A 115,343-nucleotide genomic window follows, 5' to 3' on the forward strand; every position below is an offset into this window, starting at 1 on the left:
TATGAGGGCGGCCCGCCTGGGGGCTTTGCGCCACATAGGGTGGGTCAAAATCAAACGCTGAAACCGGGTCAGTTTTGAACGCTCATTGACATCCCAAGCCCTCTATGGAACGGCCGCTTTGGCGATTTTTCCTGTTGAAGGAAAAAGCTGTTGCTGCCAGTGCGGTGGATCCTGCGTCAGCGAAGGTGTAGACTCCAAGGTCAGTTTTGTCCTGCCCCTCGTTTGTCTGACCCGGCTGCGGCGAAAGTACAGTATCGGTTCCGGCCGAAACCGTGCCCGCAAATGACCGGTCTGACGACAACTGCCGCAACGCAGAGTATCACCTGCCGCGAATGCGAACGAATGCTGCGTCAGCAACATGTCCAAAAATCAATGTCGGGAAAGTCCGCAACTCGGACGTTCGCTGCAACTTGCTGAAACGTCTACGTTGCGGACGAAGTGTGGATTCGCGGTACTTGCACCAATTGCAGTTTGATGTGCTTTGCTGGCGTCAGAATGAGCGTGAAACGGATGTACAACATCTCCGCAAGGCGGATGATTTCGAGACTGGTTTTTAAGTACTTGAAAGAGGCAGGTCTGCTAATGAGCAAAAGATACGCAACCGCCCTGCAGCGCTCTACCCAAGTTCTTCTGACAAGACCCCATAGAGATCTCGCATCGCTAGCTTTGGATCACCGAATTACGTGAACCGAGCACTTGGCATGATGCACGACTCTGTTCGCAGTGGAACCTAGAAATATGTCCTCGAATCCGGGCTTATGCGAAGCTAAGACGATGCAATCGGCGTCGCTCTGGTTTGCGAAGTCGACAATTGCCCTACCCGCATGCCCGGAGATGAGCTGTACCTTCGCGTCTGAAATTTCAGAGGCAGTGTTATGCAGGTTCTCCAATATCTCATGCCGCGTATGTGCAAGCACTTCACTTGGAATCTGAGAACCCACATATGCCGGAATAGGTTCTTGGACGTGCACAACGGTGAAAACAGCGTCGGCATCAGCCAATTGGCGCGCAGCCTTAAACGACGCTTGAGTGTCGTGTTCTTTGTCCAGAGAAACCGGGATCAGGATGTTCTTGTACATTTGACCTCCTATCTACTGCTCCGATGATTTCAGTTTGGTTTTTCGGCGGCACGAACCCTAAACAGGCTCGGACTTTGAAGAATTCCCCGCGCTCTTTGTAGCGGCTGCAACGTCATCAACTGTTTTCTCAACAGTTTCAGCTTCGGTTTCAGCGATATAGGATACACAACGAGACACGGTTTCGAACCATTCCTGCGCGTCAGCAACCAACCGCTCAGCCGAATGGCGCTGCCATTCCGTCACACTCTGAAGGGCTTTCGATGGATCGGACGGGTTCGCAGAAGACACTTTGCGTGCAGCTTGTAGAGCCGTCCGCACCGCCTCGTGACGCCGTTCGAACCAATGCTGCGCAAAGGCCTCTGTTTCTTCGAGCATTTTTTCTTGTGCGTCCCAAAATTGTTCGATCTGGGCACCGAAGGCTGGATTGCCAGACATGGGCGGCTGCATTTGCTTGAAAACATCCACAAGTGAGGTCGGGCTATTTGTGCTAGATTTCTTTGTCGGCATCGAAAGTCCCTCCTCATTTCCTGAATGAGCTATTGTGCCACCTGCGGCGCGCTTTCGCCTTAATACAGATCAATATCCCCCATTTCTTAGGATCTTCGGCTTAGGCTGCGACGGGACATTGGCATTCTTTCGACATCGGTACCAAGATGGCAGGGTTGGAGTTAAAGTATTTTAGACAAGAACTTAACGCGTGGATCTCTATGCACATTGCCGGCTTTCTGATTACCCTAGGTGTCCTCTTCCTTGCCGGATTGGCGGCCGATCAATTAGGCCGGGTCACCCATCTTCCTCGTGTTACAACCTTGCTTTTCCTCGGTCTGATCGCCGGGAACGCCGGAATGCGTTTGATCCCACTCGACGTTGCAATGTGGTTCGACGAGATTTCCATTGTGGCTTTAACGATGGTCGCGTTTCTTCTTGGAGGTTCTTTAACCCGCGAGAACTTGGTTCGGCATGGCAGAGCCATTCTGACGATTTCGATTTCAATCGTGGTTGCAACCCTTGTTATCGTGTCTGCTGGATTGACGGCAATCGGCGTACCCTTCGGGTTGGCACTGGTGCTGGCGGCAATTGCTACGGCTACGGCTCCGGCCACCATGACAGACGTAATCAAGCAATCTGGGGTGTCCAACAGCTTCACCGAGACATTAAAGGGCGTCGTCGCAATTGATGACGCTTGGGGTCTGATCGTTTTCAGCATCGCCTTGCTTCTGGCCGGTCATTCGGATGGTTGGGCCACCGTCACGACCACAGCGATGTGGGATTTCGGAGGGGCTATTTTGTTGGGTTCCGCGCTAGGCGTGCCATCCGCTTACCTCACCGGCCGTTTGAAGCCGGGAGAGCCAATGCAAGCCGAAGCGGTGGGAATCGTGTTTCTGACAGCAGGCCTTTCGTTGTGGCTAGAAGTTTCGTTCCTTGTCGCAAGCATGGTTGCTGGCGCAGTTATTGGGAATCTTGCCCGCCATCACGACCGTGCTTTTCATGAGATCGAGCACATTCAGTGGCCGTTCATGATTTTGTTCTTCCTACTGGCTGGCGCCACGCTGGAGATTGAAGCCTTCGGTTTGATGGGCTGGGCCGGTGGTCTTTTCCTATTCTTGCGCGCCGTCGCCCGCCTCGTCGGGGGTTATTGCGGAGCGAGACTTGGCGGCCTGCCTAGCCGTCAGACCCGCTGGTACGGCCCAGCTTTGTTACCACAGGCCGGTGTCGCGGTAGGAATGGCCCTCGTCGCCGGAGAGCAATTTCCACATTGGGCCGCGTCGATCATGGCCTTTACTCTAGCCAGTGCTGTGGCCTTCGAGGTGTTGGGGCCGCCGTTGACTCTCATGTCAATCAGACGAACGGCTGACACAGATGAGCAGATTGGTCAGTAACTATTCAGACTGGATCGATTCAAGAAAGGCGAGCAAATTCGCCAACGGCAGGCCTACCATCATAGGTTGCCCATTAGGCAGAGCCACCGCGATTTGTTGGTCTGTCTCAAACACCGCGCCAAAGATTGGCATTTCGCCCCCATGCGCGAGCAATTGTGAACGACCGTCAATCTGTTCAGCTATAAGATCTATCGGAAACACACCGCCGTTCTCGCCTGCCAATTTGGTAAGGTCAGGTGTTCGAATAGCCAGCATTTCCGCCATTGGCCCGTCTCCGGTTGCTTCGAAACCGTGACATTGCCAGCAATACGTCCGGTACAAATCACTTCCCTCATCAACGCTGACCTCCTGCGCTAGTACGGGCCCCGTGACGAACAGTGCCAGTAAAATCCCTCGAAAAATCTGCATATGCTCCTCCAATTTGCTGCCCCGGAAGAAGATCTAATTATAAGGCATCCTTAAGAAAGCACTTTGACCTTGCTCATTTTGAACGCTCCTGTACGAGGATTGGCGTTTCAGTCGAATAGCGTTTGGTGTACGCGCCTAATTTATTCCTGCCGGCCTAAAACTACACCACCTCATCGTTGACCTCACCACCCTTGCGCGCAGACGGTTCTCCTTCCAATATGTTCATATACCTGAGAATTCGTCAGAGGTGATAAGGCACGCGATGCAACCATCTGAGCGCATCCATCCGAGCCCAAGACTGGTAACAGGTTCCGAAGCGTCAAGAATTGCTTTCCACCCTAAATCTGAAACCGTCGAACATGTTTGCATTGCCTTTAAGTCCGACGACAAACGACAGTTGGGTTCCGTTCAGCCTCGGAGACCCGACGCAGCGAGGTGATTGACATAGATCAAAGCACCAACATGAATTACATAGTGAAATCCGAATGTTTCAACATATTCTACGTTCACCGTCCTGTCCCCAAGTAAACACAAAGGTGAATGGAATTTTGAAGGAGTGGAAGTTCCACCCACGGGGGCTCGGCAGGAGTGATGGCGAGCCCCCAGTTAGTTGATTGGCGCCCAATGTGCCCAGGTTGAGACACACGGCATTCGGTGCAGCTTTGACCATAGGATTAAGCCACTGCGCCAATCGAGACAAAAAGAGAAGGACGCCACTGACGACGTTCAGAGTGGGCAGTTGGCGGAAATCACTTATGAACTCTGTTGATCCAAACGAACAGAAACTCAGGCGGGCCCTTACTACACCGTTGCTCACGCTTTACGGCCTTGGGGTAACGGTCGGAGCGGGCATTTATGTTCTAGTCGGCGCGACAGCAGACATTGCTGGACCGTTTGCAGCGTTTTCGTTCGTTGTAGCCGCGCTCGTCGTATCACTCACCGCGCTTTCGTATGCAGAACTCGCAACTCGATTTCCCGTCAGCGCAGGTGAAGCGGCCTATGTTGAAGCGGGATTTCAGAAAAGATGGATGGCGGCTTTCGTCGGCCTCGCGGTCGCGGCTTCGGGCGTTATCTCCGCTTCTGCCGTTGCAATTGGCGCAGCATCATACCTTCACGCTTTGACCGGTTTTGCGATTCCTGTTTTGACCATCAGCGTCGTTTTGATCATGGGTCTAATCGCGCTTTGGGGGATCACTGAATCGGTCTTTGTTGCGGCCGTCATTACGATCATCGAGATCGCAGGCCTTCTCTTTGTGATTGGCTGGGGTATGTCGGTTCAGGATCCGCAAGGATACGGGATCAGTTTGATGCTTCCGCCACTTGAACTCGACGCGTGGAGAGGCATTTTCGCAGCATCAATTCTCGCCTTCTTTGCATTTGTTGGCTTCGAGGACATGGCCAATGTCGCGGAAGAGGTCAAAGACCCCGTGCGCACCATCCCAAAAGCGATTTTACTAACCCTCGTTCTGGCGACCGTGTTGTATCTGGGAACCTCAATGACGGTTCTACTTGTTGTTCCGATCGATGTTCTCTCGACAACCGCAGCACCCCTCGCGCTTGTGTTTTCAAACGCCCCCGAGGTGATCAAACAGGGCTTTTCCGCGGTCGCGATTGTGGCGACAGTCAATGGAGTACTGATCCAGATGATTATGGCCTCGCGAGTGATCTACGGCCTGGCTGACCGTAACCATTTACCGAAGGTTCTGGCGATTGTCCCAAAAGCAACTCAGACACCAGTTATCGCTACTTTGCTGGTCGTGGCGATCATCGTTTTGCTGACCCAAACTATACCGCTTGGTATTCTGGCAGAGCGCACGTCTCAGATCGTTCTCGGCGTCTTTGTACTGGTCAATATTTCGCTGATCCTGCTGAAGATGAAGCCGGACGAGTCCGCAAAGCACTTCCGCGTTCCTCTTGTGATACCGATCCTTGGGGTGATCACCAGTGCATTGCTTTTCGGATCTGGATTTCTCTAACTGATACAACGACCCAAAGGCCTCAACTAGCTGCCACGGCATATGACGACTGACCAAACTTCCATAGGATCAAAACTTTCGGCCTGGTGGCATAGAACGTTTGTGGATCTGGTTCAGCAGCTGCAATGGTCCTACCTGCCGCCATTGATGGTCTATTTTGCGGCCGGCGTGTCCGGCCTGACCTCGGTCGTTGGTGCTTTTTTCCTGAAAGACTACCTCGATTTATCCGCCTCTTTCGTTGCAGGGCTAGCATTTTGGGCTGGTATCCCATGGATACTAAAAATGCCGCTTGGTCATGTCGTGGACCTGTTTTGGCGCTGGAAGTCCCTGCTGATCTTGTTCGGCGCGTCCTTGATCACGTTGTCTTTGCTCACCATGTACGGGCTCGTGACCGCACCTGCGCAGATGTCCAGTTTCATGCCGCTGGAAGACTGGTATGTTGTTGCCTTGCTCTTGGCGCCTTCGGGCTATGCAATTCAGGACGTTGTTGCCGACGCCATGACGGTTGAGGCGGTGTCAAAGGTTGACCAGAACGGCGCACCATTTTCGCCGGAAGAAACTCGTGCACAGCACACAACGATGCAGACCTTGGGCAGAGTTTCGATCATTTCCGGGTTTGCGGCGGTTGCGGCTGTAAACATCTGGGTTTTCTCTGGAACCGAAGAACTGCAAGAATCCGAACGCCTTGCGCTTTATGGCCAAGTATATCTGATAGCTCTGACCATCCCGGTGTTGTCCGTTAGTGGAGTCGTTCTTCACAGCTTTATCCAGCGTCAGCTTATTAGGCGCGGCCACCCGCCACATACGCCGGATGAAGCCACCGAAGTCAAATGGTCCATATTGCTCGGCGGCCTTGCATTCGTTGTGCTCAGCATCGTGCTGGGAACCGCAGATTTCGAATTCGCGCAAGAGACCGTTTTTGCGGTTTCCCTGACGGTGATCCTTTACCTCATGTCGCGTCTGCTGAAGGAGTTGGAACCAGCCCAAGCCAAAGCCTTGATCGGGACAGCGACAATCATTTTTGTATTTCGTGCCGTTCCTCTGCCGGGACCAGGCCTGACTTGGTTTGAAATCGATGAACTGGGGTTCGATGAGCAATTCCTGGCAATTCTGGCTTTGTTGACTTCGATGCTGGCCCTGCTCGGGTTAATCGTCCTTCGACCATTTATGGCCAACCGCTCGATTGCGCATGTGGTGGTGTTGCTAACGATTGCGGCGGGCGTTCTCGCCCTGCCTAACCTTGCCCTCTACTACGGTGTGCACGAATGGACGGCGGCGCATACCGGCGGAGTTGTCGACGCAAGGTTCATTGCCATTCTTGATACAGCTGTTGAGTCGCCGCTTGGACAGATTGCTATGGTCCCGATGTTGGCTTGGATTGCACGCAATGCCCCTGTTCAGTTGAAAGCGACCTTTTTTGCGGTGATGGCATCATTCACAAACATGGCTTTGTCGGCGAGCAGCCTCAGCACCAAATACCTCAACCAAATATACGTCGTCACACGCGCCGTCACATATCCAGAGACCGGTGAGGTCACGTCTACCGCGGACTACAGTCAACTTGGATACTTGCTGATCTCCGTAGCCGTGATCTCGGTGATCGTTCCGCTGGCCACAGTGTTTTTCGTTCAAAACTCGCGCTTCCGAACGAGTGAATGATCACTGGCTTTCGACCTCTCTCAGCAGAGCTCTGAGATGTGAAACCGGGACGCCGATGTTTGAGCCACCAAACTCGGGCAGGATCGCAGCATTGATCGCAACGACCTCGCCCCGCCGATTCAATGCTGGCCCCCCGCTCCCACCGGTCGTGGTCTCGGCGTCATAAACGATGGCGCTCTCACTTGTCCGTGCAACGATCCCCCGGCTTGCCAGCGGGTGAATCTTGCTTTGAGTAGAAAGCCGGGACGCGATCGACCAAAAGTTCAGCGTTCCTTCTGCCTCCAGTTCCTTCAGAAAGCCCGGACCAGCCTGCGCAATCAAAGCTTTCAGGCCCGTTGGATATCCCAACAGGTAAAGCTCTTCACCGACGAGCGACGTGGCATCCGCCAACGGAATGCCGAGGTCGTGAACGCGGCTTGGTTCAACTGCTAAAATAGCCAAGTCTGCCGCTTCACTGAACCGAACCAAACGCGCCTCTATTGGTTCCGTTTGATCAGGCAAATAGGCCAGCAGCCTCAACATCTCAGGCTCGAGACCGGCGTCTCTCAGCGCCTTCTCTCGATCCCCTGATGTCCATGGCAACGCAACATGGCGGTTGGTGGCCATCAACGGCACCCCAGCGATCAAAAAGCCCGTTCCGGTGAATTGAAATTCTGCAGGTTCGCCTGTCCCGTCCGGTTCGATCCAAGGCTGGCCAAACGGGGTCTTCAGGTTTTCTCCGTTCAGTCCCAACACGTGCCGCAAAATCTTCCCGCTTTCCACGTGGCGCAGCCCATAAGCCCCTTGAATGAACGCGACGGATTGAATCGAGGCAGCGATTACGCGCGTGGGTGCTCCCGCCCGTTGTTCCAAGGTTCCAAGACGTTGTTCAGTCGACAAGACCTGGTTCTCAAAAGCGTCACGCAATGAAGCAAAGTCATCAGGCGTAAGTACGTCTTCTCGCGTCTGAGCGAGCATAACCGCGACCGCTTCGATCTTGCGGGACTCCTGTTCGATACTATCCGCCAAGCGCCGGTCGTTTTGGTAAAGCAGGTACCCAAACCCCGCGATCACAAGAAGCGTCGCAAGAACTGTGATCCTGAACAATATCGTGGTTTGAGAGGCAAGCCGCCGCCCGCTGTCGCGCAGGGCACCAGACATCTTTTTAGCGAAAGGTCGACGGCTCGTTCGGGTGTAAGCATATGCATCACTGAGGATATCCTCGACTGTATGGTACGCGGGAAATGAGTGATCGCACAACCTATACCGAGACATAGGGCCCTTTTCGCCGAACTCGATCATGTCGCCATGGTTAAGAGACGCCGATGAGGCTTTTTGTCCGTTCACCCATACATTGCGCCCTGCTGACGCGGTTATCGTGTAGCCGTCGTCAGCCCACTGTAAGGTGGCAATATCGTTGTCATGCGGAGGCAGGTCGTCTTTATGTCGAAGGCTTAACACCCTGCCATCGTCAACAGAAACGGTCAGGGCTTTATCGACCAGCCAGTTCACGTTTCCGCGCGATGGTCCGGTCAGGCTCTCCAGAAAGGCCCGCACCTCACCTTCACCAGCATGTCCTGAGGGTGTCATGCTACTCTCTTCTGGTTTTCGCATTGTGGCCCCCTACCCAAACGCGTGAGGGCATTCTACCACGCTTCAACACCAAACCCATGGCCTGGTAGAAATGGGCAAAAAACACATTTTTACAGACACTTGCGATGTCTGCCCGGCTTCAACCAAACACACTTATGAGGCCGCAACTGTAAGAAGGCCGATCCATGATCGACCCTCTACCTTGGCATTTTTATGCACGGTATCGAGCCACCAGACCATCTATTTCGACGATACCTTGATCTTACGGCTTGGATCCCGAGGCTCAGACTTCGGCATTTCGATATGCAGAACGCCTTTGTCGAATTCAGCTGAAATCTTGTCGATTTCCACAGTGTCTGGCAGCGACATGGCTCTGGAAAAGCTGCCATAGCTTCTTTCACTGACACGCAAATCGCCCGTTTCATCATGCGCAATCTTCTTCTGACCGCTCAAGACTAGTTTGCGGTCCTTGATTTCAATTTCCACATCATCCTCTTCGAGCCCCGGCAATTCAGCAGTCAGGACAATCGCAGAATCCGTTTCTTGGACATCGATTGCCGGTGAAATCGCACCCGTCATATCAAGAGACGGAAAGCCCGTGCGTTGCGCAGCCGTTTCCATCGGCAGGAAGGGTGATCCTCCCCCCAAAAAACGCGACATCAGGGTTTCCATTTCTCGCCGGAAGTTGTCAGAGAGCGGATGCATTCCAGTGAAAAGTTGCGGTGACTTTTTGTCTTCTAACACTTTGAGCCTCCTCCTTTGGTCGGATTTCGCGCGCGCAACATTATGACAGGAAAAGCGGTCAAGGACCTTGATCTTGCGCAAGCATGCAACCTCAGCATCAGCCAGGCTGAACGCAGCGGCTAAGCGAACAGAAACCGGAAACGTCGTCCACTAAACCTGCCACGTCGTGGTGGAGTTAACACCATTCTCGGTAGTCTTGATCGGAATCCCAGGTCAGCTTAGCGTTTATTTTGAACGAGCCCGAGTTGCCTACCTTTAGCGCAGTGGAGCAAAACCGTATGAAATGGCCTTATCTGGCACTGATTTACGTTTTGCTGATCTTGGCTCCCTTGGGTTTTTCTTGGTCTCTGGGATGGCCAACACGATCATTTCATCAAGAGCTCGCGTCCGGGCTTGGAATGCTTGCTTTTTCAATAATCTTAGTCGAGTTCCTGCTGTCTGGGCGGTTCAGGTTCATCTCTTCCGGTCTGGGTATGGATGTAACCATGCGAGCGCATCAGTTGATGGCGCGTACAGCACTCGGCTTTGCGCTGATACACCCGCTGCTATATCAGGGCACGCCTTCGGGCGGACGCCGCCCGTGGGATGAAACAAACCAACTTACGATTTCGACCGACTTTTCTGTGCTGGTATCGGGCATCGGCGCATATTTATTGCTGTTCATTTTGGTCGCCTCGGCGATTGCCCGCAAATCCCTTGATTACAAATACGAAACATGGCGCCTTTTACACGGGCTGGGAGCCTTGGTGATCGCAAGCCTGCTGTTGCATCACACGGTCTATGCTGGGCGCTACGGTGGGCATCCGCTACTAACCTATCTCTGGCTTGCCCTAACCAGTATTGCAGTTGGAACTTTGCTGTATGTCTATCTCGTTCGCCCTTTACGTCAGAGAAAAAGACCGTGGCGCGTCACGTCTGTGTCTCGACTAACACCGAAGCAATGGGAGTTGCGCGTCGTTCCAGATGGTCACAACGGACTAAACTTCGAAGCAGGGCAATTTGCTTGGCTAAACGTTGGCCACAGTGTTTTTTCGCTGCATGAGAACCCATTCTCGATTAGTTCGGCACCAGCCGAAGGCCCCGAAGTCTCATTCATGATAAAGGAGCTTGGGGATTTCACATGCGGCCTCGGACAGATCGCTCCGCAAACCACGGCCTATCTGGATGCCCCGCACGGAAATCTATCGATCAGCCACCGAACTGAGAAAGGCATTGTTCTGATCGCAGGTGGTGTCGGGATCGCGCCCATGTTGAGCATTGTGCGTCAGGTACGGTTGAGTGGAACACAGTACGATCTCAAGCTTATCTATGGCAACCGGGTGGAGGAGCAGATTGCTTTTCGCCAGGAGTTGTCCAAAGAAGAAACAGTATTTGTTCTATCCGAGCCGCCAGAGGATTGGTCCGGAGAGACAGGCTTGATCGACGGTCATCTGTTGGACCGCAATTTGTCTTCTGAACAATTTGAAAGCTGGCTTTTTGTTCTCTGCGGCCCCCCTGCCATGATGGACACGGTCGAAGATCATCTGATTGAGCGGGGCACCGCGTCACACCGGATTTTGTCTGAAAGGTTTGACTATGATTAGACTGCTCAGAAACCTGCCCGCACGCCAACAAGTGAAACTCGCAGTGTGGTTGATCAGTATTTCAATCTTCGTCGCTGTCTTGGCCTTTTGCTTAAGGTAGAAAGCTAGACCGCCAGCAGTTGGCTAGCTTCAAGGCTGCCGGCCGAAAAGGCAGGTTTTCTTGGAGATGGATGCCGTCACGAACTTCCTTAAAAACATGCTCCGCGTGGACAGCTTGAGCATACCGCAACGATCCAGATATGCCCCTATGAAACGCCTTTGATGGAGATCAAGGGCAACGCACGTCACTTATTCATAATAAGCAATCTAATCAGGCCGATTTTTGGGAGGATCGGAATGACCTTACTCATCGCCTTCGCCACGGTCGAAGGCCAAACAGCAAAGATTGCGCGCTTCATCACCGATCTCGCGAAGAATGCCGGTTTCGACGCAAAGCTGATCAATACCGATGAAATGCCCAGCCACGTTTCACTTGACGATGTGGTCAAGGTTATTCTCCTGGCCCCTGTCCACGAGCGTAAGCACCCCAAGTCATTCGAAGCATTTGTCGCTTCAAATAGAGATGCCTTAATGAAGCGAAAGTCTCTTGTGCTTTCCGTCGGTCTAAAAGCTGCTTTCGCGTCAGGTCGAGAAGAAGCACGCGACTATCTTGACGAAATGCTTCTTCGAACAGGTTTTGAACCAAATGCGACGGCTTTGGTCGCAGGCGCGGTGAGGCCCGAAAACTACGGGTATTTTGAGAGGGAGATTCTTCAGCACGTCGTCTTGCTCGGTCGAAAAATCGATCCACGAGAAGGGGCAAGGGAGTTTACTGACTGGGATGAACTCACGTTAATTGTGATAGAGTTCCTTGGCGAAAACCGGCGGGCAAACACGCTTCAACCTCAAGCGAGTACCCAATAACAACTGGCTGTTCCCGTATTAACCGATGAACGTATAGAGCTACCTATCCCAGAAAATCACAGTCGCCAGTTCTCTTCATCAGTGCCCGAACAGCACTGGCAACCTTGTCTGCTCCAACATTGCTTGTGTCGTTCCCCCAAATACCGACTGACGCAAATGGGAATGCCCGTAAGCGCCCATAACAACGAGGTCGGCCCCCAGTTCTCTTGCGCGTTCCTGAATGCAGTGTTCAATTGAATTCCCGCCGCACCGAAACTGCGACACGGTCACAGTGCAACCGTGATGGCTGAGCCATCCAGCTAGGTCGGTTCCGGGCGCTTGACCTTCTACGTCATCAGGCGACGGCAAATCAAAACACCCAATCACAACTTCGTTGGCCGCCAGAAGAATGGGTAAAGCTAAATGCGCAACCCTAGACGCAGGCAGGCTATCATTCCATGCCAAAAAAATGCAGTCGCGTTGGGCAAACGGATCTCCATTTATCATCAGGCCTACCGGCGAATGGAACAATACTCCGTACGCGATCTTGTGAAACAAATCGGGGTCTTTTCGCAACTCGGCGTCTAGAAAGGCGATATCAGAGCGATTGGCTTGGCCAGCCACAAGATGCTTCAACTCTGCTCCAGATCCCATAAAGGCAATTACATTTGCAGATACGCCTTGCGCTACCAGGAGCGATTCAACTTCTGTAGCGCGGGACTTCAAGGCGGCATTTTTTCCGTTAAGAACATCCAACCAGTTTGAAGGAAGACCCGCCTCAACGAACCTGTTCGATCCATATTTTAGGTACGGCAGGTTGGGTAAGTCCGCGATCAACACGCAATTCAAGTGAATGTTGTGGTTACGAGCAGTTTCAGCGCATTCCAAAATCGACGCGTCGTCAGCATCAACTCCTACATAATATGCCACTGTTTTGTGTTGCATTCCCGACCTCCGTCCGGAATTTCAATTCGCCCAAAGGCCGTGCGCACGGATTAAACCAACGAAGAGACAGTGTTGTTGGTCGCTCTTCTTATTTCGGCAGCATGAAAAACTCTTCCAGCACAATCTTGCCTTCCGCCACCGAATACACCGCGATCTCGCGCAGGGTCATACGCTCACCCGTGGCCTTCTGAACGACTTCGGCTCTGAAGCGCACTCCAAAGCGGTTGGGTGGGTGGACGTAGGGTCCATCCACTTCTAGGTCTTGGATTTCATGCGATGCCAACCAATCCTCTCTTTTTCCCTTGATGGCTTCTCGCCCCTTTGAAACGCGGAATTGTCGAACCGGAGGCACGACTGCCTCTATCGACTGTGCGTTTTCGGCATACATTTCATCAACACTTGCAAGGCCCCTGCGCTCACGCATGGCCTGGGCGAATGATCTTCCGATTTCAATCAACTCTTCCATGAGCCCCCCCTGAATTACCATTGACAGTACCACGTCTTGCCCTCGCCAATCTTGACAAGGATCAATAAGAATACCGATGGATACTGTGAGGCCGGTTCGAACAAGTCTCAGCTAGGCCAACAGAGATGTCGCTTATAACGCGCCAAGTTCGCGCCACTCGGCAAGAGCGGTGGTGCCGTGACAACTTGAAGGTGTCTCGGCTGGGAAGGAATCGCCCCTGGTTGAAGTGATTGGAAATGGAGGAGTGAACGGCGACGAGCTTCTGCAAACTTCGCATCCGCCTTAACCGTAGCATCGTATGTCGCGAACGGCTGTCTTGTCCGCAAAGCGGTCATAGGCTCGTTCTGATCGGACGTCCGACTTGATCAGAAGCGGCCATTGTGTGTTATAAATTGCAGTTTGAGATGCGCGCGATCGGTTTCTATGATGGCAAAGACAGAAAAGTGCGCTGGTTGGCAGGGTGCCGAAGCCTGGTGCGGAAGGGCTGGATGGAGACTTCACCATGTCCAGTATTCAGCTTCCAATAGTCAGACCGTCTCAGCCGCCGTGGAACAAGAACCGACTAATTGGTCAGAAACGTCCACTCCTGCCAAGACAGGTTTGGGCAATTCGTGCGCGGCTCGAACTCGCCGGGAACCCGCGCAACCTTGTGCTGTTCAATCTTGCTATCGACAGCAAACTTCGCAGTTGTGATCTTGTTCGCCTGAAAGTGGCGGATCTGGTCGTTGCCGGAGCAGTTCGAGACCGCGTATCGATCGTCCAGAGCAAGACAGGCAGGCCAGTTCAGTTCGAAGTGTCCGAGAACACGCGAAGATCGATTTTTGAGTGGGTCAGATCGCCCGCCATGCTTGGTCGCGAGTTCCTCTTTCCAAGCAGGTTCCACAGTTCATCGCACATTTCGACTCGGCAATACGCACGTCTCGTGCGCAGCTGGGTGTCGGTCATCGGACTGGATCCTTGTGGGTACGGAACGCATTCTCTTCGGCGGACAAAAGCTGCGCTGATCTATCGGAAGACTGGCAACCTTCGGGCCGTCCAGCTCCTGCTTGGACACACCAAGGTTGACAGCACGATCAGGTACCTTGGGGTCGAACTCGACGACGCGTTGAGCATCTCGGAGGAGATCGACATCTGACGGTTTGACGGACGGCAGCAGCCGTTCTTCATCTCAAAACGGGTTCCGAAGTTTAGGCGCGAACGGCCGCTCCTTCGGATACTAGACTTTGGATTATTTGCGTTAAATGACCGCCATGCGGACAAAGCGGACGTTCGAACTCAGACGCAATAATAACTCCGCGCACAATTGGCAAACAGGCTCAATGCTGTGATCAGAACCTGACCCTAAACGCCAGCCCAACCAATGGTGCTGTTTCATAGGTCTGACGACTAATTTCCGCTCCATTCGCATCATCTAGCGTCAGGCGGCCGTCAAATTCTGCGCCTGCAAATACGCTCAATGAAACTCCAGGATTTGGGTTGTATCCAACGGAAAGTACGACGGGGATACTCTTGTCTTCGCCCACCCCGTCCTGCGCGAGACCTTCCCCATCTAACCTGAATCGAATTCTCTCCGATCGTGCGGTTAAGGAAAGATCTATGGTCTCAGTCAACGTATAGCTCAGGGTCAACCCGGGGCCTTGTGTCGCACCAATCCCTGAGCCAGTGTTCAAGTTCCAGCGATCATTTAGGTCCCAATCGATCAGCAGGGCCGGAAAAAAATCTGTACCACCATCGTCAAATTGAGAGAACGCGCCAAAGGCCGGTCCTATCGTCAGACGCTCGTTAAGTTGCCAAGCAATACCCGCAAAAACACCGTAGGTCCTGCCATCAGATGAGGAAGCTCCACTTTGATAATCCCACCTGATCTGCGGTGACACAAAAACTGTTGCTGTATCGCTCGCACGAAATCGCAGGGGAACAGAAACGCGAAAGTCACGGATGTTCTCCCATGGCTGATTGTTCGATTGACTGAAGCTATAGTCCAGCTTGCCGAAGCTGGTTGAAAGCCCAATGGAGTTTCCTCCTTCCAGATTGTAAAGTGCGGTAGCACGTAGAAATGCTCGGCTTGCAGAGAATTCACCGCCGTCACTCAAATCCGCGTCCCCCTGAAACGCAGCAAGCCCATCAACCTGATACGCCCAACCTAGCCGGGGCTGCGCGGCTGAAGGTGACGCTGCAAATCCTAGAGAAATAGCTCCAAAGCAGCACGTCAGAAAAAGGTTTTTCATTTGGCATTTCCCACGTGACGCTGATTCCTTTTGAGTTGCCATTCCTGAACGAGCGTTTCAAGCCCCTAATGGTCGGCTCTGTGGACTGCGGAGACATGGCTACTCAATGACATATTTATACAATACGAAGCTTAAGCACTGACACTGATAACCTATAGCTGAATGCAGTTTATTCAGCATGATGAGCAAGCTTGCCGTCCCATTCCTCTGACGAAACTTTGGGTTCCGGCGGGTCCGCAATGTACGACGGTGTCATTATCTGTGTTCCGTTTTCATTAAACACATCGACAATGTTTTCGCGCAAATCGGACAAAATCTTAGGCAAGCTCGATCCGCGCGAAGTGTATGCGTTGATCTCATAATTGATTGCGTAGTCAGCCAGCTGCGTCCAAAGCACAAAAGGTTCAGGGTTCTTTCTTAACCCTTGAGTACGATGAGCTGCCTCTATCAGCATCGCTTTGATTTTCTTTGGTGGCTCCTCGTATCCGATCCCTACTGTCGTGTGAACCAACAGCCCTCGACCATCCACTTTGCGCGAATAGTTTACGACTTCGGAGTTGAGCAGCTGTGCATTTGGAATGCTAATCATCTCGTTCTTTATCGACTTAATGAGTGTTTCCATCAGTTTGATCTCGGTTACATCCCCAATCTTGTCGCCAACCTGAATTCGATCACCGACATTGGTACTGCGTCTATAGATGACAAACAGACCGGCCATCATATTCGAGACGACCGTGTTCGACCCTAACGATACCATGATACCGGCAAGGATAGTCAGGCCTTGGAAGGCTCGAGAGTCAGATCCGGGAATATAAGGGTAGGCAAACACCAGCGCGATAACAATCAGCAAAGCCCTGCACAGCATTTTTGTTGGTGCAATCCAATGATCTTCAAAATCTTTCAGTTGGAAAGCGCCGCTCTCGACGTTGTCGAAAAAAAGATCGAGGCCTCGAATTCCCAACCGTGTCACAGCTGCGATGATTGCGAGCATGATCAAGTTGGGGATATATTCAACAATTGCCAAAACGACGGTTACGAGCGGCTCGCTGACATACTTCAAGAGGATCTGGGCAATGCCCTGGGTCTCGGCAAAGGAGAGCAGCACCAATGAAAGGTAGTAGTAGAAAAAGAACAGAAACAGGACCCACATCAATATGTGTATTGAATAGACGATAATCGACGCGATTGCCCTGCTTCTCAAGAGCGATTTCGTGGCTTCTTCAACACCTTCAGCTCTCTTTTCCAAGATGTTTCTAAAGTAGTCTAATAACATTCGCCGTTTCGCAAAAAACGCATAAGAAGTGAGGGCAAAGACTGCAGTCCAAGCAAAGGCAGCCATCGCACTATCTACTCTGCCCTCATTGGACCGAGCATCTCGGTATTGAAGGACTGCAGCCTCAATCGCTTCGGACTGAAGCCCAGCTAGAACTTCAATAGCCATTTGTTCGTGCTCAGCATCAGCTTGGGTGGTGATCGTAACCATCTGCCCGTCAACGCGTATCATTTTCCCAAATTCGGCGTCCGATATCTCAAGCTGAACTGAAGCTTTCGCAGATGCATCGGCGACTTGAGCGATCCGCTCCTCAATTTTTCTCGCTCGTTCGGTTGCGGGCAGCGCACTTGAACCGCGAACCACGAACAATTCTTCGCCATCCACAATCACCGGCGCAATAAACTCGGGATCCTCTCTCTCTTCAGCCGGTGCGAGGATTTCTTCAGACTGAGCAAGCGCAACAGTGCAGGAAAATAGAAGAAGCAGTAACCATAGCGTAAGGGCCCTCATGATTTTGCTCCTTCTGCGGGAATAATATGCACATCGCGTTGCGGGAACGGTATAGATATGCCTTCTTTATCAAACCGCTCTTTTGCTTGACCGGTCAGGTCCCAATAAACGGTCCAATAGTCATCAGACTTGGACCATGGACGGCAGAAGATGTTGACGGAGTTGTCTCCCAACTCACCCACGAAAATTTCTGGTTCTGGTGCCTTCAGACAAAGCTGGTGATGCGCAACCAAGTCTTTGAGCACTTCAATTGCTTGGGCAGCGTTGTCCGAATAGGCGATACCAAAGACCAGATCGACCCGACGTTCTTCGGATGCACTTACATTGGTAATGACATCCCCCCAAATCTTGCTGTTGGGAACTATAATAATCTGGTTGTCGAATGTTCTGATCTTGGTTGAAACCACCGACATCTCATCCACAAACCCAGATGAACCGCCCACTTGGATATAGTCGCCAGTGTCGAATGGCTTGAGGACCATGATCATCAGACCGCTTGCGAGGTTTCCCAGCGTTTCCTGCAATGCGAAACCTAGGATGAACGACAAACCACCGAGCACGGCAAAAAGCGGTGTGACGTTAACTCCGAACAAAGCTAAAACGACGAGTATACCAAGGACGAAAACGGCCCAGTATACGGCGGTGGCAATGAAGCGTTTCAGCATTCTGGAGATAGTTGGAATTTTGTTCAGACCCCGTTCAGTGACCCGGCGCACCATCCGAGCAATGAACATCATGGCCCAAACTGCCAACAAAACACCCAGACCGGCCATCAGCAGGCCTACGCCCCCATCCCACGAGAACAACCAGGCCCAAGCGTTCTGAAAAAGCGTTTGAAGGTCGGTAGTTTTTAGGGCTCCCGTTTTCAACGCGAGAATATAGTCAGAATGCGGTTCTAGATCTTCCGCCTTCGCGCCTTTCAGGGCCCATGCTTCGAGCACCAGACGATAGTTGTTGAGAGTTTCTGATCCAGAGTCGTTCAAAGAGGACAACTGAGACCGCAAGTTGTCTTCCCGAGCTCCGCTCGCCGACCGAAGTTGCAAGTTTACTTGCGCGACTTCTTCGAGCCGAGAGCGCACATAACTCTGCCAAGTACCAGCGACTTGGGAAAGCTCTTCCGCGGTTAGGGGAACAAGTAGGATCTCGAGATCATCAGCCGCAATCATCTCATCAACGACTGCTTTTTTTAGATCGTCATTCTCGACTTCCACAGCCTCTTGGTCGGCCTCAGTCTCTTGCGCGCCGGCAGGAAAAGCACTCGCTAATGCCGTGAACCAAATGAATGACCAAATCTTCAACGTTCTCAGTGCTCGTCTCATCTGTCTGTCCCTTACTTCTTTAACGGTCGAAGAGAGCACACACAGACGCAACAAATCCAGACTTATGTTTATGTTTGAATATTTCCTTGTGACGAACCCCACGGATTTTGGGGTCGCCGTCGATATAGAGAATCTCTCAAATTCGCGGAACCACATATCTGTGAATGAAACAGAAATTTCCGCAAAAGGGTCATAGACTTGCCGTGCACGTAGAATTGGGAGCCTTTTCCATTAGACCCATTAAACCGAGAATAACGGCCTCCTGGCGACACCACTCACTTGCGTCTCCAGGAGGCAACCAGACAAGTCTGGCGAATGCGCGAGCAACAGAGGTAATACAAATTCGCAACGCATTCGCATACTTGAATATAAAATACAACAAATCAAGTAATTTTACGCGCGCCAAAAAGTTTGCCCTCGCGTGCATGAGAAATTCTTGTTTATTCCAGCTTACACGCCCGCTTCAGAAAACGTGGCGGCGCTGTGCAGATGGCGGGTGACGAACTTTGACTGTAGCGAACAGAATTTGCGCTCATGCCAACTTGGTTGACTAACAGCGGCCAACCGCACATTCGACTTAGTCTGGCCAGTCCCATGGTCAGACTAAATCCCCGCGTTGCCCATCATCCCAGATAGAGGTGACGCGGGGAACTTTGATCCATCTTTCAATCAGTACCGTAACACCAAAACCCCAAGACTACCGCCCGCGTTGTTCACCTGGTTTCCCTCCGAACGATGCGGGTTTTTTTGGGGGATGGGGATATAATGAGTTTCCATTTTGCAGAGCGACCGACTGGACCTTCTACTTCTGGTTTGGTCGATGGCGCACGTGTTGGCCTCATTACCACCTGCTTTTCAAACCATTCGAAAGGACGCAGCCATTCATTTTAGTTTGAAGATTCGCGTTTTCGGTTTTCCCTCATATCTTCATTCTGCAATATTATAATGGGATTGTTCCTATGAAAACGACAACTAAGACCCTTGCTGCCGCTGCCGTTCTTGCATGCGGAGCAACCGTAGGACATGCCAAGGACAAAAAATATTCTGCCAAAAGACAACGCAGAGTTCGTAAACTATGGCGAGGAATCCGGCTGGAATATGTTTGTGGATTAGAGCCGAAATACTTGCCTGATCGAACGGGTGGATGAGAATACCAACGTTGTTCAAATGGGTCTGACCCCAGACAAAGATTTTGGCTACATGGGTGTTTTTACAAAGGCAGACATCGAATTTGAGGATGATAAAGTCTAGCTGCTCATGGACAACAAATTATACTATGGCGATACAACAGCGGCGCCACCTAATTTGGCGGACGGGTACAAAGGCGGTTATCTCATTGCCAACAATCCCGACTTCGTCACAGACGTGATGGAGCGCGAAATCATGATTGTAATGCCAGAGTCTAATTTTGCCTTCGAATTAAGCCTTTCTGGCACCAAGAAGGCAATTGAAGCGGCGCGTGAGTGCAATGCTTCTCTGACCAACTGATCGGTGTCGATACTTCAAGGCCGTCCACTTTGTGGGCGGCTTCGTTTGTGACTGCGCGAACCCTGTGTATCGAGGAAGCTTATAATCGATTTCAGGCTTCAATTTCGATCAACTCTGTTTTGTAACTTAGATAGTTTGTCCCTTTGTTCCAAAATAACTTTTTAGAGGCGCAAAAATACGTCCGCTTCGGGCTCGAAGGGGACATTCGTTGCAACTTGCTTGAACGCCTCCTTCGCGGAAAATTTTACTGAAGCGGGAAATGCGTCTTCTTGCTTCAGTTCGTACAAGTGTTGCTAATAACGCTTTTCTCCTAAGTGCGCGATACCCGAAGCCAGTAGTCGTCTTGCCTCGTAGAGTTCACGCTGACCAGACATTAGGTTTGGAGGCAGAGCACCTATCTTTTCAGAATGCCGGATTGATATCTCTAACCTATCAGCCGCTTCGATTGCGGCTTTTAGTGCAGCCTTGATGGCGGTGCTATCAGAAATGGGCAGGCGAGTTCCAGCCATTCCTCCGTTGTCTGTCCATGACCCTCTCTTCATTTTTGTTCCTCGCTTAGGCGGCCCCATTTTGGTAGCAGTGACTTATCAATTGCGGCGGTCGTTCTATCCGTACGTCGCATTTCCTCGACCTCCGCACGGAGTGCGGACAGTTCTTCAAGCCCTTTGAGCTGGGCGTGACGACCCAGGACATCCTGAAGAAGCCTTGCCTGTTGCAAGCTGATTTCGCCCCGCGATGCTGCAGTTGTGGTCCGCTCTGAAGCGACGAGGATATCTTCAATTGAGCTCAATTTGTTCCTGTCAGCCAATTGAACGAAGTCAGAGCGTGTAGGAGGCCGGACCCGATCAACGAGCCATTGGGCTACGGTTGGATTGCCGTTATCAAGCTCGTCGGAAATTACGTCAGTGGCGCGCCCGAGCATCTCTTCAAGCCGTTCGCCCGCAAGCCGTGCTGCGCGTGCTTTAATGCCATTTGCGCCCCGCGGTCGGCCGGTTGACTTTGGCGGTTTGTGCCCGGGCAGGAACTTGCCATCCGGGCCGCGTTTAGCTTGTTGCTCGTCATGGGGCATAGAACCGTCAATCTCGTCATTTATACGTCAATAATACTGACATAATAGCTTAACTTTGCGTTCTTGTCACTGTCTTGGGATTGACCCGTGGGTTACGGAGTTCGAGAGCGAGGTGTTCCGCTCCTTCAAGTGAAAAACCAAATCGGCTGTTGCATTCCCACAAAGAAATCAAGACGTGAGGATGCCTCCAAGGCCATCTGGCATAACATGCTCAACGCTCAATTCCTTAGTTACAAGACATGCAAACCACCTAGGATGCTCCCACTCAATTCTCAATTTCCATTCCTCAATGTTGAACGCACGTTGGCCAAGTTGTCTGGATGAAGGTGATAGCACCGCGCGACATCAAGGTTTTGGACTGCCAAATTGGTTTCATTTGCCCAATTGACAGCAGTTGAAGTCAGGAGAATTCAGTAATATGTGGGGTTTTGTGTGTGGGCGAGATGTCCCAGCTGGCGGAAAACGCAGCGTTTTCAATGAGGGTATGGTGGCCCTAGGCTACACCAAAACCTAACAATACAACTAGATAGCAAGGGTTCTGTCGCGTTTTTTTTGGATGACCGAGTATGAGTGAAATTGATGAGCAGTTTACCCTACCAGTTGGGCGAACTGCTGAAACGGGCGGAGTCCGGGCGTGAATTGACCTTTCATCCATGCGCCACGAACGGTCTGCTGGACGCTTTCTATACCGCGCTGTTTCGGCAATGAGGCCAGCATATCGACTGACCCAGCGGTTTAGCGTTGCATGATCCAGATCAACGCCACGTTCCGCCATGATTTCCTCCAGATCCCGGGAAACACCGTAGCGCAGGTAGAAGAAAACCGCATGCAAGATCACGTCTTTCGGAAAATGCGCGCCCTTAAATTAGATCGTCACGGCCTGCTCCTGTCATGTTCTAGTGCGCGCTACCAGAAATGCACACACCCTGACAGGTGAGGGCGAACTTCGCGACAGAACCGAAAAAATCGGTTTATTAATCTCACCCCCCGGGAGTATACCAAATTGGAGAAGTGTAAGCGCGTTCCTGTGTTGAGGTCGGCACTTCAGCAGGCAATTCGTCTCCGAACCGAACGGCATCGTAAATTGTCCACCTCGGTGTGGGAATTTCCAGGACGCGGGCGTAGTAGAAAGCCCGCACAGAAGGATCGAATTCAGAGTCCGTCCAAACAGTGATCAGTTCCGGGGATCCTATCGAATTGGTAAACGTACCCGTTGCAACATCCACAGTATTCCCCACCGCCGGTAGGTTGCCGTCCGCATCAGGTTCGCGGTCTCCCGACCATGCCACGTCATAAACCCGCTCTTCAGTGTCGCCGTTGGCATTTAACCAGCCTTTCACAATCTGAATACGGTCGAGATTGCCGGAAAACGGGTCTTTCAGGGCAGCAACCAGGAATGTTGGGGCGTCCGCGCCTTCTGTAGCGGTTGCGAGGTCCCCACCCATCGGAACGCCTTTTTCATATCCGACGTCGGCGGGCAAACGAGATTTTGCATCAGCTTCAGTAAAGTCCCAGCCACCAAAGAAGCGAACCGCGATGCGACTACCAGTCGTCCCATATACTTCTTTCCTCTCCATGGCATCGAATATCGCTTCGCGCGTGTTATCTTCTGCCCAGACTGCAGCGTAACCTGAGGCTGCCATTTCCCACCCAAGAATCCTTGTCGTATCGAACTCGCCAACGACATGCTGCCAACGGCCAGGTTCCGGTTCGACACCGGAGTGTTTGCCAAAGAAATTGTCTTCTTCCGCCGTTGCCAAAGCCGTATGGCTGTCGGTCGAGCCCACTACTCCGAACTTGTATGGATTGGTGCCGAGTTGAGCCTCTAGTTTAAGACCATTCTTCAAAGCCTCACGCGCGTATTCGTACTGAAGCATCCAGTCTTCTTTGGGTGTCGGACCCAGATTTGACTTATCCCAGGTTTCATAGTCCGCGAACTCATCATTCGGGCTGAGAAACGGGTGGGTTTCTCCATCGCCCTTGATCTGGGTGATCTCATACATCGGCTCCCACTTGGCACGCCGCTCTGCGTAGTCTTCGGTCAAAGGTTCACCCGTTTCAGGGTTGGTCTCGACAGGAAACATCAGGCCGTTGGAGACGTTGCCGTTGTGGGCAAGGGCCAGCACACGGCCGCCGGTCTCTAGTTCATAAGTTTCCATCCAGTCCCACAAACGTTCGGGATTAAAAGTTTCTGCGGTTGTGAATGGCAGCATCTGCCGTGCGCGAATGGCATCATCTCGGTAGATCACGTTGCGGTGGAGGTTGTTGCCTCCTTCAGTGGACGTCCATTCGTACCCGATGAACGCAGTGAATGCGCCGGGGTCGTTGTGATGATCCGCAGTTTGCGTGAATTCGTCCCAAACGGATTGTACGAACCTGCGATCTGAAACAGCCTCGGGAAGAGCATCACCGGTTATACCCGCAAAGGTTTCTATGACCTCCATTGTTGCGCCGAGAGCAACATCTCCACCGGCATTAAGACGTTCGTTCCAGTCTCGAAGTGTTGGATCGCGCATCAGCGTAGAATTCCCTGCGACGATCTCATTCATGGCGCCCATGGCGTCCGAGTGATCGGATACGACAAGCCAGTCGAGGGGACGCGATAACTGCACCCGAAGGCCGTGCGACGTAGTGACTTCCTCACCGCGTGCAAATCTATAAGCATCGTCTGGGCTCAGGATGACGCCAAACCCCCGCGCGTCGAGCGAATTTGACGTGTGCAGGTGAGTGTCACCCCACAGAGGTCGTGTAGGAAAGTTTCGACCTGCATAAGGTGAGAAATCAGCAGGCGCGGGTTCACGCATATCATCAACTGATATGGTCATCTCTCCAACTTGCCCACCTTCTGCGGCCTCTTGAGCATGTGAAGAGCTTGTTATGAATGCTGCGGAAACTATTGCTGTTGATGTCGTCAGAAAAAACTTCATTTGAACCTCCCAGCCGAGCCGAATGCCAGCCCATGGCAACATCTGAGCCGGCTGTTCGTCAAGGAAAACAACAGTTTTTCTTAGTTTTGCACAAGGACCCCGGGAGAAGTTCGACCAAAATCAGACCGCAGCTTCGCCCAATTCTTTAACGCTCAGCCGTTGTGAGAAAATACCGCAACGAGTGAGTGTTCTTGACGACTTGTGGCCTGGATCGTCAGACTTGAATCTGTGATCTTGATTGGAGGCGTTGTTATGAAATGGGTGTCGCGAACATTCCTGCTGGCCTTATCCCTTCTATTTGCCACGGGCGCTTCAGCTCAAGATAAACCAAACATCGTATTCATATTTCTAGATAATTTTGGTTGGGGTGAACCCGGGTTCAATGGAGGTGGCATAATCCGGGGTACAGCGACCCCCGAGATGGATGCCCTCGCTGCGGAGGGACTGCGACTCACGAACTTCAACGTGGAAAGCCAGTGCACGCCGTCCCGCGCAGCGACCATGACAGGACGATATGGCATCCGGAGCGGCAACCACACGGTCCCACTAGGCGGCGGTGTCTACGGCCTAACTCAGTGGGAAATCACGATGGCCGAGATGCTAAAGGATGTGGGATACAAAACGGCCATGTACGGCAAGTGGCACCTTGGCTGGACCGAAGGACGATATCCAACGAATCAAGGATTCGACGAATTTTTCGGAGTTGAGACCACTGACGTTACAGTCTGGCGCACACTTCCGGGATTTGCTGAAGCCAACTTGGAAGAGCCTGTTGTGATGCAAGGTGTTGCAGGTGAGCCAGCAACCATCGCGCGGGACTACGATCTCGACTATCGCGGCGAGATAGACGGCGACCTGACGAAAAAGGCTATCGAGTTTATCAAAGCGAAGAGTGCCGAAGAAGCGCCGTTTTTTATCTATCTTGCCTATACTCAGACTCACTATCCAAATATCGCGTCCGAGGAATTTGATGGCGCCACCGGTAACGGTGTTTGGGCCGATATTCTGCTTCAAACAGATACCTATGTCGGGCGCATCGTGGATGCGATCGAGGCGGCAGGTATTTCCGACGACACTGTGGTGATATTTACTGCTGACAATGGCCCCGAAGCTCTTCCGGTTGGAAACGCAAATGTCTCGCCCGTGCCAGCGGTACATGGCACCGGCGGGCCTTGGCGTGGCACTCTGTTCACCAGCCTCGAAGGAAGCATGCGGGTGCCTTTTGCGATCAAGTGGCCGGGTAAGATTCCCGCGGGTTCAGCAAGCAACGATGTTGTCCATTCGATGGACCTCTATCCGACACTTGCGGCATTTGCAGGCGGCAAGGTGCCTGATGACAGGGCCTTTGATGGTATCGACCAGTCGAAGTTCTTTCTTGGTGTCCAGCCAAATTCAAACCGAGAAGGCGTGATCGTTTACATGGGAGAGCAAATATTCGGCGTAAAATGGAAGGATTGGAAAGTTCTTTTCAAAGAGAATACGACGGCTTTTGGTGCAACGGAGTCTTTCGACACACCAAGGGTCTACAATCTATTGAACGATCCACACGAGCGCGAAAGTGTACTTTTCCCTTACACGTGGGCGGTCGAAAAGGCGCTTCCGCAGCTGCAAGAGCACATCGCTACCTTCGAGGAATACCCTCCGATTCCACCGGGAACGTCCGATCCCTACGAACCACCCAAAAACTGAGCAGCTGGTTGCTACGCAAACCGGCCCTCTCGAAATTCTTCCGAGCGGCTTCACCAAGCTCAACCCTACCAACTTCCCAACGTATGACGAATGGTCAGATCGGGTTTAGTTTCTAACAATTTTGCTGTTAAAAAGCTCAATGGCAAGTTAGAGCAACGAGATTGACTTGATCACTGTTTCACGGTTCTGAACAGCGCCGGTTTGCAAATTTTCCATTGCACTTAGTGCAGCTTCATGGGCTTGGATGGATGACCCGCTGACGCAATCCTCTACAACGCGGCAGAAGTAATCTGATTGGTGGCCATCTACGAGCGTGTAGTGCACACAGACATCAGTCAGCTCTCCGCATAGTATCAGAGTATCCACCTTCAGGCCGCGCAATAGAATTTCGAAGTCGGTTCCAAAAAACGCAGAATAACGTTTTTTCGGAACCAGATAGTCGCCGACGCGATATCCCAATTCTTCTTCGGCAACTTCCGTCCGCGGATCGCCTTCGAGACAGTGTATGTCCTCATCGCCATCCAGCTCCCTACCAAAGTCGATGTGATCAGAACGAGGCACCTCCTGAATGAAGATGACGGGCACCTTGTACTCTTGCGCTGCGTCTACCAGATCGCGCGCTGCGATCATGCGTTCCCTGTAGCCGGGCATATTATCAATCGAGCGCACTTCGCGATCATCAATGAATGTGCTCTTTTGAATGTCGATCACGATCAGTGCGGGTCTACCTTCGATCCGTTTCTTTGCATGCTTGTTTTGGGTTGTCATCTTCGACCTCGGTTGTATCAGGTCGTCCTGACGAAACGCTGTCTAATGGCCGGGTCGTGCCGGTTGGCAGATAAATTTTGATTAGATGTGCTATTGCGCGTCGTCAAGGATGAGAGCAGCTTGATCGCAGAATGAAACAAGGACGTTTGCGCCCAAAGCGGTAATGTCGGCTTTGTCCGCATGGCAGGCACTAAGCCGTTAGAACTGCGTCAATGTCCTTCTGAATATGTCAGATGACTGTTCTTAGCCCAAAGCGGACCCACCCTTTGGAAACAGATAACATTTCCGTGGCATGAACTAGGGACGCGTTGAAAATCGACTGCGCAAGAAAATGTAACTTTGGTTGGAGGCGCTAACCAGGACATTACCCGGGCGGATATCTACTCAATGTCTCTTGTATCATATTTCGCGTATTGACGTCGTTGTGGAAAATCCTATCGGCGAGAAACTCGGACGGAAACTCAGGCCATGTCCTGCGCATTTCAGCAACGAGCCGTCGTGCTTCTTCTGAATTTCCCAACTGATCGTGCGCAACGGCTTGGAACAAGAGCGAAGGAGCACTGACTGGCGCTCCAGCAGCTGGCGCTCCCTGAAAGGCTTCAACAACATTTTCGTAGTTCCCGAGCATAAGTTGCGAGACGCCCCAGATGTTTCTCGCACCAAACCTCCCGGATCCTGATTTGGGTCTCTCCGGGTTGCTAACCTCGGCAGCAAATTCCGGGGCGTTAGCCAAGATGGCGGAGATACCTGCAAGATCGAGAATATGGCCATCATTCGGCGCCAGTTCGACCGACATCCTTGCGTATTTCAATGCCTCGTTAGGCTGGCCTTTGACAGCCAGCACCCAACCGTTTGCGCTGTTTGCCCAGGCGTCGGCCGGGGACAATTGAAGCGCTTTTTCAGACATTTCTGAAGCTTGATTGGAGAAATCATCCCTTTGTGATTCATCCGGCGTCAACACCGCCAGGATCGCCAGGACCTGCGCTGATCCGGAATAGCCGTCGGACAGAGCCGGGTCGAGTTCCATCGCGTGCTGGAACATTCCCAGTGCTATCTGCTGACGTTTGACATCAAAAACGGGAAAAAACATGCCTCGGGCTTGGTCTGCAATGTTGGCCGCCTGGAGTCTCGTCAATGATTGTTCACCAAGCGCCACACGTTCTGCTTTCTCGATGGATCGTGTTGTCGGCACAACCTCCCTGTTATCCTGGCTCATCCAGATGCCAAGCACAGCGACCAATGCAACAACACCTAGTCCAGCAGGCAGCAGTTGCCGCGAACGCAAACGGCCAACTGGATTGTCGCTCTTCAGTTCACTTGATGTACGGTCTTCGATTGTAGATTCGTATGAAAACCGCGGCTTGTATCCGCCGGGGTCAACAAAAATGCGAACTCCGTTGCCGTCGCAGTGATCTTCGTAGAACTGATGTAAAAGACGACGCAGTCGCCTAGCCTCAACTCGAACCAGGTTTTGACCACCAGTACCATCTATGCGCCGCCCATATACCTCAACAGCGATAGCTTTGCCTCTAATCTGAGCGCTTCGACCAGATAGAGTTTCCTCGACTATATAGGTGAGAAACTGCGTGAGTCGGGGTGAAGCTTGAAACCCGTCGCTTGATACAATTCGACTCAGAGCTTCCCGGATGAGTTCCGAAGAAGGTTGGCCAACTTGTTGATTTATTGGCAAATCATTTGATTTGTTCAATGTCCACTCACCCCCAACTCACGGTGACTCACTTGGCCTTTGTGGTCAACCGCACTCATCTTGATTTGAGAATAGATAGTGGGTGTCGGGATTATTCCAGTGACAGTGGACCTGATTGAAGAAATTCCGGAACTTTCTGATGTGCTCTCGAGGCGCATCGAAACGGATGCACTACTCGGCGAGGTCATCAAGGACCTGAATAAAGCATCTGCGTTTTCGAAAGACACATCGATAACGGCCTCAGAGCGCGCCGAATGGGCCCACATCAAATCTGAACTCATCAACGAGCTTCGCCGGATGTTGAAGCGCAACCTGTGAGATACTCTAACTGAGGACCAATCCATGACCAAGGAAGACAATAGAAAAGACCAGGACGACAAACAGGTTCAGGCGTCAGATCAAATTGAAGACCCGTCGCGGCGGAGTGTTCTAAAGGGCTTGGCCACTGGAGCGGCTGCCACAGGGGCGGCTGGGTTTGCAGCAGGAACTGCCGAGGCCCACGAAGGAGACGGCCCACTAGGAGAAACACTCAAGAACCCATATGGTGGTCGACCCGCAGGTGGCATATCATTGCCGGAGTACTTCCGTCCGACGAAGTACATGACGGGTTCAAATGCGAACTATTTTCCGCTTAGTGAGGAGTTGGGGCCAGATGAGATGCGGATCTCATTCTGTGGCTCAACACCATATCCGCCGCGCGAAGATCAAGCGGGCACCTGTATTATGGTCGAGCTGGGTAACGGAAAAAGGTTCTTCTTCGATTTTGGATCCGGTTGTGTACGCAACATCATTGCGATGCAAGTGCCTGGGCAGTTGATCAACGACATCTTCATCTCTCACCTGCATGTCGACCACTATGCCGACATTCCGTATATTTACCCCTTCCGTGCCTGGTCGGGTGGCTACACGCCACTACGCATCCATGGGCCATCAGGTCGAACGCCCGAGCTTGGTACAGCCGGTATGGTCAAAGGCATGCAACAGATGCTCAAATGGCATCTGGAGGCCTTTGATGTATTCCCGATCGGGGACGGCTATGAGATCGAAGTTAACGAATTTGATTTCCGTCAGGAAGGCGGCATCGTTTATGACGAAGATGGCGTGACTGTTCGGTCTTGGCCGCGAAGTCATGCCAAGGACGGTGCGGTTGGTTATCGGCTCGATTGGAATGGTCTGAGCTTTGTATGGACTGGCGATGGACGCCCGGATGAGCTTTCACGAAAATACGGCGAAGGCGTTGATGTCTTTGTAACCGAAATGTCGGGGCAGGATATTGGTCAGTTGATGACCTACAAATACGGTATCCCACAAGATCTCTTTAACTACACTATCGATACGCATCACACCTCCCACTATGCCGTGGGTAAGCTCTTTGCTGACACAAGGCCGCGTTTGGGAATGGTGACACACTATACCCAGGATGAAGACATCGACGCTGAAATGCTGGCTGGTATTCGCGCCCACTACGACGGTCTGTTCCAATGGGGTCTCGATGTAGCCGTTGTGAACGTGACCAAGGATGCAATCTGGTACAGGAAAGCTGCACTGCCCGGAAAATCCGGTACTGTGCCACCATTTCGTGAACTGGCTGCGGCGGCCGAGGCCGGGCGTATTGAGCTTCCGGATGAAATCACATTACCGAACCCAAGACTCACTCGCGCAGACCAGCAAGATCAGAAGTATCGAGATATGGAGATCGATCCACGCGAATACTACCCAACTGACGTTTTCCGAGCACCCGGCGGAGACTGGCCGCAGGACTTTACCATCAAAGTTTCGGATGTAATCGGCTCGCGTGATGAAGACTGAGAGGAGATCGAACAATGATTGAATTTGGTTCGACTTCTGCGATCCCTGTTACGATCCTTACCGGCTTTCTTGGAGCCGGTAAGACGACACTTTTGAACCGGATCCTTACCGGCAATCACGGATTGCGAGTGGCAGTTCTGGTGAATGACTTTGGATCAATAAACGTAGACGCCGACTTGGTGGTTGGCCTCGAAGATGATGTGATGAGCTTGGCTAATGGGTGCGTTTGCTGCTCGATACGAGATGATCTGATTGAAACGGTAGAAGCTGTTCTCGCTCGGCCTGAGAAACCAGAATACATCGTCCTTGAAGCAAGCGGAGTGTCGGATCCATCGTCAATCGCCATGACGTTTACGGATCAACGGTTCCGGGACATGATCCGCTTGGACAGCCTTATGTGTCTTGTCGATGCGGAACAGCTATTTGCTGCGCCAGAAAAAATGGAACTGAAGCTTCGTCAAATTGCGTTCTCGGACATGGTTATTTTGAACAAGGTTGATCTTGTCGACAGGGCCACAGTTCAGAAGGTGCACGACTGGCTTGGCTCTCGCTTCCGTCGCTATCGTCTTGTCGAAGCTATAAACGCAGACGTCCCACTCGACATACTTCTTTCCGTTGGTCGCTTTGCCGCCGAACAGCTCGAAACGGAAATACCAGATCACCATGAACATGGACCAGATTGTGGTTGTCATCACTCTGATCACTCAGACAGCTTCTCAACAACTATGATGAAAGCTGAACGCCCAATAAGCCTATCTTCCCTCCGGAGTGCTATTCGGAAGCTTCCGGGCGACGTTTATCGTCTCAAAGGTTTTGTTTTTAGTGAGGAGGATCCAGATCATCGCATTCTTGTTCAGGTGGTTGGGAAACGTATGGACATCGCACGGGACGGAGCTTGGGGTGACCGCAAACCCGAAACAAGGCTTGTCGCTATAGGCGCGGCGGGGGCGCTCTCCAAGGATGTCCTTTCGGATACGCTTATGGAGACAGTCTGAAAGCCAAGTTCGATGAAGTATTTGGGCTATAGGTCAGCCGTGCTGGATAATTTCATCTAGTTCGGCGGGGGACGATGAGTAAGTGGACCGTTCCCCAACTTATGCCACCGGATCTTTTGGACAGGCTTAGCTTCAGGGAGCGGAAAAATCACAATTTAGCAGCAAAAATAAGCACCTACCTTGTTTTCATCGCGGTCACTAAAACTGTTTCCTAGAATAAATGGACTGAGCTCGACGAGAACTTTCAGAATTGCCTGAACGAGGCGGTTTCCTGGAAGGCTGTTGGCATCGGGAGAACGGCGATATGTTTCGAGACATCCATGCCTTATAGTTCGAGTTTTTTGGCGTTTGTAAGCGCGATAGGGAACTTGCGCTGTTTCGGAGGTTAATTGATGCTCATCGTCTTATGTCTTTACTTCGGCTTGATTTGGTTGGTGTTTTCCAAGCTTAAATGGCTCCCGTGGAACCGGTTTTGGAAAACGGTTATCTACGCTGGCGCAGCAGCGATTGCTCTTGTAGTAATAGGAGCTCTTAATCACACGACACCCACTGGTCCAGTTTCAGTTCAAGGGATTGAGACAAACATTACACCTAACGTATCGGGAACAGTTGTCGAGGTAGCTGTTGAGGCCAATCAATCGGTTAGCAAAGGCGATCTACTCTTCAAAATTGACCCTGACGTATTTGCCTCTGAAGTATCACGCCTTGAGGCTTCTCTAGAAACGGCGAAGTCTTCTGCAGACCAATTGGTGACTGACCTCGCCGCAGCCGAGGCAGAAATCGAGTCTTTGAATGTCCAGCTTCTCTTCGGACAGAAGAGGCGCGATGATATCCTTCAGTTAGAAGAACGAGGCGCATCGACAACTTTTCAACTTCAAGAAGTCGTGGCAACGATTGATCAACTAACCGCTAGTATCCGAGCAGCTCAAGCGCGCAAGAAGGGACTAGAGCGTCGAATTGCTGCTACTATAGATGGTCGAGACGCCGCAATTGTCGAAGCTGAAATGGCGTTGGAACAAGCCAAATGGAGTCTTGAAGAGACAGAGGTTCATTCACCAGGAAATGGTGTCGTTTCTGCTGTTACGCTACGGCCTGGAAACCGCGCCACCACTTTTCAAGGTGCGATAACCTTCATTGATCCATTGGATTTCGCCATTGTAGCCTCCCTCCCGCAATCCAGTCGTCAAAATGTGAATATCGGAGACGAAATCAGGTTGGCGCTGCGTACGCAGCCGGGCACGGAGCTCTCTGGCACCATTGTTGCTTTGCCGGTCGGCTCCGCCGAAGGGACACTGGATCTGCGTTCAGGCCTTCCTTCAATACGAGAGCTAACCGGTATTTCAAGCTACCCGGTACTGATCGAATTATCTGACAGTTCCGATTTCGAAGCTCTACCATTTGGTACATCTGGAACAGCGTTGGTAGTGACTGAAAAAGCAGGTGCAATTGGGGTTCTTGCCGAAATCCTATTCTGGGTATCTAAACAGCTGAATTATTTGTGACTGGTAATAGGTGTCATGCTGCAACGAATGGCAGAAATGTCCGCAAAGTAGACGTTTACGCAAGTTGCCGCGATCGAATGCAATGCGGACAGAATTGCCTTTTGCGGCAACGCAGCAAATGCACGCTGTGGGAGAACTAAGCGCAAGAACCCACTGAGTCCCGGCAAGGTTCGATAACCAAGTGTCATTTCTGTCAAAGGCAATGCGGACGTTTTGTCGCCAAAAACCGTCTGTGTTTACAGCGTTTTCTTGATTAACGCCCCGTATCTCAGCATGATCCCATTATGGTAGTTGAAATCCACAAATGGCTGAAAGATCTCGAACTGGATCAATACGCCGACGCTTTTGCCCAGAATGATATCGACGAGCGTGTCCTGCCATTGCTATCAAACGAAGACCTTAAAGAACTTGGGGTTAGTCTGGGTCACCGAAAAATCATCCTGGAAGCGGTTCAGGACTTGATTAGCCAAAAGCGACAGTATCATCCACCAAAATCCATAGACGCTGATGAAGACGAAGTCGGTCGCCCCCCCATTTCCAATGGGTCGCAAGACGAGGCAACATCCGCGAGGAAGCCTGCTTCATTGGGGATTGCAGAAAGGCGTCACTTAACAGTTTTGTTTGCGGACCTCGTCGCCTCGACGGAGTTGACTAATCGGTTTGACCCCGAAGACATGCGCGAGCTGCTGCGGAGATACCAGGATGCGGTTGCAGGAGCAGTTAGCAGGTACGGCGGCTACGTCTCGAAATTTTTGGGTGACGGCCTTTTGGTGTTTTTCGGCTGGCCGACAGCCTATGAAGATCATGCAGTTCGCGCCGTAAAGGCTGGTCTTGAAGCCGTTCGGCGGGTCAGAGAGCTTAAAACACCTGACGGTGAGCGTTTGTCAGCCAGGTTTGGCATCGCGAGTGGCGACGTGGTAGTTGGCGATACGATCGGTGAAAACACCTACGAAGAAGGAGCGATGACGGGTCCGATCGTCAATCTGGCAGCACGGCTTCAGGAGCACGCAGAACCAAACTCGGTTGTATTGTCTGCTGAGGAAACCGAAGAAACTTTGCATCGGCTATTTGAGTTGGCGCCTCGTGCATTAACTAGATTGAAAGGCTTCAAAGAGCCGCGGAACCTTTTGACTGTCGTATCAGAACACAGCGCGGAAAGCCGATTTCGAGCGTCCTACAGGGACGAAATCGGCAGCGTTATGATTGGCCGCGACTACGAAAAAGGTATCCTTTTGCAATCATGGCTGCGTGCTCAGAATAGTCAGGGCGAAGTTGTTCTGCTTGCCGGTGAAGCTGGGATCGGTAAATCGCGATTGGCGGAAGAATTTCTCGCTAACGCTGTAGCGACTAGCGAAGCTGATATTATCAGGCTGAACTGCTCTCCTTACCTTACCAGCAGCCCGTTCCACCCTGTCGCCCAGAGGATTTCTCAGGACGCTGGTGTGGGGACAGATTTTGATGACGATCAAATTCTCGATCTTGTAAAAAAATGTTGGAAAGCCGGGAAGGCTTGGACTGGGAACAGGTTCTACCCGTCTTTGCCGCGCTGGTTGCGCCCCACAGTGCTCTTGCCCGAAGCGTACTCGATATGTCACCGCAGGAGCAACGTGACCTCACGATTCAGACTTTGATCCAAACGGTTCAGGTACGCTCAAGAACGCGCCCTGTTATTCTTTGCGTTGAGGACGCCCATTGGATTGATCCTTCCACCCAAGCCCTTTTGGATCGCTTCAAAGCAATTTGTGCAGATCTGCCCTTAATGATTTTGATCACCCATAGGCCCGGCTGGGAACTTGTCCGTGATGATGGGGAAGCGCACGTACATACGCTCCAGCTGCGTCGGTTTGATACAACCCATGTCTCGAACTTGGTGCGCAATGTTATCGGAAAAGTACCCGACGATGCACTGATCGCCACAATTATTGAGAAGACGGACGGTGTGCCGTTGTTCGTAGAGGAGCTGGCCCGAGCGATTGTTGAGGCGGGCGAACACAGGCAAGTTCACATACCTTCGTCTTTGAAAGGCACATTGATGGCACGTCTTGACGCGGTCTCGCCAGAGGCCAAACAGGTCGCGTTAACAGGTGCCGTCATTGGGAGGGAGTTCGAGCCTGGTCTGCTGGCATCCGCAATAGGTCTTGCCAGTGCGGAGACTCAGTCTCGTGTAGAAGAGCTGTCCCGAACGGGTTTGATCTTTGAAAGCGGGCACAATCGAGGGCATTTCGTTTTCCGTCATGCCCTTATTCGGGACACCGCCTATCAATCCATGTTAGGCTCCACCCGCCGACAACAACATGCAAACGTGGCTCGTGCTTTGATGCAGTTGCGTTCAGCAGAGATTGAACGTCGACCCGAGCTGGTTGCCCGCCATCTTTCAGAGGCCGAAGAATGGCGTGCTGCGTTCGACAAATGGCAGACGGCGACCGAAATGGCATTGGCGCGATCCGCTAGCCAAGAGGCGATGGTCAACGCTAAAGAAACGCTCAAAGCTGCCGAAAATCTTGGGGACGATAACAGTGTCGAAACGATTAAAGCCAAAATCCTGATTGGTCGAAGCCACGACAGCCTGGGTCAGTTGCCGGAGGGGATAGCGGCCTTGAAAGAAGCCTCGGACGCCGCCCGTGGAATACGCCATGTAGCGCTCGCCGCTGATGCCGCGAACCATTTTGCGGACTCGTGCATGATGTCGAGTAAGAGACATAGCGAGGCTATTGAGCTTTGTAATAGAGCTCTGGACGACCTTGCCGACCATGATGAAGTTAGGCAGTGCAGATTAATGAGCCAACTTGCACGGGCACATATGTTTGTCGGCCAGTTTTCTGAAGGCGCACGCTTTGGCCAGCAATCAATGGAACTGGCCGCGAAACTGGGGGACTATAAATCCCAGTTCTCGGTGATGATGATGCATTATGGGGCGCCATTCGTTGCGCGCAAAGGAAGAGAGATACGTCATTGGCGTGAAAACCTTGATGCAATGCATCGGGTCGCCGAGAACCTAGGGAGTATTGATCAGGGTCGGGACCGGACACTTAGCCTGTTTGTCGGGGCTGAAATGGCCGACCGCGACTTGATGGATCATTCACTCGAATTGCTGACGGAGATTTCGGAAAAGGACAACCACCTGCAACTCTACTGGGTACAGAAACATGCGCGCGCCATGGTTGCAATTATGGACGGCGATTTTGAGCAGGCAGAGAAGCATGCCAACGAAGCGGTGAAAATTGGTCGGGAGACACACGGAGAACATGTTGAGGGCGTCTTCGGTGTTCAGATGTTTACCATCCGCCGCGAACAAAACCGACTGCACGAAGTCGCACCGGTTATCAAGAGGCTGATGACTGAAAGCCCGGAAGACATTTCTTGGAAACCTGGTTTTGGCCTTATTGCCGCCGAGTTGGGTTACAAGGAACCAGCTGAACGCATACTTAATGAAATGGCAGAGAAAGGCTTCGATCTGCCCGCTGATGCTATGTTTTCAACTACATTGTCTTATCTTGCTGATATCTGCGTCGCAGTCGAGCATCTGGGACATGCTGGGACACTCTATGACATGCTGACCCCATACGAAGAGCTGACGGTCACCGCAGGTGCAACGACTGTTTGCGCCGGGGCGGCTGCAAGACGTCTGGGCAACTTGGCAGCGGTGCTGAAAAATTGGGACACCGCTGAGAGGATGTTCCAAAAGGCCATCGAAATAGACACGCGCATGAAGTGCCCTCCTTGGATTGCGCACAGCAAAGCAGCATATGCATCCACACTTAGGCGACGGGGCCGCACGAATGATTTGGAACTAGCGTTTCAACTGGAAGGGGAAGCGTTGGCAATTTCACAGCAATTGAGTATGGTTTCCCTTAGGTCAAAGCTCGAAGGAGTAGCTGTTTAAAGCCATTTACATGCTTGGGGGAGCATTATGCCAAGATACATAATCGAGAGAAATTTTGCGGAACAGCTGAACGTCAGCGACGACGACAAAATTCACATCAAAGAGATCAATGACGAAGTTGGGGTCGAGTGGATTTTCTCGTTCCTCAGCGCAGACAAGCGTAAAACATACTGTTTGTATGAGGCCCCCGACGAGGAAAGCCTCAGAAAAGCGGCGGAGCGCCTTAACATTCCTGCCGATGTCATTACACCGGTAGATCATATAGATCCTGGTATTTTCGCCTGACTATTTGCACCTCAAATCCTAAACCGAGGCGATTATTCTGCAGGACAAAGCCTCGGGCTTCACATCTACATGAGGCAGCTGCGCAAGAAGCCTGACCTAAAAACAGGGAGGCCTATGCATGTACGACATAAAAACACTCGACGGAAACACGGCAAGTGTGGATCAAGACGCCTTGGACGCGCTTAACTCTTCTCTTCGCGGCGGCGTCTACTTAGTGGGCACTCCGGAATACGAAGACGCAAGAACAACATGGAATAGCATGTTCGAACGTCACCCTGGGTTTGTGGTACGAGCGATGGGCGCAAGCGACGTGCAGAAAGCGGTGGACTTTGTAAGAGAAGCCGATCTCATAATGTCAGTCCGATCAGGTGGGCATCAGATTGCGGGGCACGCTGTTGCAGACGAGGCCGTATTGCTCGATCTGTCCCAAATGCGATCGGTTCACGTGGACCCTGTCAACAAGACCGGTCGGGTTGCGCCAGGCGCGTTGCTTGGCGATGTGGATCGTGAAACTCAAGCTCACGGGCTTGCAGTCCCTGTCGGCATCAATTCGACAACTGGTATCGCGGGTTTGACCCTTGGCGGCGGTTTTGGGTGGACGACGCGGAAATTCGGAATGACGATCGACAATCTTCTATCGGCAGAAGTCGTGACGGCAGATGGGGCGATTGTTACCGCCTCGCCCACAAGCCATCCGGAGCTTTTCTGGGCCATCCGCGGAGGAGGTGGCAATTTCGGCGTCGTGACCTCATTCGAGTTCCAGTTGCATGATCTTGGGCCCGAGGTTTTGTCCGGCCTGATCGTTCACCCGATCGCAAAGGCAGCAGAGCTTCTTGCAGAATTCGCAGTCATTGCAGATGAATCACCGGATGAGCTGACGGTCTGGAGCGTGATGCGAAAAGCTCCTCCCCTCCCGTTCCTACCAGAAGAGTGGCATGGGAGAGAGGTGCTGATTTTCGCAGCTTGTTACAGCGGCCCCATAGACGAGGGTGAAATAGCCATGGGGGCTTTGCGCGCGCTTGGAGAACCAATAGCCGACGTTATCTCACCTCATAACTTTGTGGACTGGCAAGCTGCATTCGACGCATTGCTTACACCTGGTGCTCGGAACTATTGGAAAAGCCATGATTTCGATGCGCTTTCCTCGGATGCGATCACAGGTCTTCTCGAGGCGATTTCCAGCCTCCCCGACCCCGCGTGCGAAGTATTTATTGCCCATGTAGGTGGCGCAATGGCGCGCATTGAATCCCACTCAACAGCTTATCCGCAACGATCTGCACACTTCATAATGAATGTTCACACTCGTTGGGAGGACCCGAACAAGGATGGTGAGTGCATTGCGTGGGCGCGGCGACTTTATGATCAGATGCGACCCCATTCGTCTGGCAGCGCATATGTTAACTTTATGCCCGAAGACGAAGCGGATCATATGGCTGGCGCGTACGGTGTGAATGGTGAGAAGCTTTCGAAAATAAAGGGCAATTATGATCCAACAAATCTGTTCAGGATTAATCACAACATATTACCCAAGTAGGACCATTCAATCTGGATAGACTGATCCATACCGACCCTTGGAGCCTATGCTTGATTTTTATGACAAATATCTGGTTGCTTACTCAGACCTCCTGATATTTTTGCCGTCCAAGATATGGACGCTCGTGTTACTACTGTTAGGCGAAAGTCCTGTCCCGCTGCAGAGGCAAGGGCAGTGCCGAACATTTGGCCGCTTTGGGCTCAACTTGGTCATTCGCAAAATCGCGATGTAAGTCCACTTTGCGGAACTAACCGTCATTCGAATTCCATACTTCGCTGACGCAGCATTCAGTCGCAAGTGTAGAAATTTGTTGTCGCTGCGCAGCGCATGTCGCCAATACGTTCATTCACGGGCGTGGATTTGGTCGGAACCGAAGACTCAGTGCAATTCCCTCACGCCGACACAGATCGGCAAGCGTGGTGTTGAATCAGGCTGAATGAAACAAACTTTAATACACATCAGACGCTTCTTACCAACCTCAAGGAGTTCCTTGAACCTATTGCAGTAGAGGTTCCCTGCGACACTCTCGGCGGCAAAGAGTTAGAATTGATTCACTTTCGATACCATCGCTTTGGGTGATACATCGAAGATGCCTGATATCTAAAGAATCTTAATCACGACCCCAATGTACGAAGGAAAGGTTTTGGTAAAGCGCCGATCGAAGCAGTACCGAAACGGCCAAGATCTTCGGAATCCCTAACAACTTTTCAGCCCGTTTGTTGTTGCGCAGGCGGTACAATTTGCCTTTCTGGTCGTTCGCGGGTGGAGCAAGCTTACAGAACCGCTTCATCCCCACCCATTAAGATCAAATCATCGCGCCTTCATTTACTACATCAGCGAAGGACTTGAAGAATTTTCCAGCGAGCTTCTTGGCTGTGCTCTGGATCAAACGACTGCCGAGCTGAGCCAGTTTCCCGCCAATCTCGGCCTTTGCTTCATAGCGCAGGATCGTTGTGTCGCCGTCTGCACTCAGCGTCACATCTGCGCCACCCTTTGCATGACCAGCGGTACCACCATTGCCCTGACCAGACAGCGAGAATGCATCAGGGGCGCCGGTCTGGTCCAGGGTGACATTGCCTCCGAACCGCGCCTTGACGGGCCCTACTTTAAGCAAGACCTTGGCCTCCAGTTCAGTATCAGAATGCTTGATTAGTTCTTCACAACCCGGGATGCATTGTTTCAACACCTCGGGATCATTCAGTGCCGCATAGACGCGATCTTTCGGGGCGTTGATGATGATTTCGTCCTTCAGTTCCATACTCTAGTCCTTCTTAGCAACAGGGAAATCTTATGTTGTCTGCTTGTTCAGTGGTCATTTCGAGCGATTTAAGACGCCTGCGCATCCAGATCAGAAGTCGGCTCATGAGAATGGCTCCTTCGCGGTTTCCAAATGGGTCGCATAGTCATCCAGGGTATCGACATCGATGTAGAACCCTGGCGATGGCAGCGTAGCGGCTTGTACATGTTCGGGATGATCGCGCGTGAAGCCCAAGCAGCCGGGGCGTGCGGGGTTTTCCAGCAATCTCCGGCGCAATAGCTGCGGGATAGTAATTGGATTGCCTCGTGCGCCGTTATGGACAGGTATCGTCACTTTAGTCGCATCACCTGCAACGTGAGCGGCAATCAGATCTTGCAGATCCTGAGTGGTCAATAGCGGCTGATCACCCAAGCCGATCAGAAGCAGATGGGCGTCAGGTGCACAATGCAATCCCGTGGCAACCGAGCTCTGCTGGCCGCTGGTGAAGTTTGCATTGTGAACCAAAGAAACAGCTAGCCCTGATAATGCCCGGCGCACGGCGCTCGCCTCATATCCTGTTACCACCGTCAGGTCAGTATCAATGGCGCCTAAGTAAGCCATGGCTACACGGCGGATCATCGGTACGCCGTCTATTGGTAACAGCAGCTTGTTTTGCGCCCCCATGCGCCGGGAAAGACCGGCGGCCAGAAGGATCGCGGCAACATCAGCCATCGGCAAGCCCCACAGTCTGCCGTCTGACACGTACTAACTGCGCAAGGATCGACAGCGCTATTTCCTCGGGCGTGACCGCCCCCAGGTCCAGACCCGCCGGGGCGTGGACGGTGTTGATGGCCTCGGGCGTTATGCCGGCGGTCTTTAGTTTTTCAGCCAGTGTCGCGAATTTCCGAGCGCTTCCGACGAAGGCAACATAGTCGGGCAAATCTGTCAGTACGGATTTGAGCGCGTCCAAATCTCCTTGGCCTTGCGTCGCAATGACAACGAAGCGTCGTCGATTGCACGTCGTATCAGTCGACGTGGTGCCAGAAACCGACCAGTGGAATTGCGGTGCCAGGGAACCAAGCGCTTGGGCCACAGGGGATGCGCCAAGCACGACAAGTTCGGGCATTGGCAAACAGGGCTCGATAAAAATGTCGACGGTGCCTTTTGACGGGCAACCATTGCGCGCAAAGCGCGTCCCGTCGATCTCATCCCCCGCTATCACGCCCATTTCTTCCAGGAGTTCCTCGGGCGCGACAGAAACCAGTTGCGGCTGACCGGCGCGCAAAGCCTCTACCGCAGCGCGTTTGACCGCGCCACGCGTGCATCCGCCACCAAGCCATCCATGCAGGATTGTCCCGTCCGCGCTGAGCAGCGCTTTAGCACCCGGCTTGGCCGCCGTCGCCCCCGCAGTGCGCACGATTGTCGCGAAGGCGAAAGGTTCTTGCCGGTCACGCAGGTCTTGTGCCGCATCGGCAAGGTCCGTGTCTAGGATCTCTGCCGGACTCATAGCGTCACCAATTTTGGTTCCAGGGCGGCAAGATCGGCAAGGGTGTTGGCCGGTTGAAAAAGGTCGAGATAAGGCAAGGCCGCAGCCATTCCGCCAGCTACGGGCGCGTAGTCGCTCCAGCCCTTCAATGGATTGAGCCAGATGATCTTACAGCCGCGTTTTCTCAGCTTCTCAAGCGCTGCTGCCAGGATTGCGGGTGGCTCGGTATCATAGCCGTCCGACAGGATCACTACGACAGACCGGCCATCTACAAAGCGCCGCGCATAGGTATCGGCAAAGCGTTGCAACGATGGCCCGATCTTTGATCCACCGCCGAAGCCATCTGCCATCAGCGACATCCGACCAATTGCACGCAGTGCGTCTTTGTCGCGCAATGCTTCAGTGATGCGAACCAGCCGTGTGTGAAAAAGATAAGCGTCGGCATCTTTGTCAGCGCGCATCAGCCCAGCGAGAAAAGCAAGGAAAACTTGTGCATAGACGCTCATCGATCCCGATACATCGCAAAGCGCTACGATTTTGCGGCTGCGATCTGGGCGAGACTTGCGCAAGAGCTGCAGAGGTTCCCCTCCTGTCGCAAGGCTCAGGCGAATGGTCTTGCGAAAATGCAGGCGGTCGCCTTTGCGGGCGGCGATCCGACGGCGCGAACGTCGGTCGCGCAAAGCGGCACCGATGCGACGCGCAACTGCTTCGGCCTCTGCGATATCATCCGCGCGGACCAGATCACGCAGATCGCGGCGGCTGAGATTGCGTTGCTGAGTTGCGATAAGTTTACCGGTGCCGTCGCTGTCGGCCTCGCCGTCACCGGAATCAGGAGCGATGGCGCTGCCCGATGCGCCCATATCCTGACCCTTGGCTTGACGAGAGGAATGCACGTCATCGCTGAGCGCAGACTGCGCTTTGGGCACGGCCCTTTGCTTCACCCGACCGGAATCCATCCAAAAACTATCGAAGAGGCTGTCGAACCGTTCGGCCTCATCCTTGCATCCTGTGCAGATGGCCCGTAACGCGCGACGGCTTTCATTCGGGACAACGGCATTGACCTCGCCGAGGGCAAGCAAGGCAAGCTCTGCCTCTGCCACACCTAGGCGCAGGCCGTTCTGGCGCAAATGCGCAATGAACCCGGCGACACGGGCCGCTGGCCCCGGATCACGCGCCGCAAATTTGGAAACCCGGCTCATGCGGCCTTCCCCGCGATACGGGCCGCGACTTCGGCGGTGATCTGTGCCTGATCGCTTTGAGTTTTCAGCAGCGTGGTTAAGGTGGAGTGCAACACGGTTGGATCGTTGGTCAGATCCGCAATCCCAAGTCCCATCAAGGCGGCAGCAAAATCGAGCATCTCAGCGATGCCGGGTGTCTTTTCCAGTTCCTCCTCGCGAAGCTTTTGTACAAAGCCTACGACTTGCGCGCCAAGACGCGCCTCAATCGCAGGGCAGCGGGCTTTGAGGATTGCAAGTTCTGTCTGTCGGTCCGGATAATCGACATAGGTGTAAAGGCAGCGACGACGCAGTGCATCGGATAGATCGCGTGTGCCGTTTGATGTCAGGATCACGATCGGCTTACTAGAGGCCGTGATGGTGCCGAGTTCTGGCACAGTCACTTGATAGTCGGCCAGAACTTCCAGCAAGTAGGCTTCGAATTCCACATCAGCGCGGTCAATTTCGTCAATCAACAAAACAGGCGGCGTGTCCTGGGTAATGGCGGCCAATAGAGGGCGTTCCAACAGGAAATCACGGGAAAAAATACGCTCCTCAACGCTTTTGCCCGTCTCACCATCTTCGGCGGCGGCGCGGATCGTCAGCAATTGCCGCTGGTAGTTCCATTCGTAGATGGCCTGCGCGGCGTCGAGCCCCTCATAGCATTGCAGTCGGAGCAATTTAGTGTCGCGCGCATCGCTCAGGGTGCGCGCGACCTCTGTCTTACCTACGCCCGCGGCGCCCTCCAGAAGAAGGGGCCGCTCCAACGTCAGCGCCAAATGGAGAGCAACTGCTAGGTCGTCGGATGCGACATAGCCCTGCCCTTCAAGAGCGGATTGTAAATCGGTCCAGGTCATGTGTGTCTCCGGGCAGAGCGGAACGTCTCCGCCCTGCCTTTCGCCTTTAGCCATGCAGGCCAAGCTCATTGGCGGTCTTCCAGATCCGCCAGTGATCATGTGGCATGTTGGTATGCCGCAGACCAAAGGCCCGGAACGCATCCTGCACCGCGTTGGAGAAGCATGGCACCCCGCCCACATGCGGACTTTCGCCCACGCCCTTCGCACCGATGGGATGATGTGGCGACGGCGTGACGGTGTAGTCGGTCTCGTAATTCGGAACCTCCCATGCAGTCGGCAGGAAGAAATCCATCAGCGTGCCCGTCTTCACGTTGCCCTGATCGTCATAGGCGATTTCCTGGCCCAAAGCGACGGCGAGTGCTTCGGTCAGGCCGCCATGCACCTGTCCTTCGATGATCATCGGGTTGATCCGGGTACCGCAATCGTCCAGCGCGTAGAAGCGGCGGATGTCTGGCACGCCTGTATCCACATCAATATCCATCACGCAGACATAGGCACCGAACGGATAAGTCATGTTCGGCGGGTCATAGTAGCTGACCGCTTCAAGCCCTGGCTCAATCCCTGGAATGGCCTGATTGTAGGCGGCGAACGCGATTTCTTTCATGGTCTTGAACCGCTCGGGCGCTCCTTTGACCACGAAACGGTCGACGTCGAACTCGACGTCATCGTCATGCACTTCCAACAGATAGGCCGCGATCATTTGCGCCTTGGCGCGGATCTTGCGGCCAGCCATGGCCGTAGCCGCCCCGGCAACCGGGGTCGAGCGCGAGCCGTAGGTGCCCAGACCATAGGGCGCGGTATCGGTGTCACCCTCTTCGATGGTGATGCTATCGGCAGGTAATCCGATCTCGGAGGCCAGTATCTGTGCGAATGTCGTCGCGTGGCCTTGCCCCTGCGAAATCGTTCCAAGCCGTGCAATTGCAGAGCCCGTTGGATGGATGCGAATTTCGCAGCTATCGAACATGCCGAGACCCAGGATATCGCAATTCTTCACTGGGCCGGCACCCACGATCTCAGTGAAGAAACTGAGACCGATTCCCATGAGCTTGCGCGTTTCGCCCCGTTTGAACGCCTCTACACGCTCGGCCTGTTCCTTGCGCAATCCCTCGTAGTCGACCGTGCTGAGCGCTTTGTCCCAGGCAGTGTGATAATCGCCAGAGTCATATTCCCAGCCAAGCGCAGCCTGATAAGGGAATTGCTCTTTCTTGATGAAGTTGATCCGGCGCAAATCTGCCGCGTCCATGTTCAACTCGATCGCCAGCACCTCGATCATCCGTTCGATGAAATAAACCGCCTCTGTCACGCGGAAGGAACAACGGTAGCTGACCCCGCCCGGCGCTTTGTTGGTGTAGACGCCATCAACCTCAAGGAATGCAGTCGGGATGTCGTAAGATCCGGTGCAGATATTCATGAAACCCGCCGGGAATTTGGTTGGGTCGGCGCAGGCGTCAAATCCACCATGGTCCGCTGTCACATGGCAATGCAACCCGGTGATCTTGCCGTCCTTGGTGGCAGAAATGCGGCCCTTCATCCAATAGTCGCGGGCAAAGGCGGTGGTCATCAGATTGTCCATCCGGTCTTCGATCCACTTTACCGGCTTGCCGGTGACGATGGAGGCGACGACCGAACACACATAGCCCGGATAGGCCCCAACCTTATTACCAAACCCGCCGCCAATATCGGGAGAGATCACACGGATATTGTGTTCCTCGATCCCGGAAATCAGGCTGACCACAGTGCGGATAGCATGAGGTGCCTGGAACGTGCCCCAAAGAGTCAGCTTGCCATTGACCTTGTCCATTGAGGCGACGCAGCCGCAGGTTTCCAGTGGGCATGGGTGCGTACGGTGGTAATACATGGTCTCTTCGGCAACGACCTCGGCATTGTCGATTGTCTCGAATGTTGGATCCTTGTCGCCCGCTTCCCACGTGAAGATGTGGTTGTGATGCTTTCGAGGACCATGTGCTCCATCGATTGGTTTGCCATCCTCGCCCACGGTGTCTTCACGCAGAACTATCTCTGATTCCATCGCCTTGAACGGATCGACCAGAACCTCAAGCTCTTCGTATTCGACTTCGACGGCCTCGATTCCATCTGCCGCCGCATAGCGGTCTTCGGCCACCACAAACGCCACTTCCTGGCCTTGAAACAGAACCTTGCCATCGGCCAGAACCATTTGCTTGTCGCCGGCCAGCGTCGGCATCCAATGGAGGCCGAGCGGTTCAAGGTCCTTGGCGGTCAGCACAGCGAGAACGCCGGGCACTTCAAGCGCTGCCGCCGTATCGATGTTGGTGATCCGTGCGTGAGCGTAGGGAGAGCGGACGAAATCTCCAAAGAGCATCCCGTCAAGCTTCACGTCATCGACGTAGTTGCCCTTGCCTTGAGTAAAGCGGGCATCTTCCACCCTTTTGCGCGAACAGCCCATGCCCTTGAGGTTCGCGGTGCGTTCCTCACGATCTGGTGTCATGTCATTCATTGGGCCGCCTCCTTGGCTGCATTCATCTCGGCCGCTGCGGCTTTGATGGACTTCACGATGTTCTGATACCCGGTACAGCGGCAGATATTACCTGCCATGCCAAAACGGATCTCTTCCTCGGACGGGTTCGGGTTCTCTTCGAGCAACTTTGCCGCACGTGTGATCATGCCCGGTGTGCAATAGCCGCATTGCAGCCCGTGATGTTCCTTAAACGCCTCTTGCAGCGGGTGCAGCGCGTCAGGCCCACCGATGCCTTCGATGGTTGTGATATCCTTGCCATCGGCCTGCGCCACGAACATGGTGCAGGACTTGACTGATTTGCCATCAATGGTGACGGTGCAAGCGCCACAATGGGAAGTCTCGCAGCCAATATGCGGGCCGGTGATGTTGAGCCGCTCGCGCAGCGTGTAGATGAGAAGTTCGCGTGGCTCGGCAAGGAATTCCTCTTCCTTGCCGTTCACCGTGATCTTGTAGTGTTGTTTCTTTGACATCGGACGATCTCCTCACGCACGCGACCAGGCGCGCTCAATGGCGCGGGTCAGAATGATACCTGCCACGTGTTTTTTGAAAGCGACGGGGCCGCGGTTGTCTTCGGTGGGGTCAATATCACCGAGCATGGCGGCCACAGCGGTCTTAATGGCATTTGCATCGACGCCGGTGCCAACCAGAGCGGCCCCAGCCGCCTCGGAAAAGACCGGTGTGTCGCTCAGATTGGTCATTGCAATCGAGGCGGAGGCACAGGTGCCACCTTCTTTCACGATCTGGACTGCAGCAGCAGCGGTAGCATAATCACCAATCTTGCGCTTTTGTTTTTCATAGGCGTAACCGCCATGCGGCGTTGGGATGGTGACTGCCGTCAACACTTCTTCGTCTTCCCGAGCGGTCATGTAGGCGGCTTCGTAAAACTCGCGGGCAGCGATGTCGCGTTCCCCGTCAGGACCCTCGACAGTGAAACGCGCATTCAGGCACTGCATCAGGCCGGGCATGTCATTGCCAGGGTCGCCATTGGCCACGTTGCCACCAACTGTACCCATGTATCGGACTTGCGGGTCTGCGATCTGAAGGGCAGCTTCGCGCAGAATCGGAGCGGCGTCAGCCAGTGCGTCGTGATCAATAATCGCGTGCTGGGTGACCATCGCACCGATGCGGATACTGTCACCTCCGATCTCGATATCAGACATGCCGCCAACATCCTGAAGATCGATCAGATGCGGCACATCCGCCATCCGCAGCTTCATCATCGGAATCAGGCTGTGCCCACCGGCCATGACGCGGGCATCATCGCCATGCTCTTCCAGGATCGACAGCACACCGGCCATGTCCTTGGGTCTGTAGTATTCGAATGCCGCTGGAATCATCGGCTCTCCTCCCTTCAAGCAAATGTTCTGGCTGAAAGGATCACTGCATGCGCTTGGATGGCGACGCTTCAGTAAATCAACAAAAAACAGGTATTTTGCACGAAATGCGCCCTAGGTCGCACGAATTGCGCCCACCTGCGATGCAAGCGCATCCTGAACCGTCTTGAGTTTGGATCGACTGACCGGCGCGGGTGGCAAACCATCCCCGTCGAACAGGCATCGACCCTTATCCTTGGTACGCTCAAACCGCGCCACGCGCTGAGGATTGACAAGGTAGCTGCGGTGGGTCTGGAGAAATCCGGTGGGCACCAATCGCTTGGCGGCCTCGGTCACTGGCCAGACACAAAACAACCGATCCGTTTCGGTGTAAACTTGGGTGTAGTGCCCATCCGCGCGCAAAAACAGAACATCTTCGGCAGAGATGAAGACCTTTCCGCCATCCCGTTCGCAAGGAATTTGCAGCAATGGTTTTACATCCACGGTCGCTTCTGTTGGCTCCGGGTCTTTCCTCGAAGGTCCTGGCAGGTAGGTCACGCTGACCCACAAGCAAGCACCAAATATGATGAAACTGAACAGGATTACGCCAATGGCCAGCGTCTCGTTGCTCATCAACGGGCCAAACTCAACCCCACTTGGCACGGCGACGAAACGGGTGCTCGCCAGAGCAAGAAAATGAACGGTGCAAACCGCCACTGCAAAACACAATGTGCCCAGCAAAATGTTTCTGTTTGTTCGCTGCCCGTAGGCAATCGCGAAAGCCAGCATACAAAGCGCTATTGCAGCAATCGAGGACAAGATGACGCCACTGGGCGTATACACTGCCCGGCAAAGCTCCAAGCCAGCCATGCCAATATAGTGCATCGCCAAGATGCCCAACCCAACAACGCCTCCTGCCATCGCAATCGTGGCGCGGTTGCGTTCGGTGAAATGCAACAGAATAAGCGCAGCCCCGACGAGCAGGATCGCGACAAGGGCAGACACAAGTGTGATTGCAGCGTCGTAATAGAACAGGATCGGCATCTGAAGCCCGAGCATGGCCACGAAGTGCATGGCCCAGATTCCACCGCCAAGCGAAACAGCCGCAAGAGCCACCGAGGCCTTCTTTTCAAAGACCGGCTTCGTCGAAAGATCTCGCGTCATCGACAATCCTGTAAACCCTGCCACGAAGGCAACGATGCAGGACATGGCGACGAGGAAACTGTTGTGGCTGACGTCGAGAAACTCCATTGTCGCAAATTGGCTAAAAAGTATGCGTTTGGCAAATGGATCAACGATGTCGGACGTTCAAAGAGCGGTTACACATTAGGCGATGCCCAGCTCCGAAGCATTCGTGCCGAGGTGGCTAGCATGCTGCTATTCGGCGGCTTTGAGGCCAAATCCGCCGTTCATATTGATTGGGTGAAAACCACAATTTAAGGCTAATGAAGATCTGCCCGACCCCTCCCGCCGTCATCATTTGATGTTTAATTTGTGACTTCCGAAAGCTGTTGGGGGGAATGGCTAGAGATGCCTTTAGACCGCTTTATAAACTTGCCAGTCTTCGGATAAGCCCTTCAGTTCTTTTGTTCCAAGACTTTCGAAGTCCAGACCGGACCCAGCCACCAGATCTTTTACTGTTCTGGAAACGACGATGTCGCCGCCTCCGCCCAATTCTGAGATACGCGCTGCAATGTTAATGGCAATTCCGCGCACATCATCCGCAGAAACTTCGACCTCGCCTGTGTGACCCCCTAAGCGAACTTCCAGATTCAGCTTGGAAATGGCATCGCCAATCGCCTTGCCACGATGGATCGCCTGGCCGGGTCCGTCAAACGTAGCAAGAAAGCCATCGCCATATACTTGGTAGGCAATGTGCACCTCATCGCTGTGCCTCGTTAGGACAACCCTATTGGCAAAGAAAGGCTATGAGGCACGCTTGGTTCAATCAATATCATTTCAATCAGCAGTGAAGGCCAGAAGGCCAGCCCGTTAACCGATGGTTCGATCCTTATAGCAATCGATTATCCACAATAGTGCTTATGGTTTCGCTTTTTGTGCTAGCGTTGGGCAGTTGCGAGCACGCACGTTTGAGTATGCTGACGAAAGTGGGAGTTTGGAGATGCTGGTTGACCGATATGGACTGACGTTGACGACCAGCCTGCCAGAGGCGCGGGACGCCTACGTCGCGGGGCTTGATCACATCCTTGCAGCAACGTTTGGTGCAAGCGAAGCTTTTTCCGCCGCCATCACGGCCGATCCCGGCTTCGCCCTCGGTCACGTTGGGCTTGCTCGAGCTCGAATGTATGAAAACGATATGTCTGGCGCTCAAGAGGCAATGGCGTCGGCCCGCGCCTGCGCATCTGGGTTGACTGAGCGCGAGGAGGGTCATCTCGCGGTATTCGATCTCTTGCTTCAGGGACGTGTTTCACAGGCACGAAGCGCAGTTCTGAAGCACGCTGCTCATCACCCCCGCGATGTCCTTGTCGCGCAGATCTGTACCAACATTTTTGGTTTGATTGGGACATCGGGTGAGCCTGGTCGGGAAAGCACGCAACTTGCCTACACGACCAAATTATTTGATGCCTTGGGCGAAGACTGGTGGGTTATGAGCGTACACGGTCAGGCGCTGTGCGAAGTTGGGCGGCTTGATGAGGCCATGTCCATGATGGACGGCTCGCTCGCTTTGAACAACGCCAATGCAAACGCGTCACACTTCAAAGCGCACACACTCTACGAGCAAGGTTATGGAGAGGCCGGTCGCGCATACCTTGCCGACTGGATCGCGGATTATGATGTGCGCTCGGTATTGCACGGCCACTTAAGTTGGCATCGCGCTCTGTGGGCCTTGGAGCAAGGGGATGAGGCTGAGCTATGGACGATTTACGAGGGGGCTATCGCACCCGCAGCGTCCTATTCGTTGCCGATAAATATTCTAACCGATGCTGCTGCACTTTTGCACCGCACTGAGATTGCGGGTCTAACAGTTGCGCCCAAACTTTGGCGCGACCTGAGTGAATACGCATCACGGTTTTTTCCAAACCCAGGCATGAGTTTTGCAGACATACATGGCGCACTGGCTCATGCAATGGCAGGGGAAGGAGAACGCCTTGCGGTTCTGACCGAAACAAGCTTGGGTTTTGCGTCAGATCTTGTTCGCCCGGTGGCCCGTGCGTGGGGCGCGATTGCGCGACAAGATTGGACGGATGCGCTGCAACAGCTGACACCGGTCATGGCAGATCACGCTCGTCTGGGTGGCAGCCGCGCACAGCGTGACCTTTTGGAGCTGACTTACCTGAATCTGCTATTGAAATCCGGCCATATTCAAGAAGCTCATCGAACGATTACAGCGCGACGCCCGATCTTCAGTCATAATGCGCCCGTTGCAGGCTTTGTCTGAATTCACAAAGCTCTAGTTTATCAGCTCTTCTTACCCCTCCTTTAGCTAGGCTGCGCACGACCGGAATGGACTGGTTACTTCCTGATTACAAATCCCGTATCACGCCATTTATGGTATGCAAGCCTGATCAATCGCTCTGCAACCTGGTCGTAATTTCTGACAGGCGAGACCAGGATTGTAAGGTGACGGGCAAAGCAAGTGCGGCTTCCGCAAACTCCCATGAATAGCTGATAATCGAAAATATCATGCCCGGTGTCGCATCCAGGTTTTGGGTCGCGAACCACAGGTTGAATAGGAGCAGACCTATTAACAGAATGAAGATTACGCCATAAAGAACGGCTTCGGTATCCGAGAGCTTTACTTCGAACCGGCGCAGTTTACTCAGGTGGACGAAAACCGGACGGTCACGTCGTTGTTCCAGAACACTGACCTGATGCTCCATTTGCTCATTCAGCGCACGGTTCCATTGCCAAAACGTCGAATGAAACAGAGCGTATACAGATATCATTCCGACAAGAACCCCACAGGCAGACAGGGCCAGAACTGGCGAGAAGTAAAACAGCAAAATTGCTGATACGACGAACTGCACCACCCCCGCGATTGCCGAGGGCAGGATCTCTTCAAGAAAGTCGGCCAGTTCGCGCCCCATCCCGATCCGGGCGTTCAGCGACGAAATTGGAAGATTTGAAAACCGCGCGGCAAGCGCCTTGCCCAATTCGACACGGATCATACCGTAGACACGTGTATCGTAAATCCGCCGGATCACGCTGATCATAGTGAGGGCAACCATGAGCGCACCTAACTGCACAAAGGGCTCAAAATCTTCGCTCAGCAATCCATCTATGGCGAAGCCGACGAACAGCGGAATCAGAACCGTCAGGGCAGTTTCAGCCAGGATCAGGAACCACGTAAGCCCTACGCGCCAGCGGAACACACTCAGAAGCGTGCCGATTGTCAGTTTTCGATCTGTCAGCATGTCGAATTACTGATCATAGTGAATGCGAACACGCACATCGCCAGGCCAGACCGAGGCAGCCTTGAAATCCGGCTCGTCCTGAGGGTCTGAGGCACCTGTTGAACCCAGCCCCTCCAACAGTTTCGTCTCAGTCATGTTCAGGTCATCGTCCTTGTTTTCGTCATGAAACAGCAGTACAGCGTATGGGCCCGCGTTCAGGTCAGAAAACTCATGGCTGACGCTGCCTTTACGTGACGGAATCTGGGCGTAGTCAATGGCGCTCCAGACATCCAAACTGTCAAAGGCGCGCGCGTTATCGAATACAAGGATCACGATGTTGCCGTTGGCGTTGCGGATGCCGTCCACAGTCACATTCAGACCCTCGGCGGAGGCCGGTGTCGCAAGCGTTACCACGGCGAACGCAGGGGCTAGAAGGTTCCGTATCATGGCTTTGTCCTTTCTTCAGAAGGCTGCGGAAGGGGTGACTTGAAAATGGCAATGACATCCTCGGTGATGGCGATCAGTACCGGCACCAACAGCAGCATGAGGGCTGTGCCGAAGAGTTCTCCAAAAGCTAAAGAGATTGCCGCAGGGATCAGATACTGCGCTTGCTCAGAGGTTTCGGTCAGCAAAGGCAGCAGACCAATCACTGTAGTTGCGGTGGTCAGAAAGATCGCCTTGAAACGTCCAATGCCTGCGCTTCTCAGCGCCAGATTCACGGGCTGACCTTCCTCTCGCGCCTGATTGTAGCGGGTGATCATGACCAGACTGTCGTTCACAATCACACCGGTCAGAGCAAGCATGCCGAAGAACGAAAACAGCGACAGCGAGACATCCATGATCAGGTGCCCGACGGCGGCTGCGATAAAGCCGAATGGCACGATGGCCAGAATGACGAAAGGCTGCCAATAGCTTTTCAACGGCACGGCCATCAGCACATAGATCAGAACGGCTGCCAGCAACAGCGCGCGCTTCAGGCCATCGCTTATATCGGCCATCTCTTCCAGTTCACCGGCCGGCAGGACGGTTACGCTGGGATATTTGGCACGGAGTTTCGGGACCAGCTGCTCGAACACCGCCTGCCCCACCTCTTCGGGAGCAACAAGGTCGCGGTCGATGGACGCGGCTACGATGTTCATGCGCTTGCCGTCACGGCGATCGATAGTGCCAGAGGCATAGGTGCCCTCGATTTCGGCGACGGTCTCAAGCGGCACCCAGGCGCCGGATGCGCTGCGCAACCGGGTCTGCACCAGATCCGCCAACGTATCGCGGTTTTCACGCGCGTTCTGTACGACTACGCGGACTTCGGACCCATCGCGTCTGACCTTGGTCACCTCGGCCCCGCCGAACCCATAGCCAATCTGTCTGGCCAGAGCCTCGGCGTTAAAACCAAGGTGCCGCGCGTCCGGGCGCAGGCGGAGTTTCAGTTCAGGTTGGCCGCCCACCAACCCATCCCTTACATTTGCCACGCCCTCGATGTTCGACAGGAAACCTTTCATTTCAGCGCTGGCTTGCTGCAGAAGATCTTCGTCTTTTGACGCCAACCGGATTCGGAACCCTCCGGCAAGCGTTTCCGATCCGGTGAACTCCAACTCGGTGGCGCCCTCGACCGCACCGACCCGGTCGCGCCATTCGCGGACCACAGAAAGGATCGGGACATTCGGACGCTCAGCTACCGGGATCATTTCAGCGAAAATTTGCGCATTTCCAGCGCTGTTGATGATGGTGAATACTGTCTGAACGGGTGGAGCAGACATGCTCGCCTCTTCTGCAAGCTCGACGTTCAGCTCGTTCAACACGGCTTCGATCCGATTCACGTTCGTGCGGGTCAGTGCAAAGGGGGAGCGGGCATCCATTTCCAGGTTCATCGTGATGACCTGACCGGGCACCTCGGGAAAGAACACCGTCCTGACCTCGCCCTTGTACATCAGGCCAAGCCCCAGCGTTGCGGCGGCAATGAACAAGATCAGCACGGCGTAGCGCTGACGCACCGCCGCGACGAGCAAAGGCTGGTAGATGCAATCCCGCACCCAGTACAACCCGCCCTGCGCAGAATCCTGTACCCGCCCCCACAAGCGGGTCGGCAAGTATCGACGCTCTTGCCGCATCGAAACCTGCGCCAGATGGGCGGGCAGGATGAATTTGCTTTCGATAAGCGAAAAGATCAGCGTCAGGATCACGATGCCCGCGAACCCGGCAAGTACCTTGCCCAGCGGATTGTCGATCAACAGCATCGGGAAAAAGGCTGCGATTGTGGTCAGCACGCCAAAGACGGTCGCAACAGCCACGCGATGCACGCCGCGTTCCGTGTCCCTAATCGGGTCCTTCCCCTTGCGGCGTTCTTCAAAAACGCTTTCGCCGACTACAACGGCATCATCGACCAGAATTCCCAAGGCAATGATCAGACCAAAAGTCGTGACATCGTTCAGCGAATAGTCCACCCATTTCGAGCCCGAGACAGCAAGCGCCCCCATGACCGAAACGGGAATGCCCATGGCAACCCAGAAGGCCAAACGCACGTTCAGGAAAATCGACAGCATCAGGGTCACAAGGATCAAACCCTGCACCCCGTTTGAGCGCAACAGCGCCAGACGGTCCGAGATGTAGCCAGCGCTATCACCCCAAACCTCGACCTGTACCTGCGACGGCAGCTGTCGGCTGAACTCGTCAACCGTGCTGCGCACGACATCACTGATCTCCAGCAGGTTCTCCTTCTGCCCGACCAGAACCTCCATCCCTACGGTTGGTTTGCCGTTCAGGCGAAACAAGTACTCGCCGTTCTGAAACCCGTCTTCGATTTTGGCAATATCGCCCAAAGGCACATAGGACCCGTCGTCACGTTCGATAATCGGCAGAGCTGCGTATTCCGGCACGTATTTCGCCCTGTCATCGGCCCGCAGATAAATCGTACCGCCATCGGTCCTCAGACGACCTGCCTGAAAGGCCAGCGAATTCCCTTCGATCGCACGGGTCACATCCGAAACCGTCAACCCATAGTGGCGCAGCAACGCCGGGTCGATTTCGATGCGCAATTCCCGCGGTATCAGGCCCCAGATTTGCAGCCGCGACAATTCCGGTTGCGCCAGCAACTCTTCTTTCAGGCGTTGCGCCAAGCTCTGCAATGTGGCGGGGTCTGTTTCTCCGAACAAGTTCAGATACAGCGCCGGGAAATCGAAACCCGAGGCTTCGATCACGGGTCGGCGCGCAGTATCAGGCAGATCAGTCAAACCGTCGATCCGAATACGTACACGATCCAGGACGGCTTGTAGTTTCTGGCCACCTGCGCGGCGGACAGTCACGACACTTAGGTCATTTTGGGATCGTGATGTCACACTACGCACGCCCTCCAAACCTTCGAGGGCCTGCTCAACTTTCTGGGTCACCAATTCATCAACCTGTTCGGCTGTGGCGTCCGGAAACTCAATCGCGATTGTAACACTTTCCGGCGGAATGCGGGGGAAGCCTTCGATCCGAATGTTCAGCAGCGTTTGCACCCCAAGAAATAGGATCAGCGCCATCAACAAATTGGCAGCGACCGGATTTCGAATAAACCAGGAAGTCAGAGCGTGCATGGCTCAGCCACCATCTGATTGCGGCGTCACCCGCTGACCCGGTAGAAACGAGGCCAAAGGTGTTTTGCCCACGCGCCACGGGCCGGTCCCTTCGGGGGCCGATACCGTCACTGTACCTTCGCTGCGGAACAGGATGTTCGGGCTAAGCCTCTGCAATTGGTCCTTATCGTCTACAAGCCAAATGTATCCCGCACGGGTCAGGACGCTTTCGGGTAGGGTTAATGTGTCCGAGATCCGGCGTCCGGGTATGTGAACCTGCAGGAAGTCTCCGGCGAGTATGCGTTCATCGGGCTTTGTGACATCCAGAAAGACCCGCACCTGCCGTGTGTCTTGATCCAGAAACCCTCCTCCACGCCGGACTTGAGCCCGCCCCAACGCTCCGCCCGAGCGCTGTGTCAGATCAGCAGTGGCGCCAGAGATCGGATGATCCAACAACGCCCAGTCCGCCTGACTAAACTCGGCGACCAGTTCGAATTGCTGGTCGTCCGAAAGGTGTATCAGGGCATCGCCTGGGTTGACCGTCTGGCCCAGACTGGCAAAGCGATGGGTTACAAATCCCGAAAAAGGGGCGACAACCTCCGCGTCCTTCAGTTCATTTCGCGCCGCATTCAGCCGTGCCTGCGCAGCTGCAACGGATTTCTCGGCAATGCGCAATTGCGGCAGATTCACAGCCAGTTCGTTTGGCGGTTCTGTTTCATCCCGGTCAAACTGTCGTTGCGCGACTGTCACTTTGTTCTGCGCGCGCAATAACGCCAGTTCCGCTTGCTCAAGCTCCATCTCAGCGGCTGCAACGGCGCTTTGATAAGGTGCATTTTCGATTGAAAACAAAGGGGCACCCCGTTCCACCTTAGTCCCTGCCAAAGCAGCGTTGTGCACTGCAATGATGCGCCCGGACACAGCAGATCGCAGCTTGGCATCCCACCGAGGCCGAACTTCGGCAAACGCCGAAACCCGCGCTTGTACGGTTGCTGAAGCAACTGTGACGACCGAGACGGTCGGTGGCGGAGGTGAGGTCGTTGTTGCCTGAACATCAATTGTATCTTCTGTATCAAACAGGAGGATGGCGATCGCTACAAACAGTGCCAACGATAGTCCAATCCAAAGCCACCGCCGGGTCGGTCTTTGCCGAGTTTCCAAAGTTTTGTCTGTCATAGACCAGTCTTTCCTGTGCCGCCGAATCCATTGCACCTTGTGGCATTCGATAGAGTGTCATATACTATGAACGATCGTTCGTTCAATATTAAGTTGAAAAAATGTCCGAAGACACCAGGAAGCCGGAATCAATCCGGGAAAAGGCAACAGCCAAGCGTCGCAACCAGATTTTGGAGGCCGCAGTTATGTGTTTCCTTGAGCGCGGCTATCATCAGACCGGTGTCCGCGATATCGCGGCGCGGGCGGGCGTCAGCCTTGGAAATCTCTATAATCATTTTCGCGGCAAACATGATGTGCTTGTAGAAATCGCAATACTTGAACGCCGCGAGATGGAGCCGTTTCTGAAAATCCTGAACTCAGATGCGCCCGCGCCCAAAGTCATAAGAAAGTTCATCAAGGCCTACGCAAAATACCTTGCTGCGCCGGAAAACGTTATTCTCACGTTGGAAATTTCGAGCGAAGCAGTTCGTCAACCGGACATCGCGCAGCTGTTCGTCGAGAACCGATCGAGTTTGACTGAGGCCCTGGAAGCCGTAGTGAAGCGAGGAATTACTGGCGGTGAATTGCGCACCGTTCCGGATCCCCTTCAGGCGTCACAACTGGTGATCGAAGTTCTGGAAGGTAGTGCATATCGTAGTGTACTGTCAGAAATGCCTATGACCGGGATCATTGTGTGCGCTGAAGACTTTATTATGAGTTCCTTGCTGGCACGTCATTAGCACGTGGGTAGCGTGTCGTTTTGGATTTCGTGAATGTCAGCCAAAGGGAACTGCCTGAGACATTCATGTAGGCAGCAAAGATCGACTTTGAGCCGGCCGAAACGCGCGGGAGGTCAAAAGAAAGTTGGAATTGCAGTTAGGACTATTGGCTAACGCAATATCATCCGAGGTTCGGTTACCAGACTTCGTTTAGTCACAAGACAAAGCGGTGGCAAAGCGCATGCAGATTCCAACCACCGGCACAGCGCCAGATCGTTTTTGATGCGATTGACGCACTGATCTATTGATACTGTAGGGATCAGGCGATCAGATACGATGGCAGATTTCTCAAGCATCCGCCTTTATCAGGTCGCTTGCCTTTTCGCCAATCATGATCGCTGGTGCGTTGGTGTTGCCGCTGACGATTTCCGGCATGATCGAACAATCAGCCACCCGCAGGTTCGAAATACCGTGTACCTTTAGTCTTGCGTCGACAACAGACGTCTCGGCGTTCCCCATCGCGCAGGTGCCGGTTGGGTGGTAGATCGACACGCTGTTCGATCTGGCCCAATCCAGAGTGCCTTCATAATCTTCGCAGCTCAGCTCTGCCGTTGGTCGAAACTCTTCTGATATCTTCGAGGCCAGAGGGTTTTGTTTGGCAATCCCGCGCGCGATGTTCACGCCGTCGACAATGGTTCGGCAGTCCGTTTCAGTGGACAGATAGTTCGGGATGATCTTGACATGTTCGGATGGGTCCGGTCCGTTCAGGCGCAGCTCTCCCCGACTTTCCGGACGCAGTTGGCAGACCGACATCGTGAAGGCCGAAAACGGATGCACACCTTCGCCTGGGCTGTCGGCGGACCAGGGTTGCACGTGGAACTGAATGTCGGGCGTCTCAACATCGGGCCGGGTTTTCATGAAACCAGTCGCAAGGCTGGCGGCCATTGTCATCGGACCCGCACGAAATAGTGCATATTTCAGCGCGATTCGCGCCTGATTGAAGAGGCTGCGAACTTCGTCATTCAGTGTGGGCTCATTGCATTTGAACACCAGCCGCGCCTGCAAGTGATCCTGAAGACCTTTGCCAACACCCGGCAGGGCGTGCAGCGGTTTGATACCATTTTCCTTTAGATGATCCGGCTCTCCGATCCCTGACAACATCAGGATTTGGGGAGAGTTGATCGCCCCGCCGGACAGGATGACCTCGCGCCGAACAGTCAGTGTCTGCTCGTTACCAGAACGATCCCGGTAGACCAGCCCGGTTACTTTTTTCCCATCCAGAACCACACGCGACACAAGCGCTTTGGTGATGATGTTGAGGTTCTGACGACCGCGAATGGGCTTGAGATAGGCGACGGCGGCGCTACAGCGGCGCCCATTGCGCGTGGTCAGTTGGAAGTAACCCACGCCTTCTTGCTCGGCCCCGTTATAATCTGGGTTGAACGGGTAACCGGCGGCCTGTGCTGCTGCGACCCAGGCATCGCAGATCGGGCGCTGAATGCGCATGTTGGACACTGACAAGGGGCCATCGACGCCATGATATTCATCCTCGCCGCGTTCTTGATCCTCACAGCGTTTGAACAGGGGTAGCACATCGTCCCAGCCCCAACCCTCGTTGCCCATTTGCCGCCAGCGGTCGTAATCTTCCTTCTGGCCACGCACATAGAGCAACCCGTTCAGCGAAGATGAGCCACCCAGTACCTTGCCCCGTGGCCAGTCGATGGATCGACCGTTAAGGCCGGGGTCGGGCTCAGTGCGATAGCACCAGTCAACCGAGGGGTTATGCATCGTTTTGAAATAGCCGACGGGGATGTGAATCCACGGGTTGGTATCGCGGCCACCTGCTTCGAGCAGCGCAACAGTTGTGTTGGGGTCTGCGCTCAACCGATTGGCAATGACACAGCCCGACGATCCTGCGCCAACAACTGCATAATCCACCTCCATGACCGCCTCCTTCCAACGTCGCTGAAAAAAACTCTATGCAAGATGCAAGAATTATACTAGCCTTTTTTGATACAAAACGTCTCAATAATTGCGATCAGGGAGGTAAGCAATGGAGATCGGACGGAAACTAAGTGGTATTTCACGGCGAGATTTCTTCCGCGTGGCCGGGCGTTACGGCATGAGCTCGACACTGCTGGCGGCGGGCGGGTTCGGCGGCGCGATGAGTCTGGCGAATCTGGCGCAGGCCGCCGAATCCACCTATGAGAAGCGCTTTTCGAAAGAGCCGAAGCACACGCTGAAATTCGGCGCGTCGGGCTTCAACACCCGCAACCTGTTGATTGAACGCGCCGGCGCAATTGAGTTCGCGCGCGACCTGGAAGAACGCACGGACGGCGAGATTCGCATCGAATTCATCGGCGACAACCAGATCTGCGGCCAGCTGAGCTGTGTCGAAAAGACCCAGCAGGGAATCGTCGATATTTATGCTGCCTCAACTCAGAACTCGGCCGGAGGCGCACCTTATCTGAACGTGCTGGACTACGCCTATATGTTCCCCAGCCGCGCGGCGCAGTATCACTTCTTCTATAGCCCGGCGAGCCAACGCATCCTGCGTGATCCGCTGGAAAAACGGCACGGGTTGAAGTTCCTGTTTACCCATTGTGAGCTACGCGGCCTGCAAATGGGATCGACCTTTGCCGACAAGCCGACCGTCACCAAACTGGAAGAGTTGTTTGGTACCAAGAACCGCGTGACGGGTACGCAGTTGGGCCGGATCGCAATGCAATTGCTGAATCTGAACCCAGTCCCGGTGGCTTGGGAAGAGACACTGGATGCGCTTAAGACAGGTCTGATCGATGGGGCGGAAACCTGGGCCTCGGCCGTGGCTTACGCCAACATGGCGCCGGTGGTTTCGCAGTCGGTCAATCTGAAATTTTTCTGCGGCACTGAACATACGTCCATGTCGGCCGAGGTCTTTGACGGTCTGAGTGGAGAATTGCAAGACGCAGTTATGGAATCTTCCTACTTCACTCAAGCGTTGATCCAGGGTGCGAATGAAGCCGCATTGCTGAATACTGTAGGCTTCTCGGAGCCGCAATTGCCGGACACTATCTTCGCCGAAAATGGCGTGCGCCCGGCATTCCTGGCTGACGATCAGATCAAGCTGGCCGAAGAGATGTGCGCTCCGAACTACAACCCAGAGCCTTGGGCCCAGTGGCGCGAACGTCTGAATAAATGGGCAGGCGGCATTGATACCTATCAGGAAATCTACGACATCGCGCGCGAGATTCCGGCTGACACCCTGCCGGAAAATGTCGAACCGCGCCGTTGGTGGAAAGGCGAAGCCTGATAGACTGTTACGAACCGGCCCTGAGCGGGCCGGTTCAACTTCATACCGACTGGGAGGACGGGGTTCATGTCGTTTTGGGCAGACATCGGCGCGATTTTCAGCGCCTTTCTCAGCCAGGATTCGTTCGAGATTCAATCCGCACTGGAATCCGACGCCGCCTGGGTGTTGGGCGCGATTGTCTCGGCGATTGGCGGAATCGTGATCATGTTGATCTATCGGGCGGTGCCCTTTGTTGAACGTCATCTGGAACGGTCGGTGATGGTGTATTCCTACCTTGCGATCGCATTAATCATCTTCTGGGGCGTGATCGACCGGTTTGTGTTCAACGATCAGGAACCCTGGTCGACCACCATTCCCCCGCTGCTGTTCATGGTCATGGCGTGGTTTGGGGCGTCGTACAATGTCCGCCTGCGCACACATTTGAGCTTCAGCGAATTCCGCACTGCAATGCCGAGGGCTGGGCAATTGGCTTGCCTGATACTCGACGCGATATTGTGGTTCATCTTTGCGGTGATCGTCATCGTGACCACAACACGGCTGGTGGCATTGTCGGCATCAAACTTTCAGATCGTTCTGGGAACAGACAATATCATGCAGTGGTGGTTCCTTCTGGCCGCACCGCTGTCGTTCTTTCTGATGGTCGGGCGCGTGTTTCAGAACCTTGCCGATGATCTGAACAACTGGAAAACAGGCGAGCCGCTGATCAAGCAGGCCGTGATCGGAGCAGACTGATGACAGACGGAACTATGGTCACACTGATCTCTCTTGCGGTCACCTTTCTGTTCATGCTGGGCGTGCCGGTTTTGTTGGTAATCGGCTATTGGGTCATCGGCTGTTCGTTTGTTCTTGGCCTGACGCTGGACAACATGGGCGCTGAACTTCTGAACGTGTTCAACAAGGGTTTCGCCTTGCTGGCGATGCCGCTGTTCATCCTGACCGGAGACCTGATTAATAAATCGGGCATCGCGCGGCGGCTCAGCGATTTTGCTTATGCCTGTCTGGGCTGGATACGCGGCGGGCTGGCGATGGCATCCCTTGGGGCATGCGGATTGTTCGCAGCAATCTCAGGCTCAAACTCGGCCACAACCGCCACGATCGGTTCGATGCTGCACCCTGAGATGGTCAAAGGGGGTTATGACGAACGGTTCAGCGCGGCCACGGCGGCGGCAGGCGGTACGGTGGGGATCATCATTCCTCCCTCGATTATCTTTATCGTCTACGGTTTCCTGATGAACCTGCCGATTTCCGAGCTATTCGTGGCGGGTATCCTTCCGGGCGCGCTGATGGTTTTTGGCATGCAGTTCGCCTGCTGGATCATCTGCCGCATGAACGGGTGGGGTCATCTGATCCCGCTACAACTGAACCGGGTGCTGAAGACCGCATTCGGTGCCTGGCTTGGGTTCTTCGCCATCGGGCTGGTGTTGTGGGGTATATACACAGGCAAATTCTCACCAACTGAGGCAGCCGGAGTGACGGTCGGCTTCTGCGTTATTGCAGGGTTGGTCAGCTATCCGATCAATCGGATCATGGGCGCGCGGAACGACATCTCACCCACCGAAAAAAGCTATGCCGAGATGTTTGTCGTCGAAGGCTTCACGATCCCCGAGATCCCCTCAATCGTGATCCGCTCGGCCCAGATCACAGGTATCCTCGCACCGCTGATCGCGATTTCTGTGGTGATGCAGCAGATCCTTTCATTGCTTGGCGCTCAGCAAACCATTGGGGATTTCGTAACCTCGATGGGTGGCTACTATGCGGTTCTGTTTACTTCGATGGTGATCGTTTTCTTCTCGGGCATGGTACTCGAAAGCCTGCCTGTCACGATTATCCTGGCCCCGATCCTGGCACCGATTGCGGCCTCGGTCGGGATTGATCCGATCCATTTCTCGGTAATCTTCCTTGTGGGGGCTTCGATTGGCTTCATCACACCACCCTACGGTCTCAATCTCTACGTGGCATCAGGGGTGACTGGCGTTCCCTACTTCCGTTTGCTTCGGTACACTGTGCCCTATCTAGCAGCGCTGATATCAGTGTGGATTTTGATCTCGCTTGTACCCGATCTGGCCTTGATCCTGCTGCCAAATAACTAGACTGTTGCGGGATGGCCGAAACGGAAACACAAGACAAAGAAACTCAGATCCCAACTAACTTGCGCCTTCTCCTCATCCTTGAGGAGGTGGCGCGACGCGGGGTTGCCGTCAAACCATCGGACCTGATCGAGGCACTCGGTCTGGCGAAACCAACAATCCACCGTTTGTTGCAAACAGCAGAGGCCGAAGGTTTCCTGCAGCGTGATCTGGATGGCCGCTCATACGGTCCCGGGCACCGTCTAAGGTTGCTTTCAGTCAACACCATGTCGTCCGAGCATCTGCGCACAGCGCGTTTGGCGATCTTACGCAGTGTCGCCGAACAGGTTGGTGAGACCTGCAATCTCGCCATCCCCGACCGAGAGGGCATGATCTATCTTGACCGGGTCGAGACGAAGTGGCCTTTGCGCATTCAATTACCGGTCGGGACACAGGTTCCCTTTCATTGCACCGCCAGCGGTAAGATGTACTTGTCCACGCTCCGGCAGAAAACACTGGATGGATTTCTTTCAGCAGGAAATCTGCAGCCACAGACTGAAAGTTCACTGACCGACCCGCAGTCATTGCGCACGGAAATCCAACATATCGCTGAGAACGGTTATTCCACTGATGATGAAGAGTTCATGAGTGGAATGGCAGCCCTAGCAGTACCCGTTCAAGATGGGCAAGGCCGATTGGTGGGCACACTTTCGGTTCATGCACCGACACAACGTCACAACGTCAACAGCCTGATGTCGTTTCTGGGTATCCTGAAAAAGGGAGCAAATGAACTTTCGGCTCTGTTAACCACGTGACCAGAACCTGAAAGACAGCCGCGACATAATAATTTTTGCTCGACTGCCACGGCAGGTATCGTCCGGTTCGGGGCATTCTGCATCGCAACGGATGAGCCGCACACAAAGGCCTTCCTCACAGCAATCACTCTCACAGCTTTCTTAGTCTGCTAGCCATAAACTCTGAATCTAAGAAATACTCACACCAGTAGTTCAAGTTGGATTGGCCGTGCATGCCGAATCCGAGTCGTACATCGTTGGTAGATTCGAGCGGGTAGATTTCCAGAGATAGCCCTCAAGGTCGGGATCACTCAATAGTGCGAGCAGGACCGAGTGATTGACGTAGTCTTATTTCTGTCGGCAACTCAACACTTTGACCGCTGTGCGCATCACGGAGTATCTGGATCAGCATCCCTGCAGCGCGACGACCCATCTCGCGATGCGGGACATGGACCGTTGTAAGAGCGGGTTCGGCAAGCATTGCAATTTCGATATCGTCAAAACCGGTAATTGAGAGGTCCCTGGGCACCTCAAGCCCCATTTCCCGAGCCGCACGTAAGGCTCCGACCGCCAAAACGTCATTGACGCACATCACGGCAGTGGTTTCTGGTGCGGCTGTCATGACCTCGCGCAAAGCAACTTCACCAGTTTCAACGCCGTAAGCGGTCTCGACAAGAAACATTGTATTCGGGTCTTGACCGGCCTCTTGTTTGGCATCCCGAATGCCTTGAACGCGTTCCCTTGCCCGATCATTCGAAGCGGTTGGTGCAGAGATACACGCGATATGCCGATGCCCATATCCAATGACCTGCCGGGCAAGGGCAAACATCGCAGCCCGATTGTCAAAGCCGATGGCCGGCGGGGATTGGTCAGGATCAAATGACCAGGCGATCAAAGTTGGTACACGCTGCTTTTTCAGAAACGCATAGATTTCCGGTTCGCGATCGTACCCAATCAGCAGCAACCCATCTGCACCCCGCGCTACCAACGCACGCACCTGTTGTTCTTCCAGCTCTGAATCATAGGCGGAAGAAGCAACCAGAAGCGTTTTACCATGCCTCACCAGCTCTTCCTGAAACGCCTGTAATCCGCGTGCAAAAACAGCGTTCTCCATAGTCGGTATCACGGCGGCGATGGTATTTGTCTGCCTTGCTGCAAGGGCTTGGGCTCCGAAATTTGGCGCGTACCCAAGTTCTCGTACGGCTGCCAGAACTCGTTCCCTTGTGCTTTGCCCTACCCGCTCTGGCGAGTTCAGGCACCGCGAGACAGTTGCGGTGGACACGTTCGCATGTCGGGCAACATCTGCAAGGGTTGGGACTGTGTTTTCGTGACCGCTTTGAGGCATGGTTTTTCTTGTCATTTTGGATGGGCAACTAGCTCAAGACGAATTCTATCAAAAGCACGATTTGTCGGGAACCTACAACACATGTGCAATGTAAGCGCTTGCATAACAAAATGTAAGCGCTTACATTGCGGGCGACTCAGTGCGAGGCATTGGATGGGTTGGGGAGGACGCATGCCATACTTGATAGCTGGAATATTGCTGCTCGCGTTTGTAGCGAACGTAGTGATCGGAGCAGTGTCGAATGCGCCCTTGGTCAACAATATCTGGGAAATGTTGATCTTGTTTGCCGCGGCCATCGCCTTTTCGATCGGCATTCTGCGGAGCGAAGCAAAAGAAATTTCGGAGAAAAAATCAAAGGAATAAATCCGAAAAAAGTCCAACGGGAGGAGAACACATGGACAAGACTAAACAGGAGCTGGCTTCGGCCGAGCGTCGGAATTTTTTGAAACTCGCGGGCACCGGCTCGTTCACGGCAGCTATGGTCGCCGGCGCGGCTGGGACATTGTGGTCCAGCGAAGCGGCAGCACAGACCGCCGCCGAGGAACGCGATCGCGAAAACGCGGCTGAATTCAAGATGACGTTGGCAACGGCCTATGTTCTGGGCGCGTCTCGCAGCTATCCGATCATGCAGCTGGACCTGAAAGAAAACATCCAGAACATGACGAATGGCAAGGTCTATGTGAAACTGGCGCCCGGTGGTCAGCTTGGTGCAGGTGGTGCGTTGGCGCAGGCGGTTCAGGGGGGGACCATTCAAGCCGCGCAACACTCGTTGTCAAATTTCGCGCCCTTCGCAAGCGTCGTCGACCTGATCAACCTTCCATATTTCTGCGGGTCCAACCAGCGGTTCACGAACCTAACTTCCTCTGAAGCTTGGAAGGCGGAAGTAGACCCCAAGATCGCGGCATCCGGCTTTAAAGCGCTGATGTATATCGTGATCGATCCGCGCGTCGTCGCTGTTCGCCAGGGAGGCAACGCAATTATCACCCCCGGCGATATGTCCGGTGTCAAATTCCGCGTACCCGGATCAAAAATGCTGCAGCAGTATTATGGCATGGTGGGTGCGAACCCGACGCCTGTTGCGTGGGGTGAGACTCCGTCAGCGATCCGGCAAGGCGTCGCAGATGCGCTTGATCCCTCGGTGGGCGCGCTGCATGTCTTTGGCTTTGGTGAGATCCTCAGCCATGTGACCTTCACTCAGGCGGTGCCGGACAGTCAGGTCTATTCGATCAACCTTGAATGGTTCGACAGCCTGCCGATGGACGTCAAAGAAGGTATCGAATTTGCGGGCGAAGTCACCCAGCAGCAGAACCTGTCCAAAGTGCCTTCGGCACGGGCCTACGCCATGTCTCAATTGATCGCGAACGGCGTCGAGTTCCACTCGCTCAGCGAAGATCAGTTGGGCGAATGGAAAGAGGTCGGTGGCTATCAGCGCAGCGAATGGGACAGCTTCAAGACCGAGCTGGCCGGATCGATGGATGCGTTCGCCAAGCTGGAAGAAGCCGCAGACACGCGTGCGAAATACTACGTGCACGACGCCTGATCGCGTCTTCGGGCCGGCGCGTCCAGCGTCGGCTCATCCGATGTTTGCCCATTAAAAACCCACTAGAACACGTCGCCGCCGCGTGACGGTAGTGAGGATGCTATGTCTCAGCTCTTTCGAGCGATTGATAAAAATGCCGAACGTTGGCTGCTTTTAGTCTTCTACGTCATGCTCGTCGGCACGATGTTTATCGAAGTGGTCCGGCGCGAGGTCTTTGCCTACTCGTCCATCTGGGGCGAAGAAATCGTCCGGTATGCGTTCATCTATCTCGCATGGATCGGTGCCGCCGCTGCAGTCAAGGAACGCGGGCATATCCGCATTGATGTTCTGATGCACTACGTCCCGCGCACGGTCAAAACGCTGCTGTACATCTTCGGCGACATCGTGATGTTCATCGTGGCACTCGTCGCGATCTATTGGTCGTGGGAGACAGTCCACGTGTCCTGGAAATTCGGGTCTGTCACACACGGCCTGCGGATCAGCCAGGTCTTTTTCCTCATGGCGGTGCCGTTTGGCTTCGCGCTGGTCATCTTTCGGCTGGTGCAGTCCTTCCTCCGCGACATTGCCGACCTTCGAACGGGCCGTCCCGTCTACGAAGGCGACAAGCTGTTTGATTAAGGGAGGGCCTGAGCCATGATGTGGCAACAACTCGGCGGTCAAACGCTTGAACTTGGGTGGGATTTCTACGCCTCCGTCATTCTCTTCGTCGCTCTTGTCGCGCTCGCCGTTCCGGTCTGGGCCGCGATCGGCGCAGCATCGATCACAATGCTGATCATGTCCGGCGCATTGCCGCTGAGCCTTGTCGGCGAAAAGCTGTTCTCGGGCATCGATGCCTTCGCACTGACAGCTGTGCCGCTGTTTATCCTGACCGGAGACGTGCTTGTCCGAACCGGGCTCAGTCGAAAGTTTCTGGACGTCGCCGAAGCCCTGACCTGCTGGGCCAAGGGTGGCTTCGGTTCGGCCACCGTCCTGGTCTGCGGCATGTTCGCGGCGATCTCCGGGTCGGACGCAGCAGGTGCGGCAGCGGTAGGGCGCATGACTATCGACCGGCTGGTCGAGAGCGGTTATCCCCGCCCCTACGCCTGTGCTTTGGTCGCAGCAGGAGCCTGCACCGGCATCCTCATCCCGCCCTCTATCGCCTATATCATCATCGGCCTCGTGCTGGGCATAGCGGTCTCGACCTTGTTCCTTGCTGCGCTGATCCCCGGCCTTTTGATCCTGACGGCCATCCTGATCACCAACGTCGTGATGAACCGGCTGAACCTTTGGGAAGGTGGCGGCATGATGACCGCAGCTGAATGGCGCGCGAACCTGTGGAAGACGGTCAAGTCCGGCTGGTACGCTTTCCTTGTCCCCGGCATCATTTTCTACGGCATCTTCTCGGGGAAACTGACCCCGACCGAGGCAGGTGCCGTGGCGGTCGTCGTGACCATCGTCATCGGGTTTATCCTGGGCACACTGAAATTGTCCGACTTCCCGGCCATGCTGGTCAGTTCGGCCAAGGTCAACGGTGTGATCCTTCCGATCATCGCCTTCTCGATCCCTCTGGCCGAAGCTCTGGCGATCATTGGAGTGCCGCAAGGATTTGTCGGAGCTTTGACCTCAGTCAGCAGTAACGAATTCGTACTGATCGCCATGATGGTCCTTATCCTGATCATTGCGGGCTGCGTTATGGAAACGACGCCCAACATCGTGATCCTGGCACCGATCCTCTACCCGTTGGCGCAAGAGATTGAGATGAACCAGATTCAGTTCTGCATCATGATGATCACCGCGCTGGGGGTCGGGTTTATTACTCCACCCTTGGGGCTGAACTTGTTCGTGGTGTCGGGGATTACGGGCGAGTCGATCCTCAAGATCGCCTACCGCGCCATCCCGTTTGTTTTCTTCATGCTGATCGTGACGTTGATGATCGCCTATATCCCGGCGTTCTCTACCTCGCTGTTGCCTGATGTCTATCGATAAGCCGCCGAAAGACGCGGTAGGAAAAGGACTCGATACATGACCCGTGAATACCTGAAGAAAGCCACGCTGACCGCGCGCAGCGGAGCGTCGGATGTCAGTGAAATTGTGCAGGGAATCCTGACTGATATTGAAGCAGGCGGTGATGCCAAGGCGCTAGAGTACGCTGCCAAATTCGACAAATACGAAGGTAACGTCATTCTAAGCGATGCCGAAATCCAGGCCGCGATGGATGCCGTGCCAGAAAAGCTGAAGCGCGACATCGAGTTCAGTCACAGCAACGTCAAACGCTTTGCCGAGGCGCAAAAGGAATCCATGACCGACATCGCGGTCGAGGTTGTGCCGGGCCTGACCGCTGGCCAGAAGATGATCCCGGTGGATGCAGCCGGTTGCTACGTCCCAGGCGGGCGCTACAGCCATATCGCCAGCGCGATCATGACGGTCACCACGGCAAAAGTAGCGGGATGTAAGCACATTGTCGCGTGCTCACCGCCGCGCCCCGATGTCGGTATCGCGCCTGCGATCGTCTACGCCGCGCATATCTGTGGCGCCGACAAGATCATGGCCATGGGCGGCGTGCAGGGGGTTGCGGCGATGACCTTCGGGTTGTTCGGGCTTCCCAAGGCTAACATCCTTGTGGGGCCCGGCAATCAGTTTGTGGCCGAAGCAAAGCGTATCCTGTTCGGGCGTGTCGGCATCGACATGATCGCGGGCCCGACGGACAGTCTGGTCCTTGCGGATGTCACTGCTGATCCGATGGTTGTTGCAACTGACCTCGTTGGGCAGGCCGAGCACGGATACAACTCACCGGTTTGGCTGGTGACAGACAATCGCGACCTCGCCGAAGAGGTTATGCGCTTGGTGCCAGTGCTGATCGAGGACCTGCCCGAAGTGAACCGCGAAAACGCTACGGCTGCGTGGCGCGATTATGCCGAGGTCATCCTGTGCGCGGATCGCGAAGAAATGGCGGCGACATCGGATCAATACGCTCCAGAACACCTGACAGTCATGGCCGATGATCTTGATTGGTGGCTGGATCGGCTGACGTGCTATGGGTCGCTTTTCTTGGGCGAAGAGACCACGGTTGCCTTTGGCGACAAAGCCTCGGGCACCAATCACGTGCTGCCCACGAGCCGGGCGGCCACTTACACCGGTGGCCTCAGCGTCCATAAATACATGAAGATCGTGACCTGGCAGCGCTCGACCGCTGATGCGATGAAGCCGATTGCGCAGGCGACGGCCCGTATCTCACGCCTTGAAGGTATGGAGGGGCACGCGCGTACCGCGGATATTCGACTGGCCAAGTTCTTCCCCGATGAAAACTTTGACCTGACAGCCGAAGACTGACCCAACCCGTGACCTATCATCCTGATCTCACTGGACATACCGCTCTTGTGACCGGGGCCAGCTCCGGCCTTGGTCGCAGAGCGGCAGAGGTACTGTCGCATGCTGGCGCTAAGGTCGTGGGCGTGGCGCGACGTGCAGAAGCGTTGGCCGAGCTGGATCAGGTTCATGCGCTGCCATGGGATCTTTCGGATCGCGATCGGTTGGCAGAGCTGGCCGTTGCCGCGTCGCAGCCGTTTGGGGCACCGGATATTCTGGTGCATGCCGCCGGGATCAACACGCGCGAGGCTGCGGATGATGTATCGCCTGAGGGGTGGGACATCACACTGGGATTGAACCTTGCCGTTCCCTTCTTTCTGTCGCAGCACCTAGTGCCCGATATGAAGGCCAAAGGCTGGGGACGGATCGTAAATTTCGCATCGCTCCAGTCCAGCCGGGCTTTTCCAGGTGGGCTTAGCTATGGGGCGTCTAAGGGCGGCGTGGCACAGCTGACCCGAGCAATGGCCGAGGCCTGGTCATCGAGCGGAATATGCGTAAACGCGATTGGCCCTGGGTTCTTTCGAACCGAGCTGACGGCTGCGGTGTTCAATGATCCTGAACGCGCGAACCGTAATGCTGCGCAGACCTGTATCGGTCGCAACGGTGAGCCCAAAGACCTCGACGGCCCGTTGCTGTTCTTTTGCTCTGATGCCTGTGCCTTCGTGACCGGGCAAGTTTTGATGGTCGATGGAGGGTTTACAGCGAAATGAAAGCTTTGGTTTACACTGATGTCGAAACACTGGAATACCGCTATTTCGCGGACCCGGAGCCCGGCCCCGATGAGGTTCTCGTCCGCATCGATAGCGTCGGTATTTGCGGGTCCGACATGCACGCCTATCTGGGCCATGATGATCGCCGCCCGGCACCGCTGATCCTGGGCCATGAGGGGGCCGGTGTGACTGCTGATGGTCGCCGCGTAACCATCAATCCGCTGGTAAACGACCCCAACAGCGCGGCCAGCCGGTCCGGACGTGAGAACCTTTGCCCCTCGCGACAGATCATCTCAATGCCGCCGCGCGAAGGCGCTTTTGCGGAATACGTCGCTATCCCAGAGCGCAATTTGATTGAAGTGCCCTCGCGTATCACGCTGGAGCAGGCCGCACTCGCCGAACCGATTGCAGTCAGCTGGCATGCGGTGCGGCTGGGGCTTGCGGCCCTGCACCCGGCAGACGAACGGCGTGCCCATGTGATTGGCGGCGGGGCAATCGGGCTAGCGGCAGCTCTCGCGCTCACTGCGATGGGGGTCGAGCAGGTGACCTTATCCGAACCCAACGCAGCCCGTGCGACCTATCTTCGCGACACCTGTGGAATCGCCGTTGTGGACACACCGGAACAGGACATTCCATTGGTGATCGACGCAGTGGGGTTTGCGTCTACCCGTGCGGTTGCCTCGGCGCTCGTCAGCCCGGGCGGGGTGATTTTGCACATCGGCCTAGGCAGTTCCGAAGGTGGATTGGATATCCGACGCATCACGCTGCAGGAAATCACGCTAATCGGCACCTACACCTATACCGCACAGGACTTCCGCGACACATGCAATGCCATGTTCAAGGGCCGCCTCGGGACGCTTGACTGGGTTGAAACCCGCGACCTGTCCGACGGGGCCGCGGCCTTTACAGACATTCGCGCTGGCAAGACGCTTGCGCCGAAAACCATCCTTAAACCATAGCAAAAACCGGAGACCTTCATGTCAAATCCAGCCCCAAATGAAATACCGCACCTTTTGGTGCATGAAGAGGAAGACAATGTCGGTGTCGTGGTCGTCGAAGGCCTGACTGCAGGCACCGACATGCTGTGCTGTATTACACATGACAACTCGACCTTTCGCCTGACCGCAGGTGCGGATGTTCCGATTGGCCACAAGATTGCGCTCACGGACCTCAAGAACGGCGATACGGCGATCAAGTATGGTGAGGATATCGGCAAGATCATCGCTGACATCCCACGCGGCGGGCATGTCCACACGCAAAACTGCAAGACCAAGCGCTGGTAAGGGGTTAATACCATGAGCAAATATTCAAACATGACTGTCATGGGCTACCGGCGCGAAAACGGCCGGGTTGGTGTGCGCAACCACGTGCTGATCCTGCCCGTCGATGACATTTCCAACGCCGCCTGCGAGGCAGTCGCCAACAACGTCAAGGGCACGCTGGCAATCCCACACGCTTATGGCCGCCTTCAGTTCGGCGAGGACCTCGAGCTGCATTTCCGCACTATGATCGGCACAGGGGCCAACCCGAATGTCCACTCGGTGGTGGTGATCGGCATCGAGCCGGGTTGGACCAAACGCATTGCCGACGGCATCCGCGAGACCGGCAAGGACGTGGCAGAGTTCTCAATCGAACAGAACGGTGACTTCGAGACCATCCGGCGCGCTTCATGGGCCGCCAAGGATTTTGTTCACAAGGCCACCGAGGTCCAGCGCGAGGAATGCTCGATCAACGAGCTTTGGATTTCGACCAAATGCGGTGAAAGCGACACGACAACGGGTCTGGGGTCCTGCCCAACCGTTGGCAACATGTATGACAAGTTGCTGCCCGAAGGGATCACCGGGTTCTTTGGTGAAACCTCGGAAATCACCGGGGCGGAACATATCTGCCAGAAACGCGCCATCAATGAAGAAGTGGGCGAACGCTGGTACAAGATGTGGAAAGCCTATCAGGACGATGTAATCTTTGCCCATCAGACCGATGACCTCAGCGACAGTCAGCCAACCAAGGGCAACATCGAAGGTGGCCTGACCACCATTGAGGAAAAGGCGCTTGGCAACCTCGAAAAGATCGGCCGGACTTCGCAGTATATCGACATTCTGGAACCTGCCGAGCAACCTAACTCGGGCAAAGGCCTCTACTTCATGGACAGTTCATCAGCTGCGGCGGAATGTGTGACGCTGATGGCGGCGGGCGGTGCTGTGATCCATACCTTCCCGACAGGTCAGGGCAACGTGGTGGGCAACCCGATCGTTCCGGTCATCAAGATCACCGCGAACCCGCGTACAGTGCGCACCATGGGCGAGCATGTGGATGTTGATGTTTCAGGCATCTTGCGGCGCGAACAAACCATCGATCAGGCTGGTGATGCTCTGATCGATATGATCCGCAGGACAGCAAACGGCCGTAACACCGCGGCAGAGGCGCTGGGACATCGGGAATTCTCGATGACAAAACTGTATCGCAGCGCATAGTAACCTCAAGGCGGCCATTGCATATGCGGTGGCCGTCTTTCTCTTGAACCGAGGTCCAGAATGGGCGCGGCTCGAGGTGTTTGGCCACTAAGGCAGGGCGGGGTCCTGGGCAACAGATCAGAACCTTTAATTCTGAAAGTACTTATCAAGTTATGATGCACCAAGCCCTGCTCGTTGACATCGCCGAAACTCACTGGGAGTGCTTTACATGTATAAATCCATATTGATCCCCGTTGCCATTGATCATGAAGAGTTGGTTGCCGAGAAAATCACCACTGCCCGCAAGCTTTTGGCAGCTGACGGAAAGATCACACTACTTACAGTTCTGGAACAGATCCCGGGTTTTACGGCGGAATTCGTGACAGTGAAATCCGAGAACCATCTGACCAACAAAATCATGGGAACCCTAAAGTCGATCGCCGGAGAAGCGACCGATATAAACTGCCAGGTAGAAACGGGAAAGCCAGGGCTGCGCATTACCGAGTTCGCACGTGAAATCGGCGCTGATTTGATTGTTGTCGGAGCGCATCACCCATCGGCAATGGACTATTTTCTCGGATCAACGGCAGCGCGTGTTTCTCGTCGGGCATCGTGTTCCGTCTTGATTCAGCGACCGCAATCTTGAAAATTCTCTAAGCGTCGACCCGAACGCTACGGCTGCGTTGCGAGAAGCAGGTGGCCACGGCACCACTCCATGGGTTCGCACCCCTGTTGGATGTTTTCAACTGTGTGCGATCGACGCCAGCGAGAATTGCCCAAGTGCACTATGGGAGCCGACGATTGCCTTCGAGATATGCGGACATTTACCCCTCGGAACCTTTACTAAACAGCGATGCGATCGAGCGGCCTTCGGCTGCAGGGTTGATGTCCGTTCGGTATTTCCGGGCTGAGCCGGATCAGATGCCCGAGGATGTTTTCAAAGAGCATCACGTGCTTCTCAATCTCCAGACCATTCCGCACAGAGTTCAGAACTGGAGGGATGGTGAGTTGCGGGATTTCATGTTTCACAAGGATGAAATCATCGTCACTCCGGCTGGTATGCGATCGGGTTGGCGGTGGTACGCGACGTCTGATGTCATCGTTATCACGCTGGACCCGGCTAAGGTTGAACGCTTTGCTCAGTCCGAGCTGGGCATGCTGCTTGACCCGCAGCAATTTCGGGATTTGCCGCAGTTCTCGGACCCTGATCTGTGCACGGCTGGCGTTATACTGCGCGACGCATTGGAATCGACCGACATGTCTTCGGTCGTGATGTTCGAAGCCATGAGCCGCGTATTCCTAGTGAAACTGCTCCAGAAATATGGAAAACGCCGGATCGAAGATGTTCAGTTGTCATCCCGCTTCACATCCCGGCATTACCAGCGCGTTTTGACCTTTGTACAGAACCGGCTGGATCAGACCATAACCGTTGAGCAACTCGCGACCGAGGCGGGAATGAGCCCTTCGCACTTCGCACGCATGTTCAAAGAGACGTTGGGCACGACCCCGATGCAATATGTCATGGCCTACCGAATTGAACAGGCGATGAAGATGATGCAGGACCAGCAGCGTCCTCTGGGTGATATCGCTTTGGAATGTGGCTTTTCCGATCAGGCTCATTTCACGCGCAGCTTTAAACAGGTGGTGGGACAAACCCCCAAGGCTTATCGCGCGGCCAACATGGCTTGATGCAGGATCATTCAAAAACACTGCAGTCCGGTGCAATCAAGTGAACCTCCGGCAACGTATCTCTTTCGTCATCGGGCTTGCGCCCATCCAGACAGACTTTGGGAGATATCGCGATGAAAACCCTCGCTCTGAATACCGCTGCGGCTTTAATGGCCTCGACAGCTGCCGTCGCACAGGTCGAAACCCGCATTGTCACCTTTGAGAATGAAGGTGCCACCCTATCCGGCACACTGTACCTACCCGAAGAACGCGGCGATGCACCTTTGCCAACGGTCGTGGTCACAGGGGCCTGGACCTCGGTACAAGAACAGATGCCGGCGAACTATGCCCGGGAAATGGCCGAACGCGGATTTGCCGCCTTCACCTTCGATTTCCGGGGCTGGGGCAAATCCGGCGATCTGCCGAGCCAAGCGCGCTTTGTCGAAAGCCCCGAAGCCAAGACCTCGGACATCAAGGCAGCGATCGAATTCATAGCGACCCTGCCAGAAGTGGACGCCGAGCACATCAATGGGCTGGGTATCTGCGCCTCAGCGGGTTATATGGTCGATGCCGTCTCGGGCAACCCGCTGGTTCAGCGACTTGGTTTGGTTGCTCCCTGGCTGCAGAACGCCGAAATTGTTGAGGCCGTCTACGGCGGCGCAGAAGGTGTTGCCGGCTTGCTTCAAGTCTCTCGGACTGCCGAAGCCGCCGGGGGCCAGATCATTCCTGCCGCGGGTCCAGAAGGTGCCGAAGGCGTGCTGATGCCGATCGGTGGCTACTACTATGAGGCTGACCGTGGGGCGATCCCGGAATATGATGACAAATGGAACAATGCAGGCTGGGAAGGCTGGCTGACCTACCATCCCGCCGACAACCCGCAGCGGCTGGATAAACCGCTGACCATTGTTCACTCTGAAAGCGCAGCGATCCCGCAGGGCGTGCAGACCTTCCTTGCCGGATTTGCCGGTGACGCGACTGCGCAGTGGCTCGAGGATGTCACGCAGTTCGATTTTTACGACAACCCCGAGGACGTGACACGGGCGGCCGACGCCGTTGCCGACCACTTCCGCGCCGGATTGGATAATTGATCCTGCTAATCAGGCGTCGGGCCTCGCTATCCGACGCCTCATTCCCTTGGAGACCCCGATGACCCGAAAACTTCAACTAGCACTCGCGGTCGCGACCGTTATGGGAGGCAATGCAATGGCCGATACCCCCGAAGACAATATGAAAGTGGTTCAGAACTTCTTTGCGGCTTACGGCTCGAACGACCTTGATGGAATCGCCGCAGTCATGGACGAGGACGTACAATGGCACATTCCCGGCCGCCATCCGCTGAGCGGCACCAAAAACGGTCGGGATGAAGTTTTGGCCTTCTTCGCCCAATTGGGCGCAGCTGGGTTTCAGGCTGACCCGATCTACTTTGGCGCGGATGAAACCCATGTTGTAGATATTCACCGAGGCTGGTCCAACGCCGAAGGTAAGCCGAATGTCGATACCATCTGGGCGCTGGTCTACCGGATCGAGAACGGAAAGATCGTCGAGGCCACCAATCTCAGTGCCGATCAGGATGCGGCAAATGCGTTTTTTTGGTCGCAATACACCTTAGCGCCCGTGCCTGAACGCTTGGCTAATGAATGAAGCAGGCGCAGCAATGTACGTTGCATTTTCCAACTCTGACAAAGGACCCGGATATGAAACGATCCCTCATCGCCATGCTCGCCGCCATAACAATGATTGGAGGCCCTGCATTGGCCGATCAAACTGACATCACCCGCACCCTAACGGATATCGCTGCAGGCGCAGACCGGCATGATTGGACCCGTGTAAGGGATGCCTTCGCCGATCACGTCACCATTGACTACACCAGCCTTTGGGGTGGAGACCCGGCAACCCAACCCGCTGACGAACTTGTTGCGGGCTGGGCCGCCTTCTTGCCCGGGTTCGACAGCACGCATCACATGGTGACCAACCACGCAATCACCTCAGTTTCAGAAACCGCCGCGACGGCGCAGGCTGATTTCACCGCTACCCACCGGCTTGACGATGGCCTATGGGTATTGGGCGGCCGTTATGACTATGTGCTGGAAAAAACAGGTGACCGCTGGGTTGTAACAGCGATGACAATGACCGCTCTTTGGGAAACCGGCGATCGTGGTCTCGTCGCCCTCGCCGGTGAACACGGGGCCGGGGCCAACTGACATCAGTTAACGCCGCATCGTTGCGCGCCGGTTGCCTTGCCAGAGCGATGTTGGCAATCTCACTATTAGGCTTTGCTTTCGGTTAACTGACGAAAATTCAAAGGAAACCTCATGACCGAACAACGTATCGCACTTGTGACCGGAGCCAATCGAGGCATCGGCAAAGAAGTCGCCCTACAACTGGCCCGCGATCATGGATTATTTGTTTTGGTAGCATCGCGCGACCCGCAAAAGGGACAAGCCACGGCCGAACAGATTGGGCATGGAGCTAAGGCCTTGCAACTGGACGTGTCCGATCAGAGCTCGGTCAACGCTGCCTTTGATAAGATCAACTCCGAATACGGATATCTCAACATACTGATAAACAATGCAGGCGTTGACTACGACACGGATCAGCACGCGCTCAGCGCCGACCTTGTGCGCGTGCGCCGTACTTTCGAGACCAACTTCTTCGGAGCCTGGGCAACAACCATTTCGGCCGTTCCTTTGCTTCAAAATGGTCATGATGCCCGGATTGTAAACGTGTCTTCCGGCTCAGGAGCGCTGACAGGCATGTCTTCCAGCACTCCCGGATATGGCATCTCGAAAACAGCGCTCAATGCACTGACCATCAAGACTGCGGCTGATTTGAAACCCGAAGGCATCCTTGTCAACGCAGTGTGCCCCGGCTGGGTCGCCACTGACATGGGCGGGGGTGGTCGCCCGGTTCCCGAAGGGGCTAGGGGCGTCGTGTGGGCTGCAACACTGCCCGTGAACGGTCCAACAGGTGGTTTCTTTCGGGATGGGGTGCAAATTGATTGGTAGGATTTATCCCGGTGCCATGAAATCGATCAGTTTCCTGACACGCTCGGGCAACAGGCGACGGCTGGGATAAACCACATACATGTCTCGAGTCAGCGGGACAGTATTCTCAACTTCCAGTCGTCGCAGATCGCCCTCCACCATATCCTTCGGCAACATCGCTATCCCCAGATTACGACGAGCGGCCTGTGCTATGACATCAAGGTCGCCAATATTATGGGCTATGTGGGCTGGATTCACCGTCTCTCCCGTTTCCAGTACCCAAGGTTGACCCGCCATCAGCGCAGGAAGAGTCTGGAACTTCGGTCGCGTTAAAGGACGCGAAAGCCCGTGCTCTCGAATGAAGCCCTGCCCTGCGCAAAAACAATATGGAACTGACCATAACCGCTTGGCAACAAGACCGGAGTCCGCAAGCGGACCGACCCGAAAGGCGAGGTCGATATTGTCCGCGAAAAAATCCAGCATGATGTTAGTCGTCGTCAGTTCAAGCTGGACCTGACGATTTTGTTCGGCGTAATCCACCAGCTTTGGCCCTATCGTTGTACGAGCTGCCAAGGGTGGGGCCGTAATGCGAATCGTGTGGTGCCGCGTGTCATCGGTAAAACCCGCAACACGCTGAAGCGCTTCAATCGGATCCTGACAACGATCCAGAAGACGGCGCCCCTCTTCGGTCAGGCGCACCTGCCTTGTCGTGCGCTCGAATAGCTTAGCGCCCAGATGATCCTCTAACTTGGCAATCCTGCGACTAATCCTGCTAAGCGGAATATCCAGACGATCTGCAGCTTTGGAAAAGCTGAGGTGGTGGGCGACAACAGTAAACAGGCCAAGGTCGTTGTAGATCATAATTCTATTTATGAGATAATACCTTCTAAACTCAACTATTATCACGAAATGGCGTCATCGCTATCTTCTGCGAAACAAAAGGAGATGCATTATGCCATACGCGATAGAAATCACCCAAACTGGCGGGCCCGAAGTTCTGCGAAGTGTTGGCCAAGCTGTCGCACAGCCCGGTGCCAGAGAAATCCTGATCCGTAATCATGCCGGGGCGGTGAATTTTATCGATACGATTATTCGCCGTGGCGAAATGCCAGAGGGCATGATGCCAGACCTGCCCCATGTACCCGGCGTTGAAGGTGCCGGAATCGTCGAAGCGACGGGCAAAGATGCCGTTGGTTTCGCCGTGGGTGATCGCGTCGCATGGATGGGGCCGATTGGTGCGGGCGGCTATGGTACGCATTCCGTAATAAGTGCACCTTATGTAACCAAAATTGCCGATACCATCGCCTTTGAAACCGCAGCAGCAATCCCTGTCAACGCAATGACGGCCTATCACATGCTGGTCAATCTGGGCGGTGCGGCGGCCGGAAGATCCGCACTGGTGCATGCGGCTGCAGGCGGAGTGGGCACGATGGCACTCCACATCGCCAAGCATCTGGGCATGACTGTGATCGCGTCGGTCAGCACTGAAAAGGTCGGATACGCCCAGGCGCAAGGAGCAGATTTTGTCATCGACTATCGTACTCAGGACGTGGCCACGCTGGTGTCAGAGATCACAAGTGGGCGCGGTGTTGATCTGACGTTGAATCCGGTTTCCGGTGACTCCTTGAAATCAGACCTTGATGCGCTGGCTCCCCTTGGAACGGCTGTGCTCTTCGGATTCCTTGCCGGGCCGCCAGCTGGCGATTTTGCCGAGGATCTGGCGAAACACTTCCAGAAATCTGTCTCAGTGCGGGTCAGCGATATTTACACGTATTTTTCCAACCGACCAACTGCATTCGGCGCGGACATGACCAAGGTATTCAAGCTGTTGGAAACTGGCATTCTGCGTCCTCAGATCACCACATACCCAATCGCCAAGGCCACTGAAGCGCATCGCCGCCTAGAGGCGGGCGAAACCACCGGCAAGTTGGTGCTCAGCATCGATTGACTCATTTAACAAACACGACAAGCAAGGAACCAAAGCAATGAACTCGGTTTTCGAAACGGCCCTCATCGGCAAACACGTTGTTATCATTGGCGGCAGCAGCGGCATGGGTAAGGCCACCGCAAAGCTGGCGGTGGCGCTTGGTGCGAAAGTTACCATCGCCAGCCGGAGTCCCGCCAAGCTGGAAGCAGCAGCGGCAGACATCGGAGGCGAAGTTCAGATCGCACCGGTCGATACCACCAACGAAACTGGCATGAAGTCCTGGGCCAGCGGCCTTGAAAAAGTAGATCATCTGGTCATCTCTGCCTCAAGCGCAGCGCGTGGGGCCTTCGCCGAATTGCCAACCACTGACCTGCGCGCGATGTTCGAGGCTAAATTTATCGGGCCCTATGTGGCGGCGCGTGAAGTCTTGCCTGTCTTGACTGAAGGCGGCTCCATCACCTTCTTTTCTGGCGTCCTCAGCCGCCGACCCTCTGCCGGTGCAACGGGTCTTGGGGCCGTGAACGCGGCGGTCGAAGCCCTGTCCAAGGGGTTGGCATTGGAGCTATCAAACCGTGCGCGTGTGAACTGCATCAGCCCTGGAATGGTTGCGACCGAGGCTTACGCGGCAATGTCGAATGAGGCTCGCGAGGCCATGTTCGCTCAGGTTGGTAACAGCCTGCCCGTCGGACGCATTGGTGAGGCAGAGGACATCGCCCAAGCTGTGATAATGGCAATGACAAATGGCTATCTCACAGGCGCTGTGCTGGATGTGGATGGAGGTCACCTGGTGCGTGGCTGAATGGCCAATGCGGATTGGCCTGATCCAATCAGGGCTCTTCCGCGTGATATAGGCCTAGCTGATGGCGACGCTTGTGAAAGGTCGCCACTCTTTCGACAATCTCGTCGCTGGCCACTGCAATGACGAAGGACAAAAGCGTTTCGAGCAATGCGATAGTACTTACTGATGACGGGAAGAATTGCGGCGTATCCGCCGAGATGACGAACCCGTGTTGTGCATTGCGCAGAACAGGGCTGGCTGGGCTGTCAGAAAGACCGACCACCGTCATGCCCTGCTCTCGGGCAACTTGCACCGCCTCGACCACTTCATTCCGATAAGGTTTGCAGGTCATCGCAATTAGCACATCGCGTTTGTCCGCCCATGCCAGATCGTCAATCGGATTTGATCCGGCGCGCGGGATAGCATGAAACTGCACCATGCCCGTCGAGGCCAGATAAACAAAGTTTCGCGCATTCGAATTGTTCACACCAACGCCCAGCACGAACACGTTACGCGAATTCCAGATATCTTCAGCGGCGGCTTTCAGCTGTTCGGACGAGATATTGGCAAACGTCTCCTCGACATTGCGCAGGGCGTCCTGAACCATATCCGCATAAAGCCCGCCCATATTGCCGGACTTACGAATATCCTGCAGCCAACGCGCGCGCTCCGGGAAATCGGCCTGCCCGCGCCGGATCGCCTCGCGGAAGGGAACCCGGAAATCTTCGTAGCCTTCGAACCCCACCTGCCGCGCCATTCGGACAATGGTATTGGGTTTCACATTGGCGGCTTCAGCAATTTCGCGTACAGTCGATACGCCCACGTCGCGCGGGTTCTCAAGCACATAGGTCGCAGCCTTGCGTGCCTCGGGTGTCAACTGAGACAGTTCTTCCGCCAGCCGTTCCAAAACTAAATTTGATACATCTGTCCCATTCATGATTGACGATGGTATTTTTGTTTGCATACGGTGTCGAGACCAAATCGACTCAGGGGGCCGGACCGATGTATTTCAGCTCACTCCCGCGTTTGATTGAGGTCACCGTAAATGCATCGACGGAGTTTGCCGCATGGCCCAATCCGAGACAATGAAGGCGATGGTCACCATGGGGCACGGTGATCTGGATAAGATGGTCTGGCACGAAAACTGGACCTGCCCCACTCCCAAACCGGGCGAAGTTCTGATCAAGGTTGGTGCCTGTGGCCTGAACAATACCGACGTAAACACTAGGTCCGGCTGGTATTCTAAAACAGTCAGCGATGCGACCACCGGTGGCGCGTTTGAAGAGGTCGGCACTGATGACCCAACCTGGGGCGGAGCGCCACTGGCCTTTCCGCGCATTCAAGGGGCGGATGTCTGTGGGCAGATCGTTGGAGTTGGAGACGGCGTGGATCCAAACCGCTTGGGCGAGCGTGTGATAACCGATTGCTGGTTGCGCGATCCGACCGATCCGGTGAACAAGGACAAAACCGGCTACTTCGGATCAGAGCGAGATGGCGGCTTTGCCGAATACACAACGATCCCGGCTGTCAATGCGATAGCCATCCAATCAACACTTTCGGATGCTGAGCTGGCAACCTTCTCCTGTTCCTACTCAACCGCCGAAGGCATGCTGACCCGCGCCAAGGTCACCGCGGCTGACACTGTTCTTGTTCCGGGCGCATCTGGCGGCGTCGGTGGCGCTCTGGTTCAACTGGCCAAGCGCCGAAATGCGCGGGTCATCGCGATGGCGTCGGAGGCTAAGCACGACAACGTGGCTCTGTTGGGTCCAGATGTCATCCTGTCCCGCGCCCCCGATGATTTGCGCAAATCGTTGGGAGACGAAAAGATCACGGTCGTTGCCGACGTGGTGGGCGGGTCATACTGGCCGCAGCTTATCAGCATTCTTGAACGCGGCGGACGCTATACCTGCTCGGGCGCCATCGCGGGCCCTATGGTCGAGTTCGATTTGCGGACGTTCTACTTGCGCGATCTGACCTTTACAGGCTCGACCGTCATCGACCCCGAAGTAATGCAAAATCTTGTACGTTATATCGAAGCGGGCGAAGTAAAACCGGCCCTGGCCGCAACCTACCCTCTAAGCCAATTGCATGAGGCACAAACCGCCTTCATCGCGAAGAAACACACCGGAAACATCGTGGTGATCCCATGACGTTGGATGATGTTTTAATGGCCGCCAGGCGATTGCATCAGAACCACCCGGATTTGGCGGGTTTTGGGGGTTGGCCAACAGATTTATCCAGAACGGACTTACAGCCCGCACAAATTCCGGCAACCCGGCTTGTCAGCAAATTTGGTCTGAGCGGTACGCCCGAAACACAGGCATTGGTTACGGCCATTGCAGCAACTGCTGAGCAAGCGCACTGGAAACTGACCTATTCCGAATCCGAAGTCGGTGCGGATTTCTTGTCTCGGTACGGGTATTACGAACTGTTCGGACCCAGCGGGCATTTCCATTCGACCCAACTACGCGGTTATGTCGCCTATTGGGGCGCAGGTCTGCAGTATGGCTGGCACAGCCATCGGGCTGAAGAGCTATACCTGACGCTCGCTGGAAAAGCCTGTTTTAAGGTTGAAGGGAATGCACAGCTTGTCGGGCCGGGCCAGACCCGCCAGCATGAAAGTTGGCAAAGTCACGCCATGACGACAAGCGATCATTCAATCCTGACCTTTGTCTTGTGGCGGGGCGATGGAATGGATGATCTGCCTCGGATGGATGCCGCATGACATACTGCGTCGAGGTGAAACCAAAATGAGAATTACCGGGATTTCTGTCTTTCAAATCGACCTGCCATTGGAGCATCCATACTGGCTGTCAGGCGGGCGATTGAAGTTTGAGAAGCTGGATGCGACGCTGGTCAAGATTGAAACCGACAAAGGGCTTGTTGGTTGGGGCGAAGGCACGCCCTGGGGGCATACCTATGTACCCGCCCACGGCCCCGGCATACGGGCCGGGATCGAGACGATGGCACCGTTTGTTCTTGGCCTCGACCCGCGGCGAGTTCTGGATGTTGAACGCGCGATGGATCAGGCCCTACCCGGACATCTCTACGCCAAAAGCCCGATTGACATGGCGTGCTGGGACATAGCCGGTCAGGTTGCTGGTCTTCCGATTGCTGATTTGATGGGGGGAGGGTCGCGTACGCCGCGCCCAATCGCATCCTCCGTAGGAGCCAAGACAATCGAAGAAACCCGCGCCGTCATCGAACGATACCGGCAGCGCGGCTATATCGCCCATTCCGTCAAAATCGGCGGCGATGTGGCCCGTGATATCGCCCGAATCCGTGACATGGAAAGCCTGCGCAATCCCGAAGACATCATCCTCTATGACGTCAATCGCGGCTGGTCGCGGCAGCAGGCATTACGCGTGATGAGTGCGGTCGAAGACCTCAATGTCATGATCGAACAGCCTTGCGAAACACTGGATGGCATTGCCGCGATCTCAGGCAAACATGCTTCGCCTGTTTCGGTTGATGAAAGCCTTGTTACCCTTCAGGACGCGACGCGCATAGCCCGCGATGGCATTGCCGAAATATTCGGCATCAAGCTCAATCGGGTCGGCGGGCTGACCAAAGCGGCCCGAATGCGCGATGTCGCGCTGGCGCATGGGATTGACATGTTTGTAATGGCAACCGGTGGTTCTGTGCTGGCGGATACCGAAGCGCTGCATCTGGCGGCGACAATTCCGGATGCGAATTGCCATGCTGTCTGGGCCTGTCAGGATATGATCACCGTCGATATCGCCGGTGGGCGTGGGCCGAGAAACGTGGACGGCCACCTGCATCTTCCCGAAACACCCGGCCTTGGCGTTCACCCAGATGAAGATGCGTTGGGTGATCCTGTGGCGATCTACCGGTAACGATACACGCCTCTTGTGCAAGTTCGATGACGGTCATCTGCCGAGGTTGACCTTGCCGCTTCGCCATGGGAACGATGCGCGATGGCTTAGTCGAACAGGATAGCGCGATGAAGATCGAACCCTTTGGCGTCGAAATCTGGATGGATGAATGGGAAACCCGCTGCGCCTATAACCTTGCAGAGACTTGCGTCGAGAGCCTGAGTATTGCCGAGCTTTTGAAGCTTTCCGGCAAAAACTCGGATGATCTGTCTGAATTGCTTGGGATGAAGATGACCTATGGCGCGATCCGGGGCTCGGATCGGCTGCGTGATGCGATCTGTGGTCTTTATGACCAGCAAAAGCGCGAAAACATCATCGTCACCCACGGCACGATTGGCGCCAACATGCTGGTCCACAAAACGCTGGTCGAGCGCGGCGACAAGGTGGTGGCCGTCGTACCCACATATCAACAGCACTATTCCATCCCCGCCAGCATCGGTGCAGAGGTGACGCAGATTCATCTGCGCGCCGAGAACGCCTATCTGCCCGATCTGGAAGAGCTGCGCGCTGCAGTAACCCCGGACACAAAGCTGATCGCCATCAACAACCCCAATAATCCAACCGGCGCGGTGATGGATCGCGCCTTCCTGCTTGAGATCGTCGAAATCGCACGCACCGCCGGAGCATGGTTGCTGTGTGACGAGGTCTATCGTGGCACCGGGCAGGAAGGTTCTGGCATGACAGACGCAGTTGCAGATCTTTATGAGAAAGGCATTTCAACCGCAGGCATGTCCAAGGCTTTCTCGCTGGCGGGGCTACGATTGGGTTGGATCGCGGCTGACCCGGAATTGATCGAGGCGGTTTCGATCCATCGCGATTATGACACGATCTCGGTCGGCATGATCGACGACCATTTCGCTGCGCTTGCGCTGGAAAACCACGACAAGGTTCTGGCGCGCAGCCACGCCTTTACGCGCGGCAACCTCGCCATGCTGGAAGAATGGGTCGAAAGCGAGCCCAAGATTAGTTGGGTCAAACCCAAGGCCGGAACAACCGCGCTGTTGCACTACGACGTCGACATGCCCTCGCGCGAGTTCTGTGTGAAACTGCTGCAGGAAACCGGCGTGATGTTCACGCCGGGCTCTGCCTTGGGTCTCGAAGGCTGCGTTCGGATCGGTTACGCCAATACTCCATCGATCATTCGCGAAGGGCTGGCAAAGGTTTCCACCTTCCTTGCGAAACTGGGCTAGCGCCGCATCGACTGGCCGTTGTGGAACAGATGCACCTTTTCGGGTGCCGCAGTGACCGAGACGGTTTTTCCTCGCAGATTGCGCTGAACACCAGGTAGTTTTGCAATCACGGCTTCCCGTCCATCCGGGACTGCAAAGTAAAGCAGCGTGACCTCACCCAAGGCTTCGGTGAAATCCACCAAGCCGGAATAAATTGGTGTTCCTTCAGTGATCATCAAATCCTCGGGCCGGACACCGATATTGACCTTTTTGCCCTCATCAGCGGCTTCGGTCGGGATCGATGAGACCGCCACACCACCATCATCCAGCGTCACAGTCGTTGTCTCTCCGGTCGCGGTGATGGTTCCGGGCAGCAGGTTCATCGATGGTGAGCCGATGAACTGCGCAACGAACTCGTTATCTGGCGTCTCGTACAGTTCCAGCGGCGTACCGACCTGCGCGACCCCTTTGTTTGCCAGAACCACAATGCGACTGGCGAGTGTCATCGCCTCGACCTGATCGTGAGTGACGTAGATCATCGTACTGTCGGGCATCGCTTCTTTCAGACGGGCGATCTCGATCCGCGTCGCCACGCGCAGGGCGGCATCGAGGTTCGAAAGCGGCTCATCGAACAGATACACCTTGGGGTCGCGCACGATGGCACGACCGATGGCAACACGCTGACGCTGTCCACCAGACAATGCCTTGGGCAGACGATCCAGCAGAGGTTCAAGCTGCAGAATCTGCGCTGCACGCTCCACGGCGGCGTCAACCTCGGCACTGGGCATCTTGGCGATCTTGAGCGCGAAGGCCATGTTTTCGCGCACCGTCATATGCGGGTAAAGCGCATAGGACTGGAACACCATCGCGATGCCGCGTTGCGCAGGTGGCACATCGTTCACCACCTGCCCTTCGATCTCAAGCGTACCGCCAGTGATCTTTTCAAGGCCTGCGATCATCCTCAGCAAAGTGGATTTTCCGCAACCTGACGGACCGACAAAGACAATCAGTTCGCCTTGCTCGATCTCGAGATCGATATGTTTCAGAACATCGACAGGACCATAGGATTTGGCCACATCCGTAAGCTTGAGTTCCGACATGGTTTACCTCTTTTCCCGAGCCAATAGACAGAATTGAGCGGCATCCAGCGTCACGTTGCTTTCCCCGCGAACGCCGCCCAACTCCTCCCCGATCACTTGCCAGTCACCTTCTGGCAGGGTCACGCCAACCGGACAGTCACCCAGATTGAAGGCGCAGAAGACCTGCTCGGCTTCATCCTCTCGGGTGAAGGTCAATACCGAACCGATTTGTGACATCCCTGTCTGCGCGCCGGACATCAGCGCTGAGTGCGCATGACGCAATGCAATCGCATGGCGGTAGTGGTGCAGCATCGACGCTGGATCTTTTTCCAACCGATCCACCGCCCGCTCGGCCTGCGCAGCGCTGACTGGCAACCAGGGACGGCTCGTGCTGAACCCGGATTGTTCGTCCTGTGCGGCCCAGACCATCGGAGTACGGCAGCCATCGCGACCTTTGAATTCCGGCCAGAATTCAATACCATAGGGGTCTTGCAAATCTTCGAACGCAACATCTGCCTCGGGCAGACCCAGTTCCTCACCCTGATACAGGCAGGCTGAGCCACGCAGGCACATCATCAAAACGGCGTGCTGCCGGACAGCTGCATCGTCCAAACCCCAACGCGAAGCATGGCGTTGCACGTCGTGGTTTGAGAAGGCCCAGCATGGCCATGCATCACCCGCCTTGTCCTCAAGCTGGTCAAAAACCTGCTTTGCGTAAGCTGCCGTCAAAGCCCGCTTTTCGAGGAACTCGAAAGCATAACACATGTGCATCCGTTTATCGCCGCTGGTGTATTCGCCCATAATCTCAAGCCCGCGCTGCGCGTCGCCGACCTCACCCAGACAGGCGCGGCCCTCGTATTCGTCAGTCAGGGCGCGTAGCCTTTCCAGGAAGGCGATATTCTCGGGCTGACTTTTGGAATAGAGGTGATCCTGATGGTTATACGGGTTCACCATCGGCGCAATGGATGAGTTCCTCTGATCCATCGGCAGGCCAGGATTGTCACGTAGCTGGGCGTCGTGGAAATAGAAATTGATGGTGTCCAGACGGAACCCGTCGACCCCCATATCCAGCCAGAAGCGCGCCACATCCAGCAACGCATCCTGAACTTCCTTGCAGTGGAAGTTCAAATCCGGCTGCGAGGTCAGGAAGTTGTGCAGATAATACTGCAACCGCCGCGCATCCCACTGCCACGCCGAGCCGCCAAAGATCGAAAGCCAGTTATTCGGAGGTGTCCCGTCGGGTTTGGGATCAGCCCAGACATACCAATCGGATTTCGGGTTCTCGCGGCTGGCGCGGCTTTCGTTGAACCATGGATGCTGATCTGAGGTGTGGGATAGCACCAGATCGATCATCACCTTCAACCCATGCGCATGGGCTTGATCCAGCAGCTCTTTGAAATCTCCCATGGTGCCGAACATCGGATCGACATCGCGATAGTCGCTGACATCATAACCGAAATCCTTCATCGGAGATTTGAAGAACGGCGAAATCCAGATTGCATCAACCCCCAGCGAGGCGATGTAGCCTAACCGCTGGGTGATACCCTTTAAGTCTCCGATCCCGTCACCGTTGCTGTCCTGAAAGCTGCGCGGATAGATCTGATAGATCACCCCGCCCCGCCACCAATCTGACGCCGACTTGGTTTTTTCGAATGCTGTCGCGTTGGTCTGCACGTTCATCACACGCCCTTATTTTACGGAACCGGCCAGCAAGCCGCGAACCAGATATTTCTGCATTGCAAAGAAGACTGCCAACGGCACCGCGATTGAGACAAACGCCGCCGTGGCCAAGATTTCCCAGTTACCGCCCCGCGTACCCAGCAGCTCGACGATACGGTTGGTCATTACCGTTGTTTGGCCGCTGGCATCGATCAGGAAGACTTTGGCAACCAGCAGATCGTTCCATGTCCAAAGGAACTGGAAGATCGCAAAGGATGCCAGTGCCGGAAAGCTAAGCGGCAGGATCAACTTGGTAAAAATCTGAAACTCGGTTGCGCCATCTACCCGGGCGTTCTCAATCAGGTCACGAGGCAGCCCGGCCATGTAGTTACGCAATAGGTAGATCGCCAATGGCATCCCGAACCCGGTATGAGCCATCCAGACCCCGAGGTATCCTTTACCGATCCCGATATTGAGATGCAGTTTCAGCAACGGGATCAGCGCCAGCTGCAATGGCACCACCAATAGGCCAACCACCGCAGCGATCAGCAGGGCACGCCCCGGGAAATCCATCCATGCCAGCGCGTAAGCCGCAAATGCTGCGACAAGAATCGGGATAATCGTCGCCGGGATCGTCACCGTCAGGGTATTGAAGAACGCCTTGCCCATACTGTCGGAACTGCTTTCGTTGAACAGAACATGGGCATAGTTTTCCAAGGTGAATTCAGGCGGCAGAGTAGTCGTCACAAACACGCGAGGGCCGCGCTTGCCCGAAAACTCTTCTGCGTTTTCCATCCGATAGTCACCGTTGGCCTGAACCGTGATCGTCCCGCCACGACGAAGCTCAGCCGTTTCGCCCGGAGCAAAGGCATCAATCGCACGGGAATTCACACCCCATCGCGAAATGTCCGAGGCCCGATCACCATCGAAGATATTGCCTTCGATCACATAGAGACCATCCTGCAAAACTTGCGTTTCAGGTGTCGCCGCGCGCAGAGTCAGGTTTTGTTCCGACGGGAAGAGCGCCCGCCACCAGCCGCTGCTGGAAATCTGGTCCGCTGTTCTGAATGACGAGATCAACAAACCGAGTGTTGGGAAAACCCAAAGCACCACAAGCAGCACGACCGAGGCGTGAACGACCCATCTTAGGGCTGGGCGGGTTCCTGCAATATCGCTCATAACCCCGTCCTCCTACTGCATTTCTTTGCGCGCATTGCGCACGTTCCAGATCAGGATCGGCGTCACCAGCAACATGATCACCATGGCGGATGCCGATCCCACGCCCCAGTCATTGGCGCGGAACATCTTGTCGTACATGTAATTGGCCAGAACCTGCGTCTCCCACTGGCCGTTGGTCATCGCAAAAACGATGTCAAAGACCTTGAGGACCACGATGGTGATGGTGGTCCAGACCACCATGATCGTGGTTTTGATCTGCGGCACTTTGATCTTGAAGAAAATCTGGAACGGATTGGCCCCGTCCAGAATGGCGGCCTCGATGGTCTCTTCCGGGATGCCGCGCAGCGCGGCGGACAGAATGACCATCGCAAAGCCGGTTTGTATCCAGACCAGCACGATCATCAGGAAGAAATTGTTCCAGAAAGGCAGGGTCAGCCAGGTGTGCGTTTCGGTTCCACCAAAGAAGATGTAGATCGCGTTCAGGACGCCGATCTGATCCTGATCGGCCGGACGTGCATCATAGACCAGTTTCCAGATTACCGAGGCGCCAACGAAAGAAATCGCCATCGGCATAAAGATCAGCGACTTGGCGACGTTACCCCAGCGGATGCGATCCGTTAGCTGCGCCACGAGCAGGCCAAATGCGGTGGACATGGCAGGTACAACAATCAGCCAAAGCATGTTGTTGCGCATCGCCTCCCAGAATTTCGGCTCGGCTACCATCTGGGTATAGTTGTCAAAACCCGCCCATTCATATCCACCACCGGCGACCCGATCAGTCAGCGACAGGCGCAGCGTCTCAAACACCGGATAGGCAAGATAGACCCCAAGGGCGAGGATCGCGGGAAGCAGAAACAGCCAGGGCCGGATCATATTCGCGCGGTTGATATTGCGACCCGCGTTCGGTCCACGCGCAGGGAACAGGACTTTATCCAGAAATTGGTTGGACAGGTAGAAATAGCCCACGCATCCCGACACACCGATTACGATTGTTAGCAGGCCCTGAATTGCCGGATTCATGGCGTCCTCTCCCTTGCTAGGGTTTCGGGCAACCTGATTGAAAGGTTGCCCGAAGGTTCAGCGGATTACTTGATTGCGTCCCAAGATGACTGGATTTCGCCGGTGACTTCTTCGGCGGATTTCCCGCCAGTATAGTCAACCATGCCGGTCCAGAACGTACCCGCACCCACGGCGCCCGGCATTAGGTCCGAGCCGTCGAAGCGGAAGGTGGTCGCGCCCAGTAGAATGTCACCCAGACCGCGCAGAGTATCATCCTTATAGGCTTCGGTGTTCACGCCCTTATGCGGGGTCAGGAATCCGGTTTGTGCCATCATGACTTCATGAGCAATCGGCTGCTTGAGGAACTCCATGAACGCGCTGGTCGCATCCGATGGATTGCTTACCGCCATCAGAGTACCGCCACCCAGAACCGGGTTACCCAAGTCCTTGTCTGCGAAAGACGGCATGTAAAAGAAATCTGCATCCAGGCCGAACTCGACATCTTCGGGGAAGAAAGCCGGAACGAAGGATGCCTGACGGTGCATGTAGCACTGCGGCGGCGATGAGAACATGCCTTTGGGGCTGTCGCGGAAGTCAGTCGAGGCGACAGCATCTGACCCACCCGAGACCTTGGCGTCATCACGCGCGAACCAGCCAAACTCTTCGATTGCGGCGATAACGCGCGGATCGTCAAACGGGATCTCGTTTGTCACCCACTGGTCGTAAACCTCGGGCGGCTGAGTCCGCAGCATCATGTCTTCAACCCAGTCGGTCGCCGGCCAACCGGTGGCGGCACCCGATCCCAGGCCAATGCACCACGGGGTTTCGCCATCGGCGACGATCTGCTCGGTCAGGGCCTTCAGTTCTTCCATGCTCGTCGGCACTTCGTATCCGGCATCCTCGAAGTTTTCCGGGTTATACCAGACCAGAGACTTGACGTTCACATTGTAGAAGAAGCCATACATCTGGTCATTGCCGTCAGCGTCTTTGTAAGTGCCAAGATCAACCCAGGAATCGCCAGCCGCATAATTATCACCAACCCAGGCCGCCATATCTTCACCCAGCGGCGTCAGCTGCCCTTTGGATGCCATGATCGCCGCCAGTCCTGGCTGCGGGAAGACCGCGATATTGGGGGCTGATCCTGCCTCGGCATCGATAACGATCTGCTGCTCGAAACTGTCGGAACCGGTATAGATCACATCTGCGCCAGTCGCCTCTTCGAAATAGGCAATCATGTTGTTGAAGTAACCGTCCTCCGGGGTCAGCCACGGACCAAAAATCGTGACCGTCTGACCGCTCAGATCCGGGGCGCTTTCGGCCCAGGCATTATAGCTGTCCCAGTTGAACGGCCCCTCGCCCGGCGCGAAGACCAAATCTTGTGCTTGAACCGACCCGGCCAGCAGAGCGATCGCCGCCGCACCCGAATAAAGTGCGTGTCTCATGAGTTCTCCTCCCAATATTTTCGGCGCAAACGAGATTCGTTTTCAAAGCGCTTTGGATGCCGTACTTTATCCGCTAACATTCAGACCCTGTCAATATCTCGCCTACTAGCCCCTAAAAAACTGCCATTCTAAGGTATTCTCTCGAAACATGTTGACTGAGCCAGGTTTTCACAACAAAACAAATGGGAATCAATTTGAAGGCGCTTTGAGTGAAATGAACCTAAAGCAACTCTCTGAGATCCTCGGCCTTTCACAAACAACCGTCAGCCGCGCGCTGAACGGTTACCCGGAGGTCAGCGAAGGGACGCGCATCCGGGTTCAGGCTGCTGCGAACAAGCATGGTTACCGCCCCAACAGCCGCGCCAAGGGGCTGGCGACAGGGCGGTCTATGGTCATCGGCCATGTGATTCCCACCTCGTCCCGGCACGAAATGGTCAATCCGATTTTCGGAGATTTTGTGGCAGGCGCAGCCAAAACCTATGCGGCGAACAATTATGACATGATGTTCACGCACGCGCCGGACACATCAATTGAAGAATCCTATCGCAGCCTGTTCAATCGAGGCGTCGTAGACGGCGTGGTCCTGCAAGGCCCCAAGGTACGAGAGCCGCGCATCTCGGTATTATCGCGCCTCGGCGTGCCCTTCATTGTTCATGGCCGGTCGACCTACGCCAAAGAGCCCTATGATTGGATCGATGTGAACAACCAGCGTTCTTTCGAACGCGCTACTCGGTTTTTGATCGATCTGGGCCATCGGCGCATCGCCTTGATCAACGGGCTCGAGGAAATGGATTTCGCGCGTCGGCGGAGGAACGGCTATCTGGCGGCGCTCAAAGAAGCCGGGATCTCGCCTGATCCACACCTGCTGCGCAGCGCCGAGATGACCGAGATTTATGGACATCAGACAGCCTGCGACATGCTGAAACTCGATGACCCGCCAACAGCAATTTTGGCCTCTTCGATTATCTCTGCGGTTGGAGTCCGGCGCGCACTGGAAGAAAGCGGCCTGAAAATGGGGCGCGATATCTCGGTGATCGCTCATGATGACGAGTTGTCCTACATGCGCAATGGTATGGATGTTCCAATTTTCACCGCAACGCGCTCGTCGGTCAGACACGCGGGCGAGTTGGCTGCCGAAATGCTGATCGAGCGGATCAACGCTCCGGATGACCCACCCAAAACGCGCTTGCTGGAGGCTGAACTTGTCGTCGGCAGCTCGACGGGGCCAGCCCCACAAAGGATGTGAGATGAAGTACAAACGCGCAGATTTCCCGCCAGATTTTCAGTTTGGCGTGGCGACGTCGGCCTATCAGATCGAGGGACACGCCAATGGGGGCGCAGGCAAGACCCATTGGGACAGTTTCGCTGCAACTCCAGGTAACGTCGCCAATGCGGAAAACGGAGATTTGGCCTGCGATCACTATAACCGGTTCGAACAGGATCTGGATCTGATCCGGAGCGCAGGCTTCGACTGTTACCGGTTTTCAACCAGTTGGGCGCGCGTGCTGCCCGAAGGGCGCGGACCGATCAATCAGCAAGGCTTGGATTTCTATGATCGCCTGACCGATGCGCTGATTGAACGCGGCATCAAACCCTGCGCAACGCTGTATCACTGGGAACTCCCGTCACCACTCGCCGATCTGGGCGGTTGGCGAAACCGGGATATCGCGAATTGGTTTGCAGACTTCACCGAGATCATCATGGGCCGCATAGGCGATCGGATGTTCAGCGTCGCACCTGTCAACGAGCCTTGGTGTGTAAGCTGGCTGAGCCATTTCGAAGGCCAACATGCCCCCGGCTTGCGCGACATCCGGGCAACCGCGCGCGCGATGCACCACGTGCTGCTGGCCCATGGTCGCGCAATCGAAACTATGCGCGGATTGGGCATGTCGAACCTTGGCGCAGTGTTCAACCTTGAATGGGCGGAACCTGCTGACGACAGTAGCGAAGCACAAACCGCTGCAGCGCTATATGACGGGATCTACAACCGCTTTTTCCTGGGCGGCGCTTTCAAGAAATCCTACCCTCAGAATGTTCTGGAAGGATTGGAGCCGCATCTGCCGGACAAGTGGCAGGATGATTTCGACACTATAGCTGCACCTGTCGATTGGTGTGGGCTCAATTACTATACGCGCAAGTTGATAACGCGCGCAGATACGTCTTGGCCTTCCTTGACCGACGTCCCTGGCCCCTTGCTAAAAACGCAAATGGGGTGGGAAATTGATCCGGCAGCCCTGTCCCGTTTCCTGATCCGAACCGCGCAAGAGTATACTGGGGACCTGCCTATCTACGTGACCGAAAACGGCATGGCGAGCGCAGAACGTCAAAACGACGCTGACAGAATTGACTACTTGAACCAGCATCTTGCCGAAGTGTGTAATGCCCTGGACCACGGCGTTCCGATCAAGGGATATTTCATCTGGTCCCTTCTCGACAATTACGAGTGGGCGCTGGGATATGAAAAACGGTTCGGGCTGGTCGATGTAGATTTCGAGACGCTGGAAAGAAGGCCAAAGGACTCCTACCGCGCGTTGCAGGCCGCATTGGTTCGGGATCAGTCTGGTTGACCGTCAAGCTTTGCTACTGCGGGCACACGCCGGTTCAGTTTGGCACCTTCAAATGTGGCGTTTGGCGTTCCACCGTAAGGTTCTGTGTGGCCGAGGATGACGTCAGTTCAACAAACAAGCGCTCGGCGCGCGCAAACCGTTCGAAATAGGTGAACTGAATTGAATTCACTAACGACGGCTCCTGACACTGCACCAGATAATCGGCCTGAAATTCGGTGTGATGCACGGCATTATCGCTGACTTGCCCCTCATCCTGAACGAAGACATCACCAACAAGCGCGACATTGGCCGTTGCAGTCACACACCCCGCTTCAGGCGGCACCTCAAAGATCTCAAGCGGTTTAGAAAGGTCCGAGATTGCGACGGCAACATCTGCCCTCTCATCTTCGTTCTCGGCAGTGTGCTCGAACCCAACAATATCTACGCCTGGCACTTCAAGCGTCAGGCTAAATCCGGTTTCAACAAATGAAATTGCCATATGACCCGCGCCATGAGTATGCGCTTCGATGGCGGTCTCTGCCTGCGCCATCAGCGCGGCTGGTATTAGCGCAAGAACAACGGCCGCGCGTTTCATTCTGTTCACCATTAACCAAACAAACCGTAGGGCATTTTAATACAATTGCGCCTCAGCGCAATGTTCGCCGGGTGCATCGGGCTTCCCAGATATGGTTAGTCAGAAATGGGAATAATACCTGATAATAAAACTCAGGTTGACATTGCTGACTATTTCACTAAGAAATTGCCGCATCCAGCCCCGCTGCGTCTGCCGGGGTCCGAATCCCGCTGAGAAAGAAAAGTGTTCCACATGACCAGATTGTTCAACGCGGCCAGTGCCCTGACCTTGTGTATCGCAAGTACAGCTGTCGCCGAGGCCCCGTCCAAAGCCGATGTTCTGACCACATATTCCAATATCGCCGAAGTCAAATATGACGACAGTCTGATTGCAGCAAAGAAACTGCAAGCTGCCGTCAACGCCCTCATTGCTGACCCGTCCGATGCCACTCTGAACACAGCCCGTGCCGCATGGGTCGCCGCGCGCGTGCCGTATCAGCAGACCGAGGTTTATCGCTTTGGAAACGCCATCGTCGACGATTGGGAAGGCAAGGTGAACGCATGGCCTCTGGACGAGGGCATGATAGATTATGTGGATTCCTCCTACGGCGGCCCCAGCGATGAGAACGAGTTTGCCGCGCTGAACGTCATCGCCAACCCCAGCTTTGATCTGTCTGGCGAGACCATCGACGCCAGCGAAATTACCCCTGCCCTGCTGTCGGATACGCTGCACGAGGCTGACGGGATCGAGGCGAACGTCGCCACCGGCTATCACGCCATCGAATTCCTGCTGTGGGGTCAGGACCTGAACGGCCACGGCACGGGCGCAGGAAGTCGTCCTCATACCGATTATCTAGTTGGTGACGGCTGTACAGGTGGCAACTGCCATCGCCGCGCCCAGTATTTGACAGCGGCTACTGATCTGCTGATTAGTGATCTGGAATGGATGACTGCCCAGTGGGCCGAAGATGGTGACGCACGTGCCGCTCTTGCCGCAAATGAAACTGCTGGCGTTAGTGCGATCCTAACCGGCATGGGTTCGCTGTCCTACGGCGAGCAGGCGGGTGAGCGTATGCGCCTCGGCCTGATGTTGAACGACCCCGAGGAAGAGCAGGACTGCTTCTCAGACAACACCCACAACAGCCATTACTATGACGGCTTGGGCATCCAGAATGTGTATTTGGGCAGCTATACCCGCATCGATGGCACGCCTGTTTCGGGTGCATCCCTATCGGATCTGGTGACCGCAGCCGATCCGACGCTTGATACAGAGATGAAAGCCAAGCTGGCCAACACCATGCTGGCGCTAGGCCGTATCAAATCAACCGCCGAAGCGGGTTTTGCGTATGACCAGATGCTGGAACGCGGCAATGAAGGTGGCGAAGCGCTGATTATGGGTGGTGTCAATGGACTGGTCGATCAAACCAAGACCATCGAACGCATCGTGACCGTGCTGGAGCTTGACCAGATCGATTTTGAAGGCTCGGACAGCCTGGATAACCCTGACGCGGTATTCCAATAGGTATCATGGCCGGGCGCATGTTTAGTGCTCTCGGCCTTTCTCAACATCGAGTGTGGCGTCTTGGCACTGGACGCGCCCTCAATAACTAACTATTTCACTCGGAAATAGCATATACCGACTGAGTCGCCATGATCGTTTGCCATTGCACCAACATCTCTGACCACGATATCCGAGCGGCGATCGATTGGATGCGCGCGGCAGACCCACAGACCATCATCACTCCCGGCAAGATCTATCATGCCCTTGGCAAGTCAGCGGATTGCGGCGGATGTATGCCGCTTTTCCTAGACACAATGCGCGCAGACGATAATCTTAAAGTCCCCATGCAGCTTCGGTCGTTACGATCCGAAGTATCACAGGAGAAAGCACATGAAGGGCGATCCCAAGGTCATAGAATACCTCAACAAATCACTGCGGCATGAACTGACGGCGGTCAGCCAGTACTGGCTACATTACCGCCTGCAAGAGGATTGGGGGCTTGGCCATATGGCCAAGAAAAGCCGTGAGGAATCCATCGAGGAAATGGGCCATGCAGACAAGCTGATCGAGCGGATCATCTTTCTGGAAGGCCACCCCAACCTGCAGAAACTTGACCCACTCCGCATCGGGCAGACCCCGAAAGAAACACTGGAATGCGATCTAGCCGCCGAACAAGACGCGCGGGCGCTTTATGTCGAAGCGCGGGAATACTGCCGCGAGGCCAGCGACTATGTGTCCATGGGCCTGTTCGAAGAATTAATCAGCGACGAAGAAGGACATATCGACTTCCTCGAAACGCAGCTCGACCTTTATGAAAGGATTGGCGAAGCTAATTATGCGCAACTTAACGCATCCAAGATGGACGAAGGCGAGTAAGCTTGCCCTTGCATCGGTGGCCGCACTCACGGCCACCTCTTCCCAAGCCACCGAGCTGCGGGACCCTCATCTAAATTTCCTTCCAAGAACTGCCGAAGAACGCGCCCGGATCGACGCTGTCACAGCAACGCCGGACGACTTCAGTGTGCCGCAACGGTTCGAAGAACTGTCCGCTGGTGCTGCGACCGTGCGGGCGCGCACTGATGCGGACGCGTTTTCTCAGCCCTCCGCCAATTTAAGCTTCGAACAGGAGCTGGACTTCAAAGTCGGCAACGGGTTGTTCAAAAAGATCTGGGTCTCGTCTCCGTCGTCCACTCTGGCTTCGGACGGTTTGGGTCCGCTATACAACGCCCGCTCGTGTCAGCGCTGTCACATCAAGGACGGGCGCGGTCATACGCCTAACGGCCCGGATGACAATGCCGTCTCGATGTTCCTGAGAGTTTCGGTTCCCGGCAAGCCAGAGGGCGCGCCTGCTGAGATCGAAGACTATATCGCCACCCTGCCTGATCCGAGTTATGGCACTCAACTGCAGGATTTCGCTCTGGCAGGCCATCCCGCAGAATATCGGCTGGACATCACGTATGAGGAAGTCCCCGTCGCGCTGTCCGACAGCGAAACGGCCTCGCTCCGCCGCCCCAGCTATAAGGCCGCCGATTTAGGCTATGGCCCGCTGCACCCGGACGCGATGCTTAGCCCTCGAGTTGCGCCGCAGATGATCGGACTGGGGTTGCTGGAATCAATTCCGGTTGAGGACTTGCTGGCCAAAGCCGATCCTGATGACGAAGATGGCGATGGTATCTCGGGCCGTCCGAACATCGTATGGTCGACGGAATTCGGCGAACCAATGATGGGCCGCTTTGGTCACAAGGCCGGGATGCCCACGGTGATGGAGCAATCGGCGGCGGCCTTCGCAGGTGATATCGGCATATCAAGTCCGCTTTACCCCGCGCCGAACGGCGATTGCACCGAATTGCAGGCCAACTGCATTGATGCACCGCACGGAGACAATGATGCGCGGGGATTCGAGATTGACGCAATTGGCATGGACCTCGTCGCCTTCTACAGCCGCAATCTCGGTGTTCCGGCGCGCCGAGACACCGATGACCCTGAAGTGCTGCGCGGGAAAGAAGTGTTTCTTGCCTCGGGCTGCGCATCCTGCCACACGCCTGCTTATGTCACCCACAGGATGCCCGATAGGCCCGAACAGAGCTTCCAGCTTATCTGGCCCTATACCGACCTGCTGTTGCACGACATGGGCGAGGGTCTGGCCGACAACCGCCCCGAGGCCCGCGCAACGGGCCGCGAATGGCGCACGCCGCCTTTGTGGGGCATCGGCCTGACACAGCGCGTCTCGGGCCACACCCAATTCCTGCACGATGGTCGCGCGCGATCCCTGCTTGAAGCCATCCTTTGGCACGGTGGCGAGGCGCAGGCCGCCCGTGACACGGTAGTTTCAATGCCAAAAGCCGACCGCGACGCTCTGATCCGCTTTCTTGGGAGCCTCTGACCCATGCGTAGCCTTACTTTCGCCGCCGCCCTGCTAGTGCCCTTGGGCGCCTTTGCTCAGGATCGTGCTCCGATTTTGATGGATGTGACCGAAACGCATATTCTACCGCGCTTTGCAGAGCTGGCTGACGCAACCGGTGCTTTGTCGACCACAGCCCAAACAGATTGCGAACCGGAGTCAGACGACCTGCGCGCTGATTACGCCACGGCATTCAATAGCTGGATTTCGGCCAGCCATTTACGTTTTGGGCCGTCCGAGGCTGACGATCGCGCTTTTGCACTGGCTTTCTGGCCAGATACCAAAGGATTCACACCCAAAACCCTGTCCCGACACATCGCCAGTGAAGACACTGCCGTCGACGACCCCGATGCCTTTGCCGAAACCTCAATCGCCGGGCGCGGCTTTTTTGCATTGGAACGAATGCTCTTTGATCCAGCGATGACAGAACAAGGAAGCGCCGACTATCGTTGCGCGCTTATCCGCGCCATCACCACTGATATCAACCGAAATGCCGTCGCGATCAACGCGGACTGGCAAAGCTACGCACCACGACTGACGCAGCCGGGGGACAACAGCCCCTATCGCTCGGGCGATGAGGCGATGCAGGAGCTGTTTAAGGCGCTTACAACGGGGCTAGAGTTCACAGCCGACACACGCATTGGACGCCCTTTAGGAACGTTCGAGCGTCCGCGCCCGAACCGTGCTGAAGCGCGGCGGTCCAAGCGGTCGTTGCATCATGTCACGCTGTCTCTGATCGCCCTGCGTGACTTGGCCGCCCGTCTGTCCTTTGACCACCCCGAGATTGCTGCAGATCTGGATGCCGGTTTCGCGCGGGCCATCGACCGGGCTCAATCACTGGACGACCCCGCCCTCGCCGGTGTTGCGACACCGCAAGGTCGCGTCCGCATCGAAGCGCTGCAGCAATCGATCAACGACATTCGCGAGATCGCCGCGACCGAGCTTGGCCCGACGCTCGGCATCAGCGCCGGATTCAACTCACTGGATGGGGATTGACCATTGACGAACCGCCGCGAATTTCTTGCAGGCCTTGGTGCCGCCAGTCTTGCTTCGGTGCCGGGCTGGGCGTCCGTCGGCGCGCCCCGCTATCTGGCCGCTGCCTTATTCCCAGATGGTAGCTACCGCCTGTCCGGCCTGGATAACTCGGGCGCAGTTTTGTTCGCTATACCGCTACCCGCGCGCGGGCACGCCGCCGCGGCCCATCCGTTCAAAGCCCAAGCGGTCGCCTTTGCCCGCCGCCCCGGGACCTTTGCAATTGTAATTGATTGTACAGATGGTTCTGTCCTAAAGCGGCTGGAGGCACCCAATGGCCGCCACTTCTACGGGCATGGTGCATTCTCGGCTGATGGAACACAGTTTTTCACAACCGAAAACGACTATGAGGCCGCAGAAGGTGTGGTTGGCGTCTGGGACGCGATCAGCTTCGCACGGCTGGGAGAGTTCTCGTCAGGTGGGATAGGCCCCCACGACATGCGCTTGCTGCCCGGTGGCGACATACTGGTCATCGCCAATGGCGGCATCGAGACACACCCCAACAGCGGTCGGACCAAGCTAAATCTGCCAACGATGCAGCCCAACCTGAGCTATCTCGACATTTCGGGTTCGATATTGGAGCAAGTAGAGCTACCCCGCGCGCTGCACAAAAACTCGATCCGCCATCTTGCGGTGCGTGACGATGGTCTAGTGGGTTTTGCAATGCAATGGCAAGGCAGCCAGACCAAGTACCCTGCCCTTCTGGGGCTTCACCAAAGGGGCGAAAAGCCTCGCCTTTTGTCAGCGCCCGAAACGCAGCAAAGAGAGTTGCAAGGGTATGCTGGCAGCATTGCCTTTTCCACCGATGGCCAATCGGTTGCGATCACCTGTCCACGAGGCGATGCATTGCACCGCTTCGACGTAAATAGCGGAGCATTCATCGAAGCTTTAGTGTTCGAAGATGTTTGCGGTTTAGGCGCCGGCAAGGCTGGGTTGGCGTTTACCGCCGGAACCGGTGCATTTGGCACTCTGACGACCACCGGCGCCGAAATCACCGCGCGGTCGGATTGCCAGTGGGACAACCACCTGATCCCGATCCGTACATACGGCTAGAATTCGTCGGCGAACCCTCTCACAGTTTACACTTGGACGAATCAAACTGCTGCCGTATTGGCAGGCGCTAAACCAGCACACCCAAGTTAAGGACTGATCTGATTGAAACAGACGCCCGACGCACCGCATTCCATCTACGGGGTTGAGAAATGGGGCCATGGCCTCATTGAGGTGACAGAAAGGGGCGAGATAGCTCTGCGCAATCCGATGGCCCCCGAGGCCGAGGCAATCAGCCTGCCGGGTATCCTCAGCGATCTGGACGACCGGGGGATCAAAGCCCCGATGGTCTTGCGTGTTGCGTCTTATCTAGAGCATGAAATCGCGCACCTGAACGAGAGCTTTGCCGAGGCAATCGCGCGCGTAAACTATAAGGGCCACTATCGCGGTGTTTTTCCGATCAAGGTGAACCAACAGGCGCAGGTGGTCGACCGGATCGTCGAGTTCGGCAAGAAATACAATTATGGCCTTGAAGCAGGATCAAAACCTGAACTGGTGGTGGCCCTGGCCCATCGCCTGGCCCCCGAAGCGCTGATCGTCTGCAATGGCGTCAAGGATGCTGAATTCATCCAATTGGCGATCCTGTCTCGCAAGATCGGGTTCAACACCGTCATCGTGCTGGAAAGCCCAAAAGAGGCCAATACCGTCATCGAGGTCTATAACCAACTGGGGATCGAGCCCCTGATAGGCGTTCGGGTCAAATTGACCAATCAGATCAGCGGCAAATGGGAAGAAAGTTCGGGCGACCGTTCCGCCTTTGGAATGAACACCGACCAGCTTGTTGCCACCGTGGACAAGCTGAAAGCGGCGGGATTGCTGCACTGCCTCAAGCTGCAACATTCGCATCTGGGTTCACAGGTGCAAGACGTTAACGATGTGCGCCGCGCTGTTGGCGAGGCATGCCGGTATTACACCGAACTCTCGCGTGAAGGTGTACCACTCAGCTACCTGGATCTCGGCGGCGGTATGGGGGTGGATTACACGGGCGAAAAAAAGGCCGCGGAAAACTCGATCAACTACACGGTCGAGGAATATTGCGCCAACGTAGTCGAAACCGTGGCTTACGCCATGGACGAGGCTGAAATCGACCACCCCACACTGATCACCGAAAGCGGCCGTGCGGTGGTTGCGACGTCGTCCATGCTGGTCTTCAACGTGTTGGAAAGCACACTCTACGACGCCCCGAACGGACCAATGGCCGAGCCCGATGACCACCACATGGTTTCGGACCTCGCCGCAGTACACGGCTATCTCAGCAAGGATCGGCTGCAGGAATGCTGGAACGACGCAACTTTCTATCGCAATGAATTGCGCGCGCTTTTCAGGCGCGGGTATGTCGACCTGCGCCAGATGGCCCGAGCCGAGCGCATCTACCTGTCCCTTATGGCCCGTCTCAAGGCCTTGGCGGCATGTGATGATCTGGACACGGAAGTGGATGACCAGCTTGAGAAGGTCGCAGACATCTACCATTGCAACTTCTCGCTGTTCCAATCCCTCCCCGATGTCTGGGCCATCGACCAATTACACCCGATCGTGCCGCTGCAAAGCCTGAATGAAACACCAGACCGACGCGCGGTCCTGTCCGACATCACCTGCGACAGCGACGGAAAGATCGACCGATTCATACTGGCCGACGGCGTGTCCCCCAGCCTGCCAGTGCATTCGCTGCCCGAAGAAGGCGAGTATTTCATGGGCGTCTTCTTCGTTGGTGCCTATCAGGAAACACTTGGCGACCTGCACAATCTGTTCGGCGACACCAATGTAGTCACCATCGAACTGCGAACCGACGGTGGCTTCGACTTGCTGCATGAACAAGAGGGCGACACAATTTCTCAAGTCTTGTCTTATGTGGAATTCGACCCGCAAGACTGTGTCGCCGCGTTCCGCAAAATGGTAGACGAGGCGATTTCGACCGGTACTCTGCAAGCCAAGGACCGAAAAACCCTGTTGAGCGCCTATCGCGACTCGATCAACGGCTACACCTATTACGAATAACCCCTTGAGAGGAGACTATCCCATGGGCAAAACACTGGTTGTCGGCGCGGGCGGCGTGTCCCACGCAGCCGTGCACAAAATGGCGATGAATTCGGACATCTTTACCGAGATAACGCTCGCCAGCCGAACCAAGTCAAAATGCGATGCCATCGCAGCGGCCGTTAAGGACCGCGTCGGTGTGGACATCGCGACTGCCGAGTTGGACGCCTACAAGGTTGAAGACACAGTCAAACTGATCAAAGAAACGGGTGCAGAAATCCTCGTAAACCTGGCCCTGCCGTATCAGGATCTGGTTCTGATGGACGCGTGTCTTGAGGCCGGCATCCACTATCTCGACACCGCGAATTATGAGCCCGAGGACGAGGCCAAGTTCGAATACCACTGGCAATGGGCCTATCAAAAGCGGTTCAAAGAGGCTGGTTTGACTGCCATCCTCGGCTCGGGCTTCGATCCGGGTGTGACCAGCGTCTTCGCCAAATGGCTGAAGAAGCACAAGTTGGATACGATCCGTCAGATCGATGTGCTGGACGCGAATGGCGGCAGCAACGATCAAGAATTCGCCACCAACTTCAACCCGGAAATCAACCTGCGCGAAGTGCTGGCCGAGGTGCGCCATTGGGAAAACGGCGCATGGCAGCACAGCCCGGCGATGACCCACAAGGTCGAGTTCGACTTCCCCGCCATCGGCCCCAAGAACATGTACCTGATGTATCACGAGGAACTGGAGTCGCTCAGCACCCATTTCCCCGAGATTGAGCGCGCCCGCTTCTGGATGACCTTCGGCGACGCCTACATCACCCACGCCAAGGTGCTGGAAAACGTCGGTATGACTCGCATTGACCCGGTGATGCATGACGGCAAGGAAATCATCCCGATTCAGTTCCTGAAAACCCTGCTGCCCGATCCCGGCGATCTGGGCGCGGAGACCAAGGGCAAAGCCTGCATCGGTGACATCGCCACAGGTCAGGCCAAGGACGGCTCGGGCGAAAAGACCTATTATATCTACAACATCTGCGATCACGAGGAATGCTACCGTGAGGTCGGCAGCCAAGCCGTCAGCTACACCACCGGCGTCCCCGCCATGATCGGTGCGGCGCAGGTGCTTAAAGGTAATTGGCGCGAACCGGGCGTGTGGAACATGGAGCAACTCGACCCTGACAACTTCATGGACATGCTGAACGAACATGGTTTGCCGTGGCAGGTCCGCGAACTCGACGGCCCGGTTAACTTCTAAATCCTCGCCCGGCGGCAACGCCGGACAGCGCCCGACCGTCCCCATGGGCGGGCGCTTCGCACCCATCCGCGGTCAGGCACTGCCCTCCGCACTGTCCGGAGATAACCTCTTGTCCGACATGATGACTACACAAGCCGGAGATGCAGGAGCTTTCCGCAGGTTTGATCTAAACCGCATACCTACCCCCTGCTTCGTGGTCGATGAAAAAGCTGTCGAACGAAATCTGAACATCCTTGCCGATATCGGCACCCGCTCCGGCGCTCACATTCTCAGCGCCCTCAAGGCGTTTTCGATGTTCTCGCTGGCCCCGCTTGTACGCCAATACCTCGGCGGCACTTGCGCGTCCGGCATCTATGAGGCGCGGCTGGGGCGCGAGGAATATGGCGGCGAGGTCGCAACCTTCTGCGCCGGATATAAAGACGCGGACATGGACGAAATCCTGTCGCTATCGGACCACATCATCTTCAACTCACCCGCGCAAAAGGACCGCTTTCTGGCAAAAGCCCAAGCCGCCGGCGTACAGGTCGGTCTGCGCATCAATCCGGAACATTCCGAAGGCGAAATCCCCAAATACGACCCTTGCGCGCCCTGCTCGCGTCTGGGCACGCCGGTCAGCCAATTGACCGCCGAGACTATGAGTGGCGTGGACGGGCTGCACATGCACACGCTCTGCGAACAGGGGTTCGAGCCGTTGCTGCGGACTTGGGACGCGGTTGAGCCAAAACTCAAACCGTACCTTGGCCAACTCAAATGGCTGAACTTCGGCGGCGGGCATCATATCACCCGTGATGACTATGACCGCGACGGGCTGGTCGCCTTCATCAAATCCATCCGTGAGACACACGGTATCGACGTCTATCTGGAACCCGGTGAGGCGGTGGCCCTGGATGCGGGCATTCTGGTTGGCGAAATCCTCGACTTGCCGACCAACGGTATGACCCTTGCGATCACCGATATCTCGGCCACCTGCCATATGCCGGACGTCATCGAAGCCCCCTATCGCCCCGCCCTCATGGATGAGGCCGAGGCAGGCCATACCTATCGCCTGGGCGGCCCCTCCTGCCTCGCGGGCGACGTGATCGGTGACTACACATGGGACAAACCACTGGAAATCGGCCAGCGCTTCGCCTTCCTCGATCAGGCGCATTATTCGATGGTCAAAACCAACACCTTCAACGGAGTTCCGCTGCCGACTATAGCGCTGTGGAACAGCGAAACGGACGAACTGAAAATCATCAAACAGTTCGGCTATGACGACTTTAAAGGCCGCCTCTCATGAGTATTTTCCTCGACAGTGAACTGTCCGCATCCGAGCGCACTGAGGACGCGCGGTTCCGTGTGATCCCGGTGCCGCTGGAACGCACTGTATCTTACGGGGCGGGCACCGCCAAAGGCCCGGACGCAATTATCGAAGCCAGTAATGAACTGGAACGCATCACTGGCCACGCCGAGCCCTGCGTCGAGGGGATCTTCACCGAAGAACCCGTTGACTGCGATGCAGCGTTGCCAGAGATAATGGAACGCCTAGCCCAACGCACGGAAGCGGCCGTTCGCGCCGGCAAAATCCCGGTGACGCTAGGTGGCGAGCATTCACTTAGCTACGGCGCAGTGTTGGGTGTTGCCCGCGCTCTAAACCAACCGATTGGTATCGTGCAAATCGACGCCCATGCTGATCTGCGCAACGCTTATCAGGGCGAGAAACATTCTCACGCCTCAGTCATGCATCTTCTTGCCGAAGAAGGTATCCGTCTGGCGCAATTCGGCGTTCGCGCCTTTTCGACCGAAGAGGCCGAAAGCCGCCTGAAAAATCACGTGTTTCATGTAGACGCCGAAGAACTGGTTACCGGCAACATCCACTCGGTTGATCTGCCCAAGGATTTTCCCGAACTGGTGTACGTCAGCTTTGACGTTGATGGGCTGGACCCGGCAATCATGCCCGCCACTGGAACACCCGTCCCAGGCGGGCTGGGATATTATCAAGCCCTGCGCCTGGTGGAACACGCCCTGAAGGGCCGAAAATGTGTGGGTTTCGACGTCGTCGAACTGGCCCCGAACGGCAATGCCGCCTGGGATTTTACCGCCGCCCAGATCGTCTATCGCCTGATGGCCGCCTGTTAAGCCTCGGCGGTCTCATTCAGTTCCATGTGCCCTTCGCCCTTGTTCAGAACGCGGCGTAGCATGGGTTCGAAGAACTCCAGCGATTTGGTCGGATAATCCGGGTCGAACGCCTTCTGATCATATTCATGACAAAAATAGCGGCAGTCCTCCCAATACGGGCTGTCGCGATATTTGTCGCGGGCATTCCGATCACCACCTAGATGATGATTGTAGTAGTAGCCCTGAAACACGCAGTGGTGCTTGAGAATCCAGTGTGTCTTCTCACTGACATAAGGCTTCATCATCGCGGCGGACAGTTCCCCGTGATTATAAGGCGACAAGATATCGCCGGTGTCATGGATCAGGGCAGCCACAACCAACTCTTCATCAGCGCCGTCCTCATACGCTCGTGTCGCGGCCTGTAGGCTGTGCTGATAGCGATTCACCGGATACGGCGTCCATTCTTCGTCCAGTGAACGAATGGCGTCCAGTAGGCGATCCGGCAAAGCAGCGTTGTAGCTCTCTTCATACTCCATGACCGCATCCCAGTCGGCCTTGGTCGCCTCTTCAAAACTGGTCCAGGTGGGTTTGTGGCTCTTGTCCAGCATCGCGCGAATCCTTTGGCTACGTTCGTCAAATCACTTTAAAGCGGCAGATATAGGCAAAAAAATGAATTGATTTTATCAATACGATCAAAAAATACTTTCAATATGCAAACCAAATCTCTGGAAACATTTTTAAGCGTTGCCGAAACCGGCGGGTTTCACTCAGCGGCCCGTAAGTTGAATGTAACCCAAACCGCAGTCAGCGCCCGGATCAGGGCCCTGGAAGACGCAACAGGCAAACCGCTGTTCTCGCGCGGGGCCGGCGGAACGGTATTGACCGAGTACGGTCGCCAATTCAAACCCTATGCTGAACAGATGCTGTCGCTGTGGTCGTTCGCAGCCAACGACCTGCCTGAACAGATTCAAAATCGGTTGGCACTGCGTCTGGGTGCCCAGTTGAGCGTGTGGGATCCGTTACTGGTGGACCTTGCTGTTCGCTTTGAACAACGGTTTGGACAATTGCTTTTAACCCTGAATTACGACCATGATTTGGATATGGTCGACGCCGTTGCGACCCACGTACTTGACGCCGCGCTGACCCATGAAAAACCTGCGGACCGGCGCGTGGTATTCCACGAACTTGCGCCCGAACGGCTGTCTTTGGTTCAAAGCAGGAAGGATGCGAACACCGACGCTGAACGGGTATTTGTCAACATAGAACTGGGCGAGACCTACCGGGATCATGTCCGTTCCACAGCGCGTCTCGCGACAGGGCAAACTATCTTTCTGGGTAATTGCTTGATGGCTTTACGCTATCTCCTACAGCGTGGCGGATATGGGTATTTCCCGGACTATGTCATCACTCAGCATCTGAACTCAGGCGAGCTGTTGCGCGAGAAAGATGCGCGCGACTTAATGCTACCGCTGTATTTGGTGGTCCGTTCGGACAGTCAAGAAGTTGAAAACATCCTGCAGTGCCTGGAGGAACTTCGCCGCTGACTTCAGACCGGTGAAGGCTTTGGTGCTCCGTTTCGAACCCTTTTTCGCAGCAAGGGTCGCCCCGCGGCCAATAAAAACAGAACCGACACAAGCACGCCCATAACGGCGGGAAGATACAGCAAGCCCCAAAGTCTGGGATCATTGATGACGAACGGGGATACGAATCCCCGAACCCCCTCAAGCAGGACCAGAATGGTAAAGGCACCCAGGATCTGAGGCCAAAGCCCAAAGCGCGAAAAGCTACCCAGCATCAGCGTCGAATATCCGACCAATGCGACCGCAATACAAATCGCAATCCACGAGAACCTCTGGTGCAGCTCATCCACCAGATGGCCGATGCTGTGATCATCTTTCACTGAGACCGCTTCGCGATCCCAGATCAACTCGACCGTCGGGATGGCTTCAAGGCTGCGATGGCCCATACTCGAATTCTGGGTCAGTTCGGAAATGTCGTAAGAGGCGTCTTCGAACAACGTGGATGACAGCGTGTTACCAGCCTGATCATACCGCAGCGCAATCCCATCCAGCATAACCAGATGAATGCCCGAAGCCTGATTGACCAGATAGGCCGTAGCACTGGAATAACTGACCGGGTTAATCCCATCGCGACGGTCCGAGACGAAGACTTCGCGCAGCGTTCCGTCCAAATCGATATCGCCGATATAGACGGTTACACCTTCTGCTGGATGCAAGAATTCGCCCTCATTCAACAGCTGTGCGGTGACATCTCCGGCAACTTCATCCTGTCTTAATTCCAGTTGATCAACCGATGCAGGTCGCAAAAAGACGCTGATGACAGCCATCATCAGTCCCGCACTGAGCCCGAACACCAAGACCGCGCGCGCCAGTCGCCACGGGCTGGAGCCTGTTGCCAGCATCACCGTCATCTCGCTTTCGCGGCTCAAACGGTTGGTTGCGTAAACAGCGGCCGCAAACACAGCCATGGGCATGACCGTCCGGATCAGCGTCGGCAAGGTCAACGCCGTGAACTCCAGGAATACCATCGCCGATTGGCCGCCGCTGATGACCCGATCAAAAAGGCTGACTGAACGCGTGATCCAGAACACCCCGACAAGCACAAGGGTGAAAAAGCCAAACAGCACCAGCAATTGCCGCAGGAAATACCCATCAAAACGCGACATGCGACCTCTTGTTTCTTGGCGATTGGCGTTGCGGCGGACTTTAGGTGATTCAACGCGCCGAGGAAACCTCGATTAAGCCTGATCAGCGGCGGGGATCACGATGCGATGATACCAAAGCCAGCGCAGAATGCGCGACGCCGTGTGTGTGGCCAAAACCTCTGACCAGCTCTTGATGATGTTCAAAGTGGTTGTCGGGGCGCCCAGCCGCTCTAGCAACGGTCCCAGCATTGCGCCCTCCAGATTTGCAACTGGCCTTGGAAGATTCGGGTGCCCTATGACAAGGCCGGGTTCGATATGCGAAGCGGTTTGCACGCCGGAAGTGATGAGCTTGGCCTGAGGTGACAGGATGAGGGGCTGATCATCACGCAACGCCTCCGTGTTTGGATCGAACGCTGGAGACTTTACCCAATCCAACGGCTTTGCGCGCTCAGCCCAGAAGTGCGAAGGATCGACAGCATGCTGCCGTGCATAGAAATCGGCTGCGAGCGCTGCATGGGTCTGCACACGCTCGAATTGCCGATCCGCATAAAAAGACAAGGCCAGATCACTATGATCGGGGGTTGTCAGAAGCGTGTTCACCACAGCTGCGGCCTGCACCGCCTGCCCCATCGCCAATTGCACCCCCTGCGACGACAAAGCGTCTACCGCGAAGTTGGCCTCTCCGACCCGCAGAAGGTCGCGCGTTGGTGGTGTTGTCTCGGCCTGGCTGGTCGCATCCGCCCGCCGCACAGGCCCGATACGGCGCTGTTCCAGACAGGGCGCTAGTAGTGTCGAACGGGCCAGAAGATTCAGATAGAGATCGCGTCGATCTGCGGGTGGCAGCCCGATGCAGGCGTCGGGATCGACAAAAACCATTGCGTTGACCACTCCTCCCGGTAACAACGCGCCCCAATACCAATGTCCTTGTCCCGCCTCGACCCGGGCTTGCGGGCCAAAGCCCGGCGGCACGTGCCAATAAGCATAAAGCGCCAACAAAGGTTGGGATGCAGGGAGAAACCTGCGGCCCAGCCCGGCTTGCCGTCCCGCTGCGTCCAGCAGGATTTGTGCCTGGATCCGAAAGGCGCCCGTGTCGGTCCGAACGGGAATCTCCCAACCAGAATGCTGGCGCACCGGGCGGTATGCGCGCGCAGGTTGGACGACCTGCGCCCCTGCCGCTTGTGCTGCACGTAACAGCACCGCATCAAACTGGCCCCGGTCAACCAAAAGTCCGAGGTGATCACCGTCGACGCCGCGACGTTCGAACGCTCCGGCCCAATGCAAAAGCGATCCGCTTGCACGCAGAAAACCGGTTTGGGAAACGGTTTCGTCGACCCCCAACAGTTTCAGGATCGGCCAGATTGATGGCGGCAATGACTCGCCGACATGCTGGCGCGGGAACGTTTGCCGCTCGATCAGGCAGACACGCCGACCTAGCTGAGCCAACCTCAGCGCAGCAGAACTACCTGCCGGGCCGCCTCCGATCACGCAGATTTCGGTCTCAATCTCCATCCGTTCAGGCAGAGGCCACCTTAGCGGACACGCCAAAATAATCCGGACGTGCTTCGGACAAGCGGACATAGGCTTGAAGGCAATAGTGCAGCCAACCTCGAATGTAGTCGCAAGCGGGGCGTCCGCGATGGATGACCTCGTGATGACAGCCGCCGCCGCACAGATACCGCGCCCAGCAAGTGCCGCACGGGGACTGGGTGTGCACGTGACGGTTCGTCAACCAATTTTCTCGCCGAAGATCAGGGCCATCATAGACATCGCCCATGGCTCCGGCTTCGTCTTCAACAAAGCGATGGCAGGCGAACAGGCCGCCATCAGCGGACACGCCGAAATACCCGCCCCCTGCCCCGCAGGCATAGGGCCGATGGGTGCCTCGGTGGATCTCCTGCATCGCCACTGCCATGTTCGAGAATGGGTAGCGCCGCCCTTCGATTACCGCCGCCTCGAAAACTTCGCCGCAACGGATCATCTGCGATAGTATCTCGTCCAAATCACTCCGGTTCAGTTCATGCTGACCGTTGGGCGAGGCCAGCATGGGCGAGAATCCAATCGAATGAAATCCCATTCCCACAAACCGATCCAGCGTCTCTGGCAGGTTCATATTCTGCGGCGTAACCGTTACCCGGGCACCAACCTGCATACGGTGTTGAGCTGCCAGCAAAGGCTCGACCCGTTTCAGGATCGTATCAAAACTACCCCGACCGCCACGATTTGGGCGCAGCTTGTCATGGACCTCGCCCACGCCATCCAGACTGATGGTGACAGCAAATCCATGCGCTTCGAAAAACGCCGCATCCTCGGGGCGTAGCAGGGTCCCGTTGGTTGTGATCGAGAACCCGACGCTCAACCCGTTGGCCTGCGCCTGATCGACGGCATATTCCGTAGTGCGTTGCACCAGATCACGGTTGATCAGAGGTTCTCCACCCAAATAGGCAAGGTTGATCCGCACACCGGGTGCGGCTTCGGCCACCAGCCGATCAACCGAAGCCTTGGCGACTTCCCATTCCATATTCCGCGCGGGTCCGCCAAATTCTCCCCCTGCAGCATAGCAATAAGTGCAAGCCAGATTGCATTTCTGCGCCACTGCCAGCGACAGCGACCTCACGGGCATACTCTGAGGCGGGGTGTCATCGATGAAAGGTGTTCCATCCAATCCCATGGACCTGAGGAAAGCGCTTTGACTTCTCTTGTCCATCGTTGCGAATTGGTCCGCCGTCCCCTCAGGCACATCAAACACGCGCGATCCATCAACGGCCAGCATGTGATCTCCATGCCCTGTGTCAAAGAAATGCACCAGCGCGGCGGGTGGGATCACGCCTTACCCTCCGTCCAGAACGGGATGCCAATCCCCTTGGCGGCCAGTGCTTCGCCCTCGACGCGGAACAGCTTCATATCATCGCGCACCTGCTGGATGTAGGCCTGGGAGTCTTCAAATTTGCCATCCGCTTCAAGCGTATAGGCGTTGGCTAACCCATCCTTGACCTTAGCGTAGAGTTCCAGCGCCATCCTGGCCTCGTCTTCAGTGCCAACCTCAATCTGACGCAAATAGGCAGGCGTGCCTTCTCCCGTATCGTATTTGGCCAAAACGTCCTTCATTTGACTGAAGCGCAGGAAGTGCTCGTCCCCGTCAGTGTCGATCCGTACCGCCAGCGCATAAAGGCGGCGTTCCGGGAACAAATCCTCCTGCTCCAAAGTCGCCACACATTGCGCATAAGCGCGGTCGATAAAGCCTCCGGGGCGCTCGATCTCGATGAAATCCGCAAGCGCTTCGGCCGTCAGTGGCCTCAGTGCGCGCGGCTGCGTCTTACCCTTGCCCGCCGGCAAGGTTTCGGACGGGGTCAAGATGGGTTCATACCCCTCGGGCTCAAGCTCCCAAAGCAACTGGTTCGCCCAGCGCATATGAGTCATCTCGCCAATCGCGACCTCCAGCACCGAACGCCGGGCAAATATCAGATCGTCTTTCAGCGTCGGCCATTTTCGGGTATCCGCCGTTTCGGGATCCGCCAGCGAGAAATAGGCATAAAGATATTGCAGGCTCAGCGTCATCTCCATCGCGGCCAGACGCGTCTTGAGGTCCTCGATCATCGCCTGCGGCGTGTCATAGGGCTCCACACCTGGCATTTCGGGATCAACTTCATAAACCTCGCCCGTTTCGCGGCCTTCAACGACGATAGGCAATTCGCTCCACATCTGATTTACCTGATAATGGTCAATCTGGTAGGGGCGGTTTTGTTCGACCGTATTCAGCGCCGCGACGTTACCGGACGGAGACTTGTCCGAGCGCAGCCAATCCAGATAGGTCTCGGCCTCGATCGGGTTCTTTGACTGACCCGAGGGCAGCTGATCGTCATGCGCCACCTCAGCCATCACTACGTCGGGGTGGTTCGAAGGCCAGTAGTGGCAGCCGCAGTCGCGGAAGTCATGGGACCACGGATTGCACAGGCTTTGCGTCAATTCGCCGGGGTCATAAGCTTCGCTGAAGACCCCCGCCTCGGTCCGGTACTGGCGGCGGAATCCGTGCAGGACGACCTGCTCGGTATCCACGATGCCCTCATGATTGCGCCGTTCCAGAGCAATGCTGACCGGTTTGTCATCACCATGTTCCAGACTGCGGATGAACCGCCAAATCATCAGCCCGTCATAGGGTGTGCCGTCTTCCTCCTTGAAAGTGATGCGCTTACCGCTCTGCTCGACCCATGACAGGAACCAGCGACCTTGGCTGAGCTTTGCGCCGATGTCACCGCTGTAGGCCTCCAACAGCGTCTGCACCCACTCCTCGGGGCTGTTGTCAGGCAGCATCGGGTCGTAGAAATAGTCCACAAAAACCAGATGGAAGCCCTGCGAATTCTTCGGTGCCTCGGGCACGGGGTTCAGCGGCACCCGCGCGGCGTTGAACACCAGACCGGGGAAAAAGCGGCGGTCCAGGTTGCGCACATCCATTTCCAGACCGGGAAAGCAATTCCCCACCGATCCGTCCAGTCGCGTGTTGTCGGGGTTGCCCGGTACCTTATAGGCCGCGCGGGCGGTCAGGTTGCGGGGTTTAACGCGGATTTGGCCGGGCTGATCAGACATTCTGAGCCTCCGTTTCCTGTGCAACCAGATAGTCGATGAACGAGATCACCAGATGGTACTGCCTGCGCGACAGCGACAGCGGGTAATAGTTGGAATCGCGCATATAAGGCGGCATCCGCGCGTCGTGCATCGAGTCGCGGATAATCCGAGGATCGCGAAAATCCGGGTTCGGATTTTGATCAGGGTTCGGGTTTGTCTCAAGCTCGGTCAGGATACCATATGGTGGACGCAGCAGCGTTTTAACGAAATCCGGGCGACGGCGCAGGAAATCCAGCAGGTTGGCCTCGTCAATCAACTGCTCATGCACGAACTTCGTCGCCACTGTATAGGGCAGCCGATCATTCGGCACGGAGTTCGAAAAGACCGAGATCGGTTGCGGGCGGATCAGTTCGTCGATCTTGTCCGGCGGCCTTGCATCCTCCTCCGTCATGGATTTCGCATCGGTTGACGGCAGGCCGGGCGTCGGGGAAATCCCGGTTTTCGCCTGTAATTTGGCATTGTCCTTCAAACCTTGCGCGCGGATATCGTCGAGGTTGATCAGGCTGTTAGTCTCGAAGGCGCGGCGGAAAATATCAACCACCTCATCCTTAGCTTGCGTGTAGTTTTCTTCAGTTACCGAGATTAGCGACAGATCACGATCGGCCAGATCATCCTCAAGGCTGTAGAACGGCCGCGCATCAGGTGCAAAATCGGGTGGTCCGGTCATGATCGTGGCGCGCGCGGTCAGGCGTTCGCCACGTACAGCCAGCGTCGCCTCGATCACGCCATCGCTGGTGTCATCGGCCACTCCCCAGGATTGGTCATTGCCCACACGGGCACCGTCGTAACTATCGTGCGGCTCAGGGTCGTCCGAGGTGCCGGACATCATGATCCATTTCGACCAAGGGGTGTCGGGGTTCAGGATGCGGTTCTGTTCGGGCACGATTTCGTGGATGCGACCATATTCCGATTTCGGCGGGTCGTTCTGATAGCCCGGTACGGCCAGCGTGGCCGGACCGTATGCAGCATCAGGCGGGCCATAAACCTCACCTTTCGGAGGCATAAAGCGCAGGCGCAGGATGCTGCGGTCGATGAACTCCCCTTCGACCGGTTCATCATGACCCTGCACAGGATGCATCACACGGATTGAGCCTAGCGGGATCGGGTTATGCTCATAGACCATCGGCTGTTGTTCGGACGTATACGGGCTGAAGGCCAGCAGGGGTTTCGGGGTGAAATCCTGACCCGCAATCTCGACCCGTGCACGAAACCCGCAAGCCGCGTCGCCAGTCCGGCGCTCGGCCTTGGTGTTCCCGACGGTGACCGAATAGCGCACGTTTTGCAGCGACAGGCCCTGATCGTCGAGCAGATCGAGCGTCACCGGTGTCTCATATTCCTCGCCCGTCTCGGCATCATGCATCCGCGCCCACAGCTCAAAGAACGGGGCAACCGGGCGCAACGCGCCGCCTTCGTCGCGAAAGCGGATTGTGTCGGGATCGGGAAGATAGGCAGTGACACTGCCATCTTCAATCTCGCGAAAGGTTATGTTCGACCGGATGACCGTTTTGTTGTTGCCATGGGCATCCATGTCCTGCTGCCACTCATAGCTTTCCAGCGGTGTCTCACCCGGTCCAAGACGGGCAACCGCCATGGGTGGCAGAAAGAAAATCTCTTGGATCGTGTCCATACTGGGCCCTCCCCCGTTTGGCCTTGGCAGCCCCCGCTTTCAGGGGTTCGAATAGCTCTCGTATGTGATCGTTGGGTCGTCGAATATCGACTTGGACGTATCTCGGATGATGTCTGGCGGAGCGTCATCCGGCACAGGCGAAATGCTCTGCTGATAATGGAAGAAATTATGCGGGTCGAATTTCTGCTTCACGAACAGCAAAGAGTTGAAATACTCGCCCCAATATTGCCAGCGATAGTTCTTCTGAGTCCGCCGCGGATAGTTCTGATAGACGCGGTCAATGAAATAGCCTTCTTCGGTCATCAGTTCCATGAATCCGTCGAGCCACGGCACCACGATTTCTTTTTCTTCTTCCGACACCCAGAACACATCGACGTAGAAGTTCAGCGACACATCACGGTGAATGAAGGCATTGCCTTGTTTGCCCAACGGCATCCGATTGATCGCCCCCCCATAGGGTTCGATGGCCACAGCGCCATAAGCGTTGGGCGTGCTGTCGAGGTAGTCTACGACGCGCTGCCATTCGGCTTCGTTGAGCTGGCGTTCAATATATCCGGCCTGCTTATCTTCACGCGCCTGATCGGGGACGACGGGGATGTCATATTTGTCGTCATACAGCCATGAGTTGATTTCTTGATAGGTGCCATAGTTCTGGTCGTCCTCCCCCATCTCGCCGCCGATTTCATCGCTCAGCAGGGGCTGAACAAACGCGTTCCCCTCTTCGGACGTGCCATCATAGAGCGCCGACACCAGCAGCACTTTTCGATCTCCCTGATAGGCCAGAAAGATATAGGCCCCGAAACGGTCATCTTCGCAGGTGCGCATGTAGTTGGCCTGCAGGTACTCCAGTGCCTTGGCGGCTTTGTCCAGCGGCCATGTGATGTGGCAACCCCAGACTTCATATAGCTGGTGCAGCTGGTAGCGGATTTCCAGCAACACACCAAAGTTGTTGCCGGTCCCGCCTCGTATGGCCCAGAAGAGGTCGGAGTTCGTATCTTTGTCCGCGATCACGATACTGCCGTCCCACAGCATGACCGTGACGCCCAGAACGTTGTCGCAGGCCATCCCAAGCCGGCGCGAGGTAAAGCCATAGCCGCCGCCCATCATGAAACCCG

At 55.2% G+C, this 115,343-nt stretch carries 102 protein-coding genes and 3 pseudogenes (1 of these 105 running past the window's edge); 57 read left to right on the forward strand and 48 right to left on the reverse strand.

The annotated features are described in order from the left end of the window. Nucleotides 1-491: 491 nt before the first annotated feature. The 3 genes and pseudogenes from ACR0MJ_RS18725 to ACR0MJ_RS18735 all read right to left on the reverse strand — a co-directional run. Nucleotides 492-584, reverse strand: a pseudogene (locus ACR0MJ_RS18725) (IS6 family transposase); the annotation flags it as partial. An 87-nt stretch (nucleotides 585-671) separates the two neighbouring features. Continuing rightward, the gene (locus ACR0MJ_RS18730) at nucleotides 672-1,079 is read right to left on the reverse strand and encodes a universal stress protein (RefSeq protein ID WP_170512749.1); all 408 of its coding nucleotides are present in this window, start codon (nucleotides 1,077-1,079) and stop codon (nucleotides 672-674) included. A 57-nt stretch (nucleotides 1,080-1,136) separates the two neighbouring features. After that, nucleotides 1,137-1,586 carry a phasin family protein gene (locus tag ACR0MJ_RS18735; protein ID WP_480762163.1) on the reverse strand — a complete coding sequence of 150 codons (450 nt, stop codon included), beginning with the start codon at nucleotides 1,584-1,586 and terminating at the stop codon, nucleotides 1,137-1,139. A gap of 146 nt (nucleotides 1,587-1,732) precedes the next feature. Here ACR0MJ_RS18735 and ACR0MJ_RS18740 point away from each other — a divergent pair, with 146 nt between their 5' ends. Beyond that, nucleotides 1,733-2,959, forward strand: coding sequence for a cation:proton antiporter (locus ACR0MJ_RS18740; RefSeq protein ID WP_480762164.1), 1,227 nt, complete (start codon nucleotides 1,733-1,735; stop codon nucleotides 2,957-2,959). Here ACR0MJ_RS18740 and ACR0MJ_RS18745 read toward each other — a convergent pair whose 3' ends face one another. Then, nucleotides 2,960-3,367 (reverse strand): c-type cytochrome, encoded by a 408-nt coding sequence (locus tag ACR0MJ_RS18745; protein WP_141138522.1) that lies wholly within the window; start codon nucleotides 3,365-3,367, stop codon nucleotides 2,960-2,962. Between the two features lie 614 nt (nucleotides 3,368-3,981). Here ACR0MJ_RS18745 and ACR0MJ_RS18750 point away from each other — a divergent pair. Next, entirely contained in the window at nucleotides 3,982-5,343 is a 1,362-nt protein-coding gene (locus tag ACR0MJ_RS18750) for an APC family permease (RefSeq protein ID WP_480762165.1), read from the forward strand. Between the two features lie 102 nt (nucleotides 5,344-5,445). After that, the gene (locus ACR0MJ_RS18755) at nucleotides 5,446-7,002 is read left to right on the forward strand and encodes an MFS transporter (protein WP_480762166.1); all 1,557 of its coding nucleotides are present in this window, start codon (nucleotides 5,446-5,448) and stop codon (nucleotides 7,000-7,002) included. Here the strand turns inward: ACR0MJ_RS18755 and ACR0MJ_RS18760 are convergent, their stop codons facing one another. Beyond that, on the reverse strand, nucleotides 7,003-8,571 hold the full coding sequence (locus tag ACR0MJ_RS18760) for a trypsin-like peptidase domain-containing protein (protein ID WP_480762167.1): 1,569 nt from the start codon (nucleotides 8,569-8,571) through the stop codon (nucleotides 7,003-7,005). Between the two features lie 243 nt (nucleotides 8,572-8,814). Beyond that, nucleotides 8,815-9,399, reverse strand: coding sequence for an Hsp20/alpha crystallin family protein (locus ACR0MJ_RS18765; protein WP_480762168.1), 585 nt, complete (start codon nucleotides 9,397-9,399; stop codon nucleotides 8,815-8,817). A gap of 317 nt (nucleotides 9,400-9,716) precedes the next feature. Here ACR0MJ_RS18765 and ACR0MJ_RS18770 point away from each other — a divergent pair, with 317 nt between their 5' ends. Beyond that, nucleotides 9,717-10,901 (forward strand): ferredoxin reductase family protein, encoded by a 1,185-nt coding sequence (locus ACR0MJ_RS18770; protein WP_480762169.1) that lies wholly within the window; start codon nucleotides 9,717-9,719, stop codon nucleotides 10,899-10,901. 336 nt (nucleotides 10,902-11,237) lie between these two features. Further along, complete coding sequence (locus ACR0MJ_RS18775) at nucleotides 11,238-11,804, forward strand: flavodoxin domain-containing protein (RefSeq protein ID WP_480762170.1); 567 nt, start codon at nucleotides 11,238-11,240, stop codon at nucleotides 11,802-11,804. 78 nt (nucleotides 11,805-11,882) lie between these two features. Here ACR0MJ_RS18775 and ACR0MJ_RS18780 read toward each other — a convergent pair whose 3' ends face one another. The 3 genes and pseudogenes from ACR0MJ_RS18780 to ACR0MJ_RS18790 form a co-directional block, all read right to left on the reverse strand. Next, nucleotides 11,883-12,728: a universal stress protein gene (locus tag ACR0MJ_RS18780; RefSeq protein ID WP_480762171.1), complete on the reverse strand. Its 846-nt coding sequence runs from the start codon at nucleotides 12,726-12,728 to the stop codon at nucleotides 11,883-11,885. Nucleotides 12,729-12,816: 88 nt separating this feature from the next. Beyond that, nucleotides 12,817-13,194, reverse strand: coding sequence for a SnoaL-like domain-containing protein (locus ACR0MJ_RS18785; RefSeq protein WP_170512768.1), 378 nt, complete (start codon nucleotides 13,192-13,194; stop codon nucleotides 12,817-12,819). Between the two features lie 132 nt (nucleotides 13,195-13,326). Further along, a pseudogene (locus ACR0MJ_RS18790) lies at nucleotides 13,327-13,489 on the reverse strand (IS6 family transposase); the annotation flags it as partial. A gap of 207 nt (nucleotides 13,490-13,696) precedes the next feature. On the opposite strand from ACR0MJ_RS18790, the gene ACR0MJ_RS18795 reads away from it, so the two are divergent. Beyond that, nucleotides 13,697-14,329 (forward strand): tyrosine-type recombinase/integrase, encoded by a 633-nt coding sequence (locus ACR0MJ_RS18795; protein WP_480762172.1) that lies wholly within the window; start codon nucleotides 13,697-13,699, stop codon nucleotides 14,327-14,329. 193 nt (nucleotides 14,330-14,522) lie between these two features. Here ACR0MJ_RS18795 and ACR0MJ_RS18800 read toward each other — a convergent pair whose 3' ends face one another. The 3 genes from ACR0MJ_RS18800 to ACR0MJ_RS18810 form a co-directional block, all read right to left on the reverse strand. Further along, complete coding sequence (locus ACR0MJ_RS18800; RefSeq protein WP_223117488.1) at nucleotides 14,523-15,422, reverse strand: hypothetical protein; 900 nt, start codon at nucleotides 15,420-15,422, stop codon at nucleotides 14,523-14,525. Nucleotides 15,423-15,591: 169 nt separating this feature from the next. Next, on the reverse strand, nucleotides 15,592-17,205 hold the full coding sequence (locus ACR0MJ_RS18805) for a mechanosensitive ion channel family protein (protein WP_480762173.1): 1,614 nt from the start codon (nucleotides 17,203-17,205) through the stop codon (nucleotides 15,592-15,594). Further along, entirely contained in the window at nucleotides 17,202-18,524 is a 1,323-nt protein-coding gene (locus ACR0MJ_RS18810) for a mechanosensitive ion channel family protein (protein ID WP_170395548.1), read from the reverse strand. Before ACR0MJ_RS18810 ends, ACR0MJ_RS18805 begins: the two co-directional genes overlap by 4 nt. Before the next feature lie 1,257 nt (nucleotides 18,525-19,781). Here ACR0MJ_RS18810 and ACR0MJ_RS18815 point away from each other — a divergent pair. Further along, entirely contained in the window at nucleotides 19,782-20,012 is a 231-nt protein-coding gene (locus tag ACR0MJ_RS18815; protein ID WP_480762174.1) for a hypothetical protein, read from the forward strand. A 538-nt stretch (nucleotides 20,013-20,550) separates the two neighbouring features. Here ACR0MJ_RS18815 and ACR0MJ_RS18820 read toward each other — a convergent pair. From ACR0MJ_RS18820 to ACR0MJ_RS18830, 3 genes and pseudogenes are all read right to left on the reverse strand, one after another. After that, on the reverse strand, nucleotides 20,551-21,081 hold the full coding sequence (locus ACR0MJ_RS18820) for a hypothetical protein (protein ID WP_170402035.1): 531 nt from the start codon (nucleotides 21,079-21,081) through the stop codon (nucleotides 20,551-20,553). A gap of 628 nt (nucleotides 21,082-21,709) precedes the next feature. After that, nucleotides 21,710-21,919: pseudogene (locus ACR0MJ_RS18825) on the reverse strand (IS6 family transposase); the annotation flags it as partial. Between the two features lie 142 nt (nucleotides 21,920-22,061). Next, nucleotides 22,062-24,008 (reverse strand): DUF3604 domain-containing protein, encoded by a 1,947-nt coding sequence (locus tag ACR0MJ_RS18830; RefSeq protein ID WP_480762175.1) that lies wholly within the window; start codon nucleotides 24,006-24,008, stop codon nucleotides 22,062-22,064. 201 nt (nucleotides 24,009-24,209) lie between these two features. On the opposite strand from ACR0MJ_RS18830, the gene ACR0MJ_RS18835 reads away from it, so the two are divergent. Then, nucleotides 24,210-25,697, forward strand: coding sequence for an arylsulfatase (locus ACR0MJ_RS18835; protein ID WP_480762176.1), 1,488 nt, complete (start codon nucleotides 24,210-24,212; stop codon nucleotides 25,695-25,697). A gap of 147 nt (nucleotides 25,698-25,844) precedes the next feature. On the opposite strand, the gene ACR0MJ_RS18840 is transcribed toward ACR0MJ_RS18835, so the two are convergent. Next, the gene (locus ACR0MJ_RS18840; protein ID WP_480762177.1) at nucleotides 25,845-26,465 is read right to left on the reverse strand and encodes a cysteine hydrolase family protein; all 621 of its coding nucleotides are present in this window, start codon (nucleotides 26,463-26,465) and stop codon (nucleotides 25,845-25,847) included. A gap of 364 nt (nucleotides 26,466-26,829) precedes the next feature. After that, nucleotides 26,830-28,173 (reverse strand): tetratricopeptide repeat protein, encoded by a 1,344-nt coding sequence (locus ACR0MJ_RS18845; RefSeq protein WP_480762178.1) that lies wholly within the window; start codon nucleotides 28,171-28,173, stop codon nucleotides 26,830-26,832. A gap of 99 nt (nucleotides 28,174-28,272) precedes the next feature. Here ACR0MJ_RS18845 and ACR0MJ_RS18850 point away from each other — a divergent pair, with 99 nt between their 5' ends. The 8 genes from ACR0MJ_RS18850 (at nucleotide 28,273) to ACR0MJ_RS18885 (ending at nucleotide 38,181) form a co-directional block, all read left to right on the forward strand. Next, nucleotides 28,273-28,491: a hypothetical protein gene (locus ACR0MJ_RS18850; RefSeq protein ID WP_480762179.1), complete on the forward strand. Its 219-nt coding sequence runs from the start codon at nucleotides 28,273-28,275 to the stop codon at nucleotides 28,489-28,491. A 24-nt stretch (nucleotides 28,492-28,515) separates the two neighbouring features. Next, a complete protein-coding gene (gntH, locus tag ACR0MJ_RS18855) occupies nucleotides 28,516-29,982 on the forward strand; it encodes a guanitoxin biosynthesis MBL fold metallo-hydrolase GntH (RefSeq protein WP_480454213.1) in 1,467 nt (488 codons plus the stop codon). A gap of 14 nt (nucleotides 29,983-29,996) precedes the next feature. Beyond that, entirely contained in the window at nucleotides 29,997-30,977 is a 981-nt protein-coding gene (locus ACR0MJ_RS18860) for a CobW family GTP-binding protein (protein WP_480762180.1), read from the forward strand. 392 nt (nucleotides 30,978-31,369) lie between these two features. Continuing rightward, nucleotides 31,370-32,479 (forward strand): HlyD family secretion protein, encoded by a 1,110-nt coding sequence (locus ACR0MJ_RS18865; RefSeq protein ID WP_480762181.1) that lies wholly within the window; start codon nucleotides 31,370-31,372, stop codon nucleotides 32,477-32,479. 284 nt (nucleotides 32,480-32,763) lie between these two features. Then, complete coding sequence (locus ACR0MJ_RS18870; protein WP_480762182.1) at nucleotides 32,764-34,110, forward strand: adenylate/guanylate cyclase domain-containing protein; 1,347 nt, start codon at nucleotides 32,764-32,766, stop codon at nucleotides 34,108-34,110. Continuing rightward, entirely contained in the window at nucleotides 34,068-36,362 is a 2,295-nt protein-coding gene (locus ACR0MJ_RS18875) for an ATP-binding protein (RefSeq protein ID WP_480762183.1), read from the forward strand. Before ACR0MJ_RS18870 ends, ACR0MJ_RS18875 begins: the two co-directional genes overlap by 43 nt. A 27-nt stretch (nucleotides 36,363-36,389) precedes the next feature. Continuing rightward, nucleotides 36,390-36,647 carry a DUF4242 domain-containing protein gene (locus ACR0MJ_RS18880; RefSeq protein WP_170402061.1) on the forward strand — a complete coding sequence of 86 codons (258 nt, stop codon included), beginning with the start codon at nucleotides 36,390-36,392 and terminating at the stop codon, nucleotides 36,645-36,647. Between the two features lie 118 nt (nucleotides 36,648-36,765). Continuing rightward, nucleotides 36,766-38,181, forward strand: a complete 1,416-nt coding sequence (locus ACR0MJ_RS18885; RefSeq protein WP_480762184.1) for an FAD-binding oxidoreductase — start codon at nucleotides 36,766-36,768, stop codon at nucleotides 38,179-38,181. An 805-nt stretch (nucleotides 38,182-38,986) separates the two neighbouring features. Here ACR0MJ_RS18885 and ACR0MJ_RS18890 read toward each other — a convergent pair. The 9 genes from ACR0MJ_RS18890 to ACR0MJ_RS18930 form a co-directional block, all read right to left on the reverse strand. After that, a complete protein-coding gene (locus tag ACR0MJ_RS18890) occupies nucleotides 38,987-39,439 on the reverse strand; it encodes an SRPBCC family protein (protein WP_170402067.1) in 453 nt (150 codons plus the stop codon). 102 nt (nucleotides 39,440-39,541) lie between these two features. Beyond that, the gene (locus ACR0MJ_RS18895; protein WP_480762185.1) at nucleotides 39,542-40,150 is read right to left on the reverse strand and encodes a nucleotidyltransferase family protein; all 609 of its coding nucleotides are present in this window, start codon (nucleotides 40,148-40,150) and stop codon (nucleotides 39,542-39,544) included. Beyond that, the gene (locus ACR0MJ_RS18900) at nucleotides 40,143-40,925 is read right to left on the reverse strand and encodes an XdhC family protein (RefSeq protein WP_170402073.1); all 783 of its coding nucleotides are present in this window, start codon (nucleotides 40,923-40,925) and stop codon (nucleotides 40,143-40,145) included. The genes ACR0MJ_RS18895 and ACR0MJ_RS18900 overlap by 8 nt, the downstream gene beginning before the upstream one ends. After that, on the reverse strand, nucleotides 40,922-42,103 hold the full coding sequence (locus tag ACR0MJ_RS18905; RefSeq protein WP_170402076.1) for a VWA domain-containing protein: 1,182 nt from the start codon (nucleotides 42,101-42,103) through the stop codon (nucleotides 40,922-40,924). The genes ACR0MJ_RS18900 and ACR0MJ_RS18905 overlap by 4 nt, the downstream gene beginning before the upstream one ends. Then, nucleotides 42,100-42,975 (reverse strand): AAA family ATPase, encoded by an 876-nt coding sequence (locus ACR0MJ_RS18910; protein WP_170392519.1) that lies wholly within the window; start codon nucleotides 42,973-42,975, stop codon nucleotides 42,100-42,102. The genes ACR0MJ_RS18905 and ACR0MJ_RS18910 overlap by 4 nt, the downstream gene beginning before the upstream one ends. A gap of 46 nt (nucleotides 42,976-43,021) precedes the next feature. Next, nucleotides 43,022-45,451, reverse strand: a complete 2,430-nt coding sequence (locus ACR0MJ_RS18915; protein ID WP_480762186.1) for an aerobic carbon-monoxide dehydrogenase large subunit — start codon at nucleotides 45,449-45,451, stop codon at nucleotides 43,022-43,024. Continuing rightward, nucleotides 45,448-45,942, reverse strand: coding sequence for a (2Fe-2S)-binding protein (locus ACR0MJ_RS18920; protein ID WP_170392521.1), 495 nt, complete (start codon nucleotides 45,940-45,942; stop codon nucleotides 45,448-45,450). The genes ACR0MJ_RS18915 and ACR0MJ_RS18920 overlap by 4 nt, the downstream gene beginning before the upstream one ends. A gap of 12 nt (nucleotides 45,943-45,954) precedes the next feature. Further along, on the reverse strand, nucleotides 45,955-46,809 hold the full coding sequence (locus ACR0MJ_RS18925) for an FAD binding domain-containing protein (RefSeq protein WP_170512792.1): 855 nt from the start codon (nucleotides 46,807-46,809) through the stop codon (nucleotides 45,955-45,957). Nucleotides 46,810-46,920: 111 nt separating this feature from the next. After that, on the reverse strand, nucleotides 46,921-48,036 hold the full coding sequence (locus ACR0MJ_RS18930; protein ID WP_170735722.1) for an MHYT domain-containing protein: 1,116 nt from the start codon (nucleotides 48,034-48,036) through the stop codon (nucleotides 46,921-46,923). Here ACR0MJ_RS18930 and ACR0MJ_RS18935 point away from each other — a divergent pair. Continuing rightward, nucleotides 48,013-48,225: a hypothetical protein gene (locus ACR0MJ_RS18935; protein WP_170402087.1), complete on the forward strand. Its 213-nt coding sequence runs from the start codon at nucleotides 48,013-48,015 to the stop codon at nucleotides 48,223-48,225. The genes ACR0MJ_RS18930 and ACR0MJ_RS18935 overlap by 24 nt on opposite strands. Nucleotides 48,226-48,321: 96 nt before the next feature. Here ACR0MJ_RS18935 and ACR0MJ_RS18940 read toward each other — a convergent pair whose 3' ends face one another. Further along, on the reverse strand, nucleotides 48,322-48,666 hold the full coding sequence (locus ACR0MJ_RS18940) for an adenylate/guanylate cyclase domain-containing protein (protein WP_480762187.1): 345 nt from the start codon (nucleotides 48,664-48,666) through the stop codon (nucleotides 48,322-48,324). A 241-nt stretch (nucleotides 48,667-48,907) separates the two neighbouring features. Here ACR0MJ_RS18940 and ACR0MJ_RS18945 point away from each other — a divergent pair, with 241 nt between their 5' ends. Beyond that, a complete protein-coding gene (locus ACR0MJ_RS18945) occupies nucleotides 48,908-50,185 on the forward strand; it encodes a tetratricopeptide repeat protein (protein ID WP_480762188.1) in 1,278 nt (425 codons plus the stop codon). Nucleotides 50,186-50,312: 127 nt separating this feature from the next. Here ACR0MJ_RS18945 and ACR0MJ_RS18950 read toward each other — a convergent pair whose 3' ends face one another. From ACR0MJ_RS18950 to ACR0MJ_RS18965, 4 genes are read right to left on the reverse strand one after another with little or no spacing between them, the layout of a single operon-like run. Then, nucleotides 50,313-51,161 carry an ABC transporter six-transmembrane domain-containing protein gene (locus ACR0MJ_RS18950; RefSeq protein WP_170512798.1) on the reverse strand — a complete coding sequence of 283 codons (849 nt, stop codon included), beginning with the start codon at nucleotides 51,159-51,161 and terminating at the stop codon, nucleotides 50,313-50,315. Between the two features lie 6 nt (nucleotides 51,162-51,167). Next, nucleotides 51,168-51,587 carry a DUF2141 domain-containing protein gene (locus ACR0MJ_RS18955; protein WP_480706937.1) on the reverse strand — a complete coding sequence of 140 codons (420 nt, stop codon included), beginning with the start codon at nucleotides 51,585-51,587 and terminating at the stop codon, nucleotides 51,168-51,170. After that, entirely contained in the window at nucleotides 51,584-54,712 is a 3,129-nt protein-coding gene (locus ACR0MJ_RS18960; RefSeq protein ID WP_480762189.1) for an efflux RND transporter permease subunit, read from the reverse strand. The genes ACR0MJ_RS18955 and ACR0MJ_RS18960 overlap by 4 nt, the downstream gene beginning before the upstream one ends. Before the next feature lie 3 nt (nucleotides 54,713-54,715). Then, on the reverse strand, nucleotides 54,716-55,864 hold the full coding sequence (locus ACR0MJ_RS18965; protein WP_480762190.1) for an efflux RND transporter periplasmic adaptor subunit: 1,149 nt from the start codon (nucleotides 55,862-55,864) through the stop codon (nucleotides 54,716-54,718). Between the two features lie 101 nt (nucleotides 55,865-55,965). Between ACR0MJ_RS18965 and ACR0MJ_RS18970 the strand changes: the two genes are divergently transcribed. Beyond that, nucleotides 55,966-56,583 (forward strand): TetR/AcrR family transcriptional regulator, encoded by a 618-nt coding sequence (locus ACR0MJ_RS18970; RefSeq protein ID WP_170402103.1) that lies wholly within the window; start codon nucleotides 55,966-55,968, stop codon nucleotides 56,581-56,583. A 327-nt stretch (nucleotides 56,584-56,910) separates the two neighbouring features. Here the strand turns inward: ACR0MJ_RS18970 and ACR0MJ_RS18975 are convergent, their stop codons facing one another. Beyond that, nucleotides 56,911-58,506: a GMC family oxidoreductase N-terminal domain-containing protein gene (locus tag ACR0MJ_RS18975; protein ID WP_170402106.1), complete on the reverse strand. Its 1,596-nt coding sequence runs from the start codon at nucleotides 58,504-58,506 to the stop codon at nucleotides 56,911-56,913. Between the two features lie 109 nt (nucleotides 58,507-58,615). Here ACR0MJ_RS18975 and ACR0MJ_RS18980 point away from each other — a divergent pair, with 109 nt between their 5' ends. The 4 genes from ACR0MJ_RS18980 (at nucleotide 58,616) to ACR0MJ_RS18995 (ending at nucleotide 62,735) form a co-directional block, all read left to right on the forward strand. Beyond that, nucleotides 58,616-59,854 carry a TRAP transporter substrate-binding protein gene (locus tag ACR0MJ_RS18980; protein WP_170402109.1) on the forward strand — a complete coding sequence of 413 codons (1,239 nt, stop codon included), beginning with the start codon at nucleotides 58,616-58,618 and terminating at the stop codon, nucleotides 59,852-59,854. Between the two features lie 66 nt (nucleotides 59,855-59,920). Continuing rightward, nucleotides 59,921-60,586, forward strand: a complete 666-nt coding sequence (locus tag ACR0MJ_RS18985; protein ID WP_170392533.1) for a TRAP transporter small permease — start codon at nucleotides 59,921-59,923, stop codon at nucleotides 60,584-60,586. After that, nucleotides 60,586-61,944, forward strand: coding sequence for a TRAP transporter large permease (locus ACR0MJ_RS18990; protein ID WP_170594355.1), 1,359 nt, complete (start codon nucleotides 60,586-60,588; stop codon nucleotides 61,942-61,944). The genes ACR0MJ_RS18985 and ACR0MJ_RS18990 overlap by 1 nt, the downstream gene beginning before the upstream one ends. An 11-nt stretch (nucleotides 61,945-61,955) precedes the next feature. Continuing rightward, complete coding sequence (locus ACR0MJ_RS18995) at nucleotides 61,956-62,735, forward strand: IclR family transcriptional regulator (RefSeq protein ID WP_170402115.1); 780 nt, start codon at nucleotides 61,956-61,958, stop codon at nucleotides 62,733-62,735. A gap of 286 nt (nucleotides 62,736-63,021) precedes the next feature. Here the strand turns inward: ACR0MJ_RS18995 and ACR0MJ_RS19000 are convergent, their stop codons facing one another. Continuing rightward, complete coding sequence (locus ACR0MJ_RS19000; protein WP_480762191.1) at nucleotides 63,022-64,074, reverse strand: LacI family DNA-binding transcriptional regulator; 1,053 nt, start codon at nucleotides 64,072-64,074, stop codon at nucleotides 63,022-63,024. Between the two features lie 156 nt (nucleotides 64,075-64,230). On the opposite strand from ACR0MJ_RS19000, the gene ACR0MJ_RS19005 reads away from it, so the two are divergent. The 15 genes from ACR0MJ_RS19005 (at nucleotide 64,231) to ACR0MJ_RS19075 (ending at nucleotide 76,780) form a co-directional block, all read left to right on the forward strand. Then, entirely contained in the window at nucleotides 64,231-64,422 is a 192-nt protein-coding gene (locus tag ACR0MJ_RS19005; protein ID WP_170392536.1) for a hypothetical protein, read from the forward strand. A 31-nt stretch (nucleotides 64,423-64,453) separates the two neighbouring features. Next, complete coding sequence (locus tag ACR0MJ_RS19010) at nucleotides 64,454-65,599, forward strand: TRAP transporter substrate-binding protein (RefSeq protein WP_170402121.1); 1,146 nt, start codon at nucleotides 64,454-64,456, stop codon at nucleotides 65,597-65,599. A 102-nt stretch (nucleotides 65,600-65,701) separates the two neighbouring features. Next, the gene (locus tag ACR0MJ_RS19015) at nucleotides 65,702-66,217 is read left to right on the forward strand and encodes a TRAP transporter small permease (protein WP_170392538.1); all 516 of its coding nucleotides are present in this window, start codon (nucleotides 65,702-65,704) and stop codon (nucleotides 66,215-66,217) included. Nucleotides 66,218-66,232: 15 nt separating this feature from the next. Next, the gene (locus ACR0MJ_RS19020; protein ID WP_170402124.1) at nucleotides 66,233-67,564 is read left to right on the forward strand and encodes a TRAP transporter large permease; all 1,332 of its coding nucleotides are present in this window, start codon (nucleotides 66,233-66,235) and stop codon (nucleotides 67,562-67,564) included. Nucleotides 67,565-67,600: 36 nt separating this feature from the next. After that, entirely contained in the window at nucleotides 67,601-68,908 is a 1,308-nt protein-coding gene (hisD, locus tag ACR0MJ_RS19025) for a histidinol dehydrogenase (protein WP_170512815.1), read from the forward strand. Nucleotides 68,909-68,916: 8 nt separating this feature from the next. Beyond that, nucleotides 68,917-69,654, forward strand: a complete 738-nt coding sequence (locus tag ACR0MJ_RS19030; RefSeq protein WP_170392541.1) for an SDR family oxidoreductase — start codon at nucleotides 68,917-68,919, stop codon at nucleotides 69,652-69,654. After that, entirely contained in the window at nucleotides 69,651-70,613 is a 963-nt protein-coding gene (locus ACR0MJ_RS19035; RefSeq protein WP_480762192.1) for an alcohol dehydrogenase catalytic domain-containing protein, read from the forward strand. The genes ACR0MJ_RS19030 and ACR0MJ_RS19035 overlap by 4 nt, the downstream gene beginning before the upstream one ends. Before the next feature lie 18 nt (nucleotides 70,614-70,631). Then, on the forward strand, nucleotides 70,632-70,937 hold the full coding sequence (locus ACR0MJ_RS19040; RefSeq protein WP_170392543.1) for a UxaA family hydrolase: 306 nt from the start codon (nucleotides 70,632-70,634) through the stop codon (nucleotides 70,935-70,937). A 12-nt stretch (nucleotides 70,938-70,949) separates the two neighbouring features. Then, nucleotides 70,950-72,128: a UxaA family hydrolase gene (locus ACR0MJ_RS19045; protein ID WP_170392544.1), complete on the forward strand. Its 1,179-nt coding sequence runs from the start codon at nucleotides 70,950-70,952 to the stop codon at nucleotides 72,126-72,128. Between the two features lie 208 nt (nucleotides 72,129-72,336). After that, a complete protein-coding gene (locus ACR0MJ_RS19050; RefSeq protein WP_170402133.1) occupies nucleotides 72,337-72,753 on the forward strand; it encodes a universal stress protein in 417 nt (138 codons plus the stop codon). Nucleotides 72,754-72,908: 155 nt separating this feature from the next. Then, the gene (locus tag ACR0MJ_RS19055) at nucleotides 72,909-73,796 is read left to right on the forward strand and encodes a helix-turn-helix transcriptional regulator (RefSeq protein WP_170564335.1); all 888 of its coding nucleotides are present in this window, start codon (nucleotides 72,909-72,911) and stop codon (nucleotides 73,794-73,796) included. 113 nt (nucleotides 73,797-73,909) lie between these two features. Then, nucleotides 73,910-74,863, forward strand: a complete 954-nt coding sequence (locus ACR0MJ_RS19060) for an alpha/beta hydrolase (RefSeq protein ID WP_480762193.1) — start codon at nucleotides 73,910-73,912, stop codon at nucleotides 74,861-74,863. Nucleotides 74,864-74,921: 58 nt separating this feature from the next. Beyond that, nucleotides 74,922-75,416, forward strand: a complete 495-nt coding sequence (locus ACR0MJ_RS19065) for a nuclear transport factor 2 family protein (RefSeq protein WP_223116901.1) — start codon at nucleotides 74,922-74,924, stop codon at nucleotides 75,414-75,416. Between the two features lie 53 nt (nucleotides 75,417-75,469). Continuing rightward, entirely contained in the window at nucleotides 75,470-75,976 is a 507-nt protein-coding gene (locus ACR0MJ_RS19070) for a nuclear transport factor 2 family protein (RefSeq protein WP_480762194.1), read from the forward strand. Between the two features lie 111 nt (nucleotides 75,977-76,087). Continuing rightward, on the forward strand, nucleotides 76,088-76,780 hold the full coding sequence (locus ACR0MJ_RS19075; protein ID WP_170625139.1) for an SDR family NAD(P)-dependent oxidoreductase: 693 nt from the start codon (nucleotides 76,088-76,090) through the stop codon (nucleotides 76,778-76,780). 3 nt (nucleotides 76,781-76,783) lie between these two features. Here the strand turns inward: ACR0MJ_RS19075 and ACR0MJ_RS19080 are convergent, their stop codons facing one another. Further along, nucleotides 76,784-77,620, reverse strand: a complete 837-nt coding sequence (locus ACR0MJ_RS19080) for a LysR family transcriptional regulator (protein ID WP_480762195.1) — start codon at nucleotides 77,618-77,620, stop codon at nucleotides 76,784-76,786. Nucleotides 77,621-77,711: 91 nt separating this feature from the next. Between ACR0MJ_RS19080 and ACR0MJ_RS19085 the strand changes: the two genes are divergently transcribed. Continuing rightward, complete coding sequence (locus ACR0MJ_RS19085) at nucleotides 77,712-78,707, forward strand: quinone oxidoreductase family protein (RefSeq protein ID WP_480762196.1); 996 nt, start codon at nucleotides 77,712-77,714, stop codon at nucleotides 78,705-78,707. A 37-nt stretch (nucleotides 78,708-78,744) separates the two neighbouring features. Then, on the forward strand, nucleotides 78,745-79,485 hold the full coding sequence (locus tag ACR0MJ_RS19090; RefSeq protein ID WP_480762197.1) for an SDR family oxidoreductase: 741 nt from the start codon (nucleotides 78,745-78,747) through the stop codon (nucleotides 79,483-79,485). Between the two features lie 28 nt (nucleotides 79,486-79,513). Here ACR0MJ_RS19090 and ACR0MJ_RS19095 read toward each other — a convergent pair whose 3' ends face one another. After that, complete coding sequence (locus tag ACR0MJ_RS19095) at nucleotides 79,514-80,401, reverse strand: MurR/RpiR family transcriptional regulator (protein WP_170392553.1); 888 nt, start codon at nucleotides 80,399-80,401, stop codon at nucleotides 79,514-79,516. Between the two features lie 130 nt (nucleotides 80,402-80,531). Here ACR0MJ_RS19095 and ACR0MJ_RS19100 point away from each other — a divergent pair, with 130 nt between their 5' ends. From ACR0MJ_RS19100 to ACR0MJ_RS19115, 4 genes are all read left to right on the forward strand, one after another. After that, nucleotides 80,532-81,614, forward strand: coding sequence for an alcohol dehydrogenase family protein (locus ACR0MJ_RS19100; RefSeq protein WP_480762198.1), 1,083 nt, complete (start codon nucleotides 80,532-80,534; stop codon nucleotides 81,612-81,614). A gap of 17 nt (nucleotides 81,615-81,631) precedes the next feature. Next, complete coding sequence (locus ACR0MJ_RS19105; RefSeq protein WP_480762199.1) at nucleotides 81,632-82,189, forward strand: dimethylsulfonioproprionate lyase family protein; 558 nt, start codon at nucleotides 81,632-81,634, stop codon at nucleotides 82,187-82,189. Nucleotides 82,190-82,214: 25 nt separating this feature from the next. Then, nucleotides 82,215-83,321: a mandelate racemase/muconate lactonizing enzyme family protein gene (locus ACR0MJ_RS19110; protein WP_480762200.1), complete on the forward strand. Its 1,107-nt coding sequence runs from the start codon at nucleotides 82,215-82,217 to the stop codon at nucleotides 83,319-83,321. 107 nt (nucleotides 83,322-83,428) lie between these two features. Continuing rightward, nucleotides 83,429-84,550 carry an aminotransferase gene (locus ACR0MJ_RS19115; RefSeq protein WP_480762201.1) on the forward strand — a complete coding sequence of 374 codons (1,122 nt, stop codon included), beginning with the start codon at nucleotides 83,429-83,431 and terminating at the stop codon, nucleotides 84,548-84,550. Here the strand turns inward: ACR0MJ_RS19115 and ACR0MJ_RS19120 are convergent. The 5 genes from ACR0MJ_RS19120 to ACR0MJ_RS19140 all read right to left on the reverse strand — a co-directional run bounded on the left by ACR0MJ_RS19120 (nucleotide 84,547) and on the right by ACR0MJ_RS19140 (nucleotide 90,887). Continuing rightward, nucleotides 84,547-85,629 (reverse strand): sn-glycerol-3-phosphate ABC transporter ATP-binding protein UgpC, encoded by a 1,083-nt coding sequence (locus ACR0MJ_RS19120; protein WP_170646672.1) that lies wholly within the window; start codon nucleotides 85,627-85,629, stop codon nucleotides 84,547-84,549. The two genes, ACR0MJ_RS19115 and ACR0MJ_RS19120, sit on opposite strands and share 4 nt — an antisense overlap. Before the next feature lie 3 nt (nucleotides 85,630-85,632). Continuing rightward, entirely contained in the window at nucleotides 85,633-87,288 is a 1,656-nt protein-coding gene (locus tag ACR0MJ_RS19125; protein WP_480746098.1) for an alpha-glucosidase, read from the reverse strand. 9 nt (nucleotides 87,289-87,297) lie between these two features. Continuing rightward, nucleotides 87,298-88,446 (reverse strand): carbohydrate ABC transporter permease, encoded by a 1,149-nt coding sequence (locus ACR0MJ_RS19130; protein WP_480762202.1) that lies wholly within the window; start codon nucleotides 88,444-88,446, stop codon nucleotides 87,298-87,300. A gap of 12 nt (nucleotides 88,447-88,458) precedes the next feature. Next, on the reverse strand, nucleotides 88,459-89,466 hold the full coding sequence (locus tag ACR0MJ_RS19135; protein WP_170402173.1) for a carbohydrate ABC transporter permease: 1,008 nt from the start codon (nucleotides 89,464-89,466) through the stop codon (nucleotides 88,459-88,461). Between the two features lie 65 nt (nucleotides 89,467-89,531). Continuing rightward, nucleotides 89,532-90,887, reverse strand: a complete 1,356-nt coding sequence (locus ACR0MJ_RS19140) for an ABC transporter substrate-binding protein (RefSeq protein WP_170512843.1) — start codon at nucleotides 90,885-90,887, stop codon at nucleotides 89,532-89,534. A 214-nt stretch (nucleotides 90,888-91,101) separates the two neighbouring features. Here ACR0MJ_RS19140 and ACR0MJ_RS19145 point away from each other — a divergent pair, with 214 nt between their 5' ends. Continuing rightward, entirely contained in the window at nucleotides 91,102-92,133 is a 1,032-nt protein-coding gene (locus ACR0MJ_RS19145) for a substrate-binding domain-containing protein (protein ID WP_170636791.1), read from the forward strand. Nucleotide 92,134: 1 nt separating this feature from the next. After that, on the forward strand, nucleotides 92,135-93,454 hold the full coding sequence (locus tag ACR0MJ_RS19150; protein WP_480762203.1) for a GH1 family beta-glucosidase: 1,320 nt from the start codon (nucleotides 92,135-92,137) through the stop codon (nucleotides 93,452-93,454). A 34-nt stretch (nucleotides 93,455-93,488) separates the two neighbouring features. Here the strand turns inward: ACR0MJ_RS19150 and ACR0MJ_RS19155 are convergent, their stop codons facing one another. Next, a complete protein-coding gene (locus tag ACR0MJ_RS19155) occupies nucleotides 93,489-94,028 on the reverse strand; it encodes a ZrgA family zinc uptake protein (RefSeq protein ID WP_170402185.1) in 540 nt (179 codons plus the stop codon). Nucleotides 94,029-94,259: 231 nt separating this feature from the next. Here ACR0MJ_RS19155 and ACR0MJ_RS19160 point away from each other — a divergent pair, with 231 nt between their 5' ends. The 10 genes from ACR0MJ_RS19160 to speB all read left to right on the forward strand — a co-directional run bounded on the left by ACR0MJ_RS19160 (nucleotide 94,260) and on the right by speB (nucleotide 105,337). After that, on the forward strand, nucleotides 94,260-95,528 hold the full coding sequence (locus tag ACR0MJ_RS19160; RefSeq protein ID WP_480762204.1) for an imelysin family protein: 1,269 nt from the start codon (nucleotides 94,260-94,262) through the stop codon (nucleotides 95,526-95,528). 128 nt (nucleotides 95,529-95,656) lie between these two features. Next, the gene (locus tag ACR0MJ_RS19165) at nucleotides 95,657-95,950 is read left to right on the forward strand and encodes a (2Fe-2S)-binding protein (RefSeq protein ID WP_170420427.1); all 294 of its coding nucleotides are present in this window, start codon (nucleotides 95,657-95,659) and stop codon (nucleotides 95,948-95,950) included. Then, nucleotides 95,898-96,383: a bacterioferritin gene (gene bfr / locus ACR0MJ_RS19170; protein WP_170402188.1), complete on the forward strand. Its 486-nt coding sequence runs from the start codon at nucleotides 95,898-95,900 to the stop codon at nucleotides 96,381-96,383. Before ACR0MJ_RS19165 ends, bfr begins: the two co-directional genes overlap by 53 nt. Continuing rightward, the gene (locus ACR0MJ_RS19175) at nucleotides 96,343-97,890 is read left to right on the forward strand and encodes a di-heme oxidoreductase family protein (RefSeq protein WP_480762205.1); all 1,548 of its coding nucleotides are present in this window, start codon (nucleotides 96,343-96,345) and stop codon (nucleotides 97,888-97,890) included. The genes bfr and ACR0MJ_RS19175 overlap by 41 nt, the downstream gene beginning before the upstream one ends. A 3-nt stretch (nucleotides 97,891-97,893) precedes the next feature. Continuing rightward, the gene (locus ACR0MJ_RS19180; protein WP_480762206.1) at nucleotides 97,894-98,904 is read left to right on the forward strand and encodes an imelysin family protein; all 1,011 of its coding nucleotides are present in this window, start codon (nucleotides 97,894-97,896) and stop codon (nucleotides 98,902-98,904) included. A gap of 3 nt (nucleotides 98,905-98,907) precedes the next feature. Beyond that, nucleotides 98,908-99,993, forward strand: a complete 1,086-nt coding sequence (locus ACR0MJ_RS19185) for a DUF1513 domain-containing protein (protein ID WP_480762207.1) — start codon at nucleotides 98,908-98,910, stop codon at nucleotides 99,991-99,993. A 102-nt stretch (nucleotides 99,994-100,095) separates the two neighbouring features. Further along, nucleotides 100,096-101,985, forward strand: coding sequence for a biosynthetic arginine decarboxylase (gene speA, locus ACR0MJ_RS19190; protein ID WP_480762208.1), 1,890 nt, complete (start codon nucleotides 100,096-100,098; stop codon nucleotides 101,983-101,985). Between the two features lie 22 nt (nucleotides 101,986-102,007). Next, the gene (locus ACR0MJ_RS19195) at nucleotides 102,008-103,219 is read left to right on the forward strand and encodes a saccharopine dehydrogenase family protein (RefSeq protein ID WP_480762209.1); all 1,212 of its coding nucleotides are present in this window, start codon (nucleotides 102,008-102,010) and stop codon (nucleotides 103,217-103,219) included. Nucleotides 103,220-103,328: 109 nt separating this feature from the next. Next, the gene (nspC, locus tag ACR0MJ_RS19200) at nucleotides 103,329-104,498 is read left to right on the forward strand and encodes a carboxynorspermidine decarboxylase (protein ID WP_170402899.1); all 1,170 of its coding nucleotides are present in this window, start codon (nucleotides 103,329-103,331) and stop codon (nucleotides 104,496-104,498) included. Then, nucleotides 104,495-105,337 carry an agmatinase gene (gene speB / locus ACR0MJ_RS19205; protein ID WP_170402203.1) on the forward strand — a complete coding sequence of 281 codons (843 nt, stop codon included), beginning with the start codon at nucleotides 104,495-104,497 and terminating at the stop codon, nucleotides 105,335-105,337. Before nspC ends, speB begins: the two co-directional genes overlap by 4 nt. Here the strand turns inward: speB and ACR0MJ_RS19210 are convergent. Continuing rightward, nucleotides 105,334-105,924, reverse strand: a complete 591-nt coding sequence (locus ACR0MJ_RS19210; protein ID WP_480762210.1) for an HD domain-containing protein — start codon at nucleotides 105,922-105,924, stop codon at nucleotides 105,334-105,336. The two genes, speB and ACR0MJ_RS19210, sit on opposite strands and share 4 nt — an antisense overlap. Nucleotides 105,925-106,026: 102 nt before the next feature. On the opposite strand from ACR0MJ_RS19210, the gene ACR0MJ_RS19215 reads away from it, so the two are divergent. Then, nucleotides 106,027-106,860, forward strand: coding sequence for a LysR family transcriptional regulator (locus tag ACR0MJ_RS19215; protein ID WP_170402209.1), 834 nt, complete (start codon nucleotides 106,027-106,029; stop codon nucleotides 106,858-106,860). Nucleotides 106,861-106,862: 2 nt separating this feature from the next. On the opposite strand, the gene lptF is transcribed toward ACR0MJ_RS19215, so the two are convergent. From lptF to ACR0MJ_RS19245, 6 genes are all read right to left on the reverse strand, one after another. Further along, the gene (gene lptF, locus ACR0MJ_RS19220) at nucleotides 106,863-108,002 is read right to left on the reverse strand and encodes an LPS export ABC transporter permease LptF (RefSeq protein WP_170392575.1); all 1,140 of its coding nucleotides are present in this window, start codon (nucleotides 108,000-108,002) and stop codon (nucleotides 106,863-106,865) included. 72 nt (nucleotides 108,003-108,074) lie between these two features. Further along, nucleotides 108,075-109,490: a flavin-dependent monooxygenase QhpG gene (qhpG, locus tag ACR0MJ_RS19225; protein ID WP_480762211.1), complete on the reverse strand. Its 1,416-nt coding sequence runs from the start codon at nucleotides 109,488-109,490 to the stop codon at nucleotides 108,075-108,077. 4 nt (nucleotides 109,491-109,494) lie between these two features. Further along, on the reverse strand, nucleotides 109,495-110,805 hold the full coding sequence (locus ACR0MJ_RS19230; protein WP_480762212.1) for a radical SAM protein: 1,311 nt from the start codon (nucleotides 110,803-110,805) through the stop codon (nucleotides 109,495-109,497). After that, nucleotides 110,802-112,562 (reverse strand): ferritin-like domain-containing protein, encoded by a 1,761-nt coding sequence (locus ACR0MJ_RS19235; protein ID WP_170661629.1) that lies wholly within the window; start codon nucleotides 112,560-112,562, stop codon nucleotides 110,802-110,804. The genes ACR0MJ_RS19230 and ACR0MJ_RS19235 overlap by 4 nt, the downstream gene beginning before the upstream one ends. After that, nucleotides 112,555-114,228 (reverse strand): hypothetical protein, encoded by a 1,674-nt coding sequence (locus tag ACR0MJ_RS19240; protein WP_170512875.1) that lies wholly within the window; start codon nucleotides 114,226-114,228, stop codon nucleotides 112,555-112,557. Before ACR0MJ_RS19240 ends, ACR0MJ_RS19235 begins: the two co-directional genes overlap by 8 nt. 39 nt (nucleotides 114,229-114,267) lie before the next feature. Further along, nucleotides 114,268-115,343 carry the 3' portion of an FAD-binding oxidoreductase gene (locus ACR0MJ_RS19245; protein WP_480762213.1) on the reverse strand. Its footprint extends 490 nt past the window's final position, so the window shows 1,076 of its 1,566 coding nt (coding positions 491-1,566); its start codon lies beyond the right edge, outside the window; it ends in the stop codon at nucleotides 114,268-114,270.

It is taken from the genome of Ruegeria sp. C6 (assembly GCF_056537625.1).

Excerpts from the sequence above, each read along its gene's own strand:
- ACR0MJ_RS18730 (WP_170512749.1), bottom strand. The coding sequence starts at position 1,079 with ATGTACAAGAACATCCTGATCCCGGTTTCTCTGGACAAAGAACACGAC.
- ACR0MJ_RS18735 (WP_480762163.1), bottom strand. The coding sequence starts at position 1,586 with ATGCCGACAAAGAAATCTAGCACAAATAGCCCGACCTCACTTGTGGAT.
- ACR0MJ_RS18740 (WP_480762164.1), top strand. The coding sequence starts at position 1,733 with ATGGCAGGGTTGGAGTTAAAGTATTTTAGACAAGAACTTAACGCGTGG.
- ACR0MJ_RS18745 (WP_141138522.1), bottom strand. The coding sequence starts at position 3,367 with ATGCAGATTTTTCGAGGGATTTTACTGGCACTGTTCGTCACGGGGCCC.
- ACR0MJ_RS18760 (WP_480762167.1), bottom strand. The coding sequence starts at position 8,571 with ATGACACCCTCAGGACATGCTGGTGAAGGTGAGGTGCGGGCCTTTCTG.
- ACR0MJ_RS18770 (WP_480762169.1), top strand. The coding sequence starts at position 9,717 with ATGCTTGCTTTTTCAATAATCTTAGTCGAGTTCCTGCTGTCTGGGCGG.
- ACR0MJ_RS18775 (WP_480762170.1), top strand. The coding sequence starts at position 11,238 with ATGACCTTACTCATCGCCTTCGCCACGGTCGAAGGCCAAACAGCAAAG.
- ACR0MJ_RS18780 (WP_480762171.1), bottom strand. The coding sequence starts at position 12,728 with ATGCAACACAAAACAGTGGCATATTATGTAGGAGTTGATGCTGACGAC.
- ACR0MJ_RS18785 (WP_170512768.1), bottom strand. The coding sequence starts at position 13,194 with ATGGAAGAGTTGATTGAAATCGGAAGATCATTCGCCCAGGCCATGCGT.
- ACR0MJ_RS18795 (WP_480762172.1), top strand. The coding sequence starts at position 13,697 with ATGTCCAGTATTCAGCTTCCAATAGTCAGACCGTCTCAGCCGCCGTGG.
- ACR0MJ_RS18800 (WP_223117488.1), bottom strand. The coding sequence starts at position 15,422 with ATGAAAAACCTTTTTCTGACGTGCTGCTTTGGAGCTATTTCTCTAGGA.
- ACR0MJ_RS18805 (WP_480762173.1), bottom strand. The coding sequence starts at position 17,205 with ATGAGGGCCCTTACGCTATGGTTACTGCTTCTTCTATTTTCCTGCACT.
- ACR0MJ_RS18810 (WP_170395548.1), bottom strand. The coding sequence starts at position 18,524 with ATGAGACGAGCACTGAGAACGTTGAAGATTTGGTCATTCATTTGGTTC.
- ACR0MJ_RS18815 (WP_480762174.1), top strand. The coding sequence starts at position 19,782 with ATGGACAACAAATTATACTATGGCGATACAACAGCGGCGCCACCTAAT.
- ACR0MJ_RS18820 (WP_170402035.1), bottom strand. The coding sequence starts at position 21,081 with ATGCCCCATGACGAGCAACAAGCTAAACGCGGCCCGGATGGCAAGTTC.
- ACR0MJ_RS18830 (WP_480762175.1), bottom strand. The coding sequence starts at position 24,008 with ATGAAGTTTTTTCTGACGACATCAACAGCAATAGTTTCCGCAGCATTC.
- ACR0MJ_RS18840 (WP_480762177.1), bottom strand. The coding sequence starts at position 26,465 with ATGACAACCCAAAACAAGCATGCAAAGAAACGGATCGAAGGTAGACCC.
- gntH (WP_480454213.1), top strand. The coding sequence starts at position 28,516 with ATGACCAAGGAAGACAATAGAAAAGACCAGGACGACAAACAGGTTCAG.
- ACR0MJ_RS18860 (WP_480762180.1), top strand. The coding sequence starts at position 29,997 with ATGATTGAATTTGGTTCGACTTCTGCGATCCCTGTTACGATCCTTACC.
- ACR0MJ_RS18865 (WP_480762181.1), top strand. The coding sequence starts at position 31,370 with ATGCTCATCGTCTTATGTCTTTACTTCGGCTTGATTTGGTTGGTGTTT.
- ACR0MJ_RS18870 (WP_480762182.1), top strand. The coding sequence starts at position 32,764 with ATGGTAGTTGAAATCCACAAATGGCTGAAAGATCTCGAACTGGATCAA.
- ACR0MJ_RS18875 (WP_480762183.1), top strand. The coding sequence starts at position 34,068 with ATGTCACCGCAGGAGCAACGTGACCTCACGATTCAGACTTTGATCCAA.
- ACR0MJ_RS18880 (WP_170402061.1), top strand. The coding sequence starts at position 36,390 with ATGCCAAGATACATAATCGAGAGAAATTTTGCGGAACAGCTGAACGTC.
- ACR0MJ_RS18885 (WP_480762184.1), top strand. The coding sequence starts at position 36,766 with ATGTACGACATAAAAACACTCGACGGAAACACGGCAAGTGTGGATCAA.
- ACR0MJ_RS18890 (WP_170402067.1), bottom strand. The coding sequence starts at position 39,439 with ATGGAACTGAAGGACGAAATCATCATCAACGCCCCGAAAGATCGCGTC.
- ACR0MJ_RS18895 (WP_480762185.1), bottom strand. The coding sequence starts at position 40,150 with ATGGCTGATGTTGCCGCGATCCTTCTGGCCGCCGGTCTTTCCCGGCGC.
- ACR0MJ_RS18900 (WP_170402073.1), bottom strand. The coding sequence starts at position 40,925 with ATGAGTCCGGCAGAGATCCTAGACACGGACCTTGCCGATGCGGCACAA.
- ACR0MJ_RS18905 (WP_170402076.1), bottom strand. The coding sequence starts at position 42,103 with ATGAGCCGGGTTTCCAAATTTGCGGCGCGTGATCCGGGGCCAGCGGCC.
- ACR0MJ_RS18910 (WP_170392519.1), bottom strand. The coding sequence starts at position 42,975 with ATGACCTGGACCGATTTACAATCCGCTCTTGAAGGGCAGGGCTATGTC.
- ACR0MJ_RS18915 (WP_480762186.1), bottom strand. The coding sequence starts at position 45,451 with ATGAATGACATGACACCAGATCGTGAGGAACGCACCGCGAACCTCAAG.
- ACR0MJ_RS18920 (WP_170392521.1), bottom strand. The coding sequence starts at position 45,942 with ATGTCAAAGAAACAACACTACAAGATCACGGTGAACGGCAAGGAAGAG.
- ACR0MJ_RS18925 (WP_170512792.1), bottom strand. The coding sequence starts at position 46,809 with ATGATTCCAGCGGCATTCGAATACTACAGACCCAAGGACATGGCCGGT.
- ACR0MJ_RS18930 (WP_170735722.1), bottom strand. The coding sequence starts at position 48,036 with ATGGAGTTTCTCGACGTCAGCCACAACAGTTTCCTCGTCGCCATGTCC.
- ACR0MJ_RS18945 (WP_480762188.1), top strand. The coding sequence starts at position 48,908 with ATGCTGGTTGACCGATATGGACTGACGTTGACGACCAGCCTGCCAGAG.
- ACR0MJ_RS18950 (WP_170512798.1), bottom strand. The coding sequence starts at position 51,161 with ATGCTGACAGATCGAAAACTGACAATCGGCACGCTTCTGAGTGTGTTC.
- ACR0MJ_RS18955 (WP_480706937.1), bottom strand. The coding sequence starts at position 51,587 with ATGATACGGAACCTTCTAGCCCCTGCGTTCGCCGTGGTAACGCTTGCG.
- ACR0MJ_RS18960 (WP_480762189.1), bottom strand. The coding sequence starts at position 54,712 with ATGCACGCTCTGACTTCCTGGTTTATTCGAAATCCGGTCGCTGCCAAT.
- ACR0MJ_RS18965 (WP_480762190.1), bottom strand. The coding sequence starts at position 55,864 with ATGACAGACAAAACTTTGGAAACTCGGCAAAGACCGACCCGGCGGTGG.
- ACR0MJ_RS18970 (WP_170402103.1), top strand. The coding sequence starts at position 55,966 with ATGTCCGAAGACACCAGGAAGCCGGAATCAATCCGGGAAAAGGCAACA.
- ACR0MJ_RS18975 (WP_170402106.1), bottom strand. The coding sequence starts at position 58,506 with ATGGAGGTGGATTATGCAGTTGTTGGCGCAGGATCGTCGGGCTGTGTC.
- ACR0MJ_RS18980 (WP_170402109.1), top strand. The coding sequence starts at position 58,616 with ATGGAGATCGGACGGAAACTAAGTGGTATTTCACGGCGAGATTTCTTC.
- ACR0MJ_RS18985 (WP_170392533.1), top strand. The coding sequence starts at position 59,921 with ATGTCGTTTTGGGCAGACATCGGCGCGATTTTCAGCGCCTTTCTCAGC.
- ACR0MJ_RS18990 (WP_170594355.1), top strand. The coding sequence starts at position 60,586 with ATGACAGACGGAACTATGGTCACACTGATCTCTCTTGCGGTCACCTTT.
- ACR0MJ_RS18995 (WP_170402115.1), top strand. The coding sequence starts at position 61,956 with ATGGCCGAAACGGAAACACAAGACAAAGAAACTCAGATCCCAACTAAC.
- ACR0MJ_RS19000 (WP_480762191.1), bottom strand. The coding sequence starts at position 64,074 with ATGACAAGAAAAACCATGCCTCAAAGCGGTCACGAAAACACAGTCCCA.
- ACR0MJ_RS19005 (WP_170392536.1), top strand. The coding sequence starts at position 64,231 with ATGCCATACTTGATAGCTGGAATATTGCTGCTCGCGTTTGTAGCGAAC.
- ACR0MJ_RS19010 (WP_170402121.1), top strand. The coding sequence starts at position 64,454 with ATGGACAAGACTAAACAGGAGCTGGCTTCGGCCGAGCGTCGGAATTTT.
- ACR0MJ_RS19015 (WP_170392538.1), top strand. The coding sequence starts at position 65,702 with ATGTCTCAGCTCTTTCGAGCGATTGATAAAAATGCCGAACGTTGGCTG.
- ACR0MJ_RS19020 (WP_170402124.1), top strand. The coding sequence starts at position 66,233 with ATGATGTGGCAACAACTCGGCGGTCAAACGCTTGAACTTGGGTGGGAT.
- hisD (WP_170512815.1), top strand. The coding sequence starts at position 67,601 with ATGACCCGTGAATACCTGAAGAAAGCCACGCTGACCGCGCGCAGCGGA.
- ACR0MJ_RS19035 (WP_480762192.1), top strand. The coding sequence starts at position 69,651 with ATGAAAGCTTTGGTTTACACTGATGTCGAAACACTGGAATACCGCTAT.
- ACR0MJ_RS19040 (WP_170392543.1), top strand. The coding sequence starts at position 70,632 with ATGTCAAATCCAGCCCCAAATGAAATACCGCACCTTTTGGTGCATGAA.
- ACR0MJ_RS19045 (WP_170392544.1), top strand. The coding sequence starts at position 70,950 with ATGAGCAAATATTCAAACATGACTGTCATGGGCTACCGGCGCGAAAAC.
- ACR0MJ_RS19050 (WP_170402133.1), top strand. The coding sequence starts at position 72,337 with ATGTATAAATCCATATTGATCCCCGTTGCCATTGATCATGAAGAGTTG.
- ACR0MJ_RS19060 (WP_480762193.1), top strand. The coding sequence starts at position 73,910 with ATGAAAACCCTCGCTCTGAATACCGCTGCGGCTTTAATGGCCTCGACA.
- ACR0MJ_RS19065 (WP_223116901.1), top strand. The coding sequence starts at position 74,922 with ATGACCCGAAAACTTCAACTAGCACTCGCGGTCGCGACCGTTATGGGA.
- ACR0MJ_RS19070 (WP_480762194.1), top strand. The coding sequence starts at position 75,470 with ATGAAACGATCCCTCATCGCCATGCTCGCCGCCATAACAATGATTGGA.
- ACR0MJ_RS19075 (WP_170625139.1), top strand. The coding sequence starts at position 76,088 with ATGACCGAACAACGTATCGCACTTGTGACCGGAGCCAATCGAGGCATC.
- ACR0MJ_RS19080 (WP_480762195.1), bottom strand. The coding sequence starts at position 77,620 with ATGATCTACAACGACCTTGGCCTGTTTACTGTTGTCGCCCACCACCTC.
- ACR0MJ_RS19085 (WP_480762196.1), top strand. The coding sequence starts at position 77,712 with ATGCCATACGCGATAGAAATCACCCAAACTGGCGGGCCCGAAGTTCTG.
- ACR0MJ_RS19090 (WP_480762197.1), top strand. The coding sequence starts at position 78,745 with ATGAACTCGGTTTTCGAAACGGCCCTCATCGGCAAACACGTTGTTATC.
- ACR0MJ_RS19095 (WP_170392553.1), bottom strand. The coding sequence starts at position 80,401 with ATGAATGGGACAGATGTATCAAATTTAGTTTTGGAACGGCTGGCGGAA.
- ACR0MJ_RS19100 (WP_480762198.1), top strand. The coding sequence starts at position 80,532 with ATGGCCCAATCCGAGACAATGAAGGCGATGGTCACCATGGGGCACGGT.
- ACR0MJ_RS19105 (WP_480762199.1), top strand. The coding sequence starts at position 81,632 with ATGGCCGCCAGGCGATTGCATCAGAACCACCCGGATTTGGCGGGTTTT.
- ACR0MJ_RS19110 (WP_480762200.1), top strand. The coding sequence starts at position 82,215 with ATGAGAATTACCGGGATTTCTGTCTTTCAAATCGACCTGCCATTGGAG.
- ACR0MJ_RS19115 (WP_480762201.1), top strand. The coding sequence starts at position 83,429 with ATGAAGATCGAACCCTTTGGCGTCGAAATCTGGATGGATGAATGGGAA.
- ACR0MJ_RS19120 (WP_170646672.1), bottom strand. The coding sequence starts at position 85,629 with ATGTCGGAACTCAAGCTTACGGATGTGGCCAAATCCTATGGTCCTGTC.
- ACR0MJ_RS19125 (WP_480746098.1), bottom strand. The coding sequence starts at position 87,288 with ATGAACGTGCAGACCAACGCGACAGCATTCGAAAAAACCAAGTCGGCG.
- ACR0MJ_RS19130 (WP_480762202.1), bottom strand. The coding sequence starts at position 88,446 with ATGAGCGATATTGCAGGAACCCGCCCAGCCCTAAGATGGGTCGTTCAC.
- ACR0MJ_RS19135 (WP_170402173.1), bottom strand. The coding sequence starts at position 89,466 with ATGAATCCGGCAATTCAGGGCCTGCTAACAATCGTAATCGGTGTGTCG.
- ACR0MJ_RS19140 (WP_170512843.1), bottom strand. The coding sequence starts at position 90,887 with ATGAGACACGCACTTTATTCGGGTGCGGCGGCGATCGCTCTGCTGGCC.
- ACR0MJ_RS19145 (WP_170636791.1), top strand. The coding sequence starts at position 91,102 with ATGAACCTAAAGCAACTCTCTGAGATCCTCGGCCTTTCACAAACAACC.
- ACR0MJ_RS19150 (WP_480762203.1), top strand. The coding sequence starts at position 92,135 with ATGAAGTACAAACGCGCAGATTTCCCGCCAGATTTTCAGTTTGGCGTG.
- ACR0MJ_RS19155 (WP_170402185.1), bottom strand. The coding sequence starts at position 94,028 with ATGAAACGCGCGGCCGTTGTTCTTGCGCTAATACCAGCCGCGCTGATG.
- ACR0MJ_RS19160 (WP_480762204.1), top strand. The coding sequence starts at position 94,260 with ATGACCAGATTGTTCAACGCGGCCAGTGCCCTGACCTTGTGTATCGCA.
- ACR0MJ_RS19165 (WP_170420427.1), top strand. The coding sequence starts at position 95,657 with ATGATCGTTTGCCATTGCACCAACATCTCTGACCACGATATCCGAGCG.
- bfr (WP_170402188.1), top strand. The coding sequence starts at position 95,898 with ATGAAGGGCGATCCCAAGGTCATAGAATACCTCAACAAATCACTGCGG.
- ACR0MJ_RS19175 (WP_480762205.1), top strand. The coding sequence starts at position 96,343 with ATGCGCAACTTAACGCATCCAAGATGGACGAAGGCGAGTAAGCTTGCC.
- ACR0MJ_RS19180 (WP_480762206.1), top strand. The coding sequence starts at position 97,894 with ATGCGTAGCCTTACTTTCGCCGCCGCCCTGCTAGTGCCCTTGGGCGCC.
- ACR0MJ_RS19195 (WP_480762209.1), top strand. The coding sequence starts at position 102,008 with ATGGGCAAAACACTGGTTGTCGGCGCGGGCGGCGTGTCCCACGCAGCC.
- speB (WP_170402203.1), top strand. The coding sequence starts at position 104,495 with ATGAGTATTTTCCTCGACAGTGAACTGTCCGCATCCGAGCGCACTGAG.
- ACR0MJ_RS19210 (WP_480762210.1), bottom strand. The coding sequence starts at position 105,924 with ATGCTGGACAAGAGCCACAAACCCACCTGGACCAGTTTTGAAGAGGCG.
- ACR0MJ_RS19215 (WP_170402209.1), top strand. The coding sequence starts at position 106,027 with ATGCAAACCAAATCTCTGGAAACATTTTTAAGCGTTGCCGAAACCGGC.
- lptF (WP_170392575.1), bottom strand. The coding sequence starts at position 108,002 with ATGTCGCGTTTTGATGGGTATTTCCTGCGGCAATTGCTGGTGCTGTTT.
- qhpG (WP_480762211.1), bottom strand. The coding sequence starts at position 109,490 with ATGGAGATTGAGACCGAAATCTGCGTGATCGGAGGCGGCCCGGCAGGT.
- ACR0MJ_RS19235 (WP_170661629.1), bottom strand. The coding sequence starts at position 112,562 with ATGTCTGATCAGCCCGGCCAAATCCGCGTTAAACCCCGCAACCTGACC.
- ACR0MJ_RS19240 (WP_170512875.1), bottom strand. The coding sequence starts at position 114,228 with ATGGACACGATCCAAGAGATTTTCTTTCTGCCACCCATGGCGGTTGCC.